Below are 115343 nucleotides of genomic sequence, written 5' to 3'. Positions count from 1 at the left end.
AGGAATCGGCGTCGCGCCGTGGGAGCGGCAACCGGCCGAGATCGGGCGAATTCGCAGTTGCCAGATCATAGCCATCCCCGTCTCGCGGCCTGCACGCCGGCCTGGAATCGGGTACTCGCACCGAGTCTTTCCAGCAGCCGGGCGGTCCGCCGGACCACCGTGCGCCGCGACATCCCGAGCCTGCGCGCGATGGTGTCGTCGGTCGCGCCGAGACCCATCAGCGTCAGGATCGCCCGGTCACGTTCGTCGAGTTCGTCGGCGGTCGGATTCACCGAGATCGGCGCGGCCAGCGACCACAGCACATCGAAGGTCTTGACGATCAATCGCAGCGCGGGTGAGCCGGTGATGCGCAATCCCATCGGATCGGGACGGCGTTCGTCGGCGTGCAGCACCAGACTCGCGCGATCGTCGTCGCAGATGATCACCTTGAGCGGCGGGTCCGGCAGGGTCCTGGCCTGCGCACCGACGGCATTGGTGGCCAGCGCGTGCCGCAGCCGTTCCGGATCCTGGTAGATCGCGTCCTGGTAGAGGGTCTGGTAGCGAATGCCCGCACCGAGGCGAGCGCGCTTGAGCAGGAACAACTGCTGTTCACGATCGGGGTCGCTCAGATACGGCGGGCGTTCGATGACCTTGACGCAGCCGCGCGCCGCGTGCTGGATCTCCTCGAAATCGGCCAGCATCTCCAGGCGTTCGTACACCGGCACCACCGCGCCGTTGCCACGCGGCGACCGGCGCACCGAGCGGAAGGTCTCGCTCAGTCGCGCCGCGGAGGCGTGCATCTGGCTGATCGCGTGCTGACGCCGTTTCGCCTCGGATTCCGACAGCGATTCGGGCGCATGCGCATCCCAGATCGGTTCGCCGTCGCCGTCGTCGAGACGGACCGCGGCCTGCAATGCGCACAGGACCTCAAGGGAGGCGGCGGCGGACTCGGGGGAAACGCTCAGGTAGCGCGCGATATCGGCAAGTCCGGATCGCGGATGGTGGACCAGCGCGGCATAGGCTCTGCCGTGCGGTGATCCAGGCTCGAAGATATCGCCAAGCTCGGTCACGGGCCGAGCCTAACGACCCGCAGGGCGTCACGGGTCCGCATGAGCGGACAGATTCGCCGGGTAGTCATCGAACCGCTTCGCGTCGGTACATCGTGCCCCTGCCCGATCGGGTGTGAGGTGTGGAACCGCAAGCCCGGCAGCGATACTCAGTGCTGCGACGGGCCCCAGTGCATCGGGACGCCCTTGTCGGCGAGATAGGGCATCGGGTCGATCTTGCTGCCACCCTGATCCCAGATCTCCAGGTGCAGATGCGGTCCGGTCGACTGACCCCGGTTGCCGACGGTGGCGATGACATCACCCGCGCGCACCTTCTGACCCGCCTGCACGAGCATGTCGTTCACGTGACCGTAAACCGCTGTGGTGCCGTCTTCTTGGAGTACGCGCACCCACAGGCCGAAGCCCGAGGCCGGTCCCGCTTCGATAACCGTGCCGTTGCTCACCGAATGAATCGGGGCGCCCAGGTAATCGGCGAAGTCGAGACCGTAGTGCATTTCACCCCAACGGCTTCCGAATCCGGAGCTGATGGCGCCGCCGACCGGACGCACCGCGGCGGGCGCGGGGGCGACCTGCTGCTGCACACCCTTGAGGATGTCCTCGACCTGCGACAGCGGACCGGCGATCTCCGGGGGGAGGTTGCCGATGCCGAACGGCGCGGCGACCGGCGCGGCGACGGGAATCGCGGCGGCCGGAGTCGTGGCGGCGGCGGTCTCGACGGTCTCGGCCGGGGCGTCGAACTTCGCCTGGGTGGTCGAGATGTCACTGCCCTTGAACGTGATCGGCTCGATGGCCTGGGCCGCGTCCTCGGCGTCGTGATCCGAGAGCGGGGCCGCGATGGCGGGAGCGACCTGCGACAGGGTGCCGATGATGGCGCCCGCCGCGACGGCGGCGCTTGCGGCCATCTTCACTCGCTCGGCGGCACTCGACTCGACGCGATGTCGTGTCGGCCGACCCGAAACGCAGCCTTCGCCGATGAGGCTCATGACGGTGATGGAACTGGGGCCTACCCGGTGCTGCGACAAAGCTTCGTCCTAGCTTCCGACTACATTGAAGAACGAAGCCCGACAGGATTACCCCGTTCGGTGAACCCGAAACTATGTAACGTTTCGGCCTCCGTTGTGATGGGAACTCTACCCCGTCGTGACCATTTCGCAACCTTCGATACCAATCTTTTTGTTTCGGGCCAGGTCACGTGCTTTTTTCGAAGGTTACGGACAGGCATGGGCCAGACTCGAACCGTGATCATCGACGAACTGCGCGTCCCGATCGTCCTCGCCCCGATGGCGGGCGGACCGTCCACTCCCGAGCTCACCGTCGCGGTGACCGAAGCGGGCGGCTTCGGCATCCTCGCGGCGGGCTACCTGAGCGCGACCGAGGTCGCCGCGCGAATAGCGGCCACCCGCGCCGCGACCGACGCCGCGTTCGGGGTCAACCTGTTCGTCCCCGGCCCGGCGACCCCGCCCGCGCGCTTCGCCGACTATCTCGCCGAGATCGGCGCCGACCACGAACTCGGCGCGTCCCGATACGACACCGACGACTGGGAAGCCGAACTCGACCTGCTCACCGAATCCCCGGTCGCGGTGGTCACCTGCACCTTCGGCTGCCCCACGCGAGCCGAGATCGCGCGGCTGCACGCGGTCGGCTCCGAGGTCTGGGTCACGGTGACCTCGGTCGCCGAGGCGCTGATCGCCGTCGACGCGGGAGCCGACGTCCTCATCGCGCAGGGCGCGGAGGCGGGCGGACACCGGGCGACCTTCACCGACCGGGTGACCGACGACGCCGTCGATCCGCTCGGCCTGCTCGCGCTGCTGCAACTGCTCGACGCTGCGGTGGACCTGCCGATCGTGGCCACCGGCGGCATCACCACCGGCGCCGGTATCGCCGCCGCGCTCGCGGCGGGCTCGGCCGCGGTCCAATTGGGCACGGTCTTCCTGCGCTGCCCGGAAGCCGGAACCAATCCGGTGCACCGCGCCGCGGTCGGCACCTCCGAGCCCACCATGCTCACCCGCGCGTTCACCGGCCGCAGGGCGCGCGGGGTGCGCAACCGATTCATGGTCGAACATTCGGCGAACGCGCCCGTCGCCTATCCCGAAATCCATTACGCCACCGCGCCGTTGCGGGCGCGGGCGCGCGCGGCGGGCAACCGCGACGATGCCAACCTGTGGGCAGGTCAGACGCAGGCGCTGACGCCAGAGCTACCCGCGGGCGATCTGGTGCGCACGCTGGCCGCCGACACGAAAACCGCACTCGATAAAGCACTTTCACGCCGAATCCAGTCTTGTTGACAACCACTTTCGATTAGACTTCGGGGACATCGCACCGCCCATCCACCCCATCCCCAGGAGGAGAGCGCCATGTCCCTCGATGTTCCCGCAGCAATACTCGAACGCGCAGAAGCCGGTGAGGTCGACGACGCCGACTTCGCCGAAGTCGTACGAACCTCACTGCCGTACGCGTGGGAAGTGGTCAGCCGGGTCGCCGGCGAACTGGAGTCGGGGTCGGAGGAATACGCCGACAATCTGGTCGCGCCGCCGGACGAGGTGGCCCGCGGCCAACTGTTGCGCGCCATGGCCTCCGACGCGATTCGCGGCGGCCTGGAACGGCATTTCAAGGTCAAGCTGGCCTTCCAGAACTGCCACCGGGTGGCGGCCTTCCCGCTATCCGCGGTCGGCGGGGAGACCTACAGCCGTTTCATCGGCACCAGGGCCCAACTGTTGAACCAGAGCCCGGAACTGCGCAACTGCTGATTCCTCTCCTCCGAGAGGGCGGCTCGGCAGCAATACCGAGTGGCCGCAGCGCGACGGGCGCGGAATCCGGTGTGGTTCCGGATTCCGCGCCCGTCGCGGCGGTGTTCCTCAGCTCAGCGTCGTCACCGTCAGATCGCCGTCGGCGAACTGGGCGCGCAGCCGTTTCTTGTCGAATTTGCCGACACTGGTCTTGGGCACCTCCGCGATGAAGGTCCAGCGTTCCGGCAGCTGCCATTTGGCGAATTTCCCGGACAGGAAGTCACGCAGTTCGGTGGCTTGCCCCTCCCCTGGCTCCGCGCCTTCCTTGAGCACGATCGCGACCAGCGGTCGCTCGTCCCATTTCTCGTCCGGCACACCGATGACCGCCGCCTCGGCGACCGAGGGATGCCCCATCACGGCGTTCTCCAGATCCACCGAGGAAATCCACTCACCACCGGACTTGATGACGTCCTTGGAGCGGTCGACCAGTGTCAGGTAGCCGTTCGGGGTGATCTTGCCGACGTCGCCGGTGCGCAGCCAGCCGTCGTCGAACTTGTCCGGATCGATCGTCGCGCCCTCCGGCGAGTAGTAGGAGCCGGTGATCCACGGACCGCGAACCTCCAACTCACCCAGCGACTCTCCGTCGTTGGGCACCACCTTGCCCTCGTCGTCGACCAGGCGCGCCTGCACGGTCGCCGGGAATCGGCCCTGGGTGAAGCGGTACTCCCATTCCTCCTCGCCGGTCACCCCTGACGGCGGGTGCGCGACGCTTCCGAGCGGCGAGGTCTCGGTCATGCCCCAGGCGTGCAGGATGCGCACGCCGTGACGCTGTTCGAAGGCCTGCATCATCGCGGGCGGCACCGCCGAACCGCCGACCACGACGGTCCGAAGATGGCTGATGTCCTGCGGTTTGGCTTCCAGGCCCGCCAGCACGCCGCCCCAGATGGTCGGCACCGCCGCCGCGAAGGTCGGCTTCTCCGATTCCATCAGTTCCAGCAGCGGGCCGGGTTGCAGGAAACGGTCGGGCATCAGCACATTGGCACCCGACATCAACGCGGCGTAGGGCAGGCCCCAGGCGTTCGCGTGGAACAGCGGGACGATGGCGAGCACGTTGTCCGCCTCGGTGAAACCCATGCTGTTGGGCGAGATCACCTGCATGGCGTGCAGCCAGTTGGACCGGTGCGAATACACCACGCCCTTGGGGTCGCCGGTGGTGCCCGAGGTGTAACACATGGCCGCCGCCGACCGTTCGTCGATCACCGGGTAGTCGTAGGTATCGGACTGCGCGGCAAGGAGTTCGGTGTAGGAGTGCACCTGCACGCCTTCGGGCGCCTCCAGTGCGGCGGCCTCGCCGTTGGCCACGATGACGTGGCGCACCGTCTTCAGATTCGGCAGGTACTGGGCGAACATCGGCAGCAGCGTGCCGTCCACGATGACCACCTGGTCCTCGGCGTGGTTGGCCACGTAGACCAACTGCTCGGGGAACAGCCGGATATTGAGGGCGTGCAGCACCGCGCCCATGGCGGGCGCCGCGATGTAGGCGACCATGTGCTCGTTGTTGTTCCACATGAAGGTCGCGACCCGGTCACCGACGCCGATGCCGAGCCCGCGCAGCGCGTTCGCCAGCCGCGCCGCCTCCGCGCCGAGTTCGCGGTAGGTCATGGTGCGCACGCCGGTTCCGGTCCATGTGGACACCGTGCTGTCGCCCTGGAACGTGGACGCGTATTTCAACAGCGTCGCCAGCGATAACGGCTCGTCCTGCATGGTGCTCAACATGGGAACTCCCTAAGTTTGTAGGTGTCTGGGGTTGGTGCCCTGGATGCCCAGAGCGGTGGGGTGTAGCTGATGGTTGCTTGCCGTTGGTTTGGCTTCAAAGGACTGGCTGCCCCACCGCGCTGGACACTCCGACCGCTGATTGAGAGCTTGTTGCGGGTCGTCGCTGTTTAGGGATCTGTCGGCGGGGTTGTCCACGGGCGTAACCGTTTTCGAGTCAGGAGCACGCGGGTGACTACTCGCCCTCAGATGTGGGTCGGGATCGACGTCGGCAAGCAAGCGCATCACGCGTGCGCGGTCGACGAGACCGGCAAGACGGTGTTCAGCCAGAAATTCGGCAACGACCAAGCCTCGATCGAGACGTTGATCGCCCGCGCCGGCCAGGCCGCGCAACAGGTGCGGTGGGCGATCGATCTGACCAGTCCGATGGCGTTGCTGCTGATCACGGTCTTGTTGGCCGCTGATCAAGCGGTGACGTATGTGCCGGGCCGGGTGGTCAATACGATGGCCCACGGATTCCGCGGCGAAGGGAAAACCGACGCCAAGGACGCGAAGGTGATCGCCGAGACCGCCCGCATGCGCCGCGATCTGGGGCAGGTCACGATGCCCGACGAGCTGGTGGTCGGGTTGACCCAGCTGACCAGCTACCGCACCGACCTCATGAGCGACTGGGTCGCCGGGATCAACCGATTGCGGGCTCTGCTCGGGTCGATCTTCCCGACGTTGGAGGCAGCGTTCGATTTCTCGAACCGGACCCCGTTGATACTGGTCGCCGGAATGTGCACGCCTGCGGAGATTTGCGCCGCCGGAATCGACGGTGTCACAACATATTTGACCGACAACGGGGCATGGAAGCCCGGCATCGTCAAGGCCGCGGCCGCTGCGGTCGATGCCGCCGGGCGCCAAAGCCTGGCCCTGCCGGGCGAGGCCGATACCGCGATGCTGGTCAAACGTATCGCCCGAAAGCTGCTGGACCTCGATCGCGAGATCAAGGACACCGACAAGCTCATCACCGCACGTTTCCGGGAACACCCGTGGGCGCACATCATCGAGTCGCTGCCCGGGATGGGACCGGGTTTGGGTGCTGAGTTCCTCGTTGGCACCGGTGGTGACCTGGCCAATTTCGCCAGCGCCGGACGTTTGGCGTCCTACGCCGGTTTGGTCCCGGTCCCGCGCGATTCCGGTCGAGTTTCGGGCAACCTGCACCGTCCGAAGCGCTACAACCGGCGCATGCGGCGTGTCTTCTACATGGCCGCCCTGTCGAGCTTGCGCTACGAGAACGGGCCGTCGCGGCGGTTCTACGACCGAAAACGCGGTGAACGGCAGATACATACCCAGGCCCTTCTAGCTCTGGCCCGGCGGCTGGTCGATGTGTTGTGGGCGTTGCTGCGTGACGGTCGTGAATTCAGCGTCGGCAACCCGGCTCCGGTGGCCGCTGCGGCTTGACACGGTCATTGAGAGTCCTTTATCCTCGGTGGCCGACATGAGCCACATCACACCGGAGAATGCTACCCACAAGTAGCAATCGCCCAGCGGCCTAAGCGGAATTGTCCCATTCATGAAGCTTCAACCGGCCGTGGTCGCGAGAACCCGGCCCGAACATCACGACGCGTGCGCCGGATAGGCGTGGACCACCGCGGTATCCAGTCGCGGGACGACATGGACGAGAGTGTGCTCGGCCTCGTGCGCCAGTCTGTGGGCGTCGGCCAGGGTGACGGTGGAGGCGATATCCAATTCCACATCGGCGTGCAACCGGTGTCCGATCCAGCGCATTCGCAGGCTGCGCACACCGAGAACACCCGAGGAAACGGCCAGCGCGCGCTCGGCCGACGAGACCAGCGCCGGTTCGACCCCGTCCATCAGCCGCCGGAAGACATCTCGCGCCGCGATCCCCAGAACAGCGAGGATCGCGACGGTGATGAGCAGGCCGACGAGCGGATCGGCGAGCGGGAAGCCGAGCGCGACCCCGCCCGCGCCGAACAGCACCGCGAGCGAGGTGAACCCGTCGGTCCTGGCGTGCAGTCCGTCGGCGACCAGGGCCGCCGACCCGATCCGCCGCCCCACCCTGATCCGATACAGCGCGACCGTCTCGTTCCCGAGGAATCCGATCACCCCGGCCGCCGCCACCGCGCCGAGATGCTGGATCGGCACCGGATCGATCAGCCGACGCACCGCCTCGTACCCCGCGATCAGCGCCGACAGCGCGATCATGCCGACCACGAAGAGTCCGGCCAGATCCTCGGCCCGACCGAATCCGTAGGTATAGCGCCGGGTCGCCGCGCGCCGCCCCAGCACGAAGGCGATCCACAGCGGTACGGCCGTCAGCGCGTCGGAGAAGTTGTGGATCGTGTCCGCCGCCAGTGCCACCGAACCCGACATCACCACGACGACGACCTGGAGGATCGCGGTGAATCCGAGCACGGCGAGGCTGATCTTCACCGCTTCGATCCCGATCGCCCCCGCCTCCAGCGCGTCATCGACCTTGTCGGCGGGGTCGTGGGAGTGCGGAACGAAAATCTCACGCAGAACGCCTCGAACGCCGTGCGGATGATCGTTGTGGTCGTGGCTGTGATGCCCGTGTCGAGCATGAGCCACGTGCACGCCGCCCTCGTGACCGTGCCTCGGGTGGTCACCGTCGCGACCGTGCGACTCTCCCTCCGGGCGCGAATCGTCACTTCCGGCCAGCCGATTTCCCCAGTTCATTCCGAAACCTCTCGATTCCGCCCCGGCAGTACCCGGAGCTCGGCCGCGCGATGGTGCGACGGCACCCCCGGTCCCGCGTGTTCGGCGTTGTGCACCGCGTCGACCACGAGCCGCAGGATGTGCTCGTTCTCCAGGCTGTAGTAGATGGTCGTGCCCGCCCGGCGCGGTCGGACGAGCCGGGCCATGCGCAGTTTCGCGAGGTGCTGCGATACCGACGGCGCGGGTTTGCCCACCTGCTCCGCGAGCTCGTTGACCGAGAGCTCACGGTCGACCAGCGCCCACAGGATTCGCACCCTGGTCGGGTCGGCCAGCATCCGGAAAACCTCGACGACCAGTCCCACCTGGTCTTCTGCCAGCGGAGGCCGCGATACTCCACTATCTGCATTCATACGCAGATAATAGATCGATACCGACGGCCTGCCCAATCCTCGCTTCCGGCAGAAAACAGTCAGTTAATAGCCACTAACTGGGGTCGCCCTACCGTCCGCGCAGGACAACCGGTAGAACAAGGGAATGCCAGTTGATCGGATGCTGCCGACAGAGGAGTCCCGGGATCTCATCGAGCTGACCCGCGATATCGCCGACAAAGTGCTCGAACCGCGGGTCGTCGACAGTGAGAAGACCGGAACCTTTCCCGAGGGCGTCTTCCCCGCGCTCGGCGCGGCCGGACTGCTGAGCCTGCCGTATCCGGAGGAGTTCGGCGGCGGCGCGCAGCCCTACGAGGTCTACCTCCAGGTGCTGGAGGAATTGGCGAGCCGCTGGGCCGCGGTCGCGGTAGCGGTGAGTGTGCACAGCCTGTCGTGTCATCCGCTCTACGCCTTCGGCACCGAGGAACAGCGGGGCCGCTGGCTCGGCGACATGCTCTCGGGCGAAACCATCGGCGCCTACAGCCTTTCCGAGCCGCACGCCGGATCCGACGCCGCCGCGCTGCGCTGCCGCGCTACCAAGGTCGATGGCGGATACCGCATCACCGACTCGAAGGCGTGGATCACCAACGGCGGCCGCGCCGACTTCTACACCCTGTTCGCGCGCACCGGCGAGGGTTCCAAAGGCATCTCCTGCTTCCTCGTCCCCAAGGACACCGAGGGCCTGAGCTTCGGCAAGCCCGAGGAGAAGATGGGTCTGCGCGGCATCCCGACCACCACCGCCGCCTACGACGACGCGTTCATCCCCGCCGAACGCCTGGTCGGCGCCGAGGGTCAGGGCCTCACCATCGCCTTCAGCGCCCTCGATTCCGGCAGGCTCGGCATCGCCGCGGTCGCGACCGGCCTGGCCCAGCGCGCCCTCGACGACGCCGTCGCCTACGCCAAGGAGCGGGAGGCGTTCGGCCGCAACATCATCGACCACCAGGGCCTGGGCTTCCTGCTCGCCGATATGGCCGCCGCCGTGGATTCCGCGCGCGCCACCTACCTCGACGCCGCGCGCAGGCGCGACGCCGGACTGCCCTACTCACGTCAGGCCAGCGTCGCCAAGCTGATCGCCACCGACGCGGCGATGAAGGTCACCACCGACGCCGTGCAGGTCTTCGGCGGATACGGCTACACCCAGGGCTTCCCGGTCGAGCGCTATATGCGCGAGGCCAAGGTCATGCAGATCTTCGAGGGCACCAACCAGATCCAGCGCCTCGTCATCGCCAGGGGTCTCGCCGCGAGCTGAGTTTCACACCCGACCCGATGTCCTGATCGATGCCGCCCGCGCGGCGGTCGCGCAGGCCGTCGACGTGCTGAAGGCCGCGCTGCACCCCTGACCGACAGATGGCCGAAAATGTCGATTTGATGTCCGCCGTTCTCTCGGCAACCCGGGGACGGCGTTCTAGGCTCGAAATATGACAGAGCCGTCCATCATCATCATCGGCGCCGGATTCGCCGGACTCGGAATGGCACTCGAGCTCCGGCGAGCCGGTCTGCACAACTTCACCATCCTGGAGAAGGCAGCCGATCTCGGTGGAGTCTGGCGCGAGAACACCTATCCCGGCGCCGCCTGCGACGTGCCGTCACCGCTGTACTCGTGGTCCTACGAGCCGAAATCTGATTGGCCGCGGCGGTTCTCCGAGCAGGCCGATATCCACGCCTATATGCGGACGGTCGCCGAAAAGCACGACCTGCCGAGTTTCGTCCGCTTCGGCACCGAGGTCACCGACGCCGAATTCGACGAGAAGACCGGCCGCTGGCACATCACCACCGGCGACGGCGCCACCCTCACCGCCGACATCCTCATTCCCGCCGTCGGCCAGCTCTCACGCCCCGCCCTGCCGAATCTGCCCGGTATCGACACCTTCCGCGGCGCGGCCTTCCATTCCGCCGAATGGAACCACGACGTCGACCTCACGGGTAAGCGAGTGGCCTGCATCGGCACCGGAGCCAGTGCGATCCAATACATCCCGCGCATCCAGCCGCAGGTCGAACACCTCACCCTGTTCCAGCGGTCCGCGGCCTGGATCCTGCCGAAATTCGACACCGAATACAGTGCCGCGCACAAGAAGCTGTTCAAATACGTGCCGCCCGCCCGGCTGGCCGAACGCCTCGCGATCTGGTCGTTGTTCGAATTCCTCGCCTTGGCCCTGACCGATATCCCCGCGCTGAAGAATCCCGTCATCGCCCTCGCCGACCGGCACCGCGCCAAGCAGGTCTCCGACCCCGAACTCCGCGCGAAACTCACCCCCGACTACGCGGCGGGCTGCAAACGCGGACTCTTCTCCAACGAATACTTCCCCGCCCTCGCCCAGCCGAACGTCACCGTCGAGACCACCGCGATCGAGGCCGTGACCCCCACCGGCATCCGCACCGCCGACGGCGTGGAACACCCCGTCGACGCGATCGTCTACGGCACCGGATTCAAAGGCACCGAATTCCTCGCGCCGATGAACATCTACGGAACCGGCGGACGCAAACTCACCGACGTCTGGGGCGACGAAGGCGCGCGCGCCTATCTCGGCGTCACCGTGCCGAACTTCCCGAACCTGTTCATGATGTACGGACCGAACACCAATGTCGGCTCCGGCTCCATCATCTACATGCTCGAATCCCAGGCCCGCTACATCCGCCAAGCGGTCCAGTACCTGTCCGGCCGCACCGGCCATTTCCTCGCCCCCCGCGCCGACGCCGAACAGCAATGGGACGACTGGTTGCAACGTCGTCTGAAGGACACCCCCTGGAATTTCTGTTCCAGCTGGTACCGCAACGCCTCCGGCCGCATCACCAACAACTGGCCCGGCGCGACCGTGCTCTACCGGTGGAAGACGAAAACCTTCGATCCGGCGAATTACGTGGAGGCGAAAGGCGAACGCGCGCTGCGCTGATCGGACGCCACGTTCGGCGGATGGGAGTCGACGCCCACCGTCGAACGCGGTGGATGTTGCGGTGTCGTCGATCGCTTCGACTGTTGCCTCAGATCTCGACGCCGAGCGGCCACTGGTTCAGGGAAACGCGCCCTGACCCCGAAAATGCGACTCAGCCAGGTCTCAGCAAGCCGCCAGTAAACTCGACGGTATTCGCATCCGTCGACGGAAGGCAGGCCGATGATCTGGCTGTACCTACTTCTCGCCGTCGCGGTCGTCCTGACCCTGTTCGTCGTGGCCTCCCGCCGATCCCAGCAGCGCACCGCGACCGAACTCGCCGACGCACTGGCCGACGCCCGCCAGGTCAACGAGCGACTCGGCGGCCAGATCTACAACCTCACCGGCACCGACGACGCCTCCCGGCAAGCCCTCGTCGACGCCTCCGAACGCCACATCGCCGCGGGCTCCCAACTGGATCAGTCCAGCACCCCCACCCAGGCCCGCCTGGCCAGGCAAACCGCGATCGAGGGCCTCTACTACATCCGCGCCGCCCGCACCGCCATGGGCATGGACCCCGGCCCCACCGTCCCCGAACTCGAAGGCCGCTCCGCTGCGGGCACCGTCAGCAAAGACCGCGTCATCGACTACGACGGCCGCCGAATAGCCGCCTCCCCCAACCCTTCCCGCTCCACCCCCAACTACTACCCCGGCGGCCGAGTCGCCGGCCGCCCCGTCCCCGCAGGCTGGTACTCCGAACCCTGGTGGCAACCCGCCCTCGTCGCGGGCGCCTGGGGCATCGGCTCCGCCCTCCTCTTCACCTCCCTCTTCTCCGGCATGTCCGGCGTCGGCTACGGCGCCCAGGGTTTCGAGAGCGGATACGGCGAGGGATACCAGGACGGCCTGGACGCGGGCGGCTCCGACCCCGGCTACGACCAGGGCGGCGATCCGGGCGGAGACTCCGGCGGCTGGGACGGCGGTTCCGGCGGCGACTGGGGCGGAGGCGGCTTCGACGGCGGCGGGGGCTTCGACGGCGGATTCTGATTCCACCCGAAAACCCCTGCACACGCCCCCTCCCCACCCCTCACGCAGCCCCCGAGCCCGACACGATGCGGCTCCTACTGGGTGCACCCGGTAGACTGCGGTCGTCCCACCAGACCAGCCTTCGTAGCTCAGGGGATAGAGCACCGCTCTCCTAAAGCGGGTGTCGCAGGTTCGAATCCTGCCGAGGGCACAACATTCTTGCAGGTCAGGCCGTTGCCTCACACGGCTCGACGGCCCCAGAACCCCGGTTCGTACGCGGTTCGTACGCAGCGGAAAAACTCGTACGCGCCGCATCGAGTCAAGAGCGCGCCGACGGCGCTACGCGCCGCCGCCGTGGCCGTCGGTGCGCATTCACGACACGGAGCTTTCTGTCCACACTCGCCGGGAATCGCGCTGTCAAGGCGATCGGCTACGGTATGTGTTCGCCGCGGATCGTCTGTGGTCCAGTCCAATTCGAGGGCAACTGTGCTCCCGACATCGTAGATCCACGAGGGAGGCTCCTCCTCGGCCGGCTAATGACGCCACGGCGATCGGAGCGACAGACCGTAGGGCGTTCGAACCCGTCTTGTCGCCATGACTACAGGCTATGGATCGCTCTCCCCGACGCACGAGTCCTGCTCCAGATTCTTGTCGAATGCACCGGTCATTCCACAACTCGCGCCCAAGCATCTCGAACCACGGCCAGTGCAGTCCCAGCTGTGATCTCCAGCCTGGTCTGCCCGGCCAGTTGCGCATTCCAGTCGTCCTCATTCGGTGCCTGATCGAACAACTGCGGGCTGGGGAACCGGTTTGTGGGACCGCGTCTCTTGTACAACACTCCCGCGGCACCGTCGATCGCACCGATGCCGCTCAGCGCCCAAAGGTCCCAGAGGTCGCGTGATGCGCGTCGGTCGTGCCATGTCGCCGTCTTCCCCGCGACAAACGCCGGCAAAGTGGGCACCAACAGCTCAGCTGGCCCTGCGTCGCTGTATCGCTGCTCGAGACGGCGGAGTTCGGTCGGCCACACCGTTCGGCCACGTCCCGACAGCAACTGGATCTTGACGGACACACCGGAGGCAGAGCGGAGGTTGGCGACCCCCGTATCCGAGACATCGCTCAGCGACGACGCCCATTCCAGCCGACCGTACCTCCGCGCGACGGATCGCGGCAAAGCAGCGTCGAGTTCGGCGGCCAGGACCGTTCGGTTGTCCAACGCAACCAGATCGATGTCTTCACTGAGCCTGCCGCTCACCAGATGCGTACGGGCAAGAGCAGTTCCGCCGATAAAGTACAACCGCTCACCGAACCCTCGGCTGACTGCCGCCAGCAGATGGGAGATCAGATGATCGCGCTCGACCTGCTCCGGGGATACTCCGAATCGAAGTGCGACACTGTCGTATTCGTCGATACTCATGCTCCGCCCCAACTTTGCGCACGTCGAAGCGCCACACCCTGTCGCTGCTCGCTCGCGAGCTGTTCGAGTCTCGCCGAATCACTCCGACGGTAGAGCGTCTCGATCGCTGAACGAACCTCCACCTCGGCATTGCCCAGCTCCGGGCGCCGGGCAAGATCGAGCACGGTCTGTTCCGGAGTAGTGACCAGCGTCGGCCCCAGTGAAGTTTCGATACGCTCCGCGTCGAGCGCGTCGGTATCTCGGCGCACGAACCAAACCTGTGCCGAACGGTCGGTCAGCGCGATCGGTCGATGCTGACTCGGAACTGCGACAACGGCAGTCGCCAACGCACGAGGCACGGCTCCCAGCATGCGGGCCGCGCTGATACCCATGACGACTATCTGGTCCGCCCCGTAAATCGATGACGCGATACCTGCGGCCGCCGCTTCGAGACCTGGCAGCCACGTCCGACCGATGTAGTCCGGTGGGACAATGATGTAGTAGCCGTGAGCGACGCGGTGCAGCATCCCCCGATCAACGAGCCGCGCGATCTCGGGCCGCGGTTGGACGTAGATGTCGGCCAAGTCCTGCGGCCGCACGGTTCTGAGAGGCGCCCGCCACAGCTCACTGGGCAGTGGTGTACCGCGACGCTCAGCCATCAACACCACCACCCATCACTATGCATATGGTTGGCTATTACCCAACGAAATGCATACTACCGCGAAACTGGCCATCGCCGCGCCCGCCACCGGGATACGGCGCCAGTCTGCCGTTGTCGAATTCACCCTGACCAGCAGCAACGGCCCGGTCGAGAGCGGCGCGCGAGGCGGTCACGCAGGATGCGGATACCCCGCAGGTCTTCACGATGCACCCGACTTCCGCCTTGAACTCGAAGGCGATCACTCGTCCGTCATCGCTCTCGATGACCAGGTCGACTTCGTCACCGGATCCGGTGCGGAAGTGTCCAACTGTCACCGGCCCGCCCCACCAGCTGATCTGCTCGAGACTCTCTCCGACGGTGAAGGTTTCGATGAGATGACCGTATTCCGACAGTGCGGCGGGGTCACTGCCGGCGATCTTCTCCGGAGTCGATCCCATGAGCCAGGCTGCGACTCCGGAGTCGACGAAGTGCAGTTCGGGTTGGCGGGCGACGCGTGAGCCGAGGGCGGTTCCTCACGCAGGTAGCCGGTAGACGAGAAAGACAGCCTCCAGCAGCCGGAGATGATCAGACGGCGAAATCAGCACTTTTCAGCGCAATGAGACAGGTACTCGCCGTATGCCCCAAGCGATCGACAAGGCGCACCTGATCACGTACATTATCCCGTACGGGGTCAGTGTCGCGAGAAAAGGATCTCCATGCGAGCCATGCACAGCACCGAAGCACGTCAGAACTGGTCTGAAGTACTGGACGCGGCCACCGAAGACAACGACGAAGTCGTGATTACTCGGTCCGGCGGCAAGGAGCCCGCCGTAGTTATCTCGCTGGCCGAATACAACTCCTTGAAAGAGACCGCTTACATCCTGTCTACCAGGGCTAACAGCAGACGCCTGCTCGAGTCGATCGCGAACTTGGAATCAGGCAGGGTGGAAGCCCACGAACTGATCGAACCAGAGGACAACGACGAGTGAGTCGCAAGGTGGTGTTCGACGCCAATGGGTGGGAGGACTACAGCGGATGGCTCGCCCGTGACCGTAGGTTGCTCGGCAAAGTCAACCGCCTGATCGAGGATATCCGGCGCAACGGCAACGCCGAGGGCATCGGCAAGCCGGAACCGTTGCGGCACAACCTGGCCGGACTCTGGTCACGGCGGATAACCGACGAACATCGGTTGATCTACGTAGCCGACGATGACAACGTGACGATCGTTGCCTGTCGTCACCACTACGACGACTGAACACCCGCGAAGCCACCTGGAGACAGGGGCTCGAATGTGTATCGAGTTGGCTACATGCCACACGGCGACGTGGACGGCCGACTGATCGGCTGCTTCCAAACGGTCGCCCAAGGGGTGCCAACGAACCCACCAAGAGCAGCTGACGACCTGATCGACTGCACGGCAACGATTTTCGAATGTCTGCGAGAGCGCTCGTCGGCCTACCGATGTCGTGCCACGTCCTCGCACAGAATGCCCGGCCACCGCGCGAGATCGTCCGGCGTGTGCGCGATCTCCATCGTGGCCTTCGGCAGCAGACCAACCAACGCCTCCGCAGTCGACACCGGATGGCCGGGATCATCGATCCAGGCCAACACCGTGGTCGGCACCTCGATCGCGGCGATCGACTCCGGCGCGGGCAGGTCGCTCATCGCCGCACCGCGGAACAGTGAGGGCAGGAGGTGCTCGGCGACATCCGGCCCGGTTTCCGGCGTTCCCACGGTGGCGGGCGGGCGTGGCGCGGTGAGGTCGGCGTCGAGGAAGGCGGCGAGTCCCTGCTCCTCGATCAGGCGGGCGTTCTTCCGGTAGATGTCGGCCTTCGCGGCGCGGGTGTGCCAGGCGGTGGCGGGCACCAGCAGCGTGAGGCCCGCGAATCGGCCGGGATCGAGGACGGCGGCGTGCAGCAGTGTTCCGGTGCCCATCGAAGGGCCGACGCCGTGCACCTTCTCACCGGGGAACCAGTTGTCGAGCAGCTTCAGAAGGTCATCGGCAAGGACGGGCCACCGATAGTCCTCGGGGACGGTACGCCCCGTCGAGTGGCCGTGGCCGCGCGCGTCGTAGCGCAGCAGTCGGGTTCCGCTGAGTCCGCGGCCGAGATCGAGGTCCATCAGCCGGTCGCGATGACGGCTGGAGGTGAGGCCGTGGAGTTGGACGACGGGGTGGCCACCCTCGTCGCTGAGTTCGACATCGAGGTCGGCGCCGGGAACGCGGAAGGTCGGCACGGTGGCTCCAGGGTGCTGGTGAGACGGCGAGCGCTCGGGAAGGCCTAGGATACCGTCATGCGGCTGACCAATGTCGCGCACCTGCGCCTACCGTTCGGCCGCCTGTTGGGCTTCGATGTCACCACGGGTCGGGTGGGCCGGTCGCTTCCCGTCTCCTTCGACCAGCGGCGCCACGTGGGGGCGGGCGACCGGGCGGGATCCTGGATGGCGTTGTCCTTCAGGCTCTCCGCGCCGGTACTGCCCGACGAACTCGCGACCGCCTGGTTGGCGGTGATCGAACGGCACGGCACGCTGCGGTCGGTCTTCGTGCCGGGCGAGGACGGCGAGCCTCGACTGCACGAGGTCGATATTCTCCCCGCCGGTTGGGTCGAGCATGTGATCGCTCCGGGGCAGGCGGTCAACGACGCGCTCCGCGCGGTGCTCGACCGGGCTTGTTCACCGTACGGTCGTCCGTCGCACCGACTGTGTGTGCTCGAGACCGCGATGGGGCCGACGGTGGTGGTCGCCGCCGACCACTCCCACGTCGACATGTGGTCGATGCTGGTGATCGTGCGCGATCTGCTCGCCGCGCTGGCCGCGGTGCAGAAGGGTGGTTCGCCGTCGTTGCCGCTCGCACCCGCGTTCGCGGAGCACACCCGTGCGTTGCGGGACCGTCCGCCCGCGCCCCCCGAGGTACACCGCCGGTGGGCGGAGGTGCTGGCGGGCAGCGGCGGTGTGATGCCGCGATTTCCGCTGTCGCTGGGTGAGGCGACGTTGCAGGAGGAGCGCGTGGAGGTGCGCGATGTCCTCGACGTCGACGACAGCGCCGCGTTCTCGGCACAGGCCCGCGACGACGGCGTCTCGACCTTGGCGCTGGTGGTCGGGGCGATGACCGAGGTGACCCGCGAGTTGGCAGGCACCGCACTGCGGGCCGTGTTTCCGGTGCACAGCCGGTACGACACCACCTGGCACGACTCGGTGGGGTGGTTCATCACCAACTCGGTGCTCGAGTCGGCCGACTCCGATCCCCGTGCCAGCGCGGCGGCGGTGAAGGAGGCCGTCCGGATGGGGTCCTGGCCACTGGCGGACATCCTGCGTCCGTGGGGCGGAATGCCCGAAGCGCCGGGGATGTTCGCGATTTCGTGGCTGGACCTGCGCCGACTACCGGTGCGAGTCGACGCGACCGGTTTGGAGGCGCAGTACGTCGGCGCGACGATTCGGACCGACGGCGTGATGCTCTGGTTCGTCCTCGATGAGGCGGGCCTGCATCTACGCTGCCGGTACCCGGACACTCCCGAGGCCAGGCGGCACGTCGGCGGCTGGCTGGACACGCTGATCGCCCGGCTGCGATCACGGGCGCGGGCTTCGGTCGGCGGTCGACTCCGACTCGGCGATCGGATCTATCGTGTGCAGCGGGCGGCGCGCGCCGATGTCCCCGCGCTGGTCGCGCTGCTCTCCGACGACGAGATCGGCGGTGCCCGTGAGGGGTCCGAGATCGCCCGCTACGAGGAGGCCTACGACGCCGTCACCAGGGACGCCTCGCACTATCTGGCGGTGGTCCGGGACGAGGGCGACCGGATCGTCGGCACCATGCAGCTCACCATCATTCCGGGGCTTTCCCGCAGCGGCACCACGCGCCTCCAGATCGAGGGGGTACGGGTCACCGCCTCACAACGCTCACGCGGTATCGGAACCGCGATGCTCGAATGGGCGCACGACCACGGCAGACACCGAGGTGCGACACTCGCGCAGGTGACCACGGACCGGGTTCGCGAGCGGGCCCACACGTTCTACGCGCGGCTCGGGTACGGCAACAGTCACGTCGGGCTCAAGCGGGCACTCTGACCGGCCCGCTCAGAGCGTCGAGCGGGGCGTCCGGTGATGACCCGCGGGTCGACGCATTCCATTGACGCTCTGCCCCATGCCACTTCGTAGCAGGCCGAATCCTGCGGAAGCGACATCGGCCATCCGGCTGAAGGTCCACCCAGACCGAACGCAGAGGCCCTTTCAGCGACGCGCCGCACGCAGACGGGCCACTGCCTCGTCCGGAACGATCTCCCTGGGAACGAAGAAACCGCGAGTACCCACCGGTTGGAGGAAGACCACGCCCCCGCTGACGATCACCCGCTTGATGTCGACGTAGCGATTGGTGACCTGGCCACTGCTCTGATGCAGTTCCATAGCGTCGGCGGTGTAGCGGGCCGACATCCGCTGTCCCGGACCGGCGATCGCGAGAAACGCGGGATCCACCCTGGCCAGTTGGACACCGGTGATCAGCGCGACCACAACCAGTTCGAAGGCCAGCACGACGAGGAACGCGCCCAACATCTCGCCGATCTTCGCGTCTCCCCCGTTGGACGTCATCGCGATCGTGCCGCGCACGAGCAGGAACGCGGGCAGGGCGAGCAGGAATCCCCATTTGCTCGGCAGCCGCCAGGTGATCAGCGCTCGGCCGCGGGTCAGTCGCCGCGCGGTATTCTCGTCGCAGACGTAGGTCACGTCGATCGGCTGGTCGGGACGGGATTGCGCGAAGCCACCGTGTTGACCCGAAAGACCCTGCTGCTGTTGCGGATAGCCCGGATGACCGAATGCCGGTTGAGGCGCGTAGCCCTGGAGATGACTCGGCGGCGGCGCGAACCCCTGCTGCTGCCCCTGTGGCGGATACCCCGGCTGACCCTGTCGACCATATGGCTGTTGTGGATACACGATCTCCCCCCTTCGAACGTAGACGCCTTGCAATCTACCTCCACCGTCAGACCCGATACGACGGCAGCCGCGTTCGTCGAGATCGCAGTTAGTCTACGCTGCAACCACTTTCGAGCACGGACGGCACCCTCCCCGTCGACGCAGGGTGCGACCTGACACGGCGTGCGCGAATATTCGCTGGCGGTGATCCGCCCGGACACGGGATCATCGTTCACCTGCATCGTTCGTTGATTCGAGACGACAGGGGGATCATGCAATCGCGTGCGGCGGCGACCAAACTGGTGCTGCGTTTATACGGCCGGGAGATGGCCGCCCGTAAGACCATCACGATTCCGGCGCTGCTGGCGCCTGCACTCGGCAATATCTGCAACCTGTACATAGCACCGCTGATCGTCGCCATGATAGTCAGCCGGGTCGCGGCGACCGGGGATACCGGCTTCGGCGCGTCGGGTTCCTACATTCTCGCCTTCGGCGGAGCCCTGTTTCTCGCTGAACTGCTGTGGCGCATCGGGATTCACTGCCTGAACCGGGTCGACGCCTACGGGATCGAGCACCTGTACGTGGTCGCCATGGACGAATTGCTCGCCAAGGACGCGGCGTTCTTCCACAATAATTTCGCCGGTTCGCTGACGAAGCGTTCACTCAGTTTCGCGGCCCGCTTCGAACAGTTCGTCGACACGCTCGCCTTCGAGATCATGGCGGCGCTGGTGCCGCTGATCTTCGCCTCGGTGGTGTTGTGGCACTACAACCCCGTGCTGGTCGTCGTACTGATGGGGATGATCGTGGTCACCGCGCTGGTCATCACGCCCTTGGTCCAGCGTCGCCAAAAGCTCGTCGACGACCGTGAGGCGGCCATCGCGCGGGTCTCCGGACATGTGGCCGACAGCCTGGCCAATATGCAGGTGGTCCGTGCCTTCGCCGCCGAACCCCAGGAGGCGGACGAACATCGCCGCCGGGTCGCCTCGTCGCGACGAAAGTCGTTGCGCTCCTGGGATTACGCGAACCTGCGAATCGATACGCTGGTGGCGCCGCTGCTGGTGCTGACCAACGTGATGGGGCTGCTGATCGCGGTGGGCCTCGGCGGCGGCAAGATGGGAGTGGAGGCCATCGTGGTGGCATTCACCTACTACTTCAACGCCACCGGGATCATGTTCCGGTTCAACCAGATCTACCGACGGCTGGAGACCGTGCTCACCGAGGCCGCGCAGTTCACCGAACTGCTGCTCGACGAACCGAAGGTACTCGACACCGCACATCCGGAACCCTTGCAGCCCAATGGGTTCGACGTGCGGTTCGAAACGGTGAACTTCACCCACGCGGGCGCGCGGCAACTGTTCCACGGATTGGACCTGCACGTGCCCAGCGGCGCCAAGGTGGGCCTGGTCGGACGATCCGGTGGCGGCAAGACCACCATCACCCAACTGCTGCTGCGGTTGATGGATCTGCAATCCGGAACCATCCGCATCGGCGGACAGGACATCGCCCGGCTTCGGCAGGCGGATCTGCGCAGTCTGATCGCCTACGTGCCGCAGGAGCCGGCCATGTTCCACCGGACCCTGAGCGAGAACATCCGGTTCGCGCGCCCGGAAGCCACGGACGGGGAGATCCTGCGGGCCGCCGAGGCCGCCCACGTCACCGAATTCGTGGATGCGCTCCCGGAGGGCATGGACACGCTCATCGGCGAGCGTGGCGTGAAACTCTCCGGCGGCCAGCGCCAGCGGGTCGCGCTGGCCAGGGCGATCCTGCGCGACGCACCCATCCTGCTCTTGGACGAGGCGACCAGCGCACTCGACTCGGAAAGCGAATCACTTGTGCAGCAAGCCCTCTGGGAGTTGATGGACGGCCGCACCGCGCTGGTCGTCGCGCACCGACTGAGCACCGTGGCCGGAATGGACCGGCTGGTGGTGCTCGACCACGGGCGAATCGTCGAGGAGGGTACACACGAGCAACTGCTGTGCGCGCAAGGAGCGTACGCACAGTTGTGGCGGCACCAGTCGGGCGGATTCCTGGGCGAGGACGTGGTCGTCCGTTGATTTCCGCGCCATCACATCGAGGAGCAGGACGTCGGCGCAACAACTCGCCCCGGAAAGCCTGGAGAGCGGCGGCACCCGCTCGAACGGTCTATCTCCGGACCGGCACCAGCGTCAGAACGGGGTCGAGCCCTAGGAAGTCATCGACGTTGGCGGTGTAGAGAGGAAGATCGTTCGCCGACGCGATAGCCGCAATCAGCAGATCCATCCTGCGCGGCTTAGGATTCCGGCCTGCCGCGACGACCAGTTTGGCCATTGTCGCGAATCGACGTGCCGCAGCCGAGCAAAATGGCAGCGCGTCGAATGTGTGCTCGACCTCGAGTAAACGCTCCGTGCGAAAGGCCAATGTTTTCGAATTGTCAGCCAAGGCGATACCGAGTCCGAGTTCGGCTAACGTAACCGTGCTGATTCGCGGACGCACCGGAAGATCTGCGTCATCGATCCGCGCGATATCGATGAGAACGCACGTATCGAGCAGACCTTCAGGATGCCGGTCGGTCCGCGCATCAATCATCGAGACGATCCTCGCCGAACGCGGCGTCGATTTCCGCACGCTCCTCAGCCGCAGTGCCTGCCGCCGCGAAACGTGCGAACCGCGCTTTCAAGTCGGCGGTCGTGACATCCCGTTTCGCACGGATCGGACGTAGCTCCCCGACCGGGTGCCCGTTGCGGGTAATGATGAAATCGTCACCTGCCTCGAGCGCGTCCATCACACCCGCGCTGCCGTTGCGCAACTCTGCTTGCGTGATCGTCCTGGTCATCGCTCCAGGATAGCAACGCATGCTATCCACCGCTATAAGCCCGAGAGCTGAGCAGGTCTGCTGTGGGCAGCCCGGCCGGTCAGGTTGCCGCGGAGCTTGCCGATTGGACGACACCGAGTTGCTGCATCATCCCGAGCGCGTCCCAGCATCCCCAGCTCTCGACGATCTTGCCATCCTCGAAGCGGGTGATGGTAATTCCTTGCACGACTGCGGATTTGCCGGTCGCGTGCATACCCATCATCTCGCCGTCGTTGGTTCCGGTCCCCGTCCATCGGGTGGTGACGAAATCGCCTTCGGCGATCTGTTCGTTGACCAGGAACCGCTGATCCGAGAACGCGGCGAGATACATCTGCGCGAGTCGTTTGAAGCCCTCGGGGCCGTGGGTATCGGCGAACGGGTTCTGTGGATCGTGGTCGATGTAGTCGGCCGCGATCACCTCGTCGAATACATCGAGATCTCGCATGTTCCACGCGTCGAAGACACGCTTGGCGGCGGCCTTGTTCTGCTCCGACATGGGGTTTCCTATCTATTGGGTGCCGAACCGGCGAAGGCGGCTCGTAGTCGCTACAGGCAGCATCCGCGGTGCCCGGCGTTGATATGGCTCGCGGGCCGCGATGCCGACGGTGAATCCAGGGCGCCACGGCCCGGTATGGGGACGCTGTCATCAACGAGGATGACCGTCCGAATGTCGTCGGCGGGCATCCAGCAACCCACCGATCACAAACCTTGAAGCCGGTATACACAGTCATTGTGCGCCTCTTTCCCGCGCAAGGTAAGGGGTCGACATCAGCATGTCTGTGACACCGTGCCCACCCCCGGATCGGTGCGGGGAAGAGCGACGGTCTCGCGGAGGTGACAGCGACGAAACATCCTGGCTATCGGGGGTTCGTAGAGTTGCGCGATCGGGTTCAGCACGCGGATGCGGAGCCGCATCGGGCAAGGGGTAGGACAATGACTGGAAACCGCGTACGGATCGAGGCGATCAGAGCCGTCGAAGCGTATGTGCCGCCGGCGATGAACGCCGACGAATCGGAAACGCCGGGTGAGATTTTCGGTGACAACGTGTTCAACGTCGCCGTGATGCAGAAACGGTTGCCGAAGTCGGTGTACAAATCGGTGGTCGCCACCATCGAACGCGGGGCACCGCTGGATCCGATGGTGGCCGATGCGGTGGCGGCTGCGATGAAGGATTGGGCCCTGGAGAAGGGCGCGACCCACTACGCACACGTCTTCTATCCGCTGACCGGGCTCACTGCGGAAAAGCACGACAGTTTCCTCGAGCCGCTGGCCGACGGTTCCGCGCTGGCCGAATTCGCCGGCAAGACGTTGATCCAGGGCGAACCCGATGCCTCGAGCTTTCCGAACGGCGGGCTGCGCAATACCTTCGAAGCGCGCGGCTACACCGGCTGGGATGTGACGAGTCCCGCGTACGTGCTGGAAAATCCGAACGGCAATACCCTCTGCATCCCCACGGTTTTCGTCTCGATGACCGGCGAGGCGCTGGATCACAAGACTCCGTTGCTGCGTTCGCAGCAGGCGATGGGTCGGCACGCGATGCGGATTCTGAAACTCTTCGGTCACGAGAATCCGGCGCCCGTGGTCTCCTTCTGCGGGCCAGAGCAGGAGTACTTCCTGATCGACCGGCACTTCTTCCTCGCCCGGCCCGATCTCCTCAATGCGGGGCGCACCCTGTTCGGTGCGAAGCCGCCGAAGGGCCAGGAGTTCGACGACCACTATTTCGGTGCGATCCCGGAGCGCGTGCTCGGTTTCATGATGGACACCGAACGGGAGCTGTTCAAACTCGGCATTCCCGCCAAGACCAGGCATAACGAGGTCGCACCGGGGCAATTCGAGATCGCCCCGATGTTCGAACGCGGCAATGTCGCGGCCGACCATCAGCAACTGTTGATGACGACGTTCAAGACGGTCGCCAAGAAACACGGTATGGAATGCCTGTTCCACGAGAAGCCTTTCAGCGGCGTGAACGGCTCCGGTAAACACGTCAACTTCTCTGTCGGCAACGCCGAACTCGGCAGCCTGCTGGTGCCGGGCGACACTCCGCACGACAACGCGCAATTCCTGGTGTTCTGCGCCGCGTTCATCCGAGCGGTGCACAGGTACGCCGGGCTGCTTCGCGCCTCGGTCGCCTCGGCCACCAACGATCATCGGCTCGGAGCGAACGAGGCTCCGCCCGCGATCATTTCGATCTTCCTCGGTGACCAGCTGGCCGATGTCTTCGAGCAGATCGCGAAGGGCGCGGCGACCTCATCGAAGGGTAAAGGCTCCCTCATCATCGGCGCCGACACCCTGCCGGTGCTGCCGACCGATCCGGGCGACCGCAACCGCACCAGCCCATTCGCGTTCACCGGCAACAGATTCGAATTCCGGGCGCCGGGCTCGATGCAAACCGTCAGCGTTCCGATCGTCACGCTCAACACGATTCTGGCCGAGTCGCTCGACTACATCGCGACCGAACTCGAAACCGCGGTCACCGACGGGACGCCGTTCGACACCGCCGTGCAGAATCTGCTCACCGCGATCATCACCGATCACGGCAAGGTCGTGTTCAACGGTGACGGATATTCCGATATGTGGCAGCAGGAGGCGGCGACCCGCGGACTGCCGAATCTCCGGACCACCCTCGACGCCCTGCCCGAACTGATCACCGATTCCGCGATCGAACTGTTCGAGAAATATCAGGTCTTCAACGGCCGGGAAATGCACAGCCGCTACGAGATCGGGCTCGAGCAATACGCCCTGACGATCGGCGTGGAGGCACGGCTGACCCTCGAGATGGGCTCGACGACCATCCTGCCCGCCGCGATGCGGTACCAGACCGAGGTGGCCCAGAACATCGCGGCACTCACGGCAGCCGGATTCCCGGCCGACACCGACATGCTGAAGGAAGTGTCCGCACCGCTGACCGACCTGCGAACAGCATTGAGTTCACTCGCCGACGCACTCGCCCAGCACCCCGGCGGCTCCGCCTACGACGAAGCGGAACACGCCCGCGATAGTCTGCTGCCCGCGATGGCCGCGGTCCGCGCGGCCGCGGACACGCTGGAGTCGGTGGTCGCCGACGACCTCTGGCCGCTGCCGACCTATCAGGAATTGCTGTACGTCCTCTGACCCGCGCCGTCAGTAGAGCGGGCGCCCGAGTCCGTTTTCGAGAACCTGCTCAGACGATTCAGCGATGGATCCGACGAGCATGACGGAAGAATCTCGATACCAAGGACTTTCGGGCAGGGTCGCGGCCGACCGCTGATTGTGTCGTGCGCGATCAGAACAGTGAGCCGAGATCGACCGGGCCGGAACCCCCGAGGGGATCCGGCCCGGAATCTCACTGTCGGATCAGCGAGCGTTGCTCGTGCAGATGACCTCGACGATCTTCGCGCCGCTCAGGTCGACGGAGCCGAAGGCGGCGAGTTGCGCCGTCGGGGTGATCTCCGTCAGTCGCCGATAGGCGGCACGCTCGGCCTCGGCCCGGTTCGGACCGGACCCTACGGCCACACCCTCTTTACTCTCGACCAGCGCTCCGCATCCGTTCGCCCACGAGGCCAGCACCTCGCAGTCGGCCACGCCGCAGTCGGCGATCGCCGCGGCCCTCGCGTCATCGAAGTTCGCCTCGTCGACGCTCGCCCCGTATGTCCACTCGCTGCCGCTCACCGCGATCGCCGCGTAATAGCCGGCGGCGTCCGCGGACCCCGCACCCAGCACAGACCCCACCGCAAGGCTGCTTACCGCGAGGGCAAAGCCGACCCTACCCATCAATCCCATTGAATTTTCTCTCTCTTCGGATGCGCCCCAAAAATTGGAACCAGCGCAATCATTGCCGCTATCGGCGAATCCGTCCAATGATGGGACGAGTAGGCCGTAACCGCACGGGTTCGAAGAACGACCACGGTCGGTGTTGTTACCGGGCTGGCCAGTACGAATGGTGCTGTCGGCGACGAGAACTCCGAATCAGAGTCGGTGACCGACCTGTCCGGCGATGAACTCCGTAATTGCGATATTCCGCGTACTCTGCGGTCAGGGGCGCTTTTGCCGAAGACGCTGGCGCCCGGGTCGCAAACCACGGGATCAATGGGTTGATCGCCTCCGGCTGAGACAGTTCGAAATCTATGAGCGGTATATGCACAACTCCCCGGTGGCAGGTCGTCTGACACGGCCGTCCCCGCTTCGGGAATGGTTGCAGTCGACTACCGCGTCCGCAGCGGGAAGGTCTATCCGAACCCTGGCTGCCGAAGTGCGCACCTTGCTCGACCGGTTCTTCCCGATTGCACTCTGGCATAGGAAATCCACCCCGGCAGATCCACACCCGACCGGGTTCGTCAGCGGTGAATGACTACCGGCGCACTTGTCGACGCCGCGACGGCGAAGCGGACACCATTCTGTCGCGATTTCTCATCGAGTGATTCGACGAAATCGGCGTGCGGTTCCTCCGGACGCTCACCTTCGACTCCCATCGGATACGTGCGCTTCGCACGCATATATGCGGCAGGAAATAGCCGAGAAGTTCGCTGGCAAATGACGCGCCGCGGAAGATGGCGCATGAACGTGGCCGGTAGCGCGATTATTCGTGCTGACGTATCGATCCAGCTGGTTCATAGGACACCGGAATCGGGCACTTCCCCACAGCTACATACGAGTTGAGGATTTCGCCCCAACAGGGTGGTGTACCGATGACGCGAGATCTCCGACCAGAGTTCGAATCTATCGGTAACCACCCCGATGGCTCGACCGGATCGGTCGAAGACTCGTGCCGATAGAGCTGAGGAGGCCGTCGATGTGGACGGCCAGGTGGGGCGGGTTGACGGCAAGCTGATTCATCGGGCGACCTCGGCCGGGAAGGCGAGGCCGATACGGCGGACCGTCAGGAGAATCGACGGCTCCGCATGGATGAGCAGTTCGGCGCGGAGGTTCGGCGCATCGATTCCTCTCAGGGGGCGTGAAAAGACCACTGCCACTGACGTTATGAGGTCGACCGGGCGGAAAGTAGACGCGGGAACAAGTGCCAATGGAACTGGGGCCAGCGTCAGGAAAACAGCTCGGTGTCGACTCGCCGACCGCAGCTCGGTGTCACGCCAGGCGATACGCCAGATCCGGTTGCATTTCACAATCAGCATTCGGGCTGAAGCGAGCCCGACATAGAGGGTCACCAAGGGGTTGCCGAAATGAGATAGGCCCGGTCCGCTGGAGCGCGGGCCGGGCCTATCGGGTCGAGCGACTGAACACGGTGCGGAAAGAACGATCTTCGCGTCGACCGGACGACCGTTCGAATCGAGCTACGATACAGCGTTTTTCACGGAATACTGCCGCTCAGTAGCGGCGGGCCCCGGCGAACGGCATGGAATCTACCGGTGATTCGGTGACGCCGACGCCGTAGGTGGAGGCGTGGATGACCATGCCGTTACCGGCGTAGAGGGCGGAGTGGTCGCCTCCGTAGTAGGAGACCAGATCGCCGGGCTGAAGGTCGTCGCGCGAGACTGGGGTGCCCGCGGCGAGTTGGTCGTAGCTGGTACGCGGGGTGTCGACGCCTGCTTCCGCGTAGGACCACTTCACCAGACCGGAGCAGTCGAAGGTGTCGGGGCCGGTTCCGCCCATGCCGTAGTTGGTGCCGAGCTTGCCGCGCGCGGCCTCGACGGCGATTTCGCCGGAGGTCTTCCGGGGTGCGGCGAACGGGGTTGGCACCATGGGGCGGGCGCCGAGAAGGTCCGCCACGGGCGGCAGTCGGTAACCGAGAAGTTCGGTGGGGATCGTGAATTCGAGCGTGTCGGCGAACGGCAGACCGGACAGCGCTTCGGCGAACGGGGTGCCGCGCAGCGCTTCGGCGAAGGGCAGGCGGGGCAACTGCTCGGCGAGGGTCGCGGCCGCGACCGAATGCGCGCCGGCGTCGGCAGGTGGCGCGAGTTGCTCGAACCCGAACGTCGCCGACATGTCGTCGGCGGGACCGGCCGACGGGTACTCCGCGATCCCGGGACGGGTATCGGTGTTCATCGAGATCGCGGGGCCGCCGAACCAGGGTGCGGCGCCGAACCCGATTCGGGTCGCGACGAGTTCGGCGAGGGGGGCGATCCCGGGGAGAGTGGCGATATCGATTCCTGCCACCGTCGGGAACGGCGCGGCATCTGTGTCGGCGGCATCGATCCGGGCGACGGCGGGGACGACGGCCGTGCGGGCGTCACCGAGGTCGGAGCAGGATGCGCCGGAAAGCGCGCGGGTGCGAGAAGGCACGATGCTCGTCGTCCCGACGGCGGGAACCGAAGTGGGGCGAGCCGCGCCGCTGTCGAACCGGGCGATGGCGGGTGCGCCGGTCACCGTTGCGTCGAGAAGCCGGACGGCGGTGGAGGCACCCGTGTCCACGGCATCGAATCGGGCCATGGCGGGCGCTGTGGTCTCGCTGCCGAAGCGGAATTCCGCGAGCACACCGGGCACGGCATCACCGGCATCGCGTCGGGGCAGCGTCGCCATTCCGACCGACTTGTCGGCCGGGGCGTCGGCGAGGCCGGGGAGGCTGGTCATGTCGAATCCGGCGAACGGGGAGAACCGACCCGGGCCCGGAGCGGGGGTCGCACCGATTCCGATCTCGCTGACCATCGGGAACCTGTCGGCGCTGGGCAGCGTGCCGAGTGCGGTGCGGGCGAGACCGGCGAATTCGGCGACTCCGGGGAGCGTGCCGATTCCGGCCGTGGTGGCCGGATGGAACTCGCGGGCTCCCGCCATGACGGTGATGTCGGATCCGCCGTCGGCGATACGCGCCGGGCGCACCGGGGTGTTCGTTCGCGCGAAGGGCGGGAAATCGGAGGCGCCGGGCAGTGTGCCCAACTCGATGACATCTCCGGGGAGTGCGGTGCCCGGATAGGCGTCGAATTCGAGACGGGGGCCGGAGGCCGGAGCCGACTTCTTCGGGGCGGGGGTGAACAGTTCGCCGCCGGGGACGTCCACGCCGGGGAATTCGAACGACAGGAACTGTTCGAGTTCGGGCAGCAGTTCTGCGAGCGCTCCGGAGAGGTCCGGTGTGGACGGCTCGGTTCCGAGCGTGCCCTGTCCGGTGCCCGGCCGAGTGTCCGTGCCGGATTCACCGTCGTTCCCGGACTGAGCGCCCGTGCCGGGCTTCGTATTCGACTGGGTGCCCGCACCGGTACTCGACTCGGTGCCGGAAGAGGTCCCCGCCTCGGTGCTCGACTCGGTGCCGCCGGTACTCGGCCGCGAACCCTGCTCGGTTCCGGAGGGAGTACCTGCACCGAACTCGGCGCCCGGCTCGATCCCGAACGTTCCGGCGCCCGGCTGGGTTCCGGACGAAGTACCCGGCTGCGTATTCGATTCGACGCCGGACTGCGTGCCGGAAGTACCGGCCCCCTGCTGAATACCCGTGCCGGACTGCGTACCCGGATCGGTCTCGGAGGACGTACCCGCGCCGGTTCCGGAAGGAGCACCGGCGCTCGGAGCCGACGGGGTGTCCTCACCCGACCGGTCGCCGGGCTCGATGTCATTGCCCGCGAGAGGTGCGCGGCGGGCGACCGCGGGCTGCACGCCGAACTCGATATCAGCGATAATCGGCGTATTCGAACGAATATCGCGCGGTGGAATTTCCATTGTTCCAGGAGCTGTTTTGAAATGAGGAGCCTCGATCGCTGGCACGGAAATCTGTTCCGGAATTTCGAAGGTGCCGACTCCCGGGATGGTCACCGCCTTGGCCGCCGCCGGGGCGGCGGTCAGCAGCAGTACCCCCAGGGCGGCGGCTGCGGCGCCGACCACCAGCATGATCGCGCGGCACAGCCAGCGAGAATATCGGACGTCTTCGGGTGCTGCCATGATTCGGTCCTCCGATGCTCACATCGTCGGCCTATGGCGACTTGCGTTCTTCGCCACGGCCTTCGAATTGATTCGAAAAACATCACGGTGATCTGATCCCGGTCCCAGCGGATCCGAGCGTTCATCTTTCGGCTGGATCACGGTCAGGTCAAAGACATTCGTATGGTAATTAGATAACAAACAAATAAAGAATTCGCGGATGATATTCGAATTAAATTTCCGAACAAAATGCCCCGCAGCGCGTCGAGCGCTACGGGGCATTGTGCGGAACAGGTTCAGGCGGTGATCTGCTCCTCGATCTGTTCGGCGAGCGAACGCAGCCGCGCGGCGAATTCACGCGCCGCGACCGGATCTTCGCCCGACCCCTTGACCACCCGTCGGCCCAGCGCGGCCAGCCTGGATTCCACGGTGGAGAACAGATCTATCGCGGGGCCGTCGTTATCGGACCCCAATTCACCGCGCAGCCAGGCCTGCACGCGCTGGCGCACCTCGACTTCGCCGCAATGCCGCGGCAGGATCGCCACGGCCTCGCGTAATTTGCCCGCGGTGACCTTGACCTCGGGATCGTCGGCCAACGTCGTATATACCGCGACGGCGGCGTCCTCGCCGTGTTCGGCGGCGACCGTCAGCAATTCGCGCACCTGTCCCTCGTTGATCGCGGGCGCGACCGGGTGCAGCCGCGCGGCCAACGGCCACGCGCGAATAAGTTTGTGCGCGTAGGACCGCTGCATATCCCAGCGCTGTTCGACGTATTCGTCGAAAGTCGTGTGCTCGCTGCGATACAAACGCCCGTCGCGCACGATCTGCAACGCCCGACCTGCCGCCCAGAACGCGATACGCAGGCTGTCGATGGAGGATTCGCACGCGGACAGCTGCTGCTGTTCACGATCGCTGAGCGGGCCGTCACCGGGGGCTTCCGGTAGCGGCATGGTCAGCGCGGTGGACGGTTCCACCGTGGTTTTCGGTAACTCCACCGGTATTTCGACGGCGGGCACCACGATTTCCACCGGTTCCGCCCCGATATTCGACGGCTCCGACTGTTCGGCCCGCCGCCACTGGGCGTCACGCAACGGCGACACCGGCGGCGTGTGTTCGGCACTGTCCGCCAGCGGATTAGCCGAACCACCGCCTATCGAGCCCTTTCTCCGCTGCGGAGGCATCAGGCGAACACCTCCACGACGGCCCGGTAAGGACTCACCAATTCGTCGCCGACCTGCCGATATTCGGCCAGATCCTCGATCGGGTTCTCGGCGCCGTCACCGACTTCCCCATCGGCTGCTTCCCGGTACCACTTCCACGCACTCAGGTAGGAGACGAACACCTCGTAGCCCGCGTCCTCCAGATTTCCGCGCTGCGTGCGGTATTCGGTCGATACGTTGACCCCTTTCTTCATCGTCACCGGCACCTTCGTCATCAGGACGCGGACCCGGATCTCGCGCCCACTGCCCGCCGCGGCCTCCTCGGCCGCGCGATAGGTACTCGGCACGCGCTTCACCTCCGAAGGGCTGACGCTGGTCAGCAGGATCAATTCGTCGCTCACCGGAATCGCGGCCTTGAAGATCTCGGCCGACTCACCGCCCGCGTCGACGATGATGACGTCGTAGGCCTCGGCATTGTCGGCGATGCAGTCCCCCACATGCCGCGAGGGGAAGGCGACGAGGTCGAAGGGCACCTGGACATCACCTCTGGTGAGACGTCGATACCAGGAGTAGCCGGTCTGGCTGAGCGGGTCCGCGTCGATCACCAGCACGCGCCGTTGGTGGACGCGCGCGAAATAGGAGGCCAGGAAGAAGGCCGAGGTGGTCTTGCCGACACCGCCTTTGAGATTCCCCAGCGTGATCACGAGGGGGGCGGGCAGATCGAGTGGCGCAACAGAATTCGTCATGAACAGTCCTCCGAGTGTGAGGAGTGCGCTGGAACTGTGGCGGAAATCAGTCTGGCACGGACATCACTCACATTCGCCGATTCGCTGACGCCACGCCGATACAGCGGCGCGCCGCAGGGCGTGAGACACGCCAGGTGGAGATGCGAGGGCCGATCGCGTGTCGGTTTGCGTGGTCACTCCGTGTGCCCACCGCGCGACAGTCGCAAGTGCGCGCACCTGCACCGAGGCACGGTCCTTGTGGACCGCGACCCGGCATCGGGATCGACGCAGGTGCGGATCGACAAGCGCGCCCGATTCCGACGCATCTCGATACCCGTGTCCCCCATGCAGCACCGCAGGCGCACCGGGCGGGTCGTGCCGATTTACCGATGAGCCACTGCGAGCGGCGACGTCGCCGCTACCGGTGCGCACGTCGTTTCGAGTCGAGCTCACCGTGACGGGCATCAGCGCACGGCGACTCGTGATGCGAGCTGTCGCCGCGCGAAGGGCAACCGATCATGGTGGACACCCGTTCATGTGGACTGCCGATCGCGGCGGACGGCCGATCGAGTTCGGTCGGCCAGAACATCGGCAGCAGGGGCTAGGCACATCGATTCACCAAGACCACCGAATGTAGTCCGCAGGACAGATTCCCGACGAGATCGGTGGCGGGACAGACGGCCGCGTGCGCTCGAGGTGCCGATGGCGCGTGCGTTCGGGGCACTGGCGACCGCGCCTGTCCGACAGTGCGTCGCCGACTGTGCAACCACCTCCACTGCGGCCGCCAGTTCTACTTTCTGCGACCACCTGTCGCCGCTGCGGCTACTACCGGAACTTTCGCCATCGCTGTCGTGCAACCTGCGATCACGGTTCGCGTGATCACCACCGCCATCAGCGTCGCCCGAGAGGGACGCGATTGGCCGTCACTCGGTCCGGCGAATGTCGCGGCGACGACCGCTGGACAGTCTCGGGGAAAGCGACGGCCGGTGAAATGTCCGTCTCGATGGCCTCGCCATCTCCGAGGCCCGCCGCACCCGCCCTTCATTGCCACGGGCGGAGTGTGTCCAATTGGACACAATCGCGCAGTGGTCCCTCGTGGGTCAACGATCCGATTGCCCGCAACTGATCGGCGCCCAATGCCTTCGTGGGGGATAGATAGAGCGCGGTGGCGCGCGGGTCTTGCAGGAGTACAGGCACTCCTGCTGCACGCGAAACATAGCCGACTACAGACGACATCGACCCACAGTAAGAGAAACGTCAAATTTCCATACCGCCCGCCCAGGCGGCGCAGATCGCACGTAGCACTACCTGAATCGAAAGTCACTGTGCCACAACAGTTTATCGGCACCATGTGGACAATGACCTGACCAGATGGGGTGCACGGTGGTCGCGACATGCGTGCAGGAAGGCCGCAGAATCACTGAATCGAGGATTCCGAACCCAGCTCGAGACCTGCCGCGAGGATGCGCGCAATATCGTGCGGTCGCTCGATATTCGGCGAATGCCCAGCTCCGGGCACTATTTCCACCTCCGCGCCTGCGGCGGTGTAGCGGGCGACGGTTCGGGCAGGGTCGTACATCTGGTCCCGATCGCCGTGGATGACCAGGCAGGGTTTTCCCAGCGCACGCACCTGGGCGTCGAGCGGGTCGGCGGCCAGGCGGGTCTGCCTGTCGGTGAGGACGGCGCGATACATGGCCGGGCTCATCGCGCGATGGTCGCGGATCGGGCGGTCGGGGTCGTCGAAGGCATTGTCGATCGGGAATCCGGGCGCGAAACCGGTGCGCAGTCCGAGGCGGACGGCGGCGGGCGGGCTCAGTCGGTGCAGCAGTGCGCCGAGCACCGGCAGCGTCATGATCACGCCGCCGCGCGGCAGCTTCGCGTAGCTGTAGTCGGGCGCCTGGCCGATGATCGCGGCGGCGCGCACGCGATCGGATCGGCGTGCCAGCGCGAGTGCCACGTCCGCACCGTAGGAATGGCCGACCGCGAGCACACCGCGCGCGTCGAGCGAGTCGAGCACCGACGCCAGCGCGCGTGACTGCGATTCGGGATCGAGTCCGGTATCCCCGCCCGTCCGGCCGTGACCGCGCAGATCGGCGCGGATCACGCGGTACTCCGCGCTCAGTAGACGGGTCAGGTCGTCGAACCAGTGGAGTGAACCGGCGAAACCGTGAATGAGCAGGACCGTGGGGGCGTCGGCCCTGCCGTCGACGCGCACATGCACCGCGCCGCCGTCCGCGGGGATCATGGTGTCGGTCGGTGCGGGCAGGGTCACCGGCTGTTCCCTGGAAAAGCGCTCATCGGCCAATAGTGCCCGCGACGAGCCGACGCGATGCGACCGGGTGCGCGGGTCCGCCGCTGTCCACGACGCCACGATCCGGTGTCACCCGAGGCCCGGACGAGCATGCCTGCCACCGGCACCGTGCGTGACCACCTACCGGGCATACGCGACCGCGCTCACTGCACGCGCGCGACCCGGTGATCCCGCGCGACGAATCGCAATTCCATGGTGACGGTGACGACTTCCACTTCCAGCGCCGCGCGCAATCGCGCCACCGCGTGGTCGAGAATTCGGTGGCGCAGTGCCGTGATGTCGGCGGAGGGTTCGGCGGTGACGACGAGATGTAGTTCGGGGGCGGTGCGGGTGCCGCTGAGCCAGGCCGAGGCCGAGTCGACGCCGTCGTAGGTCTCGATATCGGTGGCGACCGGCGCGGCGGCGATCGTGGATTCGAGAATTGTCGCGCCCGCGTATTCGGTGCCCTTGGTCTCCCATATCCGCGCCCTCGGCATGCGGGACACCTGGGCGAGCAGCCAGCGCAGGCACAGCAGACCGAGAACCACCGCGCCCGCGAGTACCGTCCAGAATACCCAGGTGGGGGGTGCGGCGCTGCCGGGAACGAGGGTGGAATCGGCGTCGACCCCGGGCAGGTGACCGTAGTGGGCGACCAGGAGCGCTACACCCCCGCCGAGCAGTAACGCCCCGACCGTACCGAGCAGGGTCCGGTTGAGGGCCGCGGGCCGGTTGATCCCGCTCATTCGAGCTCTGTCGTCTTCGACGGGCGCAGCCGGGCTCGTACCCGCCGCACCGGTGGCCCGATTTCCTGGACGCGCCTGGTCAGGGTGGCGCAGACTTCTTCGGCGATGCCTTCGGTATTGCGACGCCGCGACTCGCCGAAGACCGTGATCATATTGCCGCGCAGTTGGATTCGCGGTTTATCGATCCCCTTCACGGTCCCCGCCGTGGCGCGCAGCGCCGTTCGCAGACCCGCGCGCGATACTCCGGCACTCATCTTTTCGGAATCCGAAATCGGCAGCACTACAAGTCTTCCCGGCCACAGCGCTGCGGCGACGAGGACGACGCCGAGCACCACGGCGACCACGCCGACGATCAATACCGGCAGGTCGTTCCACCGGGTTTCGTACAACTCGGTGGCGACGGTGTCGTAGGACAGGTACTCGTTCGCACCCATCAGCCGTTGCACCGACGACACCGCCACCGCCACGCAGAGCGCGAGCAGCAGTACCGCGACGAGGATCGCGGGCACCGCGCGCCTGGACCGACGAATCACCGGATCCCCCTTACCGCAATATCTTTCGTCGACAGTTCAGCGACGGCGATGTCGACGGCCGTGACCGTGAGTCCGGTCAGTTCCGAGGTCCGGCGAAACAGGTGTTCGCGGCACGCCTCGACGACCCGGGTGATCGGCAGCGGGTAGCGGATCGGTAGGCGCACGTCCAAGAGTGTTGTGTCACCGTGTATCTCGGCATCGATATCGACGGCTCCCGCGACCCCGGGGACCTCGCGGGCCGCCTCGGCTGCGATACGCCGGACGGCTCGGCGCGAGACCGTGGTCCGGCCGGGTGATTCGGCGGCGGCAGCGGTCATCGCCTACCCCGGCGTTGAGCGGAGCGGACGATCGCGCCGATATCGAGATCGCCGTCGAGCCAACGTCCGACGGCGAGGCCGACCAGGCCGAACAGCGCGACGATGGTGAACGCGCCGAAACCGCCGAAGGCCGCGGCGAATCCGAGCGCGAGTCCGACCGCGAGGCACAGCGTCGTCGCGTTCACTACTGCACCCGGGTGGTGCGCACGGGTTCCTCGTCGTCGTCGCCGGGGATGTAGACGTCGTTGACATTGATATTGACCTCGACGACGGACAGCCCGGTCATCTGCTCGATCGCGTTGATGACGTTGCGGCGGACCGCGCGCGCCAATTCCGCGATGGAGACGCCGTATTCGACGACGATCTCCAGGTCGACCGCCGTCTGCGTCGCGCCGACCTCGACCGAGACGCCCTGCCCGATACTGGCGGACGCCCCGGGAATCCGGTCGCGGATCATCCCGAACGCGCGCGTCGCGCCCGCGCCGAGATCGTGCACGCCGCGCACCTCGCGCGCGGCGAGTCCGGCGACTTTCTGCACCACGATATCGGCGATGGATGTGGTGCCCTGCTCGCTCGACAGGGCGCCGTCCGGGCGGGCCGCGCCGGACGACGTGGGCGACTGCTGTTCGGCGGCGGCCCGGTCGGCAGGCTTGTCGGTGGTGGTCGCGTTCATGATTCCTCCTGGTCGACATTCGGAAACAACGGTCGATCGGGTCGCTGGAACGACATCGGCCGCACCCGATCGTGACGGCCGGTGCGCGGCGCGCTAGGTGACCCCCTCGTCGGATTCGAAAGCGGCGGAATCGAGTTCGGTCACCACCACGCACAACCGGGCGTGCGCCCAGCCGGTGCCGACCAGTGCGGTGCGCAGCGCGTCGGCGGTCTTGTCCAGTAGCGGCGGCAGTGGCAGCGCGGCGGCGACCACCCGCACCTCGATCCGATCGGGGCACAGGTCGACGGCACCGCCCCTGGCATCCCACGGCCACCAGCGCGGGACGTCGACGCCCAGTGGCGTGGCCAGGCGGACACCGGTCGTCGTGTCGACGGCGGTGATGACGGCCTCGACCGCGGCGGCGGAATCGGCGGCGCTCACACCGTCTCCGGTTCGACATCGTGCACCGACACCGATACCTCGGCCACCGTCACCCCGGTCTGCTCGCACACCACCCGTGAGACCTCCTGTTGCACCGCGTATCCGACGGCGGCCACCTGCCGATCCGCGGAGAGCACCAGATTCACCCGGACACGGACCGCACCGTCCTCGTCCCGCCGGACCAGCACCCCTTCGATCGGGGCCGGATCGGCACCCGTCCAGCGCTGTTTACCCACCCGGACCAGCGTCGACACCAATCCGCGTATTCCGGGTTCGAGTCGGACGACACCGGGTGTGGCGAGCGCGGCGCGGGCCGATATCGCGGCCAGAACCGGTGGTTCGATCACGATCTCGCAGTGCGAACCGCCGTTCATCGCCTGTCGCCCCCCTCGTCGACGATGTCGGCGACCACCAGATCCAACCGCTCGAGGACCAGGCCGACCCTGGCGCTCAGCGCGGCGGCGACCCTGGCCCTGACCAGGGGCAGCGCCGCGCCGACGGTCGTGTGACCGATCCGGATCACGACCGACATCCGCACCTCGACGCGGTGGATGTCGTCGGTGGCGACGCCGCGCACCAGGCAGTGCCTCGCTACGACGCCCGGCACGGTGTCGGCGGCGTAGCGCAGGATCGCGGCCACGGCCTGCTCGCTCACCTCGACGCGGCCCGGCGCGCGGGTGGGCAGTTCCAGGGCCCGGCCGCGGTGCGCGTCCGCGCGGACCGCGGACATGATGCGTCCGAACAGATCGGGTGGCGCCTGCTCCGGTTCGCAGATCAGTTCCGCCGTCGCCGCGCGCAACGCGCGCAGGCTCTCGCGGGCGGCCGAGCAATGCGGGCACCCGGTCTCGTGTTCGTCGCCGAATCCGGCGTCGACGGCGTCGAGTCGGTCCCAGACCCGTTCGAGTTCGCGACCGCAGGGCAGCCGGTAGTCCTGTTCCTCGCTGGTGCTGTTCATCGCCACGGTTTCATCGCCTCGGACAGCTGGGCCCGTGCCCGTGCGATACGCCCGCGCACCGCGGTGGTTTTCGCGCCCACGATATCTCCGATCTCCTCGTAGGAAAGTCCGTCCAGTTCGCGCAGCAGCCAGCAGGCGCGTTGTTCGGGGGTCAGCGTGCCGAGCGCCGCGTTCAATGCCACCAGTTGGCCGCTCACCTGCGCGGCCTGCTCGGGTTGGATATCGGCGCGCGGGGACGCGGTGTCGTCGGGATCCAGGTCGACGCGCGGGCGGCGGGCCCTGATCACGTTGAGGCACCGATTCGTCGTCATGCGATACACCCAGGCGATGAAGGCGTCGTCGGCCGCGAGTTGCGGAAGCCGCCGCCAGGCGTCGAGGAATACCTCCTGCACGGTGTCCTCGGCATCGGCGCGGTCGGCGAGCATCTTGATCGCGAGGCGGAACATCCGCGATTGATAGCGGAGCACTAGCTGTTCGTAGGATCGCACGTCACCGTCGCGGGCCCTGCTCACCAGGGTCGCCACATCGGGTGCGGTGTCGGGAACCGCTTCGGTCGTGGTCACAGCACCTCCTCCACCGCTCACTGCGTAGACACCGCGGACGGGGAATCGTCACGACCATTATCGCGTGATGTGTGTCTCAATGGTTGCCGCGTGACGAATCGGATGCGCGGGTGTCTCTACGACGGTGTCTCGAAAAGGTGTCGCTTTCGCATCGACGAACGACGACGATGGGGAATCGATCGGATCCGGCTACTTGTCGGTGGGGCGCGATATACCTGTGCAAGACCGAAAGCTTCTGGCGCACAGAATGTTCAGTCCATGCGCCGGTCCGGAAATGACAGTGGAACCGGCTATCACGGTTTCGTAACGACAGCGTCTGGGTAATCAGCGAGGTATGACAGTGACGGAAGAGCGACCAACCCGAATCGCCGGTGTGGAAGCGGGGACCGCCGTCCTGGCCGCGATCACCTGTATTGCCTTCACCATCGCCATCGCGGTGCTCACCCAGTCGGCCGTTGTCACGGTCCTGGCCGGGTCGAGTATCGCCCTCGGCCTGATCGTGGCCCTGATGATTCTGCCGAGTGCGGAATAGACCGATCCCGGCGGACCCCGCCGACCGATAACCCTCGACGACAACATCATTCGCGACCGGGTGACACCCTCCGGCGGCATCCCCGGTGTGAGGTTGCCCAAGTCCCCCGCACATCGCCGCCGCCGGGTGGGCGCGGAACGTAATGTACGAACCATGGTGGCGCCCGAAATCTCCGAACTCGTGCAGTCTGTCGTCGAGTCCTATCTACTCGACGGCGAACGGCGGTACAACCGCGCGGAGGTGGCCGGACGCTCGGGCGTGTCGGAGCAGGTGTCGCGCAAGCTCTGGACGGCGCTCGGTTTCCCGGTCAATCCGGACGACGCCGTCGACTACACCGACGCCGACGTTTCCGCCGTCCGCAATTTCCGCGGCATGAACGTGGTCGCCGACTCCGGATTGCGCCAGCAGGCCGCTGCCGCGCGCACCCTCGGCCAAGGTATGGCGCGGCTCGCCGAATGGCAGTCGGACCTGGTGCTGGCCGAGATCACCAGCCGAGTCCAGGCGGCGACCGCCGACGGCGCGGTGACCGATCCACAGGAACTGGCGAAGATCGCGCGAACGGCCACCGAGGAAACGGTCTCGGTGCTGGAGGAATTGCAGACCTACGCGTGGCGGCGTCACCTCGCCGCGGCGCTGGCCCGCTCGATCGACGGCGGCACCGCCGAGGATTCCACCAGGGAACTCGCGGTCGGATTCGCCGATATGGTCGGCTACACCCGCCTGACCAGGCATCTGCATCCGGACGAATTGTCCATGCTGCTGGAAGCCTTCGAATCGACCACGACGGCCGCGATCACCGAGAACGGCGGCTGGGTCATCAAGAATGTCGGCGACGAGGTGATGTTCGCGGCGGAGACGGCCGCGGCGGGCGCGCGTATCGCGCTGGCGATCCAGGAGTCGACCATGATGGTCGGCGGCACCCCGGAGCTACGGGTCGCCCTCGCCTACGGGCCGGTATTGCAGCGTTTCGGCGATCTGTACGGCTCGGTGGTCAATATGGCCTCCCGGCTCACCGGTGTCGCGCGACCGGGCACCATCCTGATCGATGACGGTGCGGCGGCCGCGCTCGACGGCGATCCGGAATTCGATCTCAGAAATCTGCGCAGCGTCCGCGTCCGCGGTTTCAACCGCTTGCGGCCACATCTACTGCGACCGAAGGACGCCTGATCACACCGGCTTTTTCCGCGGCATGACACTCGGTGTGGGCCGAGTGCCCTTACCGCTGCCGACCGATCCTCCCGCTTTGGAGCCGGCCTTGTCCGACGTCGACGGGCGTGACGCGCCGCCCTGGTTCTCCCCCGCTTCGGTGCCGTGTGCGCTCACTGGTTTCTCCTACTCGCTGCCGAGACGCGGTCTCGGAAATTCGGAAGAGCGGGCAAGCCCCAGAATATGACGGACTCGGCACGAAAGCCCCGATTAGGCTCCTGCGGGTGCAGATGAACTGGCCACAGTTACGTGATCGCTACCTGATCGCCGCCGACGACGCGGTGATCGCGCTGAACAAACCGGCGGGAATCTCGGTGACCGGGGAGCGGCACGACACCGATATCGTCGAACTCGCCGAGGCGGCGGGGCAGACGCTCTACCCGGTGCATCGCATCGACAAGGTGACATCGGGTCTGGTGCTGCTGGCCTCCGACCTGGCCGCGCACGGCGAGTTGACCCGCCAGTTCAACAAGCAGACCGCCCGCAAGGCCTACCTCGCGGTGGTGGACGACCCGGAACTTCCGGATCGGGGGGTGATCGATCTGCCGCTGAGCGTGGGGCGCAAGAACCGGGTGCGGATCGCCGCGCCGCGTGAGGCGATACACGAATCCGGTTCCGGCCGTTGGTATGTCGACGAGGACGACCTGCTGGACACCAAGCGGTACCCGTCGGTCACCCATTTCGCGACGGTGGCGCGCGCCGAGGGGCGGGCGCTGCTGGCCCTGCGTCCGATCACCGGGAGACGGCACCAGATCCGGGTGCATCTGGCGTGGATCGGTCATCCGATCGTCGGCGATCCGCTGTTCGACCGATCCGGCGCGCATCCGCGTGCGCACCTGCATTCCTGGCGTCTCGGACTGTCGGCCTCGTGGCGGACACCGCCCGAACTCGATCTGGAGGCGACGCCCGAACCGGATTTCTGGAGGCCCGTGGCGGTGGCCGCGTCCGCTCCGGTCGAGCTGCTGGACCGGGCCACCGCGCTGCTCCGCGACGACTGACCGCGCCTTCAGTCGCGCCAGTCCGGTGCGCGACCGAGCATGGCCACGATCTCGTCGAGTGTCGCCGTGTCGTGCCACGGCACCGCCGGCCCGAATGCCGACCCCGGCGCGGTCCTGATCGATCCGCCCGGCACCGCGGCCGCCACCGGGCGCGCCGCCGCGAGCACGGCGGCGTCGAAATCCACCGATATTCCGAGCGTCCTGGCGACATCCCAGGAGTGCACGACGTAGTCGATGAAATGGAATCCGACGGCCTGCGCGCCGGGAAACAGGTGCGTCGGGCTGAATTCCGGTAGCGGGAACTCGCGTTCCAGCACACCGGGTTCGGCGAACGCGGCGAGGACGTCTTCGGCGCTCGCGCGGTAGTCGGCGGCCGGATCGTCGCCGAGTGGGCGCGTCTTCCACCGTTCGGCCTTGCCGATCCCGCGCGACGCAGCGGCGAAGCCGTGGTGCTGGGCGATCATGTGCGCGAGCAGGCCGTGCAGTGTCCAGTCGGCGCACGGGGTCGGTTTGCGCAGGTCGGCGCGGGTGACATGGTCGACGATGCGGATGCTCGTTCGGACCACCGCCGCGTGATGGGCGAGCAGGTCGGAGACTGGGACGAGGGAGTCGGCGGTCATCGGTTTCCCTTCGATAGGCGCTGGTTTATCATATGCATATGCACATCATATGACTACGCCTACGATAGGCCAACCGCTATTTTCTTGATATGCCCGATGTCCGCCGCCCCGACCTCGCCGCGATGATCGCCCCGTTGGGGCGTGCCCTGATGAACGCGGAACTGCCGATACTGCGACGGCACGGGCTGACGATGTGGGGCTACGCGGTCCTGCTCGGCCTCGACGCGGAACCGGTCTATACACAGGCGGCGCTGGCCAAGGCGATCGGCGCGGACAAGACGCGCGTCATCGGCGTGCTCGATGAACTCCAGCGGAGCGAACTCATCGTGCGCCGACCCGATCCCGCCGACCGCCGGGTCAACCTGATCTCGATAACCGAGGCCGGGCGCACCCTGCGCGACCGGGCACAACGCGAGATCCAGGCTCGGGAGGAAGCACTGCTGACCACACTCCCCGAGGCGGACCGCGCCGTGTTCGTGCGGGCCTTGCAGACCCTTTACAACAAGACTCTCGCCGAGCGTGTCGAATGACATTCATATGATACGGATCACTGATCAACAACACGGTCGTCCGCCGTGGCGAGCCTCATGGCGACGCGTAACGCCCAGGTCATTTAGCCTGGATAGGTGCCTCGAAGGTGACGTGGGCACACTCTGACGCAATGGAGCGATCCCCCAGAGAAAGCGAACGCCGATGATCCTGGTGGCTCAGGTCAGCGATACCCACTTCGATCTCGGTGCCCGCAATACCGCACGGGTGGAACGCGTGATGAGCTTTCTCACCGGTCTACGCCGCCGCCCCGACGCGATCCTGGTCACCGGAGACGTCACCGATTCCGGCAAAGCCGAGCAGTACACCGACGCGCGCGCGGCGCTGCGGACCGACATCCCCGTCTACGCCGTCCCCGGCAACCACGACGACCGCGCCAATTTCCGGAGCGTATTACTCGGTCAGCCCGCGTCCGACGAACCGCTCAACCAGGCGCACCGGGTCGGCGAATCCACCGTCGTACTCCTGGATTCCAGCGTTCCCGGTCAAGCCGCGGGGCGGCTGTCCGACGACACTCTCGACTGGCTGCGCGCCACTCTCGACGCCGCGCCCGACGCTCCGGTCCTGCTCGGTCTGCACCATCCGCCCGCGCACCTGTTCAGCCCGGTGGTCGACGAGATCTCCCTGCTCGAGCCGGGCGCGCTCGCCGAGGTGGTCGCGGGCGACGACCGGATCGTCGGCGTCATCACCGGCCACGCGCATTCCCCCGCGGCGACCACCTTCGCGGGACGCCCCCTGCTCATCGGGCCGAGTACCGCCTCGATCCTCGGCGGTGAATGGGAGCTGGAACTGCCGCACCGCGTGATGGACTACGCCCCCGATCCCGCCATCGCGCTGCATATCATCGACGAAAAGCGCCGACTGACAACGCATTTCCGCACGGTGCCGATGGGCGGGCGAGTCGCGGTACAGCCGTCGCACTAGGTTCGGTCAGCGCCGCGAGGCGCGGGCGCGCCGATAGGCGGCGGGGGTGGCCCCGGTCCACCGCTTGAACGCGTAGATGAACGTCGACGATTCGGCGTATCCGAGCCGGATCGCCACATCACTGACCGAAAGCGGTGTGGCGGTGAGCATTTCCTCGGCGAGGGCGCGCCGCACCTCGTCGAGCAGCGCTCGGTAACTGGTGCCCGCCGCGTCGAGGTGACGCCGCAGCGTTCTGGTGCTCATATTGAGATCGCTTGCCACGGAGTCGATTCCGGCCGGAGCCGCGAACCCGTCGGCGTCGCCGGGGACCAGCAGTTTGCGCACCTCGGCGGCGATTCCGGTGCGCGCCCGTCTGCGATCGACCAGATCCCGGCATTGCGCCAGGCACATCGCCCAGGTGTGCTCGTTCGCCTGCGGCAGCGGCTGATCCAGGATCGCCGGGTCGATCGCGAAAAGGTTGTGCGTCATGCCGAATCGCGGCGTGATCCCGGTGACCTCGGCGATACGGTCGGCGTGGGCAGGCTCGTCGAAGGCGAATTCGGCCCGCGTCAGCGGCAACGGCCGACCGAGCAGATCGCTCATCACCTGGTTCATCGCGGTCACGTCGCGTTCCACCAGAAGTCGACGCACATCGGCCGGGACCGATTCGTCGTGCACCCACGCGACGAATTCACCATCGGACCATTCGGCCACCGGCAGACAGAACGTGAAACTCAGGTCGAGATAGCGCAACGCGAACGCGATCGCCTCGCTCAAGGTCGGGCTGCTGACACAGGCGAAGCCGAAGATACCGAAGGTGGTGATGCGGTAGCGGCGGCCGATCTCGACGCCGAGCGCGGGACGTCGCTCGGCGAGTTCACCGACCAGGTTGCGAATGACCGCGAGTTCGGTGGTGGCGTCGATCTGACCGTCCGGGTCGTGCAGCATCGGCTCGATCAGACCGGTACCGGCCAGCATCCGCGCGGCGGGCACCCCGTATTCGCCCGCGTAGCCGACCATCAGCGCCACGCTGGCGATCCCGCGCGGAAAGTCCCAATCACGGATTCCCGGATCCACCACCCGCCTCACCCGGCCATTATGGCCGAAATTCTCGATCGGCCCGTCGCCGGTACCCGATCTGGGCCATCCGTGCTGGTCATCGGCGCGGGATTCGGCGGGATCGGCGCGGCGATCGAACTCCGACGCGGCGGTTTCCGCGACGTCACCGTGCTGGAACGCGCCGACGACCTCGGCGGCGTGTGGCGTGAGAACACCTATCCGGGCGCCGCGTGCGACGTTCCGTCGCCGCTGTACTCCTATTCCTACGAACCGAAGCCGGACTGGCCGCAGCGGTACTCGGGGCGCGCCGCCATCCACGAGTACCTGACCGGTGTCGCGCGCGGGCACGGGCTTTTCGACGCCATCGAATTCGGCGTCGAGGTGACCGGTGCGGTATTCGACGAACACAGCGGTCGCTGGCAGGTGCGCACCGCCGACGGGACGACCCGATTCGCCGACGTCCTGATTCCGGCCGTCGGCCAACTGTCCCGTCCCGCGCTGCCCGCCATCGCCGGAATCGACACCTTCGCCGGCCCCGCCTTCCATTCCGCGCGCTGGGACCACGACGTCGACCTGACCGGTAAGCGGGTGGCCTGTATCGGCACCGGAGCCAGCGCGATCCAGTTCGTACCCGAAATCCAGCCGGTGGTCGACCGGCTGACCGTGTTCCAGCGCACCCCGCCCTGGGTCATCCCGAAATTCGACACCGACTACTCCCCCGTGCAGCACCGGATCTTCGCGCGGGTGCCGGGGATGCTGTCGCTCGAACGTCTCGGGTGGTGACGGCAGGAACGGACGCGAGTTGGCCGACACCTGGGCGGACGGGGCGCACGCCCACTACGGCATCACGGTGCCCGGTTTCCCGAATCTGTTCATGGTCTACGGTCCCAACACCAATCTCGGCGTGGGTTCCATCGCCTACATGATCGAATCCCAGGCCCGCTACATCCGCCAGGCGGTCCGATTGCTCGCCGAACACCCCGGCAGCTACCTCGAGGTGCGCGACGGACCCGAGCGGGAATTCAATACCGCTTTACAGGAACGCCTCGATCGCACCCCGTGGAATTTCTGCGGCAGCTGGTATCGCACCGCGTCCGGGCGCATCACGAACAACTGGCCGGGGACCGTGACCAGCTATCGGCGGCGCACCAGACGGCTGAAGCCGGACGACTACGCGCTCACACCGGCGGGCTGAACACCCCCGCGAACGGTGATCGGGGGGGTGGCAGGTCCGCTACTGGCAGACTTGACCCGTGAGCGAACTGCCCAGTGCCGTGAAACGGACCGGCGTCGACGAGCGCGGGCCGCTGCGCCCGATCGAGCTGGCCACCGGTGCGGTACTCGGCGGTGTCACGGTGGGGTTGATCACCGTCGGTTCGGTGATCCCCTTCGCCGCCGCCCTGCAACTGGTCGCCGCGGTGCCGATGGGCATGCTCGCGCATCGCTACCGGGCCCGCGCCCTCGTCACCGCGACCGTCGCGGCCACCCTGGTGACCTTTGTCGCGGCGGGGGTCATGCCCGCGCTGGGTGTCATCGGGACGGCGACCATCGGCGGCATCATCGGCTGGGTGAAGCGCCACGGACGCGGCCTGTTCGCGGTGCTCGGACTGTCGACGCTGGCGGGGCTCGTCTGGGCCGCGTTCACCGTCGGTTCGCTGCTGCTGTTCGCCAAGACCAGGGAACTGTTCTTCGAAACCGTCCGCAACACCGCCGCCGGGATCCAGAAGATCGCCGCGCGCCAGCCGCGACTGGAACCGCTCGGCACGGCGGCGGCCGATCTCACCGATTCGGTGCTGCGCTGGTGGTGGGCCTGGGTCGGCGGCGGCGTCGCGATCGGCGTGGTCTTCAGCGCGCTGGTGTCGTGGTGGGTGCTCGGCTCGGTACTCGACCGACTGGCCTGGCTGCCCAATCACGACCGGCTCGACGCTCCGCCCGACGATCGCCCGATCGCGCCGCTTCCGGTGACGCTGCGTGCGGCCGGATTCCGATACCCGGCCGCGTCCGCCGAGGCGATCAGCGAGATCGACCTCACCGTGCGAGTCGGCGAATTCGTCGCGATCGTCGGCCACAACGGGTCGGGCAAATCCACGCTGACCCGTTTGCTGGCCGGGATGCCGCCGAGTTCGGGTGAGGTGTCGCGGCCCGGTTCGGCCGGGCTCGGCCACCGCGGCGGCACCGCGCTGGTCCTACAACGTCCGGAAAGCCAGACGCTGGGTGTGCTCGTCGCCGACGACGTGGTCTGGGGCCTGCCCGCCGAATCGGCGGGTGAGGTCGATGTCGATGGTTTGCTGAGCGAGGTCGGGCTCGCCGGAATGGGCGATCGCGAGACGGCGACGCTGTCGGGCGGACAACAGCAGCGACTCGCGGTCGCCGCCGCGCTGGCGCGCAGACCCGCGCTGCTCATCGCCGACGAGGCGACCTCGATGATCGACCCCGACGGCAGGCGCGACCTGGTCACCCTGCTCGCCGATCTGCCGCGACGGCATCCGATGGCGGTCGTACTCGTCACCCATCACGAGGCCGACGCCGCCGCCGCGCACCGGGTCGTCCACCTGGCCGCGGGCCGAGCCGTCGAGCGACTGCCCGCCTGGCCACGGCCCGCGCGCGACGACCGGCGCCGTCCGATGGGCCGACCGCTGCTGGAATTGCGCGGTATCCGGCACACCTACAACCGGGGCACCCCGTGGGAGGCCCCCGCGCTGCACGGCGTCGACCTCGTGGTTCGGCGCGGCGAGGCGCTGCTCGTCGTCGGCGGCAACGGGTCGGGCAAGTCGACGCTGGCCTGGATCGTGGCCGGACTCATCCGGCCGAGCTCCGGGCATTGCGAACTCGAGGGCAAACCGGTCACCGGCCGGATCGGCAGTGTCGCCCTGGCGTTCCAGCACACCCGCCTGCAATTGCAGAAGCAGACCGTCGGCGAGGAGATCGCGAACTGGGGTGGCCGCGCGACCGGATCGGGTGCGGTCGGCCGGGCATTGGACGCCGTCGGGTTGGACCGGGCGCTGGCCGCGCGTTCGATCGAGGAACTCAGCGGCGGGCAGGCGAAGCGGGTGGTGCTCGCGGCCATCGTGGCGAGCAGGCCCCAGGTGGTCGTCCTCGACGAGCCGCTGGCAGGCCTTGATCCCGAAGGTCGCGCCGATATCGTGGAACTGCTCGCGCGGCTACGGGATTCGGGACTCACACTCATCGTGATCTCGCACGACGTCGCGGATATGGCGGCGGTCTGCGACCGAACCGTGCATCTGGAGGCGGGACGTATTCCGGAGAGCGCCGCGGTGACCGACGCCGCGTCCGCCCTCGACACCAGACCAGGGCACCACGGGCGGCCCGCCCCGCTCGCACCGGGTGACGCCGCGTGGCGCATCGACAACGGAGGACGTCCATGAGCACCGTGCTGCTGCGTCAGGTGCCGGTCGCGAGTCCGGTCCACAGCCTCTGGGCGGGCACCAAGATGATCGGCGCCTTCGTCATCAGCCTGCTGCTGATGTTCTGGCCGTCGTGGACGGTGCTCGGGGCCATGGTGATCTTCCTCGTGGCGATCGGCTTGGTCGCGCGTCTACCGCTCGGCACGCTGCCCAGACTGCCCTGGTGGTTCTGGGCCGCGCTGGCGCTCGGTGGACTGATGAATCTGCCGGTGGGCGGTGCCGCGGTGCTGCGCTACGCCCAGGTCGTGGTGTTCGGGCTGATCCTGGTCGCCGCGTCCTTCCTCATCGCGTGGACGACCCCGATGGGCGATATCGCGCCCGCGCTGGCCAAACTCGGCGCGCCGCTGCGGCGGCTGCGGATACCGGTGGACGAGTGGGCCGTGGTCGTCGCGCTGATGCTGCGCGGCCTGCCGCTGCTCCTCGAGGAGATCCGGGTGCTGCGCGCCGCGCGCCGACTCCGTCCCAAGGACACCCTGATCGACCGGGCCGCCGACAATCCGCTCATCGATATCCTCACCGCAGCCATGGCGGTGGCGACCCGCCGTGCCACCGAACTCGGCGAAGCCATCACCGCGCGTGGCGGCACCGGCATGCTCACCGCGCATCCGAGTTCCCCCACGCGCCGCGACGCCTTCGCGCTCGGGCTGGTCGTACTGGTCTGCGCGGGTTCGGTCGGGCTCGACCTGCTGATCTGACCGCGGGATAGCGTTGCGCTATCACGAAATCCGCGGCCGAAATCCTAGACGAATGCCCCCGGTTCCGGGGTCAGAACCGTTATCCGCGAGGTAGATTGTCCTCACCCGCAATCTGAAACATCAAAGCTCCACATACCTCGGGGAGTGCTGCCGAGAGCTGGGGCATGCGTTGGGCTTGAACTGATGAAGATTGGACGACCCGGAAAATGATTCTCCGAAAGATCGCCGCGGCCGCGGTACCGCTCGCCGTCGCCGTCACCGTCGGCGCGGGGGTCACCCACGCGCAGCCCGTCGAGGCGAAACTCCCCGATATCGGATACGACATGCGTCTGGTCAGCAACAAGATCGTCACCACCCTCACCCACGGAACCTTCGAGGTCACCGGGGAGACGGTGACCATCGAGGACGAAGCCGGCAACGCCGTCGCCACGCTGCCGCTGTCCTTTCAGGCCAACGGCGTGGAATTCCCGCTGCCGCACGCCGTGCGCGACGCCGCCACCGTCCTCGAACTCACCGTGGTCCAGGACCGTGAACACGCCCGGCCGGTGCAGGTGAAGCCGGCGGCCTCGGCCATCGAGAATCTGCGCGCCCAATCCGAGTTCGAGACGCAGTTCGGAATCGCCACGGCCATCGGCACGTTCGTCGGCACGGCGATCGGCGCCGGGATCGGGCTCATCGGTTTCCTCGGCGGCATCGTAGGGATCGGCACGGTGGCCACCGGCGCCGCCATCGGCGGCATCGTCGGCACCCTCATCGTCGGCGGCCCCGCCCTGGTCATATCCGCGATCGAAATGCTCAGCACGTTCACCGCCCCGCCCGGGACATCCAAGTTCGCCACGAAGCCGAATTAGCCGAAGCGGGGCGCATACCCGCGCGGGTGTGCGCCATTCAGCGCGCCAGACATCCCGGCGCGTGGGGATATCCCGCGAAACGGTCGGCGAGATGGTCGAACGCGCCGGTCACCTCGGCCACCGCGACCGGATTGTGGCCCGGCACCGGCGAATGCCGCCCGACCAGATCCGCGCCGAGCGCGCAGTAGCGGGTGGCCAGCCCGGTGAACCCGGCCACGGGAATCACATTGTCGGATGTGCTGTGGTACAGGTACATCGGCGTCGCGGGCACACGACCACCCAACTCCTGCGATCGCAGTGCCGCCTGGAATCTCGGATGCGACAACAGGCCGGGGGCAGCGGCGAAGTCGTCCACGCGCGCGCCGCCGTATTTGAAGATCAGTTCCTCGCCGCACGCGCCCGCGTCCTCGACCAGCATCGCCCGCCCACGATCGTTGAGCAGGTTGACCAGGCCCGCCTCCGGATTGTTGCGCGTGATCGCGTGCACGATCAGCACCGCGAGACCGGCCTGGGTCGTGCCCTGCACACCCGCCGCGATACTCGCCCAATCGGCGGGCACGCCGCCCGCGCCGATACCGGCCATCCGCAGTTCGGGCGCGTATTCGGGCTGTAGTTCCGCCGCCCACAGGGTCGCGTACGCGCCGCCCGAATATCCGTACGCCCCGACCGGACTCGACGCTCCGATACCGCCGTGCCCCGAGGCCAGTGCCGCGCGGACACCGTCGAGCACGCCGCGACCCGAATTGACCCCGTCGAGGAAGCGGGAATCCGGTCCCTCGTAGTCGCTGACGACGACAGCCCAGCCCCGCAGCATCGCCGCGGCTATGAACGGCGAGTCCACGAGTGTGTTCCAACCGGTGGGCCAGCCGCCGTGCAGGGCGTGCGAGGGCGCGCAGCGCGACCCGATGCTGTTCTCGGCGACCTGGTAGGCCAGCACCGGGCGCGCCCCGCCGAACCACGGCAGATTCGGCACCAGCACGGTCGCCACGTTCGCGATCGGCGCTCCGTACGAATCGGTGCTCCGGTACAGCAATTGCGTGGCCGAAACCGGAAGCGGCAGACCGAACATCGCGATCGGCCGCGACCGGACGACCGCGCCCGCCGCGTACCGGGACAGTTCTTCCGGCGCGGCGTAGAACGGATCCGCGTCCGGCGGGCCCGGATCCGCCCCTGCCGAGTGCACCGGGACGAGCGACAGTGCGGCGATCATCGAGAGGACGGCGAGCAGAATCCGCCGAATTCCGTGCCTGCGTGCCGGGGCTCCCGGCGCGGTCGGCAAACAACCATGGGACCGCATCGCGCCTCCCCTGTTCTTCGAGGTGTCGATCTCGCGGACCCTCGACGGTACTGCGGCGACGCGCGCCCGGCAATGGGGCAACGACCGGCACTCGAGTCGCCTGCGGTCGTCCGCCGTCCATGATCGCGGTACCGAATTCAGCCGTGAGACAACCGAATCACACCGACTCGCGAACCTCTGGCAAATACCGGCCTAATCGGCATCGCCGGATTCGCCGAGCCAAGCCGGATGCCACAGTCGTCCGGTTTCGGTCCAGTTCATGAAACGGACCGTGCCGGTGATCGCCGGGGTGACCCACACCGCGTCCCGCTCTTCGTCCGCCGTGAGGTCGTTGTCGAACGGACTGGTCTTGCGCGCCGACCTGTTCAGACGTCGAGCCAGTTCGCGCATTTCGGTATCGCCGAATCCGGTGCCGACCCGGCCGACGTAATACAGTTTGCCGCCGTGCGGAATTCCCACCAGCAGCGATTTGAATTCCCTCGCCTCACTGCGCCGCCAGCCCCCGACCACCACCCGTTGGGTGCGCCAGTTCCGTTCCTTGACCCAGGAGTGCCCGCGTTTCCCCGGCAGATAGACCGAATCCTTGCGTTTGGCGACCACGCCCTCGGTTCCCAGCCGGGTGCTCTGATCCAGCGCCGCCGATCCGGGGCCGTCCAGATGCGGCGGCACGAGGATGGACGGCGCGTTCGCGGACAGGGCCTCCAGCACCCTGCGACGGTCGGAATACCGTTTGCGCAGCAGCGAGGTGCCGTCCAGGTGCAGCACATCGAAGGCGACGAAGATCGCGTGGGCCGGATCCGCCCGCAACAGCCCGAGGTTGGCGACGCCGTGATCGTCGAAGACGACCGCCTCGCCGTCGAGAACCACACTGTGTCCGGACAATTCGTCGGACAAGGCCGCGATTCCGGGATAGCGGCGGGTGACCACATTGCCCGCGCGGCTGCGCAGAGTCGTCGTGCCGGAATCGATTTCGGCGAGGAGACGGAATCCGTCCCATTTCGTCTCGAAACACCACTCGTCGTCGTCCAGTTCGCCGACCGCTCCCGGTGTGGCCAGCATCGGCGCGAGACCGCGCGGCAACGGCACGGGATCGCGCGCGGGCGCGAGGATCCCGTTCGACGGTTCGGCACGGCCGGATTCGGACGCGTCGTCGCCGGAGCCCGGCTGATCGCGCATCAGATGCATCAGCCACTGTTTGCCGTTGGTCCGGATCAGCGCGTAGCGGCCGGTCAGGCGAGTGCCCCGGAATTCGACGATCACCTCGTCCTCGCGCCACTTCTCGGTCTCGTAAGTGCCCGAATCCCAGATGGTCATCTTCCCCGCGCCGTATTCGCCCCGGGGGATCTCACCGTGGAAGTCCAGGTATTCCAGCGGATGGTCCTCGGTGTGGACGGCGAGGCGGTTCTGCTCCGAGGAGGTCGGCGGGCCCTTGGGCACCGCCCAGGAGACCAGCACACCGTCCCGTTCGAGGCGCACATCCCAGTGCAGCCGACGCGCGTGATGTTCCTGGACGACGAACCGGTCGCCCGCGCCTTCGCTGGAAACCGTCGCGGGCACCGGCTCGGGGGTGCGGCCGGGATCGCGCATCGAGCGGTAGGTGGTGAGCGCGTCGACGGGCGTTCCGCCCGATCGTGCGGCGGTGACGGGTGGATCGAGATCGGCGAGCAGGTCGCCGTCGTCACGGAAGCGGACGAGCACCTCGTCGAATCGCAAGTGCCGCAACCGATCATGATCCTCGATCTCGTCCCAGCGGCGCGGCGCCGCGGCATTGGGGACACCGCGCCCGCGCATCGAATAGGGGGCGATGGTGGTCTTGGACGGATTGTTCTGACTCCAGTCCAGGAAGACCTTCCCGCGTCGCACCGCCTTCGCCATGGTCGCGGTGACCAGGTCGGGATGTAATTTCTCGAGATTGGTCGCGACCTGTTTGGCCACGGTCGACGCACCACCCGGGCTCAGCGCCCGAGCCAGCGGGACATACAGGTGGATACCCTTACTACCGCTGGTCACCGGGAACGCGCGCAATCCGATGCCGTCGATCACCTCGCGCACCAGCAGCGCCACCCGCGCGCATTCGGCGAGACCCGCGCCCGGTCCCGGATCGAGGTCGAAGACCAGCCTGGTCGCCGCGCCGATCTCCCCGCCGTCGAAACGCCATTGCGGCACATGAACTTCCAGCGCCGCCTGCTGTCCGATCCAGGCGAGTCCGGCTTCGGAGTCGATCAGCGGGTAGTGCACGGGGCGATCGGAATGTTCGATCGTGCGCCGCGGGATCCAGGACGGCGCGTGCGAGGGCAGATTCTTCTCGAAGAACGACTGGGCGTCGACCCCGTTCGGCCACCGTTTCCTGGTGACCGGACGGTCGGCGATATGCGGCAGCATGGCGGGCGCGACGGCCGAGTAGTAGGCGATCACCTCGCCCTTGGTTGTTCCCGTCTCCGGATACAACACCTTGTCGAGATTGCTCAGCTCGACATCGACATCCGGCTCACCGGGACCACCGCGGAACCTCCGGCGGGACACCGTATTTCAATTCCTGTGATGAGGACCGGCACTACACCGGCCCCCGCCACCTGTCAGACCTTCGGGCCGGGCTGACCCGGCTGACCCGGCTGTTCGGGCGGGACCACCTTCTTGGCGGCCTCCTTACCCTTCTCGATCTTGTCGGAGTACTTGCCCTTGGTCTTCTGATCGATGAAGTCGCCCGCCTTGTCGACCGCTTCGTTGATCTTGGGGGCGTTCTTGGCCGCGGCGTCCTTGCCTTTGCCGACCAAACCCTTGAGTGTGTCCGCCAGACTCATGCCGTCGTTCCTTTCCTATCGCCGAACCGGACCGAGTCGAAAAAATAGGTGCTACCCCATATCTTCCCACCATTTTTCACCGGGTGGGAGGCCGGCGGCATCGATGCGCTGACCCGGCATCGGCACCGCGACCGTGGTACCGGCCACCCGCGCGGCCTCGACCGTCCGCCGCACCGGTTCCGACCATCCGTGGAAGGCCAGATTGAAGGTCGCCCAGTGGATGGGCACCAGGACGCCGTGGCCCGGATCGCCGGTACAGAGATCGGCGTGCGAACGCACCGCCTCCTCCGGATTCATGTGCACGTCGGGCCAGTGTTCGTCGTAGGCGCCGATCGGAAGCAGGGTCAGGTCGAAGGGGCCGAGCGCCGCGCCCGCCTCCGCGAATGCCTTGGTGTAGCCGGTGTCGCCGCCGAAGTAGACGCGACGGGTGGGCCCGATGATCGACCACGACGCCCACAGGGTGGTGTTGCGGACCAGTCCTCGACCGGAGAAATGGCGCGCCTCGGTGCAGGTGAGCACCAGATCGGTGCCGTCGCGCTCACGACCGAGCGCGGCCAGGGATACCGAAGCGCCCCAATCCAATTCGATGATCCGGTGTTCGGGGACACCCCAGTGCCGCAGGTGCGCGCCGATACCGAGCGGAACCAGGAACGGGGTCGACTGACCGACGACGAGGGCCTTGAGCGTCGCCTTGTCCAAGTGGTCGTAGTGATCGTGGGAGATGATCACCGCGTCCACCTCCGGCAGCTGCGACAGCGGCGTCGGCACCGGGTGCAGCCGGGCCGGACCGACCAGCGTCGACGGCGAAACCCGTTCGCTCCACACCGGATCGGTGAGAATGCGGTAGCCGTCCACCTCGATCAGCGCGGTCGCGTGGCCGTACCAGGTGACGGCCAGATCCGAGGCCTGCGCGGGAAATTCGGGGGCACGCAGCGGCACCGGGCGGGTCGGACGGCCGACACCGCGTTTGGTCATCGCGGACAACAGCAGCCCGGGAGCCGCGCCCGCGGCGATCTGACTGCTCGGCTCGGTGTTGTGGAACTGCCGGTCGCGATAGGTGGCCGCGCCGGTGGCGTACGGCTGGATCGCCGAGATCGACGCACCGATCGCCGACGGGATGCCCCAGGCCGCTCGCACCACCCAGGCCAAGCCGACGGCTCCCGCCGCGACACCGAGGATCTTGCGCATATTCGTCATCGCGCCCTACCTGTTCTCAGCACCGGCCGTCATCGGCCGACGAATTTGGCCGTACGCTTCTCCTGCCTGGCCAGCCGCCCTTCCTCGGCGTCGGCGCTGGTCCACGCCGCCTGCAACGCCTCGCGCTGCTGCGCGGTATCGGGTTCGCGTGTTCCGTCGTCATTGAACACCAGCTTGAGGTGTCGCAGCGACAACGGCGCGAGTTCCGCGATGGATTTCGCCCACGCCTGCGCGTCGGCGAGAGTACCGAGCCGGTTGGCGAACCCGAAGGTGTAGGCGTCGGCGGCCGAGACCGTCTCCGCGCCCAGCAGGATGGTGCGGGCCGGGCCGCCGCCGATGATGGCGGACAGCCTGCGGACCGTCCAGCGGTCCACCGAGATCCCCAGCTTGGCGGCGGGGATGGCGATATAGGCGTCCGGGTCGACCACCCGCAGGTCGGAGGCCAATGCCAGCTGCACCCCCGCTCCGAGCGCCGCGCCGTTGATGGCGGCGATCACCGGAATCGGGGCGGCCTCGATCGTGTGCAGCATGTCCTGCAACGCGTGCAGGAAATCATCGGAATAGACCCCGGACAGATCCGCGCCCGCACAGAAGATCGGACCGTTTCCGGTGAGTACGATCACCCTGGCGTGTTCGCGGACGGCGGCCAGCACGGCCTCGCGCAGCATCAGCACCAGTTCTTCGTTGAGCGCGTTACGACGTTCCTCACGTCGCAGTTCGATGGTGACGACGTCACCATCACGGCTGACTCCGAGCATGCATCCTCCCCAACTCACCGTGTCGTTTCGATACCTTCACTGTGCCACAGCCGGGGGCCGGGACCGTTGAACGCGATAGCATCGGCGGCTGTGCCGACAGATTTCGACATCCTGGTGATCGGCGCTGGTCAGGCCGGGCTGTCGGCGGGGTATCACCTGAAGCGACTCGGGTTGCGGCCGGAAGTGGATTTCCTCGTCGCCGACCACGCGCCCGGTCCCGGCGGCGCCTGGCAGTTCCGCTGGCCGTCGCTCACCCTGAGCACGGTCAACAAGGTGCACGATCTGCCGGGTATGTCCTTCGCCGAGACCCTGCCCGACGGATCGGACGACGTCGCGGCGGCGATGGCGGTACCGCACTACTACGCGCGGTACGAACAGCACTACGACCTGCGGGTACACCGTCCGGTCTCGGTCCGGGTCGTCTGCGATCGCACCGCCGACGGGCAACGTTGCGACGGCCGCGGCCAGGTGCTCGCCGCCGAGACCGACACCGTGGACACCATCCGGGTACGCGGACTGATCAACGCGACCGGCACCTGGGAGCACCCGTTCATCCCGCGATACCCCGGCGCCGAGAACTTCGCGGGCCGTCAACTGCACACCCGCGACTACCGCGAGGCCGCCGACTTCGCGGGCGAGCATGTCCTCGTGGTCGGCGGCGGTATCTCCGCGGTGCAATTACTCGACGAGATCTCGCAGGCCACGACCACCACCTGGGTGACGAGGCGCGAACCGGTGTTCCTCGACACCGAGTTCACCCCGCAGGCGGGGCGCGACGCGGTGGCCGTCGTGGAGGATCGGGTGCGACGCGGTCTGCCGCCGGGATCGGTGGTCTCGGTCACCGGTCTGCGGCTCGACGATCGGCTGCGCGCGGCGCGAGAACGCGGCGCGCTGCGGCGACTGCCCATGTTCGACCGGATCGAACCCGACGGGGTCCGCTGGGCCGACGGGGGCTTCCAGCGGATCGACGTCATCCTGTGGGCCACCGGATTCCGCAGCGCGCTCGACCATCTCGCGCCGCTGCGGTTGCGCGGGCCCGGCGGCGGGATCACGATGACCGGACGCCTCGCCACCCGGGTCGCCGCCGACCCGCGCGTCCACCTGATCGGTTACGGCCCGTCGGCGAGCACCGTCGGCGCCAATCGCGCCGGGCGTGCCGCCGCGGTGGAACTCACCCGATATCTGGCGACGAACTGATCACAGGCCCGCGGTGAGTTCGTCCGGATCGGGGCCGATGCGGCCGCCGCTGTCGAGACCGTCGATCGCGGCCATCTGCTCGCCGGTCAGCTCGAAACCGAAGACGTCGAAATTGGCGACGATCCGCGACGGGGTCACCGATTTGGGGATGACCACGTTCCCGAGTTGCAGATGCCACCGGATGATCACCTGGGCCGGGGTGCGCCCCACCGCCTCGGCGATGGCGGTGACCGCCGGATCGTCGAGTACCGTGCCCTGCCCCAGCGGACTCCACGCTTCGGTCGCGATGCCGTTGTTCGCGTGGAACTCACGCAGTGCGCGCTGCGCCAGCCGGGGATGCAGCTCGATCTGGTTCACCGCGGGGATCTCACCGGTTTCCGCGATGACCCGTTGCAGATGTGCCTCTGTGAAATTCGAGACACCGATCGATCGGACCCGGCCGTCCTTCTTCAGCGCCTGGAAGGCGCGGAAGGTGTCGATGTATCTGTCGGCCACGGCGACCGGCCAGTGGATGAGATACAGATCGAGGTAGTCCAGACCGAGCTTCTTCGAGCTGACGTCGAACGCGCGCAGCGTCGAATCGTAGCCCTGCTCGGAATTCCACAGCTTGGTGGTGACGTAGACCTCGTCGCGCGGTAGTCCGGATTCGCGGATGGCACGGCCGGTGCCCTCCTCGTTCCCGTAGATGGCGGCGGTGTCGATGCTGCGGTAGCCCGCCTCCAGTGCGGCCTGCACCACCGGGAACGCCTCGTCGGACGGAACTTGGAACACACCGAAGCCGAGTTGCGGGATCACGTTCCCGTCGTTCAGCACGATCGGTGGCACGGCGGAAGTCTCGCTACGGAAGGTCACCTCTTCGACCGTAGAAGTGCGCGCGCGAACCGTCAACGAGCGAGCGGGTGTGTTGGCCGGGTCGTTTCGCACGATCGTGCCTGCTCGGATGCCTGCGCGGCCGAGGATTCGGGCGCGATTCGGGCGTCGGCGGCCCGCGATACCCGGTTCAGCGCGAACCGGGGACGCCGAGTCGGCGATACCGCGCGCCGCGCGAACGCCGCAGTCGCGCCGGGTCGATCGCGGTCAGGTCCGCCAGCTCTTCGGCGACGGCGGTGACCATGCGGTGGGCGAAATCGTGCGGTTCGTCGGCGGCGTCGGGCAATTCGGCGACGATCCGGTCCACGATGCCGTCCGCGCGCAGTTGCTCGGCGCCGATCCGTTGGGCGGCGGCCAATTCCGGGGCGTGTCCGGTATCCCGGTAGACGATGGCGCTCGCGCCTTCCGGCGGCAGCGGGCCGAGCCAGGCGTGCGTGGCCGCCAGCACGCGGTCCGCGGGCAGCAGCGCCAGCGCGCCGCCGCCGGTGCCCTGGCCGAGCAGCACCGCGACGGTCGGGGTGCGCACGGTCACCAGATCGGCTATGCACCGAGCTATTTCGGGGGCGAGGCCGCGTTCCTCGGCTTCTTTCGACAGCGCCGCGCCGACGGTGTCGATCACCAGGACCAGCGGTAGTCGCAGTTCCTCGGCGAGCGCCATGCTGCGGCGGGCCTCACGCAACGCGGCGGGGCCCATCGTGTTCTCGCCCCGCTGATTGGAGCGGTCGTGACCGAAGACGACGCACGGCCTACCACGGAATCTGGCCAGTGCGAGTACGACGGTCCGGTCCGACTCGCCCTGTCCGGTGCCGCTGAGCGGGACGCGCTGGGTCACGTGGCGCAGCAGGTCGCGAATGCCGGGGCGATCCGGTCTGCGGGAGATCAAAACCGAATGCCACGTGTCGGTTTCGCCCTCGGGCGCGACGGAGCCGGATGGATGTGACAACGCCTGAACGTCCGAATCACCTTTCACAGCAGCGCTATTCGTCCGTTCGCTCGAAAATTTCGGTGCCACAAGACTATCCGCGAGCGGAACTCCACCGAACACACTCAGCGCGCGGTGCGCGATACGGCGGAAAACCGAGACGGGGACCACGCCGTCGATCACACCGCTGCGGTAGAGATTCTCGGCGGTCTGCACGCCCTCCGGGAAATCCGCGCCGTACAGCGCCTTGTACACACGGGGACCGAGGAAGCCGATGAGCGCGCCCGGTTCGGCGAAAGTGATGTGCCCCAGCGAACCCCAGGACGCGAAGACACCGCCCATGGTCGGGTTGCGCAGATACACCACGTACGGAAGGCCGGAGGTCTTGTGTTCGGCGACGGCGCCGGCGATCTTGACCATCTGCACGAAGGCGACGGTGCCCTCCTGCATTCTGGTACCGCCGGATGTCGGCGAGGCGATCAGTGGCAGGCCCAGTTCGGTGGCCCGCTCCACCGCGGCGACGATACGCTCCGCGGCGGCCACCCCGATCGAACCGGCCAGAAATCCGAATTCGCAGGCGATGACGGCCACGCGCCGACCACGAAGCAGCCCTTCACCGGTCAGCACCGCTTCATCGGTGCCGGAGGCGACGGCGGCCTTGCGCAGATCCTCGCGATATTGCTCGGATGCCGGTACCGCCAACGGCGGCCGGTCCCAGCTGACGAACGACTCCGCGTCGAGCAACTGCCCGAGCAACTCCCGCGCCGAAATCCGCATCGCGCGAGCATATCGGGCGACGCGTCACACCGGTGAGCGCGGATGTTCAGCCGCACTCGAACCCGACGCCACGGACTACCGCCGCGTCGGGACCGAGTATCAGTAGCCCTGCATCACCTTGCGCAGGGCGTATTCGGTGAGCGAGACGAGTGCCTGCTTGGCCGGTTCCCTGCGCCTGGCGTCGATGGACAGGATCGGGACATCGGCGGGGACCGCGAGGGCCTGCCGAATATCCTCGATCGGGTACCGCGGCGAATCATCGAATTCGTTGAGCGCCACCAAGAACGGCAGATTGCGCGCTTCGAAATAGTCGACAGCCGCGAAGCTGTCCTCCAGCCTGCGGGTGTCGACGAGCACCACCGCGCCGATGGCGCCGCGGATCAAGTCGTCCCACATGAACCAGAACCGGTACTGGCCCGGTGTACCGAACAGATACAGCACCAGATCATCGGCCAGGCTGATCCTGCCGAAGTCCATGGCCACCGTGGTGGTCGACTTCATCGGAATGCCGGTCAGATTGTCGATACCGGTACTGGCGTTGGTCACCAATGCCTCGGTGCGCAGCGGAACGATCTCCGAGACGGCACCGACCATCGTGGTCTTGCCGACACCGAACCCACCCGCGACCACGATCTTCGCCGAGGTCGGCTTGCTGGTGCGGGTGTCGACCTGCGCCGTCGAATCATATACGCCGGAGTCCACTGAGAACCCTTTCGATCAGCTCGCGACGTTCATCGTCGCTGGAATCGTCTTTCAAAGTCGCCGAAACGCGGACATGCCCGGCTTCGATGAGGTCTGCCACGAGTACTCGTGCCACGCCTATCGGAATACCCAAACGTGCCGCTACTTCAGCGACGGACGGCGATTCTCTGCACAACTCCACGATTGACGTCTCGATGTTGGTCAGTTCGAACTGCCGCTCCAGGGCGACCGGATGCGATGCCACGAGTGCCTCGAGCGCCAACTCGACCGCGGGCCTGGTACGGCCCGCGGTCAGCGAGTAGGGGCGAACGAGACTGGGCTCGGAGCTTCCCATGCGGTGATCTTCTATGTCCATCCCACCATCAGGAACCCATCGTGACGCGCGGGGTGGCCTGCACCGTTTGACCCACACGTTCGACCAACAACGCCATCTCGTATCCGACCTGTCCGATATCGCAGGACGTATTGGTCAGGACAGCGAGGTAGGAGCCGTCGCCGACAGCCATCAACAACAGGTAGCCGTGTTCCATTTCCACGACCGACTGCAGGACGGTGCCGCCCTCGAACAGATTCGAGACGCCGACCGAGAGGCTGGCAAGTCCCGCGGTCACGGCCGAGAGCTGCTCGGCGCGATCGACGGGAAGCTGAGCGCTCGCGGCCATGAGTAGTCCGTCAGCCGAGACCAGGACGGCATGAGCTACGCCAGGAACCTCGTTGGCGAAGTTCGAAACCAGCCAATCCAGCTGACGATTCGTACCACCTAGATCGGGGTTCATCGGTCTCCTTTATCTCCGGTTAGGTTCGGTGCCTTCATTGCGCGGCCGTCCTGGACGCCCTTTTGGTGGCGGCTCAGGCTCGACCTGATGGATTCCGGATCTCGGCGCGGTGCTCGATCCACAGCACCGTTGACGGCGCCGGGGACCAGCCTCCCGCCCGGATTGCGTTGCGGCAACCCAGCGGCGGTTTTTGTTTCGGCCTGTGCTTCGCTGGCCCGCCTCGCGGCTTGCCAGCCTTCGTCACCGGGTGAATCGAAGGCGGCTGCTACCTGGGACCGGTCCGGATTCGGATCCGAGAGCCACGACGACATCATCTCGGCGAAGATCGGACTGTCCATCGTCGCCCCCGTCTCGGCCGCGGGTTGCAGTCGAGTCTGGAAGAACGAGGCAGCCTTCGCTGGGTTGGAACGGTAGCTGTGCTTACCGGGATCGCGTACGCCCTGGCCGGTGTCGCCCGCGTCGGCGTCCGACGGCGCGGTCAGGCGATCCGATTGCGGCAGACCGACTCCCGGCGGCACTACCTCGCGCCGTGGGCCGTTCGCGCCCGGTGAGCGCTGCGGCAGACCCGTCGGGGTCTGCGCGCCCGGCTGACGCTGCGGCAGTCCGTTCCCGAGCGGCTCCCGGGTCGGCAGGCCACCGGACAGGCTGTCCGGTCGTTGACTTACCGCGGGCTGACGCTGCGGCAGACCCGCCGGGGTCTGCGCGCCGGGCTCGCGTGTCGGCAGTGCTCCCGACGCGGGCTCACGCTGGGGCAGACCGCCCGGCTGACGCTGCGGCAGACCACCGGTCCCCGCGTCCCGGGACGGAGCCCCGTTGGCTCCCGGCGAGCGAGTGGGAAGCCCACTCGCTCGCGGCTCGCGCTGCGGCAGACCACCGCCGAGCGGTTCACGAGTCGGCAGGCCACCGGTGGGGGCGCCCTCTCTCGGCTGGTTCGCCGCGGGCTGACGCTGCGGCAGACCCTGGGGGATCTGAGCTCCCGGTTCCCGGGTCGGCAGACCACCCGCACCGGGCTCCCTGGTGGGAAGGCCACCGACGGTCGGCTCGCGCGGCGGCATGCCGTTCATCGGACGCTGCGGAAGACCACCGGCGGCGGGATCGCGCGTCGGTGCTCCGTTGGCGCCGGGTTGACGCTGCGGCAGGCCACCGCCCGCCGACGGCGGACCACCGGCCGCGGGCACACCGTTGGCGCCGAGCTGGCGCTGGGGTAGCTCACCCGAGGCGGGTTCACGCGACGGCGGTTTCGCACCGCCCGCCGGTCCGGGTCCCATCACGCTGGGCCCACCGGGACCACCCGGACCACCGGGTCGTCCCGGACCCGCGGGTCCGCCCGGACCACCGGGGCCGAGGTTGCGCTTGGGCATGTTCGCTGCGGCGAGTTTGCCGCGCTGGGGTCCCGGCGGCGGCGTCTGGCCCGGTGTCGGACGCAGGGTCGGACCGGACTGGGCCTGATCCGCGCCCTGTGACATCGCCGATCCCGGCTGACGCTGCGGCAGGCCACCGGCCGCCGACGGCGTCGGGGCGTCGGGGCGCTTGGTGATCGGAATCGGACCGCTGACGCCCGGGTCGACGGTGACCATCATGTTGCCGCCCGGGGTGCGGGTGACCGCGCGCGTCTGCATGGACGATCCGGTCGACGGCCGCTGGGGGCCCGCCTGCTTGGGCGACTGCTGGACCGGACTCGGTGTGACCGGCTGCGCGCTGATCGGCTGACCCGCGACGATCAACCCGACAGGTACGTGCACCGTGACGGTGACGCCCGGGTCACGCGCGGTGTCGAAGGTCGGGCGCAGCCGCACGGTCAGACCGTGCCGCTCGGCGAGCCTGCCGACCACGAACAGACCCATGTGGCGGGCGGTGTCGGGGCCCGGCTCGGCGGTCTGCTCGAGTCTGCGGTTGATATCGGACATCTCGGCGGGTGGCATACCGATACCCCGGTCGGCCACCTCGATCAGCATGCCCTGGTCGTGGGCCTGCGCGAAGGTGAACTTCACATCGGTCTCGGGCGGGGAGGCCCGCAGCGCGTTGTCGAGCAATTCGGCGAACAGGTGCGCCATGTCGGAGGCGGCGGGTTCCTTGAGCGAACCGCGCGGCGTCGCGCCGAGCTTGACCCGCTCGTAGTCCTCGACCTCGGAGATCGCGGCGCGCAGGACGTCGGCGATCTCGACCGGCGCCGACTTCGCGCGGCGCTGTTTGGTGCCGGCGAGAATCAGCAGGTTGTCGCCGTTGCGGCGCATACGGGCGGCGAGGTGGTCGAGCCGGAACAGGTTCTCCAGCAGGCGTGGGTCCTTCTCGTCGTACTCCATCGCCTCGATGAGGCTGAGCTGATGGTCGACGAGGGATTTCGAGCGCCGTGCCAGGGTTTCGAACATGTCGTTGACCTGGGAACGCATCTGCGCCTGATCACTGGCAAGGCGCAGGGCCTGGCCGTGGATATCATCGACGGCACGCGCCAGCTGGCCGATCTCCTCGGTACTCCGCACCGGCATCGGCTCCAGCGGCACATCCTCCGGCGCGGCCCCCGCGCGCAGCTGGGCGACCTCGTGCGGCAGATCGCTCTCGGCCACGCGCAACGCGGCGAGGCGCAGTCGGTGCAGCGGCAGGATCATCGACCGCGCGACGAACACCGCGAGCAGCAGCGCCGCGAGAATGGTGGCGATGACGACCGCGGTGTAGGTCCACGCGTCGGTGTTGGCCTTGCTGGAGAGCGCGTTCATCGAGGTCTCGATGTCCTTGGTCGCCTTCGCGACGACACGCTCGTAGACATCGACGCTACTGGTCATCGAGGCCTTCGACTCGCCGAGCGGGATCCGGCCAGCCTGCGCTTCCGGACTCGTGATGAGATCGACTCGGGTCTGCACGCCCGCACGCAGGTCCGCGATGGCGGTATCGCCGTCGGGGAACCGGTGCGCGAGCACGTTCAGCATCTGACGTTCGGTCGCGGAGGCGACCAGGAAATTCTGTAGCGAGTCCGGCTGACGCTTGAGGATCTCGGCGAACGCGGCCAGCTCACCGACGACGGTGGCGCGGGTGTTCAGCGCGTCCACGAGCCGCAGTCGGGCCGCGTCGGTGGCGGTATCGCTGACCTGGGAGACGGTGGTCTCCACGATCCGCACGCTGAGGTTACGGATCCGGTCGATCGCGTCGATCGATTCCGCCGACGTCGCGGCGGGGGCCTTGCCCTTGGTCCGCAGCGCGCCCGCCTCGGTGATCATGTTCTCGAGCATCGCGCGCGACTCGGGCCGGGTCTTCAGCTTGGTCGTGGCCGACTGGGCCCTGGCGATGGCCTCGTCGAGGTCGCTCAGGTCCTTGTCGGTCACCACGGTCTGGCCGTTGAGTGAGACCAATTGCGAACCGGCGACCGTCGCCGAGGCAGCACTCAGCCCGGTGACGGCCGGAATCGCCTCGATGTTCTCGGCGACGGCTTCCAACCGCTGCGCGTTCGAGAACTCGGCGGTAATCCTCGACACGCCGAGGCCGACCGCGACGGCAAGCGGCACGGCGAGAACCGCCGTAACCTTCCAGCGCAGGTCCCAATTGCCGAGCGCCCAGCGCTTACTGCCGGGCCTTGCGGCGTCACGCATCTCCCACTCACTTTCCAAACTGGCCCCAACCCGCGCCATCAGCGAGCCTCCACAATCGCATGCTGGCTCGACGGTTGGAGCTGGCCGAGAACTGCGGCTGGCCGAGAAATTGCGTCTACGACGGCCCAAATAAGTGACATCAGATTCTAACGGATCAGTAACAGCTTGGGTGACATCCGGTAAGGCTACGGGCCTTGACCTGCCTTTTCCAGACAAACCCAAAGGTCGTGCCACCCGCCCGGGCGTCGCGTGAAGTCTGCCACAATCATGCAGATCTATCGAGGCGGGCATCGAGGCGAGGCTAGGGAGTCACGAGTTTGAGCGTGAAGCACGAGTACCGGCCGGTCTATCAGACCAGCCTGGTCGACCCCGCCGAGTTCTGGACAAGTGCTGCTGAGGCCATTGATTGGGACGTCGCGCCCACGCAGATTCTCGATACGACCGCACGTCCCGTCGCCAGGTGGTTTCCCGACGCCCGTCTCAATACTTCGTTCAACGCGCTCGATCGCCACGTACTCGGCGACGCCGATGGAGCGGGCAGCCGCGCCGAACAGCCCGCGCTGATCTACGACTCCGCGATGACCGGTGCCAGGGGCGTATACACCTACGCCGAACTCCTGCGCGAGGTTTCGATATTCGCGGGGGCCATGACGCGCCTCGGCGTCACGACCGGCGACCGGGTCGTCATCTATTTGCCGATGATTCCCGAAGCCGTCATCGCGATGCTGGCGTGCGCACGAATCGGCGCGGTGCATTCGGTGGTGTTCGGCGGCTTCGCCGCACCCGAACTCGCGGCCCGAATCGATGACGCCGAACCGGTTTTGATCATCACCGCCTCCGGTGGCCTCGAACCCCATCGCAAAATCGAATATCCGCCGATCGTGTTGCGCGCACTGGAAATAGCGGAGACGAACGCGCCGCGCGCGGTGATCGTCAAACAGCGCAAGCAGTTCCAGACGATCAATTTCCCCGCACCGCAGGAAGCGACGGAATCGCTGCCGAGTTCGAGCGAGACCATCGCCGCGCGATGGCTCGATTGGGACGACGCGGTACTCGACGCCGAACCCGCCGATCCGGTATCGGTCGCCGCGACCGATCCGCTCTACATCCTCTACACCTCGGGGACGACGGGTAAGCCCAAGGGCGTCGTCCGCGACAACGGCGGTCACGCCGTCGCGCTGGCCTGGTCCATGACCAATATCTACGACGTCGTCCCGGGACAGGTGATGTGGGCCGCATCCGATGTCGGCTGGGTCGTCGGCCACTCCTATATCGTCTACGCGCCGCTGCTCGTCGGGGCGACCACCCTGCTCTACGAGGGCAAACCGGTCGGCACCCCGGACGCGGGCGCGTTCTGGCGCGTGGTCGCCGAACACAGGGTGCGGGTGCTGTTCACCGCGCCGACCGCGTTGCGCGCCATCCGCAAGGCCGACGCCGAGGCCACGCTGGCCTCCCAGCACGACCTGTCCTCGCTGCGTGCGCTGTTCTGCGCCGGTGAGCGGCTCGATCCGGCGACCTACGAATGGGCGACGACGACGCTGCTGGCCGACCGGCCGGACTGCCCGGTGGTCGATCACTGGTGGCAGACCGAGACGGGCTGGCCGATCTGCGCGAACCCGCTCGGGTTGCAGCAACTGCCGATCAAATCGGGGTCGTCTTCGGTGCCGGTTCCCGGCTTCCGGCTGCGGGTGCTCGACGCCGAGGGCAACCCCGTCCCCGCCAACACCGAGGGCAATATCGTCATCGGGCTACCCCTGCCCCCCGGGGCGCTCACCGGCCTATGGCAGGACGAACCGCGTTTCGTCCGCTCCTACATGTCGGCCTTTCCCGGCCACTACCTCACCGGCGACTCCGGTTACTTCGACGACGACGGCTATCTCTACGTCCTCGGCCGCAGCGACGACGTGATCAACATGGCGGGGCATCGACTGTCAGCGGGCAGTATCGAGGCCGCCATCTCCGGGCATCCCGCCGTCGCCGAATGCGCGGTCATCGGTCTCGCCGACGAACTCAAGGGTCAGCGCCCGGTCGCCTACGTGGTCCTCAAGGAGGGCGTCGAGATCGCGCCCGCGCGGCTGCGCGAGGAACTGACCGTCCGGGTGCGCGAACAGATCGGCCCGATCGCCACCCTGCACGACGCGATCATCGTCTCGGCGCTGCCCAAGACCCGCTCCGGAAAGATCCTGCGCAAGACCATCAGGCAGATCACCGCGGGCGACGACTACGACATTCCCTCCACCATCGAAGACCCCGCGGTGCTGGTCGCGCTCGCCGATCAGATCCTGTCCGGACGCACGCCGATCGCGCCGATTCCCTCTCCCTCCGACACCGATCCGGTCACCCCCGCTTGACTCCGATCGATCGCCGACGCTCTCTCTCAGAGATCTCTCAGAAACAGTTCAACCGGGTGCCAGCGCGACCCCATAGCGTCGACGGGGTAATTCGTTAACACGAACCGTTATCTGGAGGCACAATGAAGCGTTTTCGCAGCCGTACCACCCTCGCCGCTCTCGCCGCGGGTGGTGTCGCGAGCGCGGCGGCACTCCTGAGTCCCGGCATCGCCGCGGCGGCGCCGAACGATCTGGTCGCGCCACTGCTCAACAGCGACTGCACCTTCGCCCAGGTCGACGCCGCACTGCACGTCGAGTCGCCTCAGCTGGCCGCGTTGCTCGACGCCAACCCCAGCCAGAAGGCCGAATTGCAGCGCTCGTTCGACCAGCCGGTCGAACAGCGTCGCGCCGAGTTGCAGCGCCGCATCGATGAGAACCCGGAAGCGGCCCAGCAGGCGCAGAACGATCCGCGCGCGGCCGAACTGGCCGGGACGATCGCCACCGTGGCGGCGGTCTGCCACAACTACTGACCCGGTTTCGGGCACGCCAGACTCCAGCCTTCCGCCGAACCACCGGCCCGGTGCGAGACTCTTGATGACACCAACGACCGGCGAACGCGGAGAGGCGACAATGCCCGAGGTGACTACGACTCCGACCGTCCTCGTCGTCGATGACGACGAGGACGTGCTCGGCTCGGTCGAGCGTGGACTCAGGCTTTCCGGATTCACGGTGCTCGTCGCCCGTGACGGAGCCGCGGCGCTGCGCAGCGTGAACGAGCACGCGCCGGATGCCATCGTGCTCGATATGAATATGCCGGTGCTCGACGGCGCGGGCGTGGTGACCGCGCTGCGCGCCCTCGGCAACGAGGTGCCGATCTGCGTGCTCAGCGCGCGTGCCTCGGTCGATGACCGTATCTCCGGATTGGAGTCCGGCGCCGACGATTACCTGGTGAAACCGTTCGTGCTCGCCGAACTGGTGGCGCGTATCAAGGCGTTGCTGCGCCGCCGCTCCGATACTCCTCCGACTCCGACGCCGGGCGCGATCACCGTCGGTCCGCTCGAGATCGATGTCGACGGCTATCGCGCGATCCTGCGCGGCGAGGAAATCGAGCTCACCAAGCGGGAATTCGAACTGCTGTCGACGTTGGCGCGCAACACCGGCGTAGTGCTCAGCCGGGAGCGGCTGCTGGAACTGGTGTGGGGCTACGACTTCGCGGCCGACACCAATGTGGTCGACGTCTTCGTCGGGTACCTGCGCCGCAAACTCGAGATCGACGGAACCCCCCGGCTGCTGCACACCATTCGCGGGGTGGGGTTCGTCCTCCGGGCGCCGAAATGACCTCGGCTCCGAAGCCACCGGAGCGACGACGACGGCGGCGACGGACCTTCTCACTGCGCACCAGGGTCGCGGGAGCGGCGGCGATGGGCGCGGTGATCATCGTGACCCTGCTCAGCCTGATCAGTATTCGCGCGATCGAGCGCAACAACCTCCAGCAGAGCGATCAGCAACTCGCCCTCGCCTCGCGTCTGGCCCTGATCGAACCGGTCATCGCGGTCGGCCTGGTCGGCCTCACCGGACTGAACAATCAGATCGCGGTGACGGTGCGGGAGAACGGTTCCGTGCTCGCGAGCAGTACGACCGAGTTGCCCGACCTGCCGACCGGTTCGCATACCGCCGAGGTGAACGGCACCCCCTATCGCATTCTGACCACGACCGAGAACCAGCCGCAGGGCCGCACGGTCTCGCTCGGGATACCGGCCGAGGAGGCCGCGCGAGCAACTGAGGAGCAACAGCGCTGGGTGCTCGCCGGAGCGCTGCTCGCCATCACCGCGACGGCGGGGCTCGGCTGGTTACTGGCTGGTCGCGCGGTGCGCCCGATCGTGGATCTCACCCGTCAGGTCAGCGCCCACAGCGCCTACCCCGAAGCCGACGATCCCCGTCCGCCCGTGGACGGTTCGGGTGTACGGGAGGCCGAGAAACTCGCCGATGCCGTCAACACGATGTTGGCGCGCGTCGACCAGGCCCAGTCCCGAACGGCCGCCGCACTGGAGACCGCGCGCGATTTCGCCGCCGTCTCCGCGCACGAATTGCGGACCCCGCTCACCGCGATGCGCACCGATCTCGAAGTGCTGACCACCCTGGACCTGGACGAGGCCCAGCGCACCGAGATCCTGGCCGACCTGCAACGCAGTCAGGGACGCGTCGAGACGACGCTGGCCGCGCTGGAACGGCTGGCCACCGGCGATCTGACCAACGCTCGCGATCATGTCGACACCGATGTCGGCGATATCTGCGACCAGGCCGCGCATGACGCCATGCGCCACTTCCCCGGTCTCACCGTCGATATCGACACCGACGCCGAATTGGTGACCCGAGGTCTGCCCGCCGGCCTGCGCCTGGCCGTGGACAACGCGCTCGCCAACTCCCGCAAACACGGCCGCGCCACCCGAGCGCTGGTCTCGGCGCACCGCACCGCGCCGGACCGCATCGTGATCACCGTCGACGACAACGGCCGGGGGGTGCCCGCCGAGGAACGCGAGGCGGTCTTCGAGCGGTTCTTTCGCGGCAGCCAGGCCGGTAAGGGCGGATCGGGACTCGGCCTCGCCCTGGTCGCCCAGCAGGCCCAGTTGCACGGCGGGCGCGCGTATTTCGCCGACAGCCCATTGGGTGGAGCCCGTTTGGTGCTCGAACTTCCGCAGCCCGGCACACGCGGCTAGCGCGCCGCGCACGCGACCATCGCCCCGTGTCGGGAGTCATCCACAGCTGTCCACAGCATCGGCGGAGGGGTCCACCACAACTCGGCTCCGGCGAACCGCGAGTTATCCACGGACACACGAAACCGGCCGGGTGCACGATAGACGGCGACCGCCGACCTTCCGTGTACCCGACCGGTTTCTCAGCCGAGAGTTACTGCTACGCAATTACCCCTGGGGCTTGGTGACGGTGACCGGCTTGGCCCAGTCGGACAGCGTCACGTTGATCGATCCGTCGCCCTTCTTGATGACCGCGCGGACCAGGTTCGGGCCGGCGCCGGTCGAGGGAGCGGCCGACGGCTGCACCGACTCCGAACCGCTCGGCGGCGCGACATCGGCGATGTAGAGCGTGATCGGGAGCGAGCCGCCACCGTCGCCGGACTTCGGCACGATCGGGTCGATGACCGAGGCGTCGATGGTTCCGCTCACCTTGACGACCGCGGTGCCCTCGATGGTCTCGCGACCTTCGACCTTCGGGTTCTGCACCTTCCCGATGACATTGGCCAGGCCCTTGTCCTTGTCGAGGATGACGCCCGGGTCGTAGATCTTCTCCGACGGACCGAGATCGGCGTACTTGCCGTCCTCGAGCTGCGCCCACATGGACTTGTCGACGACGACGAACTTCGCCTTGATGAACGGCGCGTCCGGCTTGGTGCGGACCTTCGCCTCGCCCTGCGCGGCACCGGCACCCTGCGGCTGGTTGGTCACATCGGCGGAGACCGTCTCGACCGGCAGGTTCGGGATGTTGGTGACGGCCAGGTTCAGGTGGACCGCCTGCAGGGTCTGGGTGGTCTTGGCGGATTCCTGCACGATCTGGGCGGCTTCCGGCAGTGGGCCGGTCGCCGTCGCCGCGGTGGAGGTGGTGCTCGAATCGTCCGATCCACAACCGGTCACGACCGCCGCGAACAGCGAGGCCGCGATCGCGACGGTGCCGAATCGCACCGGCGAGAGCCTGCCGATTCGAGGTTTGAGAGTTGTTGAAGTGCGCGTTGACAAGTCACTCATGTTCTGCCCCCAGAGAGTGCATATGGTCCATCGACCAGGGTTGAAGCTGGCAGCTTCTGCTGTCGGCTGAGTCGTAGTATGCAGCACTTCACCTGACGGGGAAGCTGTCCCGATTGACCGGGTCCATGCGGCCGACCCTTGGCCGAACCACGGTCTGGAACTGCTGCGGGCGCCGACGATACCCTGTGATCGGTCTTCTCGCATAGATCGGGGGCGAACCCGTCGCGATCGCGAACCGGGTTAAGGGATTGTTTAGTGAGACGTTAGGCGCTGCAAGCACGATACTGTCCATGAGCATTCGGACGGCAGGTGCGACCAGGGGAAATACCCCGGATCAACCGACTATCGCGCCCCGCACACTTCGCGAGGAATGCCTCGAAAAACCTCCGGCCGGAAGCGATACGGCCGTCCGACCGCGAATCAGCAACGAAGGAACACCGATGACGAACACCCAGCCCGACGTGGATGAGAAGGCCACAGCCGAACAGGTCGCCACAGTGCCGATCACCGCGGAACAGGGCACCGCCGACCAGGCAGCAGACGAACAGGAATTCCGTCGGCCTCCGGCTCCGGACGGCCCACCGCCGATCTCGAACGTGTGGGTGTACAACGGCAAAGCCTACGACCTCAGTGACTGGATCTCCAAGCATCCCGGCGGCGAGTTCTTCATCGGACGTACGAAAAACCGCGACATCACCTCGATCATCGGCTCGTACCACAAGAATCCCGAAGCGGTCGAGCGGATGTTGCAGCGGTACTCGCTGAACCGCGACGCCCTCCCCGAGGACATCCATCCCACGAACAACGCGCCGGACTTCCTGTTCAACGAGGGTTTCGACAGCTGGCGCGACACCCCGAAGTACAGCTTCGACAACAAGGAAGACCTGCTGCACAAGGTCAAGGCGCGGCTGCGGAATCCCGAGCTGGCGGCCCGGATCAAGCGCATGGACACGATCTTCAACATCGTCGTCGCGCTGCTGGCCGTCGCCTACTTCGCGGTCCAGGGTCTGCGACTGGCCGAACCGGGCTGGATGCCGCTGCCGATCTTCGTGATCGCGATGGTGCTGCTGCGCAGTTCGCTGGCGGGCTTCGGCCACTACGCGATCCACCGCGCCCAGAAGGGCATGAACAAGGTCTACACCAACGCCTTCGATTTCAACTACGTGGCGCTGGCGTTCGTCACCGCCGACGGCCACGCGCTGCTGCACCACCCGCACACCCAGAGCGAAGTCGACATCAAGAAGAACGTCTTCACGATGATGATGCGGGTCCCGCGGCTGTACCGGATACCGATCCACACGATCCACAAATTCGGGCACACGCTCACCGGCATGACCATCCGACTGCTCGACGTCTGCAGGCTGACCCGAAAAGTCGGCGTCAAGGAGATGTACGGGACGTGGGGCGGCGCGCTGCCGCATTTCATCGGATCGTTCGGCGTGCGATTCCTGCTGGTGGCCGAATTGGCGCTGTTCATCGCGGCGGGTGACTTCCTGGCCTGGGCATTGCAATTCGTGTTCTCGCTGTGGATCAGCACCTTCCTCGTCGTCGCCAGCCACGATTTCGAGTTGGAGACCGAGGAACTGCACACCGATACCGAGGACTGGGGCGTCAACCAGCTCGAGCAGGCCTACGACCTCAAAGTCGTCGGTAACCGCTACGTCGACTGCTTCCTCTCCGCCGGTCTGAGTTCGCATCGCGTCCACCACGTCCTGCCCTATCAGCGCAGCGGATTCGCCAATATCGCCACCGAGGACGTCCTACGCGAGGAGGCCGCGAAATTCGGGGTGGAGTGGATTCCGGCGAAGAGTTTCTTCACCGACCGGTTCCCGAAACAGATCAGGACCTATCTGCTCTCACGGTCGGACGAGGCCAAGGAGCGCGATTGGGGCTTCGTCCGCGAGCACTGCTCGCCATCGGCTCTGAAGACCTGCGCCGTCTACACGGTTCAGGGGTTCACCGGAATCGGCACGGTCTGACCCGATTCCGATTCATATCAACAGTTCGTCCGCCACGTCATCCACTCGCAGGCGGTGAGTTCAACACATTTATTTCGAAAGGTAGAGAGTCGTGTCTGTAACGATCGAGGAAGGCAGCGTTCGCAGCCTGGGGACAACCCGCCACCTGGCGGATGGGGAGCACGGGCACGATCTCGCCGAGCGCATGATGCCGCCGGCGCCGCCGATCACCGTGGGTGTGATCGAAAGCATCGCGACGGGTTCGCCCGCACAGGTATTCGACCAGGCCGCGGCCGCCGGACAGGTGGCCGAGTTGTTCGGCGACGAACGGCAGCGGACCAGGATCGCCCGCATCTATCAGAAGACCAGGATCGGCACCCGTCGCCTCGCGGTCGATCCGCTCGACCCCGAATTCCTGGAATACAGCCGCAAACCCGGCACCATCCGCGAGCGGATGAACCTCTTCTACGAGCACGCGGTTCCGCTGGCCGTGGACGTGGCCGGACGCGCGGTCGCCGGCATCGAGGACAAAACGGATATCGGGCTGCTGGTCTTCGTCACCAGCACCGGCTTCATCGCCCCGGGGGTCGATGTCGCCGTGGTCAAACAGTTGGGCCTCTCGCCGAAGGTCAGCCGCGTCGTCGTGAACTTCATGGGCTGCGCCGCCGCGATGAACGGTATGCGCACCGCCGTCGATTACGTTCGGGCGCACCCGGACAAGAAGGCGATGCTGATCTGCATCGAGTTGAGTTCGGTCAACGCCGTGTTCGACGACGATATCAACGATGTCATCACCCACAGCCTGTTCGGCGACGGGTGCGGCGCGGTGGTCATCGGCACCAGCCAGGTCCACCAGCCGCTGAAGCCGGGCAGTGTCGTGATCCGCGACAGCTTCAGTCATCTGCTCGACGACGCCGAGGACGGCATCGTGCTCGGGGTGAACAACAGCGGCATCACCTGCGAACTGTCGGAGAACCTGCCCCAATACATCTACAACGGCGTCGATCCCGTGGTCACCGAGGTCCTCGCGGCCAACGGATTGCGCAAAGCCGATGTCGACCTGTGGGCCATCCACCCGGGTGGACCCAAGATCATCGAGGAGTCGGCGCGCTCACTGGGCCTCGCGTCCGAGACGGCGGCCCTGAGCTGGGACGTTCTGGCCGAGCACGGCAACATGCTGAGCGTCTCGCTGATCTTCGTGCTGGAACGCATGATCGCGCAGACCGAATCGACCGGCCCGATCTCCACGGGCGTGGCGTTCTCCTTCGCGCCCGGCGTCACGCTCGAAGGCATGATCTTCGACATCATCCGCCGGTGAACCCCACCTCACCGGCATCCTGAGAAAGCACAGAAACCATGCAACTCATCAGATTCCTCATCTCCATCTCCTGGGTGCGGATCGTGGGCGTGATCGCCACGGGCCTCGTGGCGGGTGCGGCCAACACCTACCTGGTGACGCTGATCAACAGCGTCGTCGCTCCCGAGCCGCGCCCCGGTGACCTGCTCCAGCGCTTCGCGCTGACCGGTCTGGTCCTTCTGGTGAGTGGCTTGATTTCCCAGATCCTGCTGATCCGCCTGGCCCAGGACGCCATCTTCCGGCTGCGGGCGGATCTCAGCTCCGGGGTCGTCTCGGCCCCGCTCGAACACCTGGAACGTCTCGGCACGCATCGCCTCATCGCGACGCTCACCGAAGATGTCCGCTCGCTGTCGCAGGCGGTGACCGCGATCCCCGCGATCTGCATCGACGTGGCGACGATCGTCGGCTGCTTCACCTTCCTGGCGATCCTGTCCGGCCCGATCTTCGCGATCACGGTGGCGGGCACGCTGATCGGCATCGCGTGTGTCGAACTGTTCCTCAAGCGGGTGCGGGCCATCTACCACCACGCTCGGGAGAACGAGGACCTGCTGCTGCGCTCGTTCCAGGCCGTGACGCTCGGTATCAAGGAGCTCAAACTGCACCGGGGCAGGCGCCGGGATTTCATGGACCGCCACCTCCTCGGGTCCGCGGAGACCCTGCGCGCGCAGAACGTCGACGCCAGCACCAAATTCTCGGTCGCCCAAAGCCTCGGCCAGATATTGCAACTCGGCACCATGGCGCTGATCCTGTTCGGGATCGCCGCCGCGCTCGATCTGCCACGTGACGTCGTGGTCGGCTATGTCCTGGTCACCACCTTCCTCGCGATGCCGATGCAGAACTTCATGCACCGGCTCCCCGACCTGGTGCGCGGTGATGTGGCGCTGGCGAAGATCCGCACCATGAACCTGTCCATGGAGACCCAGCACAACGAGGAGCAACTGCCCTTCACCGACCGTCCCGCCGCCACCGAGGCACGCCTCGAACTGACGAACGTCACCTACACCTATGCCGGCGAACCCGTGCCGCCGTTCCCGGAGGGGCCGGCCGGACCGCCGTCCGGTGGCGGACATCCCGCCTCGGCGCCTTCCGGTGACGGCCATCCCCCGCATCCGGGCGAACCGCGCGCCGGTGACGGCCCCCGCGAAGGACATCCGGTCGGGCCGCCGCCGGGTGGCAAACCTCCGAAGGGCCGTCACGGGGGGCCGCCGCCGCACGGTGGACACCATCGCCCGCCGCCCGGCGCGGGTCCGGGCGGGCGACCGGATGTCAACGGCCGCAAACGACTCGACCACGGAGCCCACGGTCAGCAACCGGCTCCGGTCGGCGCGCCCGCCGCACTCGCGGGCGAGGAAACCTCCGGATTCCAGCTCGGCCCGATCGACCTGGTCTTCGAGCCCGGTCAGATCACCTTCATCGTCGGCGGCAACGGCAGCGGCAAATCGACGCTGGCGAAACTGATCACGGGACTCTATGTCCCGAGGTCGGGATCGGTGGCGCTGAACGGCGAGAAGATCGATCACGAGAACATCGAGTGGTTCCGGCAGAACTCCTCGGCCATCTTCAGCGATTTCCATCTGTTCGAGGACTACCTCGGATTCGATCGGCCCGGTATCGACGCCGAAGTGCACCGCTACCTCGAGGAATTGCAGATCGCGCACAAGGTGACCGTGCGGGACGGGACACTGTCGACCATCGCGCTGTCGCAGGGACAGCGTAAACGGCTGGCACTGTTGACCGCACTGCTGGAAGACCGCCAGATCTATCTCTTCGACGAGTGGGCCGCCGACCAGGAACCTCGGTTCCGCGAGGTGTTCTACGACGAGATCCTCGCCGACCTCAAGCGGCGCGGGAAGACCGTCATCGTCATCACGCACGACGACCGGTACTTCGACCGCGCGGATCAGCTCGTCAAACTGGATTTCGGTCACGTGGCCGTCTGATCGGTGATTCGGCGAATGCCTTGCGGCCCTTACCGAATCCACAGAGAAAGCCCAGCGTAAGCGCAAGATCTCACCCATAATGTCAGCGGTGTGATCGGACAACGCGCCCGCTGGGCCTTCCTCGTCTCCGCGATCTTCGTTTCGGGCGCCCTCGTCGGCGCGCTCACCGCCTGTTCCGGAACCACGCCCTCTCCGTCCACGATAGCGCTGGTGAATACCGACACCGGCCCGATCGGCGCGCGTATCGCCCAGGCGATCGAGCAGGACGGCGGCGGATTCGAGTGGGCCGTGGTCGCACCGGGTGCGGCCGATACCGACGTTTACGCGGCGGTGATCACCCTGCCCGCCGATCTCACCGAGGCCATGGGCACCCTCGCGAGCCCGAACCCCCGGTATGCCGAGGTCAGGGTCGCCACCAACGACGCCGCCGACGAGGACCTGGTGCGCGAGGCGACCGACCGGGTCACCCACCGCATCGGGGCCGCCGGGGTGGACGCCGCATTCGCCGCCGTCAGCCAGGCCAGATCCCAGCTCAGCGGGGTGCAGTTCACCGCCCAACTGCTCGGCGCGGGTGTGAACGCGGCCGCCGCCGGTGCCGACCAGTTCAGCGGCGGCGCGGAACAATTGCTGGGATTCCTCGATTTCGCGAAAGAGGGTTCGGCGCAACTCACCTCGGCCATCGCGATCCTCAACGAGACGGTCGACGGCGCGGCCGCACAGGCGAATCAGCTCGCCGCCGCCCTGGATTCGACCGATGTGACGATCGCGCAGGTCCAGCGGACCGCGACCGGTGTAAGCTCCGGACTCGACCAACTGCTGCCGCTACTGCGCGCCCTGCCCTTCGCCGGCGATCCCGCACTCGCCGACATCATCGCGAAACTCGACGGTCTGCGGAATGTCTCCGGTCAGGCGGGCGCCCAATTGGACGGTCTCGACCAGTTGGTCGGCGGCGCGGTGGATCCCGAGACCGATCTCGCAACCCTCCTGCGCACCGTCGTCGGCCGGTTACAAGGCGCGAGCGCGCAATTGAACGAGGGCGCGAAACTGGCCGAGGGCCTGCCCGAACTCGCCGACACCGGCGGTGCCCAGCTCGTCGACGCGATCGGGCAGCTGACCAGCGGCGTCAGCCAATTGCAGAGCGTCGTCGGCACTCTGAACACCCAGACCGGCAAGGCGATGGAGACGCTCCCGATGCGTAGCACCGCCCAGCAGTCCGCGATCGCCCTCGCTCTCACCGATCCGGTCCGGATCGTGCGGGAGTGAGTTCGACACCGCCGCGCCCCTCATCCGCACCGTCACATCCGGATCACGCGCCTGCGGGCAAGGTCGGCACCACCTTCTCCGCCAACGCCAATCCGAGTTCACAGGTATCCAGCTCCCCGGTCAGCAGGCTGGATCGCGGATTGTCGACATCGAATTCGAGACTTCCGCCCTTGATCTCCACATTCACGGTGCAGACCTCGGGACCGCGAGCCTCGCTTCGGTGCGCGATCGTCGCCGACCTTCCGCTGACCGTCACGTCTCGGCCCATGGTGTAGAAAGTCTTGCGCACGAAGGGCAGAGTCATATTCGTCATCCGGATCGACACCGAATATCCGTTGTTCTTGACCCATTTACACCCTCGCCACCGCACCCCGTCCGGTGCGTCCGCATCCGCCGGTCCGGTACCGCGTAAGCGCTCCGAACTCAATACGCCCTGTGGAACATCCGCGCACGGGTGGTACGACTCGGGCGGACTCGTCTCCAGCCCCAGACTGTTCACCGATTTCGCCGCCTCCTCTGAATCTCCTTCCGATGCCCCACAACCCACCGCCATCAGCGTTGCGATCACAAGACCGACGCTCGCGACAACCCGCATATTTCCCCCGATTCCCCTGCACGGCTTGCACTTCCACGCCGACTATAGGCACAACGACGCGGCGCTCACACGGCAAACGAGCGACAACGACGAGTACTCCTGGTCACTCTCCGGCGAGGACGATCACGCGCCTGCGGGCAGCGTCTGTACGACCTTCTCCGCCAGGGCCGATCCGAGTTCGCAGGTGTCGATCGTCCCCGTCACCGCGTTCGACGGCGGATTTCGAGATCGAATTCGATACTCCTACCATCGATCTGGACGTTGATGGTGCACACCTCGGTGCGGCGGGCCGCGTCACGGCGTGCGATGGTCGCGGGCCGCCCCGCCTCGAACCTTTCGCGCTGTGTACAACACCCGCTACGAACGACGAACGGCCCGTGCTCAACTGGGGAGCACGGGCCGTTCGGGTGCCGGGGTCAGGCGGCGTTGATCAGATCGATCACGAAGACCAGTGTCTTACCGGCCAGCTGGTGTCCCGCACCGGCCGGACCGTAGGCGAGCTCCGGCGGGATGGTCAGCTGGCGACGGCCGCCGACCTTCATGCCGGGGATGCCGTCCTGCCAGCCCTGGATCAGGCCGCGCAGCGGGAAGCTGATGGATTCCCCACGGCTCCAGGAGGAGTCGAATTCCTCGCCGGATTCGAATTCGACGCCCACGTAGTGCACCTCGACGGTGCCACCGGGTACGGCTTCCTTGCCTTCGCCCTCGATGATGTCCTTGATCACGAGTTCGCTGGGCGCGGGGCCTGCCTGGAATTCGATCTCCGGCTTGGTCATTCGGCTATCTCCTTCGATAGATGAGTGTGTGCGGAACTTGATCGTGTTCTGACGCCGGGTCTCAGCGGTTGTCGATACCGGCGTAATCGCGTGCGCCGTAACCGGTGTAGACCTGACGCGGGCGGCCGATCTTGAGCGGCTCGCTGTGCATTTCCCGCCAGTGCGCGATCCAGCCGGGGAGCCGGCCCATCGCGAACAGAACGGTGAACATGCGGGTCGGGAAACCCATCGCCTTGTAGATGACGCCGGTGTAGAAGTCGACGTTCGGGTACAGCTGACGGGAGACGAAGTACTCGTCGGTGAGCGCGGCTTCCTCGAGCGCCTGGGCGATATCGAAGAGTTCGTCGCCGCCGCCGAGTTTCTGCAGGATGTTGTCGGCGTGCTTCTTGGCGATCGCGGCGCGCGGGTCGTAGTTGCGGTAGACGCGGTGTCCGAAGCCCATGAGCTTCACCCCGTCTTCCTTGTTCTTGACCTTGCGGATGAACTCCTTGACGTCGCCGCCCTGGGCCTTGATGTCGTCGAGCATCTCCAGCACGGCCTGGTTGGCGCCGCCGTGCAGCGGACCCCACAGGGCGTTGATGCCGCCCGAGACCGAGGTGAACAGGTTCGCGTCCGACGAGCCGACCAGTCGCACGGTCGAGGTGGAGCAGTTCTGCTCGTGATCGGCGTGCAGGATGAGCAGCATGTCCAGCGCCGCGGCGACCTCGGGATCGACCTCGTACGGCTCGGCCGGGAACCCGAAGGTCATGCGCAGGAAGTTCTCGACCAGGCTCAGCGAGTTGTCCGGGTAGAGGAACGGCTGACCGACCGACTTCTTGTACGAGTAGGCCGCGATGGTCGGCAGCTTCGCCAGCAGTCGGATGGTCGATAGTTCGACCTGCTCGGGATCACGCGGGTCCAGCGAGTCCTGGTAGTACGCCGACAGGGCGTTCACCGCGGAGGAGAGCACCGGCATCGGGTGCGCGTTGCGCGGGAAGCCGTCGAAGAACCGCTTGAGATCCTCGTGCAGCAGGGTGTGCCTGCGGATCCGGTCGGTGAAATCGTCGAGCTGGGCCTGCGTCGGCAATTCACCGTAGATCAACAGGTAGCTGACCTCGATGAAGGTCGAGGTGCCCGCGAGCTGCTCGATCGGGTAGCCGCGGTAGCGCAGGATGCCCTGTTCACCGTCGATATAGGTGATCGCCGACTTGGTCGACGCGGTGTTGGTGAACCCGGGGTCGTAGGTGACGTACCCGGTGCCGGCCAGCATTTTGCCAAGATCGACGCCGTCGTTACCTTCGGAGGCTTGCGCGATCTTCATGGCGTATTCGCCACCGGGGTAGCTCAACACCGGCTTGGCGTCGTTGATGTGGTCTTTTTCGGGCACGGAAGGATCCCTCTCAGGCTAGGACCGTCGGCATCGAAGTGCGGTCGGCACGGCGGTGCGATTACCTAGACGCTAGTCGCTGTCCACGGGGCCCGACTACGAGGGTGCCCGCACGAGAACCTCACAAACACACTTCTCTCACGTGAGCATATTGCGTTATCGCGACGAGTGTGCTCTCGGATACGGCACGGCGTCACGGCTTCTCGGAGTTCACTCGATCCGCGTCTCGACCGGCTCCCGCCGAGGTGAGCGCGTCACCGTGTATCGGACGAAAGCCGGGAAGGCGAGGGCCGCGAGCACCACACCGATAACGACGAGAACGCCGCCGCCCGCCGCCGCGACCGCTGTACCCAGGCTCGCGGCGGCGAAACCGTGGGCAACATCACCGATGCGCGGCCCACCGGCGACGATGACGATGAAGACGCCCTGTAATCGGCCGCGCATCTCGTCGGTGGTCACCGCCTGGAGCATGGCGATGCGCAACGCAGCCGACACCATGTCGACCGCGCCGCCGAATGCCGAGCACGCCAGGGCGATCCACAGTCCGACACCGATCCCGAGGCCGTGCCCGGTCAAGCCGACCGCGGCCCCGAACCCGATCATCGCCACACCCCACAGCGTGATATAGACCACAACGGCCAGGCCCTGTCGCCGCACGTGGGAGATCCATCCGGAGAACACCCCGCCGAGCACCGCGCCGACGGACATGGACGCGAACAGCAGGCCCAGTGCCACGCCGCCCTCGGCCGGGTCGTGGAAGGTTTCGTGCGCGATCTGCGGGAACAGCGCCCTCGGCATACCGAACACCATCGCGATCACGTCGACGAGGAACGAGGCGAGCAGGATGCGCTGGGTCGCCAGGTAGACGAAACCGTCGAGCACGGCGCGCAATCCGGCGGTGCGCGCGTCACCGGTCGGCGGGATCGCGGGCAGTTTCCACACCGCCCAGATGGTGGCGAGCAGTGCGACGGCGTCGATCAGGTAGAGCGTGGAAAGGCCGACGACCGGGATGAGCACACCCGCGAGCACCGGTCCCGCGATCGCCCCGGTCTGCTGCACCGTCATGCTCAGCGCGCTCGCCGAGGCGAGGTGTTCGGTCGGAAGCAGGCGCGGGATCGCGGCGCTGCGGGTCGGCTGATTGACCGCGAACAGCGCCTGCTGGGCGGCGAACAGCACCAGGATTACCCAGACATTGTCCAGTCCGGCGGCGGCCTGGGCCCAGAAGGCGAGCGCGGTCAGGCCGGTGCCGAAATTGGTGATGAGCATCAGCCTGCGCCGGTCCATCACATCGGCGAGCGCACCGCCCCACAGGCCGAACACGATCAGCGGAACCAGGCCGAACAGGCCGGCCAACCCCACGTATCCGGAACTGCCGGTGATCTGGAACAACTGCTGCGGCACCGCGACCACCGCGAGCTGCGACCCGATGACGGTGACGATATTGCTGGTCCACAGCCGTCGGAAGTCCGGATAGCGCAGCGGGGTGGTGTCGGCGAGCAGTTTCACCGGCGGCAGCGTAGCGCCGTGGTCAGCGGCGCAGAAGGGTTGGGATCATCACAATCGTGAGGACACCGGATTCACGGCTGCAATCGGTCGACGATCTGCCGTCCCGCGTCGATGCGCACCCTGATCCGGTTGTGCAGCCTGCCGCGCCGTCCCTGCCAGAATTCGACTTCGTCGGGGCGCAGCAGATAGCCGCCCCACTGCGGCGGCACCGGAATATCGTCGACGTCGGCGAAGCGGGCGGTGGTCTCGGCCAGCACCCGGTCCATTTCGGCGCGTGAACCGATCGGCCGCGATTGGTGCGACGCCCACGCGCCGAGTTGGGAATCCCGTGGCCGCGACCGCCAGTACACGGAGGTCACCTCGTTCGGCACCTTGTCGACCGGTCCGCGCACATGGATCTGCCTGCCGAGCGCGGGCCACAGAAAAGTCGCGGCGGCGAACGGGATCTCGGCCAATTGGCCGCCCTTGGCCGAGTCGTAATTCGTGTAGAAAGTCACACCTTCGGGCGAGAGCCCTTTACACAGAACTGTTCGCGATACCGGGCGCGGCGATCCGCTCGCGAGCGAGACGGTGGCGAGCACCATCGCATTGGGTTCGGCGGCGCCGACCGCGGTCGCCTGTTCGATCCAATGGCGAAGCAGCGGCTCCCAGCCACCGGCCACCCAGGTCTCGTCCAGATCGGTGTCCTCACCACTGCCGAAATGGGCGACGCCGTAATCCACACGCATCGCGGCCAGATCGGCGGTCGCGGCATATTCCGCGGCTTGCCGACCGCGCGATAAATTGTCCAGGTCACGCATGGGCCAGACGTTACTCCGCGGTAGCAGCGAGCTAAGGTTTTGGTGATCGGCATGTGCTCGGCGAAAAGCACCCAATTCGGCGAGGAATCATGCGACCCGAAGTGCAAGGAGAGTCACACATGACTACCAGCCCCGCGGTTTCCGGCGGTAAGGCCGCCGTACCGAGCGATTTCGTCAGCGGCCTCGAGGGTGTGGTGGCATTCACCACCGATATCGCCGAGCCGGATAAGGACGGCGGGGCGCTGCGCTACCGCGGCGTCGACATCGAGGATCTGGTCGGCGGCCAGGTCACCTTCGGTGATGTGTGGGCACTGCTTGTCGACGGAGCATTCGGGCGCGGCCTGCCGCCCGCCGAACCTTTCCCGCTGCCGGTGCACACCGGCGACGTGCGCGTCGACGTGCAGGCCGGTTTGGCCATGCTCGCCCCGATCTGGGGATACCAGCCATTACTCGACATAGACGACGAGACCGCGCGCGAGAATCTGGCACGCGCCTCGGTCATGGCGCTGAGCTATGTCGCGCAGTCCGCGCGCGGTATCTACCAGCCCGCGGTCCCGCAGAAGAAGATCGACGAATGCACCACGGTCACCGAGCGGTTCATGACCCGTTGGAAGGGTGACCCGGACCCCAAGCACACCGAGGCCATCGACGCCTACTGGGTTTCGGCCGCCGAACACGGCATGAATGCCTCCACCTTCACCGCCAGGGTCATCGCCTCCACCGGCGCCGATGTCGCGGCCTCGCTGTCCGGCGCGATCGGCGCGATGTCCGGCCCGCTGCACGGCGGCGCGCCCGCCCGCGTGCTCCCGATGATCGAAGACGTCGAGAAGTCCGGTGACGCGCGGGCTCTGGTCAAGGGCATCCTCGACCGCAAGGAGAAGCTGATGGGCTTCGGTCACCGGGTGTACCGGGCCGAGGATCCGCGCGCCCGCGTGCTGCGCGCCACCGCGCAGCGTCTGGACGCCCCGCGCTTCGAGGTCGCCGCGGCCCTGGAGCAGGCGGCGCTGGCCGAGCTTCGTGAACGTCGTCCCGACCGCGCCATCGAGACCAACGTCGAATTCTGGGCCGCGGTGATCCTCGACTTCGCCGAGGTGCCCGCCCACATGATGCCCGCCATGTTCACCTGCGGCCGGACCGCGGGCTGGTGCGCGCACATCCTCGAGCAGAAGCAACTCGGCAAACTGGTACGCCCGGCGGCGATCTACACCGGTCCCGATCCGCGCCGCCCGGAGGACGTCGCGGGCTGGGCGACCATCACGCACGCCTGAGACACCGATCCGAACCACCCGCGCGAGCCGGGCGTCGATAGGAGAGCGAGAACTCTCCGCGACGCCCGGCTCGTGGTCTGTCGTACGGGCCTACTGCCTCACGACGCCGGTCGATCACCGAGGAACGGCCGAACCTCCGGTAACCGGGCCTCCGCGCCTACCGTTCGCCCAGTGACGCCGTCCAGTCGACGGCGACGGATTCGCCGCGATCGACGGTGAAGAACGCGACTTCGAGATGTTGTCCCAGGTCGACCAGGCCGATGGCGGCCAGCGGAACCGGCTGGATCAGACGCACCCGCCACGGCGTCGGCTCGTCCCACGCCCGCAGTTCCAGGTCGAGCCGGAGCACCGGATCGTCGATGCCGGAATAGTCGGCGGCCACGGGTGCTGCGGCGAGTACGGTGGCGTCGGCCCGGCGGCCGTCGGCGAGGGTCTTGGCGACGCTGACCCGCCGCACCTTCCCGATCTCGGGCAGGTAGAGCACCAGCCGATCCCGATCGCCCGGGTCGACACGACAGCGGACCACATCGCCCGCCTGCGCCCATTTCAGATCTTCCGCGCGCATCCGCTGCCTGACGCGGGTCTCGTACGGCGCGACGCCGTCGACGACCACGCGCACCAGGAACACGTGCCCGCCCTCACCGTCGGCCGCGCCCGGTAGTTCGAAACCCGCGACCGTCGAACCGCGGCGAACGCCGAGGACGGTCGCCACCCCTTCGGTGCCACGCAGCAGGAGTTCGCGCCGCGCCGCCCCGGACAGAGCGCCTGCCCGCGACCCCCGATTCCGCGACCGCGCACGCCACTCCGAGCCCATCGACGCGATACTCATGCCCGCACCCGGCCCACCCTGTGCTCGCTCATGACGGCCTACGTTAGCCGCACTGTGGTACACGACACACCGATAGCGCGTTGGGCTGCTCCGGCGAGGGCGTGTCGCGTTGACACAGAGCGCATCGAGGGGTCTCCCCGGACCGCCGTCGACGCCCGAGATCCGGCGCGACGACAGAATTTCCCGGATTGTGAAAACAAACACAGGTGTCACCCCCGACAACTCCCGCACCACTCGTACGGGCAGTCACTGCCGCCCCTGGCGCATCGCTGGCAAACCCGTCGGACATCGGGAAGGCGTCGGCCTCGCGCGGCATCGCGCGGCGCCGTGATCCACGACCACGCGACCGACCCGGCGATTCGCGTCAGCAACGTGTCCGCAACCTCCACACCCCCTACGGCCCGCAGGTCCGGCACGCTTTAGGCTTGTTCGCATGACCACTGCGTTCCCGACGATCCCCGACGACCTCAAGCCCGCCGACGGACGGTTCGGCTGCGGCCCCTCCAAAGTTCGCCCCGAGCAGTTGCAGTCCCTGGTGAACGTCGGCGCCTCGGTGTTCGGAACCTCGCACCGGCAGAAGCCGGTGAAAGACGTGGTCGCGCGCGTGCGCGGCGGCCTGCGCGAACTGTTCTCACTGCCCGACGGTTACGAGGTCGTCCTCGGCAACGGCGGCACCACCGCGTTCTGGGACGCCGCCGCCTTCGGTCTGATCCGCGAGCGTTCGCTGCACCTCACCAACGGTGAGTTCTCCAGCAAATTCGCCGCCGTCGCCAAGGGCAATCCGTTCATCGGCGACCCGATCGTGGTGTCGTCGGAGCCGGGCAGCGCACCGGAGCCGGTATCGGATCCGTCGGCCGACCTCATCGGCTGGGCGCACAACGAAACCTCGACCGGCGTCTCCATTCCGGTGCAGCGTCCCGCCGGTTCGGGTGACGCGCTGATCGCCATCGACGCCACCTCGGGCGCTGGCGGTCTCCCGGTCAACATCACCGATGCCGACGTCTACTACTTCGCCCCGCAGAAATGCTTCGCCGCCGACGGTGGCCTGTGGGTGGCGCTGATGAGCCCGGCCGCGCTGGCCCGGGTCGAGGAGATCAAGGCATCGGGTCGCTGGACCCCGGAATTCCTGTCGCTGCCGATCGCCATCGACAACAGCACCAAGGACCAGACCTACAACACGCCCGCGCTCGCGACACTGTTGCTTTTCGCCGATCAAATCGAATGGCTCAACGGCAACGGCGGCCTGGATTGGGCGGTCAAGCGCACATTGGATTCGTCCTCGCGGCTGTATTCGTGGGCCGAGTCGAGCGAATTCGCCACGCCGTACGTAGCGGATCCGACACACCGTTCACAGGTCGTCGGAACCATTGATTTCGCCGATTCCGTAGACGCCGCCGCGGTCGCGAAGGTACTGCGCGCCAACGGGATCGTCGATACCGAGCCTTATCGCAAACTGGGCCGCAACCAGTTGCGCGTCGGCATGTTCCCCGCGATCGACCCCGAAGACGTGAGCCTTCTTACGCGTAGCATCGACTGGGTCGTCGAGAAACTGGTCTGATAACCGGAATAAGAAAATCCGGTAGCCGCTACAAATCAGCAAACCCCGGGCCGCGAGGACAACTCCGGATTCGAATCCCACGGTAATCGAGTTCGCGAGTGTCGCTCGTGGCCCGGTTTTCACATTTCCGGTCCATCTTTCCGGTCCCGCGGTCATGAAAAGTGGCCGCTTCGAACGGAATCGGAGGGTCGCGCGCAGTCGCGGCAAACCGAGACGAACAGAGCAGACTAGCGGTTCCGAAGGCCTGTCCGCAGATTTTCGGCCCGCGTGTCTTGCCTCGAGATCAGCGACTGTGCACTACTGTTTCGAAACAGTGGGCGGTGTCGCGAGCCGACGCGATAAGGAGGCAGTGGTGCGTGAACTTCGAGTGATCGGGGTGACGCCCGACTCCACGCACATCGTGTGCATCGACCCAGAGTCAGGAACCAAGTACCGGTTGCCCGCCGACGACAAACTTCGCGCGGCGGCACGTGGAGACCTCGCTCGATTCGGCCAGATCGAGATCGAAATGGAAGCGACCATGCGTCCACGAGATATCCAGGCCCGTATACGAGCCGGTGCCTCCGTGGATCAGGTCACCGCGGAATCCGGGATGCCGATGAGCCGCGTCGAGCGTTTCGCGTACCCGGTTCTGCTGGAGCGGGCCCGCGCGGCCGAATTGGCGCAGAAGGCACATCCGGTACGCACCGACGGTCCCGCCGTGGAAACGCTCATCGATATCGTCACCGCCGCTTTCACCGAGCGCGGGCACACCCTCGAGAATGCCGAATGGGATGCCTGGAAGGACGAGAAGGGTTTCTGGGTCGCCCAGTTGCAGTGGCAGAACGGGCGTTCCGAGATCGCCGCGCACTGGCGCTACCAACCGGACGCCCACGGCGGTTCGGTCTCTCCGCTCGATGATCCCGCCTCGGATCTGATCGACCCGGATTTCGGTCGCGCGCTGCGCGGTCTGGCGTCCATCCTGCCCGCGCAGTCCGAGTTGGAGGCGCCGTCCGCGCCCGAACCGGTCATCGAGTCGACACGTCCGCCGCGCGAAAGCACCGCGACGCCCGCGCGTCCGGCGCCGAGGCCCGCGATGGACGAGTACTACGAGCGGCGTGCCGTCGCGGCGGGCGGTTCGCCCGCGGCGATTCCGGCGGCGAACGGTTCGGGTACCGGGTCGGCCGCCGCGGTGCCCGCCGCGAACGGTTCCGGCCCGAAGGCGCCCGCCGCCACCGCACCCGCGACGAACGGTTCGGTTCCCGCGGCCACCGCACCCGCCACCAACGGTTCCGCCACTACTGTCGCGGGCTCGCCCACAACGGCTCCCCCGGCTGCCCCCGCCGCCGCGACGACGCCTGCGGCGAGCACACCGGCTCCCCCGGCTGCCGCCCCCGCGGCGTCCGCGCCGCCGCAGCCGCCCGCCGAGGACCCGGCCAAACCCGCCGCCAAACCCGCACCGGCGAAAACCAATCGGAACAAGCGCGGCAAGGCTCCGATGCCGTCCTGGGAAGACGTCCTGCTCGGCGTCCGCAGCTCCGGTCACTGAGTACGGCCCACGCGCGGTGGGTGTCGGCCGGATTCGGTCACATCCACCGCATACCGTGATCGAGTTTGCCAGCGAGCCGCTCGGGTTGCTGGAAGTGGCGAATCGCGAAAATCTGGGGCCCGCTGGCGTGTTCGGTAGCCGAAGCCGTGCGGTCGGGCCCTTCTTGCGCGTAGATTTCTCGGTGTCGTCGGTGTTGACGTCGGCGCGGGCAGTTCGCGGTGACGCCGAGTAGGCGACAACACGCTAGTTTGCTAGAAGTTCGCGGAGCTATTTCTCGCAATTCGGGAGGTGCCGGAAATGCTGTCCAAAGCTTCTTCCCTCTGGTACGTCGACGCACCGGACCCGACGGCGGTGCTCCGCGCGAACCACGACCCCGATCCGGATGCCGCGCTGGCACTGGCCACACAGCTCTACGCCGACCACGATGTCGTGCCGGGCATGGTCGGTACCCTCGGCGCCTGCGCGGGCCCGGACCGGGGCGAGGTCTACATCGGCTGCTATCCCGGCGTCACCGTGGTGTGCTCGCCCCAATCCGCCCAGGTGTACCCGACAACGCTGCCGGACCTGCTGGTCCGCCCGCTGGCCTCGGAGCACACCTACCTCGTCGCCTTCGACACCGCGCACGGCTGGGGCGCGTACGCGCAGTGGGAGCGTGGCGAATTCCGCCGGGCCTTCAGCGCGACCCGGGTGAACATCCTCGAAGACGAGGGCCTGCCACGGGTCTGGGAGCGCCCGTTCTGGGCGGGCGAACACCCCGTCGACTGGCAGCCGGGAGAAATGCCCGACCCGCAGGCCCTTCCGTTCGACCCACCCGATTTCGCGGACGCGGCGAACAACCAATGGCTCGGTTTCCACTACCGCGCGGGCGCCGAGAACGAGTCGGCGCTCTCACCGGGTGATATCTCGGTCTGCGGTTTCACCCTGCTCCCGAAGGGGCATCAGACAAATCCGGCCGAGGTCATCCCGGCCCCGCGGCGTGCCGTCGACGGAACGGCAAGGCGTCGTGGGATTTTCGGCTGGCTCGGCGGCGACCGGGTGTCCCAGCACGAGTGAGCAGGTCCCGGACCTAGAGTGCCGACAGACCCGTGACGACGAGCGCGAACCACGCGAGCACCACGCCCACCGCGACACCCGCGATGACCCAGCGGGTGACCGGGGTGGTGCGCCAGCGCCACGCGGTGGGCGCGGCTCCACCCGCCGCGACGAGATTGACGAGTACCGACAGGACGGGGTGTACGCGGGCCAACGCCTCGCCGAACGAATAGACGGCAGCGGCGGACAGCACGGCGACCATGACCGCGACCGTGATTCCCGCCGCCCACGGGGTCGGATCGCGGTACTCCGGATAGGGCCGATAGGGCTCGTAGGCCCCTCTGTCGTTCACGACAACCTCACTCGTTCATAGAACGCCATCGCGGCGGCCGTCGCCACATTGAGCGAATCGGTGCCGGGCGACATCGGGATCCTGGCCCGGATATCGGTGGCGGCCATCGCCTCCTCGGACAGCCCCGGCCCTTCCGCGCCGAGCAGCAGCGCCACCCGTTGCCCGGTCATGGCGGTCGCGAGATTCACCGCCGCCGGGTTCGGGGTGAGCGCGATGATCTGGAACCCCCCGGCGCGAAGTAGTTCCAGCCCATCCGGCCAGGTCGGCAATTGCGCGAACGGCACCCGCAGCACATGCCCCATCGAGACCCGGACCGCACGCCGGTAGAGCGGGTCCGCGCAGCGATCCCCGAACAGGATCGCGTCCGCGCCCAATCCGGCCGCGTTGCGGAACATCGAGCCCAGATTCTCGTGGTCGTTGATACCTTCCAGCACCGCCACGGTCCGCGCCGTGGCGAGCACCTCGTCCACGCGCAACGCCTCCGGCCTCGGCGCGACCGCGAGCACCCCGCGATTCAAATGGAATCCGACGACCTCGGCCATCACCTCGGGATCGGCCCGGTAGTACGGCACGTCGACATCCGCGAGATCCTCGGCCAACTGCTCGTAACGCTTCCCCACACCGAGCAGCGCGCTCGGCCGGAACCGCGATTCGAGCATCCGCTGCACGACCACCACCCCCTCGGCGATCACCAGCCCCTTGCGGCCGGGCAGATCCGGTCTGCGGTCCGCGGAGGACAGATCACGGAAGTCGTCCACCCTCCCGTCTGCGGGATCCTCGATATCGATCACTTCGGCCACCGCTACATCCTGCCGGGCCCGCTCACCCGTCGTGCCGCAGGTCCTGTCGCGGCCCCGCGACGCGCCAGGACGCGATAATCACGTGCCCGGCCGGGACCGCGCGTGGCATGGTCGTGGCATGACTCTGGTTTCCGGAATCACCATCCGCTCGGCTACCGAGAACGATGAGGCCGGGATCGCGCTGCTCGCTTCGGTGTCGTTCGGATTCGGGTACGAACCGCCGGAGCGGCGGCAGTCGGCGCCGATCTTCCCGCTGGAGGGCTCGCTGGTCGCCGTCGAAGGTGAGCGCGTGGTCGGTCACAGCGCGTCGATGGGGATGACGTTGACGGTTCCCGGTGAACGGACCGTCCCCGCCTGCGGAATCTCGGCGGTCGGGGTGGCGCCGACGCATCGGCGGCGCGGAATTCTGCGGGCCTTGTACACCGAACAGCACCGGCGGACCGAGGCGGCGGGACTGCCCGTCACCATCTTCACGGCGAGCCGCGCGACCATCTACGGACGTTTCGGCTACGCGCCGACAGTCCGGCACAACGCGATCACCATCGATCGGCGATTCGCCGAATTCCTGCCGAGCGCACCCGACCCGGGCGGGGTCACGGTGGAGGTACCGCAGAACGTCACCGAGCAGGTGAAGTCGATCTACGACCGGTGGCGCAGGCAGACGCCGGGAGCGCAGCTGCGCCCGGAAACGAGTTGGGCGCAGCGGTTCTCCGATCCGCCGCAATGGCGCGAAGGCGAGACGACCTTCTTCGCGCTGCTGCACGCCGACGGTTACGCGCTGTATCGCTACCACCGCGGGGGCCAGTACACGAACGTCCGTGTGCTCGAATTCCGCGCGGTCACCTCCGACGCGCACGCCGCACTGTGGCGGGCTCTGCTCGGGTTGGACATCGTGACCCGCATCGAGGCGGAAATCTCCGACAACGACCCGCTGCCCTATCTGCTGACGAATTCGCGTCTGGTGACCACCCACGACCGCACCGACAGCCTGTGGATGCGTCTGATGGACGTGCCCGCCGCGCTCACCGCCCGCGCCTACCGGGGCGATCTCGACGTGGTACTCGCGGTCACCGATCCGTTCCGGGACGCGGGCGGGGTCTTCGCGCTGCGCGTACGCGACGGCGAAGCCGAATGCGCGCCGACCGGCCGGACACCCGATATCGAACTCGGCATCGATGTCCTGGGCGGGCTCTACCTCGGGGCCTACCCGGCGCGGGCCTTCGCGGCGGCGAATCGCTTGCGATTCAAGGACACCGATCGGGTGCGAGCGCTGGATGCGGCGTTCGCGTCCGAGCGTGACGCCGAACTCGGCTGGTTCTTCTGAACACGGCGGGAACCGCCGGGAGCAGCGCGGAGCGCGGCGGCGATTTCGCCGTACCCTGGATCCTATGAAGCCGATTCAGCTGGTCCTCAATATCCTGTGGCTCATCTTCGCCGGATTCTGGATGGCGCTGGGCTACATTCTGGCCGGTATCATCTGCTTCCTGCTGTTCTTCCTGGTCGTGCCCATCCCGTTCGGGATCGCCTCGTTCCGGATCGCCGGATACGTGCTGTGGCCGTTCGGGCGCACAACGGTCGACAAACCGGGTGCGGGCACCGGGTCCATGCTCGGCAACATCATCTGGTTCATCTTCGCCGGGTGGTGGCTGGCGCTGGGACATCTGCTCACCAGCATTCCGCTGTTCGTGTCGATCATCGGAATCCCGTTCGGCTGGGCGAATCTCAAATTCATCCCGCTGTCGCTGTTCCCGCTCGGCAAGGACATCGTCGAGAGCGATCAGGCCTTCGGCGGGCGCTGATCGCGCTACTCCGATTCCGTGACGATCTGCTTCATGATCCCGACCGCCTGGGTCAACACCACCAGTTGATCGTCGGTGAGGGTGGAGAGCTGTTCGGTCATCCAGGCTTCGCGCGCGCTCGCCTCGTCGGCGATGAGCGCGCGGCCCGCGGGTGAGAGCGAGACGATGATCTGCCTGCCGTCGGTCGGATGCGGTTTGCGCACGACCAGGTCCAGATCCGTCAGCGACGCGATGACCCTGGTCATCGACGGCGGCTGGACTCGTTCCTTCGCGGCCAGCGCCCCCGGTGTCATGGCGCCGTCCCGATTCAGGGTGGCGAGCGCGGAAAGTTGGGTCAGCGAAATCTGTGCGTCGGCGCGCCGACCCCGCAAATGTCGCGTCAGCCGAACCACCGCCAGTGAGAGTTCACCGGCGAGAGCTCGAACATCCGATGGCGTTGTCACAGACCGAAACGATACGGGACCGGCCGACGGGGGGACGCCGGTTCCCGACGCTAGGCTGGGGCGGTGCCCCCCGAAGTCCCGCAGATCCCGCCGCGCCTGACCGACCCGCGTCCCGTGCTCGCGGTCGGCAGCGCCCTGTGGTTGATCGCCACGATCGTGGTGTTCGCAGGCGGTGACCAGTGGGAATCGGCGCGTCCGGTGTGCCTGATGGGGTTGGCCGTCGGACTGCTCGGCACCACGATCTTCCTGATCCAGCGCCGCGGCGCTCGTCGCGGTGACAAGGGCGCGCAGACCGGGCTGTAGTGCCGCCCAGGCTCAGCCGATCTCGAATTCGTCGCTGATTCCGGTGAAGGGGCGCAGGGTCGCGTCGGTGCCGAGCGCGTCGGCGAAATGCACGAATCGGTAGCGTCCCGATTCGACCTCACCGGGGATGTCCCAGGTGAACCCGGCCACCGATTCGGCCGCCGCCCGCTTGCTCCAGTGGTAGCGCACCGCCCACTCCCCTTCGTTCGCGACGCGCGTCCAGCCACCGGACGCGGTGCGCCGCTGCACTTCCAGGAAGGTGGCGTTGCGCCGCGGATTGTGTTTCGGGTGCGCGGAGACGAATTCCACCGCCGCCCGCTCGCCACGCCGATAGGCGGCGGCCGGTTGGCTCAGCACATCGCCGAAGGCGCGGCCAGGCGGCGTGGCGTCCGGCCCCGGAGCGGGCACGAAATTCGGTTGCATATTCGAGATGTCGCGCGGTGCGGGCCCGCGATCGATCGTCGCGCGGGCCGCGAAAGCGGTTGCCAGCCTGGTGAATTCCTGGAGGTAGGCGGGAAGTGTGTAGCGGCCGAACAGAGTCGAGCCGCCTTCGTACTGCTGCGCGTCGTATTCCTCTGGTGTGGTGACGTATTCGTGGTAGGCGTTGGCGTAGCCCTGCATGAGCACCTGCTCCTGGTCGACGCCGAGCGCCGCCGCGACCGCGCGCCGGATACGCAGGCCCGCGACGATGGTGAACTCGCCGCCACCACCCGCCAGATAGAGCTCGCCGATGCGCATGATCTGGATCGGCACCACATTCGGCACCCACGGCGCGGGCGGCAGCAGACCGAGCGGCGCGACGATCGCCTTGGGCGCCTGGGCATCCGCGAGCCAGGCAGGCGCGGGCGCGGTCGGATCGCCGATGGCCTCGAGGAACGGATTGCGCACGCCCTCGGGAATCGGCAGGCCGGGCAGACCCGGACCATCCTCCACACTGCCCGCGATCAGGGCGACGCCCGCGGCGGCGGGCGCGGTGTGGCCCGATCTGCCGTCCGGGGTGAAACGTCCGTCGACGGCGATATCGGCGAGGTCGATGTAGCACAGCAGCGCGTCCACCGGACCGGCCATCGACCGGGCCGATGCGAGGGCGTCCTTCGACGCCTCGTACTGCCGCTCACCGATGATGCGGGTGTTCTCGAACTCGTCCTCGGTCGGGCCGGAGGTGGGGCGCAGATTCAGATTGGGGGACATGTCGCCCGCGTTGGTCTGGGCGAAGGCCGCGATGAAATCCGGTGCGCCGTCCAGGTATCGGATGCCGTGGTCGATTTGTTCGTGCGCGAAGGAAGCGTACCCCTTGTTGTCGGAGCTGATGAGGCGATTCGAATTGCTCATCGACGTGTTGTGCGTGGCGTACCAGGTGATCGCGCCGACTCGCTTGCCGCCCTTGACGATCGACAGCGCGGTCACAGCGGGGTCGATGGCATCGGGGAAATATCGCCGGTCCGATTCCGGATTGCGGTCGAAGGCGATCCTGGAGCGGTTCACGCTCGCGTTGTGCAATTCGGCGCGGCCGAGCGCGAGTGTCGCGGGTCCCAGATCGGCGTGCGCCGCCTCGATCGCCTCGACGATACCGTTCACCTCGGCGTCGTAAACCTGTTGCTGGAAACCGAGAATGGACAGGTTGTAGGCGTAGTCGTGACTGGAGCCGCCGCAGGTGGCGTGCGAATGCGTCGAGGTCAGCATGACGTTCCGCTCGGTGTACAGATCACCGAATCGGCGCGCGAGTACCCGCATGACGCCGCGGTGCACCGACTGGAAGATCATGCCGTTCTCGGCGACGACGTAGACGATCCGTCGGCCTGACGCCTCGATGACGAAGGCGCGGGCGCGCGGGCGCAAATGGATTCCGGCGGTGGTCTGTTCCAACTGCGAGTAGCCCATCATCCCGCATTCGGCGGCCGGGCCGGTGAGATCGGAGATGCCGAGTCCGATTCGATAGGCCTCCGTCGCGGGGGTGGCCGTCGCTGTCGCGCCGAACATCTCGGTCGCGCCGGGCAGAGCGACCGCGGCAAGGGTAGCCGAACCCGCGACGGTGCGGGCCAGAACGGTTCTGCGTGACACAGGCATACGCGTCTCCTTCATCCGGATGGCAGCGAACCACATAACTGGACAAACGTCCAGTCGAGATTTCTGGTCACGGCGAATTGACTGCGCGCGCGCCGGACGCTTAACTCGCACAGGTGTCCTCCCGATTGAGCGTCGAAGAACGACGGGCCCACCTTATCGAGGCGGCGATCGGCCTTGCCGAGAAAAAGGGCGTTGCCGGTGTGACCACGCGCGATGTGGCTCAGGCGGCAGGCGTTTCGCTCGGTGTGGTGCATTACTGTTTCGAAAACAAGGACGCGCTGATGACCGAGCTGGTCAAAGCGCTATCGATGGAATTACGCGATTCCGTCGACGCCGATGAAACGGTATGGCAGGACGCGGGAAGTGGAAAAGAAGCGCTTCAAAGATTGGTGCGCGCGGGACTCGAACTCATGTGGCTCAACATTGAAGCCACACCGGAACGACAACTACTCACCTACGAAACCACCACTTACGCATTGCGCGAAGGGGAACAGACCCCGGCGAAAATCGCTATCGCGCGCGAACAGTACACATTCAACGATTCGACCGTGGCCGATATTCTCGATCACGCGCGCGAAGCCACCTCGACCCAGTGGACGGCCCCGATACCGACACTGAGCCGATTCACCCTCAATGTCATCGACGGGGCCGTGCTGCGCTGGCTGGTGGACAACGACAGCGAAGCGGTGCGCGAACAGTTGGATCTGCTCAGCGGCATGCTCGCGAGTTATTCCACGGCGTAGGGATTCTCGTCGGCCGATGACACGGTGCGCGGGACGCTCAGGTGGGTGGTCGCGCCATCGCGCCACCAGGGCACCGAGATCGTCGCGGTCACCGCGCCGGACAGGCGAACGGTCAGATCGTCGTGGACGACCAGTTCGCCGTCCTGCGGCGGCAGCGTGAACAGCTGGCGCAGCACGACACCGAGCGGTTCGGCCGACCAGGAGGTGCGGCGACCCGCACCGACCACCTCCGCGGTCACCGACTCCGAGACCAAGGGCAGATCGAGCAGTCGGGCCAGCGCGGATGCGCCGTCCGCACCGCCGAGCACCAGCCGCCGTGACGGCACGACCAGACCGAACCACGGCAGGTCGAGCACCATGACATCGGCAGGGTCGGCGGCCTCGCCGGACAGGACGCGGACACGTTCGGGCAGGTCGAGATCGGACAGATCGAGGCGATCGTCGGCCACCGCCGCCGCGAGCAGACGATGCGCGTGCGCGACCACATCGGGAGCAGGGGTTTTCGACCGGTCGGCGAGCGCTTCGAGCAATGCCTCGGCCAGATCCGTCGTCATGGCGGCCGGGTCGACGAACACCGCGCGCAGACCGTCGAGATCGGCCTGTGTGAAACCGTCGAAGGTGAATTCCGGCAGCAGACCCGTGAATTCGGTATCGGCCGGATGCCGGTAGAGCCCGAGGCGGGTGCCGTGGATGCGCGCGTGCCTGCGCAACCACCAGGCGGTGTAGCCGTCCGGATCGGCCACGAGACGCCGCGTCTCCGGCTGGGAGACCAGTTCGAGTAGCGCGTCCGGCCAGGCGACCTCGTCCACCAGATCCAGATCGCGGACCGCGGCGAACTCCCTCGGATCCGTGGTCAGGGTGGCCCACCAGGATTCCTCGTCGTCCAGATCGTGATCGGGTCCGGTCGGATCGGATTCGACGACGACGGCGAAATCCCAGCCGACGCCGATCGCGCGCAGCGCCTGCGCGCCGTACCGGTCGACGATCTCCTCGGCGAGGGTGCCCAGCGGGGTGTCGTCGGGCAGCAGCGGGTACAGCGGCGCGCCCGGCAGCAGCAATTCGTCGGCGGGCCGCAGGTCGCCGTCGGTATCGGGTAATTCGAGCAGCCCCAGCCAGGACGGCAACAGTCGCGCCTCGGCACGCGCCGCGAGCGACAGGATCGCGTCGGCGATCTCCGGATCGTCCGGGTGATCCTCCAGCTCGGCGTGCAATCCGGGATCGTTCAGCAGATCTTCCGGCGTCGCGCTGCGCGCTCCCAGCCGGGCGAGCAGCGGATGCGCGGCCTCGGGATGGACCAGCCGCGCCCAATGCAGGGGAATCGCGACGTCGAGTCGATCACCGAGTACGACGGTGCGCGGACCCGTGACCACCCGGCCGTCGGCCAGCGGAACCGCGAGCGCCCCCAATTCCTCGGCCGCCAACGGATCGGCCACGAACGGTTCCAGGGCGTCGTACAGTCCACGCCACCAGTCCGGTTTCCGCTCCAGGCCGCCGGAGAGCTCGGCCAGCCGCGCCAGCCCCAGCCGATGCACGTCCAGCACCGCCAGCGCCTCGGTGTGCGCCGGTCGGGACAGTTCGGGAATCACCAGCGGGCCGACCATATCGTCGAGCAGAGCCGCGAGTTCCTGGCTCAGTCCGGTCAATACGCTGGCCCTTGTCGGGATGGCGGTGAAGTCGGGGGCGGTTCCGTTGTCGAACGCTTCAGGGTGGGCGGCGGTGGGCGGCTGGGTGTCCGTGCCGAAGGCGTGCCCATTGGCGCCGGGGGTGGTCGGCGGCGGTTCCGAGCCGGTGGGCTCAGGGGTGGGCAAGTCGAGGGGGTCCCAGTCGAATGTGGGCGCGGTGGGGCGGGGGGTGGTGGTGGCGACGGGGAGCCATGCATTGCTGCGCAGTTCGGCGATGACGGCCTCGCGGAGGAGGGCGTCGGCCTCGCCGCGCGCGAAACCGGGGGTGGGGACGAGGACGAGGCGGTCCAGGCGCGGCAGAGCCCTGGCGAAATCGGCGTATCCGGCGGCCAATTCGGCGATGCGGGCACCGGGCAGCAGCCGCCTGCGGTCGGGTTGCATCGGGATGTCGGCGACCAAAAGGGCGGGCAGCGACAGATCCTCGTCGGAGCGGGTCGGAGCGCGCAGCACGTCGTCGGCGGCGGCCACCGGCCTGCCCTTGCGGACGGGAACCAGCCAGCGGGCGGGGGCGGTGCGGAACTGCCACCAGATCCGTGGCGCTTCGCCGTCGACCGTGATCCGCAATTCCTGCAAGCCGTTGCCGAGATCGGTTACCGCACTGGTGATCTCGTCGTCACCGATCCGGATGCTTTGCAGCGCGGGCAGTTCGAGCAGCAGGTCGACCGCTTCGGCGCGCATGGACTCGACCAGCGCCCGCTCGTCCACCTCGTCACGCAACCGCAGCACGACCTCGGTGTCCGCGCCGGGCGCGGGCGGATCGGACAGCGGCCAGGTCAGGCGCAGGACCGGCGGCAGAAAACCGGGTTCGACATCGCCCGTACCCGGCGCGGTCTCACCGGGCATGCGAATCCCGTTGTCACTCAGCGCGACCCGGGTGCGTTCGCGCGAGAACGACAACGAGCCCGTGGTCGAGCGCAATTCGATGTCGTCGCTGACCGAGAGGACTGCGGTGAAACCGACACCGAACCGGCCGACCGATACGTCGGGATCAACTTTGCCGGAGACCCGCAGCGCCGTCAGCGAGTGCACGCCCTCGATATCGAGGGGCGCACCGGTATTGGTGATCCGGAGTGTCCGCCCGTCCAGGCGCACCGACACGCGGCCCGGCACCCCCGCCTCGGCCGCGGCGTCGGCGGCGTTCTGGGCGAGTTCGGTCAGCAGCCGGTCACGGTATCCGGAGCGAACCAGATCCGCCTCGGTCGCCGCGTCCTCGCGCAACCTGGTCGGCGAATCCCGCCACGCCGTCAGCACCGCCGACCTCAATCGCTCCGACCCGAACGGATCGGCCACCTCGCTCAACTCTGCGGCGAGGAGTGGAAACGCGACGAATCCGCCTCGAGCGCAACGTCATCGGCGGATTCTTCACCCGCCTCGGACCGCTGTCGGCCCGGGTCCGCCGAAACGCCCGCACCGGACAGATCGCCCGACGCGGCATCCTGTGTGGATCGCGCTCCGGTATCCCCCGACGAATCATCTACGGCAACGGCGATCTCGCCGTTGTCGGTACGCACGGTTTCGGTCGACGTCGTATCGCTCGACTCGGCCTCCGGCGAGGGCTCGACATCCGTAGCAGGCGCGACACCTGTAGCGACCGCAGCCTCCATCGACGGCGCGAACCCGGACGGTGACGAGACAACGGCTGACGCCGAATCGGCCGAGGTCTCGGCGCCCTCGGTCGCGGTGATGTCACTCGACACGGACGCCGACCCGGTCGACAGAGAATCGCCGGGCGCGGTGTCGCTCACGACGACATCACCCGACGCGTTCGCGACGGACGAGACATCGCCGTCCTCGTTCGCGGACCGAGCACGCGACGGGTCCACGGAAACAACGTCGTAGGCCGCGTCGTCGTACGCCTCGTACAGCGGCGAACCACCGCCGGTCGGCGCCTCCACATCGGAATGCGCTCCGCACCCGTATTCGGTGTGGACCACGTGACCGTCCGCGCCCATCGCGTTGCCGCAGACACCGAAGGCGGCGCGCAGGGCGCCCGCCAGCGGCACGTAGAAGCCGCAGAGCCCACAGGTGGACGGGGCGGCCCTGGCCATCTCGGTGTCGGGGCCGTAGGTGGTGTACCAGCGTTCGGCGGCTTCCTCGCGGCCCTCGAGGGAGAGGACCTTGGTGCGGCCGAGGCCGATGTCGAGCGCGACCTCGTCGACCACGGGATCGCCGGTCGCGATATAGCCGGGGACCAGGCGCGGATCGCCCGCGGGCGGGGCGAGCAGATCGCCCGGCGCGAGATCTCCGGGGCGGACGCGCCGCTCCCACGGCACGAAATCGGGGGCGACGAGCGCCTCGGGGCCGGGCAGCAGCGCCGATTCGCTCACGGTCGCGTAGTCGGCGCCCGGCGGCGCGGCCACCACGACCGCCCACTGCCAGCCGCGATAGCCACGCAGGGTGGCCTCGAAGCGGTGCGTCGCGGCATTGTCGTCCTCGGAGGCGACGCCGAGATGTGCGCCGACCCCCGCTGGTTCCAACGCCAGGAGCGCACGACGGGCAACGTCCACGGCATCGGCCAGAATCGGCCGGACACCGGGCTCCGAAACAGAAACTGCGCTCACGGCCTACATTTTGCCGTATGGAACGCAATCGGCGTTCGTTGGCCGTCCCAGTCCTGGTCTGTCTGCTCGCGGTGGCAGGTTGCGGCGGTGTCGACGAGGAGCCTCCGCAGCTGCGCATCGAGGTCGTCGGCACCATGCCCCACGACACGAAGGCGTTCACCCAGGGGCTCGAAGTGGACGGGCGAGTCCTCTACGAAAGCACCGGAATGTCGGGCGAGTCGGGCGTACGCGCGACCGATCTGGAGACCGGCGCGGAGTTGGCGCGAGCCGAACTGCCCGCACCGTATTTCGGCGAGGGTGTCACCCGCGCGGGCGACACGCTGTGGCAGATCACGTGGAAGGACCGTGTCGCCTTCGCCAGGGATCCGGTCACCCTCGCGGTGCGCCGACAGGTGACCTACGAGGGTGAGGGCTGGGGGCTGTGCACCAGGGCGGGCCGCCTGGTCATGAGCGACGGAACCGACACGCTCACCTTCCGCGATCCGGAGACCTTCGCGCCGATCGGAACCGTCACCCTGCGCGATCGCGACGGCGCGCACCTCAACGAACTCGATTGCGCACAGGACGGTTCGGTCTACGCCAACGACTACCCGACCGACCGGATCCTGCGCATCGATCCCGACTCCGGCGAGGTGCTCGACGTCATCGACGCGCGGGGTCTGCTCTCGCCCACCGAACGCGCGCGAACCGACGTGATCAACGGCATCGCGCAGCTGCCGGGCACCGACCGGTTCCTCATCACCGGCAAGTACTGGCCGACCGTATTCGAAGTGCGTTTCATGCCCGTCTGACCGGGATCGTGTTGCCGCACAACGCCGCAGCCACCGAATGTGTCCCGGGTCATCGGACGCGCCCCTCACACCGGACGCGACTTTCGCGACACTCACGCCAACGGCCTGAAGACCGCCGCGGGCCGATGGTCCAGAATTGACGGTGTGACTACTCCCCGCGAACCCTCCGGTCCCGCCCGTGGTCCGTGGGACGGCGAGGAGCCCCCGATCGAACGGCACCCCGGTTTCGACCGGTATCCGCCACCCAACGCCACCGCGAACCGCAGACCGCTACCGCCGCTGGACCCCGAACGCAACACCCGCCGCAGGCCGCCCGCGGCGGGCGAGCCGCACCGCGCGCCTGATCCACGCGTGGAGACCCGTCGCCTCCCCGCGACGGGTCGGGAAGACGCCGCCGCACCGCGCAACGTCTTCCCCGGCAAGCCGGAGCCCGCGCGCGGGTCGGAACATCCCCGGCCCGCTCCGACGCGGCCGCTGGATACCCCGACCGAGGAGAGCACGCCCGACCCGCAACGGATGCCGCGCAAGCTGACGGTCACCAGGGTCGCCGCGATGCGCGGCCGGGAACTGACCGAGAAGGGTTTCGCGACCTTCCAGCGCGCCGCCAAGGCCGACGGCGCCGACAAATCCGGCCTGACCGCGCTCACCTACGCGACGATGGCCAATTTCGCCCTCGACGCCGCGATCGCCGTCGCGCTGGCCAATACGCTGTTCTTCGCGAGCGCGACCGCCGAGAGCAAATCGAAAGTCGCGCTGTATCTGCTGATCACCATCGCGCCGTTCGCGCTGATCGCGCCGGTGATCGGGCCGCTGCTGGATCGGCTGCAACGCGGCCGAAGGTTGGCTCTGGCGAGTTCCTACGCGGTCCGCGTGGTGGTCGCGGTGGTGCTGATCTTCCAGATCGATTCGTGGGCGCTGTATCCGCTCGCGCTGTGCATGATGGTCGGCAGTAAATCGTTCGCCGTCCTCAAGAGCGCGGTGACGCCGAGAGTGCTGCCACCCGATATCGATCTGGTGCGCACCAATTCCCGGCTGACCGTGTTCGGCCTGGTCGGCGGCACCATCGGCGCGGGCGCACTGGCCGCGCTGGCCGCCTCGATCGCCGGGTCGACCGGAGCGCTCGTGCTCGCCGCGATCATCGCCGTCACCGGCGTCTATCTGAGTCTGCGTATCCCGAGCTGGGTCGAGGTCACCGAAGGCGAGGTGCCGACGACACTGAGCTATCGCGGCGACGATTCGACGACCGAGGTGCTCGCCGCGGGCGACCCGTCCGCGGTGCCGCCGCGCAAACGCCGACAGCCGCTCGGCCGCGCCGTGGTCACCGGACTCTGGGGTAACAGCGCTATTCGCGTGCTGACCGGATTCCTGATGTTCTACGTCGCCTTCGTCGCCAAGGCCACCGGCGACGGCGGCTGGCACCAGGCCACCATGCTCGGCGTCGTCGGTGTGGCGGCGGCCGTCGGCAATTTCACGGGTAACGCGACCGGAGCGCGGCTCAAACTCGGCCGTCCGCAGTTGATCGTCCTCGGCTGCACCGCGGCGTGCACGGCGGTGTCGCTGTTCGCGGTGTTCACCGACAACCTGCTCGGCGCCGCGGTGGCGACACTGGTGGCCGCGGGCGCGAGCGCGCTGGCGAAGGTCTCGCTCGACGCGTCGATCCAGGACGATCTGCCGCCGGAGTCGATCGCCTCCGGTTTCGGTCGCTCCGAAACCGTGCTCCAGCTCAGCTGGGTGGTCGGCGGCGCGGCCGGTGTGCTGCTGCCGACCGAGTACTGGAAGGGTTTCGCGGTGGTCACCGGAATACTGGCCCTCGGCCTTATTCAGACCTTCGTGAGCTACCGCGGTCATTCCCTGCTGCCCGGCCTCGGCGGACACCGTCCGTTGCACGCCGAGCAGGAAGTGCCGACCGACCGTCACGAGGCCACCGAACCGCAGGCCGAACGGTCGACAACCACACGGATCCAACGAGGAACGGGAGAGCCCCTCTGTGAGTGAGCGCAGCGAGCCGACGACGTGCGCCGCGGCAAGCGAGGCGAGGTCGTGACGAAGCCGAATACCCGCACAGTTCTCGCGCTGGTCGCGGCGGCACTGCTCGTCGTCGTGGCCACCACGGTGGCCGTGCTGGTGGTGACCGTCCGCGACGCGCCCGAGCACACCCCCGAGCTCACCGCCTACGCGAAGGGCCGCACCGTCGACGTGACCCCGTTCGCCTACTGCGCCGTCACCATGCGGGACTGCCAGGTTCTGCCACGCAGCCCCTCCGACGCCGACGGCACGGTATTCGCGGGCCTCCCCTGCGCCCCCGACGCGGCGCAGTGCAGACAGGGCAGCACCGTCGACCTGGAAGTCCCCCCCGGCTACCCCCTGCAACTGTCACTGCCCAAGAAGGTCGCCGAGGCTCCCTGGCTCGCCCAACTCGTCTACGTGACCCCCACCGGCGAGAAACTCGACCAGGTGGTCAGCCGCCACGACTACCCCGAAGGCGCCCTGGCGATCACCATCGATTCCCGCCCCGCCCCCGACCTGCGCCTGATAGGCGTCGAACTGCAACTCCCGATCCTCGCGAGAGACGAAACGGGCCGCGAGTTCTACGTCCCCCACGCCGCCTGGTCGATCAGCACGGTCTGACCGCCGCACCCCAACCACCACGCGCCGGACTGCTGCTCGCGGGCGACACGGCACACCCATGCCGTCCGACTGGGATACACCGCAGGATCAAGGCAACGACGAACCCGGCCCCATCCACACCCCACCCGCCCGGCAAACCCCCGAATAGCGCATCAACACCCAACCCCAGCCCCGCACGGCGCGAGTCTTACGAGCGCCCGTTCGCGGCCGTCTCGCGTCCGAGCGGTCGAGACAATGCGACGAAGTCGCGAGTATCGACCGCTCGGACGCGAGACAAGAAGGGCCGCGAACCCGCGGCCCCGGCCGCCAAAATCACAGCCGCCAAATCAACTATCCAGTTCGCGGGCGACCGCGCGGACCACTTCCGAGATGCGTTGGGTCATCTTGCGATCCGGGTATTTGCCGCGGCGCAGGTCCGGCTGGACCTTGGTTTCCAGCAGCGTGATCATGTCTTCGACCAAGCCGTGCAGTTCGTCGGGGCTCTTGCGCGGCTGGGTGGATTCCTTGCGGACGCCGCGGTCGCGTTCCTGCCCGGCCCGCACCGAGGGCGGCGCTTCGAGCAGTTTCAGGCTGAGTGCCTGGGGACCGCGACGGCCTGCGGCCATGCCGAATTCGACGCGCTGTCCCGGTTTGAGACCTTCGAGGCCTTCGGGCAGCGCGGACGAACGGACGTAGACGTCCTCCCCCTCGTCTTGGGAAAGGAAGCCGAAGCCCTTTTCGACGTCGTACCACTTAACCCTGCCGGTCGGCACTGTGCTCACCCGTTCGTCATCGAAACCCGGGCCGCGTGGGCCCGAGCACATCCGTCTGCGCGGAACTGTTCGCGGGCGTTGTCGCCGCGAAAGTCCTGTCAGCTTGCGTAAAGAAAGCGCCCCACAAACGTGTAGGACGCGATTGATTCGAGTCTACCCCGGTGACTATTGCCGAAGCACATCAGTTTTACGGTCGTGGGGTGACGAACCCTTCCGCGCCGCCACCGCCTCCCCAGCCTCCTCGGCCGCGCCGCTCCGGCGACCGGTTCCTGTATGTGCCGCTCGGGTTGTTCGGGATCGGACTGCTCGCGATCGTGGCGATTTTCCTGACGCCGATCCTGAGTGATTCCGATCCGGCGCTGTGGCTGTATCTCACCGCGATGCTGACGCCGATCGGTTTCATTCTCGGCGTGTTCTTCGCGCTGTGGTCCGGTCGCCGTTCCCGGTGACCCTTGACGGCAGGGCGTGGGTACCCGAGCCGCCACCCGCCGAATCGATTATGTGATCCTCGTCACATAACGATCGTGTCACGGACCCGGTAGAGCGGTCAACGGTGTGATCCCGACCCCTCCTAGCTGCGCGGAAGCGTTCTGTCACGCATCGATACCGTGTCGAGACCTGTTCGTACACGCCGGTTACCAAATAGTGATTTTTCGCGGCGATCGTCGTACCGTCTATCTCAGCCGGGCAAGCCCCGGCACCACCGGCCCGCCGCATCGAACCTCACCCCGCGGGTACCGGACCCCGACGGAAATCAGGGGTGGGGGCGGGACGGACGACCTCTCAGTCCGAACCCGAGCGAGGCTCTCGCAGGTGCGGACGAGAGGAAGACACCCGATATGAGTGGACGCCATCGCAAGCCGAGTTCCACCGGTCGCACCGTGGCCAAGGTCGCCGTCACCGGCGCCATCATCGGCACCGCAGGTGTGGCCCTCGCTGGAAACGCCAGCGCGGCTCCCGACTCCGACTGGGATCGCCTCGCGCAGTGCGAAGCGGGCGGCAACTGGGGCATCAACACCGGTAACGGTTTCCAGGGCGGCCTGCAGTTCTCGCCGAGCACCTGGAGCTCCCACGGTGGTCAGGAGTACGCGGCGAGCGCCAACCAGGCGAGCCGTGAAGAGCAGATCGTCGTCGCCGAGAAGGTTCTGGCCTCACAGGGCTGGGGCGCTTGGCCCTCCTGCTCCTCCTCCCTCGGTCTGAGCAGCAGCCCCACCCAGCGCTCGGCCCCCTCGTCCGAAGCCCCGCGCTGGAACCCGACGCCGTCCGCGCCGCAGGTCCAGGCCGCCGACACCAACCAGGAAGTCTTCCAGGCTGTCGATCGCGCGATCGCCGTTGTGCAGCAGCAGGGCGTTGTCATCCCGCAGCAGGCCCTCGACTTCCTCCAGGCCAGCAAGGGCACCCAGCTGGACCCGCACGTCGTCGACTTCTTCCAGGCCAACAAGAGCTTCCTCCCCCAGTAACCCGCCTACGAATAAGGCCCCCGCATCCTCGAGGATGCGGGGGCCTTATTCGTATCTGCGGAACCTTCCGGCCCGGAGATCAGCGGTTGATCACCGTGTGCGGATGCACGTAAGGCAGCTGATCGGCCGGAAGCGGAAATTCGGTGTCCTCGCCGTAGGGCGAGAGATTCCCGGAGCGAGTCGACGAGAGTTCGGTGACGGCGTGATCACCGTCGGGCAGTTGAGGCCACCCGTTGTCGACATACGGTTTCTTCGATTTGTTCACCACGGCACCATTCTGACATGCGCGTCGACCCGAGCGACTTCGTCCCGGCACCCCGATCGACGGACCGGTTCCATTAGTCTCGAAATCGAATGGTGATACGACGACCGATCTCGGGAGCACATGGGTAACTCGTCGGGCACGCCCGGTACGACGCAGGGCATCGCGCCGCAGGACAGTGACACCGGGCGCGAGGAAGTGACGGCAGCGCGGCGTAAGCCCGCGCGGCCCGCCACCGACTCGCTGGCCGGGTGGTTGAGCGCGCGTACCGACGCTCAACTGGTCGCCCTGCTGCAATTGCGTCCCGATCTGGCTGTGCCGCTTCCCTCGTCGATGACGGTGCTCGGGGCACGCGCCGAACAGCGCGCCTCGGTGCTGCGGGCGAGCGAGGATCTCGACACACTCGAATTCGCCGTGGTGGAAATGCTCACCGTCCACGGCACGACCCGTCCCGTCGGCGACGCCACACCGCTGACCCGCAAGGCCCTGCGGGCCGCGCTCTCGGGCCGGGTGACCAAAACGGCGCTGGACGCGGCCCTGGAACGGCTGACCGCACGCGCCCTGGTCTGGCTCGACGGCGACGATCTGCACCTCGTGCCCGCCGCGGCGGAGGCGGTGCCGTGGCCGCTCGGCAGCACCACCGAACTCCCCGACGCCCTGACCGAACCCGAGATCGTCGCGGCACTGGCCGAACTCGCCCCGCCGGAACGAGCACTGCTGGACAAACTGGCGACGACCGGCCCGCGCGGACGAACCAGGGACGCCGCACCCGGCACGCCCGCGGACCGCCCCATCCAGCAACTGCTGACGCACAGGCTGCTGCACTGGATCGATGACGAGACGGTGGAACTGCCCGTCACCGTCGGCCAGGTGCTGCGCCGCGAGCCGGTGACCCATCCGCACAATCTGGTGCCGCCCAAACCCGAGCCGGGCAAATACACCCCCGCGGAGGTGAACGCCGTCGCGGCGGGCGAGGTGGGCGAGTTGCTGCGCCATTGCGCGGGCATCATCGAATCGCTGGGTCAACTCCCCGCTCCCGCGCTGCGGGCGGGCGGGCTCGGCGTGCGGGAGTTGCGGCGCATCGCCAAACAGGTCGGCGTGGAGGAGAACCGCGCGGGTCTGCTGGTCGAACTGCTCGCCGCCGCCGATCTGATCGAGAAGGGTCTGCCCGAGCCGACGCCCGATGTCGACACCACCGACGATTTCTGGGCGCCGACCCCGGCCGCAGACAGCTGGCTGGAAGCCACCCCGGCGCGCCGCTGGGTGACGCTGGCGCTGGCCTGGCTGGCGATGGACCGGATGCCGTGGATGATCGGCATGCGCGACGCCAACGACAAACCGCTCGCCGCGCTGTCGATCGAATTGCGCAATCCGCACGCGCCGCGCGATCGTCGCGACATCGTGGGTCTGCTCGCCGAATATCCGTCCGGCACCTCGCTCGAACCGACCGATATCGGCAGGGTGCTCGCCTGGCGAGCGCCGCGCAGACGCAGGCATTTCCGCCACGAGGCGGTCGGCCACACCTTGCGCGAGGCCGCGGAACTGGGACTCGTCGGACGCGGGGCGCTGGCCTCGCCCGCGCGGTCGCTGCTGCACGGCGCGGCGACCAACGCCGCCGACGCCGAGACCGCCATGGCCTCGGCACTGCCGGAGCCGGTGGATCACGTTCTCGTCCAAGCGGATCTGACGGTGATCGCCCCGGGCCCGCTCGTTCCGGAACTCGGAGCGCGGATCGCGCTGGTGGCCGATGTCGAATCCGCGGGCGCGGCGACGGTCTACCGGATCGGCGAGACCTCGGTGCGGCGCGCACTCGACGCGGGCATGACCGCCGCCGAACTGCACGCGCTGTTCGGGACGTATTCGCGTACGCCGGTACCGCAGTCGTTGACCTATCTGATCGACGATGTGGCGCGCAGGCACGGCCGCCTCCGGGTCGGGATGGCGCAGTCCTTCGTGCGCAGCGACGATCCCGCGCTCCTCGCGCAAGTACTCGCCGCCCCCGTCGCGGTCGAGCTGGCATTGCGGGCCATCGCGCCGACGGTCGCCATCGCCCAGGCCCCGCTCGGCGAGGTGCTCGAACAGTTGCGCGCGGCGGGTTTCGCGCCCGCGGGCGAGGATTCGGCCGGTGTCATCGTGGATCTGCGCCCGCGCGGCACCCGGGTCTCGGTGCGCCCGCAGGCGCGCAGACCCTATCGGCCGTCCGCGCCGAGTACCGAACAGCTGGAATTGCTCGTCGCCGAATTGCGCGCGGGCGATCGCGCGGCGGGCGCGCGGTCCGGGCAGGCGGTGCGCACGGACGGCACAAGAACGAGTACCGCCGCGACCCTGGCACTACTGCAATTGGCGGCCAGGGTGCGGCGGTCGGTGAATATCGGATACGTCGACGCCCAGGGCGTCGCGACCCAGCGCGTGGTCGAACCGCTGAAAGTGGGTAACGGGCAGCTCGACGCGCTGGACCCGGTGACCGGTACGGTCCGGCACTTCACCCTGCACCGGATCGCCTCGGTGGCCATGCTCGAATGAGCGGGCCGCTCGGTCGTCCTACGGCGCGGCCACGCAGAACAGGGTTTTCGGATCGGGCACGGTGAGGAATTGGTCCGCGTTGTCGCAGAGCAGTTCGTCGGTTTCCCCGTCGATGCGCTGGAGGACCTTGAAGGTCGCTTCGGGAGACGCGCAGTCGGCCCACTTGTAGGGCGAGGTGCTCACATCGTTGTAGCAGGCGTCCTGCGCGAAATTCGGGGCGAGGCACATGAAGGTCGTACCACCGCTGACCAAATCCTCGGTGTAGCTGGTGTATTCGTTCGACGGGCACTCGGTCTTGGCGTCGAAGGTCCGGAAGACCTTGTAGACGGCCTTCGGCGAGGAGCAGTCGATCTTCTCGCCCTCGGTGGCCGTCGGCGAATTGTTCGTGATGTTGATGCAGTCGCCGACCTGGGTCTTGGCCACATCGGATTTCGTGGCGTTGTCGACGGCCGAACAGCCGGTTAACGCCGCCGCGAGTGCGGCCACCGCGAGGAGGCCCGGCGCGACGCGCGCCGCCAGCCTCACACCTGGGAATTTCACGTGGAAACCTCTCTCACCGGGAATGTTCACGTAGCACGTGATCGCGGTGAGGATACCCGTACGATCCTGGTGGCCGCATCCGCTCCCGGTCTCAGAAGAGAGTGAGACCGTACATGCCGAGTGCGGAGTAGCCGAGCAGCCTGGGCACCAGACTGAACAGCAGGAACAGTCCACCAGAATTATTCACTCGCAATACCTTCCATCATCGCCCACCGACGTGGACGTTTGCCCAACTTGTGCAGTGTGTCGCTCCGCGTGGGCCCATCGTTACGCTCGGACAGTATGACCATCGAGGACGCCGCCCGCGACCTGTACGGGCTGGACCCCACCGATTTCGTCGCGGCCCGCACCGAGCTGGTCGCGGCGGCGAAGAAGGCGGGCGACGGGGATCTCGCCGAGGCCATCGGCCGCCTGCGTAAACCCACGATCAGCGCGTGGACGGTCAATCTGCTCGCCCGGTCGGCGCCCGAGGAAGTGGACGCCCTGCTCGGGCTCGGCGCCGCGCTGCGCAAGGCCCAACGGGAACTGTCCGGCGAGCGGCTGCGCGCGCTCGGCACGCAGCGTCAGCAGATCGTCAACGCCGTGGCCGAGCGGGCGCGAGCACTCGCGGCCGAGCGCGGCCGCCCGGTGGGCGAGGCGGTATTACGTGACGTCGGCCGGACGCTCACGGCGGCACTCGCCGACGACGATGTCGCGAGCCGGATCAGCGCGGGCACACTCGCGACCGCGGCGGATTACGAGGGTTTCGGGCCGCTCGGCCCCGCGCTCGCGGCCGTACCGGACAGGCCGCCCGCCGAGAAGCGCGCGGCGAAAGCCGCCGACCCGGCACGAGAGGAGCTGGAGCAGGCCCTCGCCGAACTCGAAACAGCTCGCGGCGCAACCGATTCCGCACGCGAGGAGGCCGAGTCGACGGCGGAGCGACTCGCCGTCGCGCAGGACCGCCTGGAGCGGGCGCGCGCCGAACTCGCCCATGCCGAACAGCAGCGGCAATTCGCCCGGACGGCCGAACGTGATGCGCGGGAACGACTTCGGACCGCCGAACGCCATGCCGACCGGGCCGAGCGACGCGTCGGGCGGGCCCGCGAACAGGTCGACGGTGATTAGACGCGCAATGTGCCGGGGAAGAGGTACTCGTGCGTCGGCGGGGTGGTCTCGTCGAGCCAGGCGTGTAGAAATCCGGTCAGATCGACCGGCGATTTCGACTGCACGAACGTGCGGAAATCCGGCATCGAGGCGTTCCCGTAGGCGTGCGTGGCGATGAATTCGCGTACCGCGCCGAAGAACACGGCGTCGCCGAGTTGTTTGCGCAACGCGTGCAGGAACAGCGGGCCCCGGTAGTACACGGAGGTGAATTCCCGGCCGGCGCCCGGATCCGCCAACGGGATATCCCAGAATTCCGGGTCGTCCAGTTGCCGGGCGATCGTCGCCCGATATCGGGCGTCGACGTCCTCGCCCTCCATGCGTTCGGGCCACAGATAGTCGGCGGTATAGCTGGCGAAACATTCGTTCAGGCAGATATCGGACCACCGGCGCACCGAAACCGAATCACCCCACCACTGATGGGCGATCTCGTGGACGACGGTGTTGAGATCGGTCCACGGCGCGTAGATCGGCCTGGTCTGGGTTTCCAGCGAGAAGGCGATCTCGGCGTCGACGTAGATACCGCCCGCGGCCTCGAACGGGTAGGGGCCATAGAGCGCCTCGGCGAAATCCAGGATTTCGGGAAGCCGCTGCTCGGTCTCCCTGTTGCCCTCCGCCTCCGGGGCGAAGGCGCTCAACAGGGGTGTCCCGTCGGCGCGACGCTGTTCCAGGTAGTCGAAGCGATCGATGGCGACGGTGGTCAGATAGCCCAGCCCCGGCTTGCGCGACTCCCAGCTGACGGTCCGCTTGTCGCCGCGCACGATGTTCTTGGTGCGAACCCCGTTGGAGACCACTTCCCATTCGGCGGGAACCGTGGCGTGCAGGGTGAAGGTCGCCTTGTCGAGCGGTGTGTCGTTGAGCGGGTACCAGGTGGTGGCCGAATGCGGTTCGCCCGCGACGAACGCGCCGCCGCTTGGCGCGTAGGTCCAGCCCTCCCCCTCATGGTCGGCGGCCTGGCCCGCGTAGTCGACCCGCACGGTGAAGGGCAGGCCGGGCAGCACCGGAATCAGCGGGGTGACGGTCAGTTCGTGCTCGCCGTTGCGGTCGAAGGTGGCGGGCAGATCGTTCACCGATACCGCGCGGACCTCGGGACCGTCGAAATCGAGGTTGAACGCGCGCAGCGGCTGGGTGGCCGTCGCGTCGACACGGGTTCGGCCGACGAGTTCGTGCGATGGCGGGTCGTAGTCGATGGTCACCTCGTAATGGGTGACGTCGTAGCCGCCGTTGCCGTCCTCCGGATAGTAGGGATCACCCAGACCGGGCGATCCGACGAAGGGATCGGCGTGCGCGAGAGCGGGTTGCGCGCCGATCAGCACCGCGACCAACGCCGCGGCGCCGAGGCCGGACAACCTCACTCGACCACCCACTCCTCTCGAGCACCACCCCTGACTCGGCACCGCTGGATGGTAGCTGTTTCAGTCGGCGCTGCCGCTGAGCGCCACCGACGCGCCGAGCCCGACGATGATCACGCCGCCGGTGGCGCCGACCGCTTCCAACCTACGCGGCGAACGGGCGAACCAGTCGCGCGCCGACGAGGCGAGCAACGCCCACATGCTGTCGCAGACCAGCGCGATCGCCATGAAGACGGTGCCGAGGACGAGGAACTGCCACGGCAGCGGCCCGGCCGAGGTCTCGACGAAATGCGGGAGGATGGCGGCGAAGAACACGATCGCCTTGGGGTTGGTTACCCCGACGATCAGGCTCTGGCGCAGCACCCTGCTGTCCGGGGTGGGTTCGATCCGCGCGCGGAGCGCGTCGTGCAGCGATCGACGTTCCCTGATGGCCTGGACGCCGAGGTACATCAGATACAGCGCGCCGGCGAACTTCACCGCGGTCAGCGCGAACGAGGACGCCATGAGCAGGGTGCCGAGACCGAGCGCCACGAGGACGAGCGCGAGATAGACCCCGACCGCGTGCCCGAGCACCGAAAGCAGCGCGGCCCGGCGCCCGAGGGTGAGCGCACGGCCGATGGTGAAGAGCACACCGGGACCGGGCACGACGATGATGATGAATGCTGCCGCGACGAATGCCAGCAGGTTGGAAGCTGGAACCATCCCCCGAGTCTAGGCGGGTCCGCAAGGCGTTTTCCCGGTTCGCCCGCGCGAGTACCCGCCCCGCGCAGGCGGATTCAGGCGCCGAGGTCGCCCGGCAGCTGTTGGGGATCGAGCAGCAGCCGTTTGGCCGAGGTGTCGCGGACCTTGGCCGCCAGGTCGAGATTGTCGGTGAGCAGCCGCCACTCGGCCTCGCTGATAGCGGCGCGGGCGCGGTCGATGACCGCCACATCCCTTGTCCCCCACGCGATCGGCATGGCGCTCACCGTCTGCCAGCGTTCGCCGACCTGGCGCGGGGCGCGGTCGGTGCGGATCGCTACCGACGGCACCCGCTCGCCCGCGCGCCGGTCGTGGCCCGGCAGCGCGCGCACCTTCCTGGTGACCAGCGCGTAGCGGTGATCGGATGTCTCCGGTTTCGAGATGTCGACCAAGGCCAGCAGCAGCACCCCGGACGGATGGGTTTCCGACACCACGGCGGGCACCAGTTCACCGTCGGCGTAGAGCTTGTCGATACTCGACCGGTGCGGCGCCCACAGCGCGACCCACAGCGCCACGACCGCCCCGAGCGCGAACGCCACGGCGAGCAGGTAGGACCACGGGTGGTTCAACCAGATCAGGTACGCGGTGACGGCGGCAGCCAGCACCGCCGCGGCGATCGCCATCACGCGCAACCGGCGCAGGTCGGCGAAGACTTCGTTCACCGCATGGGCGTGGCTGCGGTCCACCGGGAATTCGAAGCGTCGCACGTCCTCTTCCTAGCACACGTTTCGGAGGAATCGCCTCCGCTTATCCGATGGCCGGTCCGAGCAAGTCGTCGGCATCGGTGATCCGATAGGCGTAGCCCTGCTCCGCCAGGAAACGCTGCCGATGCGCGGCATACTCGGCGTCAAGGGTGTCACGTGCGACCACCGAATAGAAGTGGGCTTGACCACCGTCTTGTTTCGGCCGCAACAACCTGCCGAGCCGCTGCGCCTCTTCCTGACGCGAACCGAACGTACCCGAAACCTGCACCGCCACAGAGGCTTCGGGCAGATCGATGGAGAAGTTCGCCACCTTGCTGACCACCAGGACCTGGATTTCGCCGCGCCGGAAAGCCTCGAAGAGTTCTTCGCGCTCTTTGGTTTTCGTCGACCCCTGGATCACCGGCGCGTTCAGGGCCACGCCCAGTTCGTCGAGCTGATCGAGATAGGCGCCGATGACGAGCGTCGGCGCGCCGGGATGCTTGTCCAGGATGGACCGGACCACGGGCAGTTTCGTGCGCGCCGTCGAACACAGTTTGTATCGTTCCTCCGGCTCGGCGGTCGCGTAGGACATCCGCTCGGCGTCGGTGAGCGTCACCCTGACCTCGACGCAATCGGCCGGTGCGATCCAGCCCTGGGCCTCGATATCCTTCCACGGCGCGTCGTAGCGCTTCGGGCCGATCAGCGAGAAGACGTCGCCCTCGCGGCCGTCCTCGCGCACCAACGTCGCGGTGAGTCCCAGCCTGCGCCGTGATTGCAGGTCGGCGGTCATCCGGAAGACCGGTGCCGGCAGCAGATGCACCTCGTCGTAGATCACCAGGCCCCAGTCGCGGCTGTCGAACAGTTCGAGGTGTTTGTACTCGCCCTTGGTGCGTCGGGTGATCACCTGGTAGGTCGCGATGGTGACGGGGCGGATCTCCTTGCGCTCGCCGGAGTACTCGCCGATCTCGTCCTCGGTCAGCGAGGTGCGCGCCAGCAGCTCTCGTCGCCACTGACGACCGGCCACGGTATTGGTGACCAGGATCAACGTCGTCGCCTTCGCCCGCGCCATCGCGGCGGCGCCGACCATCGTCTTACCCGCGCCACAGGGCAGCACGACCACGCCGGACCCACCGGCCCAGAACGAGTCGGCCGCCATCTGCTGATAGTCGCGCAGCTCCCAGTGACCACCCTCGTAATCGAGGTCGATGGCATGGGCCTCGCCGTCCACGTAGCCCGCCAGGTCCTCGGCGGGCCAGCCGATCTTCAACAGCATCTGCTTGATCCGGCCGCGTTCGGAGGGATGCACCTGCACGGTGTCCGCGTCGATGCGGGCGCCGAGCATGGGCGCGATCTTCTTGTGCCGCAGCACCTCCTCGAGAACGGCGCGATCCAGGCTGACCAGCATCAATCCGTGCGCGGGATGTTTGACCAGCTGCAACCGGCCGTAACGGGCCATGGTGTCGACGATGTCGACGAGCAGGGGCTGGGGCACCGCGTACCGCGAATAGGTGACCAGGGCGTCGACCACCTGCTCGGCGTCGTGTCCGGCGGCGCGCGCGTTCCACAGCGCCAGCGGCGTCACCCGGTAGGTGTGCACGTGTTCGGGCGCCCGCTCCAGTTCGGCGAACGGAGCGATGGCCTGGCGAGCCAGGGCCGACGACTCGTGGTCGATCTCCAGCAACAGCGTTTTGTCGCTCTGCACAATCAGCGGACCGTCGGTCACAGTCTCTCCTCGTATCTGGCGGTCGGACGCCCGTCCCCGGCGGGTGAGCCGGTGCCGCGCCCGATCACGCCGTTCGGGCCCATTCTCCCCGAAGCCACCGACAATCAGGGGCCGAGCAGTCGCTCACGCTCGCGCCGACGACAGGACAGGTCCGTCGGCTCCGGTACTACAGCGTGCCACCTGCCCGTTTTGTTCCGGAACGGCCCCGTGTGGACCGGGATCACAGCGGTCCACCGGTCCCCCACTGGACCGAGACGCGCGCGGCGACGTGCCGCAGGATCGAGTCATGATCGGGACTGCGGCGGTGTTCGGGGTGGCGGCGGCGGCATTGGGCATGGTGCTCACACCGGGGCCGAACATGATGTATCTGGTGTCGCGGACGGTATCGCAGGGACGCGGGGCCGGACTGGTCTCGCTGACCGGGGTGGCTGCCGGGTTCGGCGTCTACCTGGCGGCCGCGACGGCGGGGATCACCACCGTGTTCGCCGTGGTGCCAGGGCTGTATCTGGCGCTGAAACTGGCCGGAGCCGCGTACCTGCTGTTGCTGGCGTGGCAGGCCGTGCGCCCGGGCGGGGTCTCGGTGTTCAGCCCGAGCGCGCTGCCCGCCGACCCGACCCGGCGACTGTTCACGATGGGGCTGGTGACGAATCTGCTCAACCCCAAGATCGCGATCATGTACATGGCGCTGATCCCGCAGTTCATCACGCCGGAACACGGGCAGGTGTGGTTGCAGAGTCTATGTCTCGGCGCGGTGCAGATCGTGGTCGCGCTCACGGTGAACGCGCTGATCGTGCTCGGCGCGGGCACCATCTCCACTTTCCTGACCGGGCGGCCGCTGTGGCTGCGCGCGCAGCGGTGGGTGACCGGCTCGATGCTCGGCGCGATCGCGGTGCTGGTCGCGACCGACCGGGCCCGGCCGATGCCCGTCTGAGCACGGGCGCGTGAGCCGAACCGGGTCTCGACCCCGTGGTGGTGTTCGCGCCGTTCTGCCCGTCGGACAACGCGCCCGCGTCCGGCCGGGACCGAGCGGCGACAAACCGCCCGGTATCAGGTGTGGTGGTCAGGCCAATCGGTAGGTGAGCTGGGCGAATTGACCCATCTGCTCGACCCCGGTCAGCTTCAGCCGGTCGGAGAGGATGCGACGGGGCAGCAGCGGCGCGCCCGTGCTCAACGTCACCGGCGCGACACTGACGATGAGCTCGTTCAGCAGGCTGGCGGCGGCGAAGTCGCCCGCCAATCCGCCGCCGCCCGCGACCCAGATATCCTTCTCGCCCGCGGCCGCGACCATCTCCCGGTGCACCGGCGCGACGTCACCGGAGACGAAACGGAGATTCGCGCCGGATACGGCGGGCAGGTCGCGATGGGTGAAGACCCAGGTGGGGGTATCGCCGTAGGCACTTTTCCAGGTTTCGGCCGGCTGGTTCGCCATGATCCATTCGTAGGTGGTCGCGCCCATGCACATCGCGCCGATCCGGCTGAAGAAATCACCGAAATCGGCATCCGTCTCGCCGCCGTTCTCCACTTCGAACAGCCAGGTCAGCGAGTTGTCCCGATCGGCGATATAGCCGTCGAGGCTGGTGGCCGTGTAGTAACGCGTCTTCGTCATACCGATGATCGTGTCAGCGATACGTGACATCTCGTGTCAAGGTTTTCAGCCGACCGAGACACCCGCTCGCAAACGCCGTACGCCCTCGTCCAGGGTTTCGGCGCGTTTGCAGTAGGTGAAGCGGACCAATCGGCTCCACGAGGGCTTGTCGTCGGCGAACACGCTGACCGGCACCGCCGCGACGCCGAGGCGTTCGGGCAGCGCCCGGCAGAATTCGAGACCGTCGGTGCCGCCCATCGGGCCGATATCGGCGCATACGAAATAGCCACCCGCACTGGACTTCACACCGAATCCGGTATCGGCGAGGGCGGCGGACAGCCGCAGCCGATTGTCCGACAGCGTATTTCGCAGGC

General features: G+C 67.2%; 109 protein-coding genes, 1 tRNA gene and 1 pseudogene (1 of these 111 running past the window's edge). 47 read left to right on the top strand and 64 right to left on the bottom strand.

Annotated features, from left to right (window positions below):
• Positions 1 to 65: 65 nt before the first annotated feature.
• Entirely contained in the window at positions 66 to 1049 is a 984-nt protein-coding gene (locus OG225_RS38435) for a DNA-binding response regulator (RefSeq protein ID WP_405179557.1), read from the bottom strand.
• Between the two features lie 146 nt (positions 1050 to 1195).
• Positions 1196 to 2029, bottom strand: coding sequence for a M23 family metallopeptidase (locus OG225_RS38430; RefSeq protein ID WP_405179556.1), 834 nt, complete (start codon positions 2027 to 2029; stop codon positions 1196 to 1198).
• Here OG225_RS38430 and OG225_RS38425 point away from each other — a divergent pair.
• Positions 1982 to 3331, top strand: a complete 1350-nt coding sequence (locus tag OG225_RS38425; RefSeq protein ID WP_405179555.1) for a nitronate monooxygenase — start codon at positions 1982 to 1984, stop codon at positions 3329 to 3331. The two genes, OG225_RS38430 and OG225_RS38425, sit on opposite strands and share 48 nt — an antisense overlap.
• A gap of 69 nt (positions 3332 to 3400) precedes the next feature.
• Positions 3401 to 3793, top strand: coding sequence for an SCO5389 family protein (locus OG225_RS38420; protein WP_405179554.1), 393 nt, complete (start codon positions 3401 to 3403; stop codon positions 3791 to 3793).
• Positions 3794 to 3901: 108 nt separating this feature from the next.
• On the opposite strand, the gene OG225_RS38415 is transcribed toward OG225_RS38420, so the two are convergent.
• Positions 3902 to 5548, bottom strand: coding sequence for a long-chain fatty acid--CoA ligase (locus tag OG225_RS38415; protein WP_405179553.1), 1647 nt, complete (start codon positions 5546 to 5548; stop codon positions 3902 to 3904).
• Between the two features lie 228 nt (positions 5549 to 5776).
• On the opposite strand from OG225_RS38415, the gene OG225_RS38410 reads away from it, so the two are divergent.
• Positions 5777 to 6991, top strand: a complete 1215-nt coding sequence (locus OG225_RS38410) for an IS110 family transposase (protein ID WP_405179552.1) — start codon at positions 5777 to 5779, stop codon at positions 6989 to 6991.
• A 156-nt stretch (positions 6992 to 7147) separates the two neighbouring features.
• On the opposite strand, the gene OG225_RS38405 is transcribed toward OG225_RS38410, so the two are convergent.
• Together OG225_RS38405 and OG225_RS38400 are read right to left on the bottom strand one after the other, a co-directional pair.
• The gene (locus OG225_RS38405) at positions 7148 to 8248 is read right to left on the bottom strand and encodes a cation diffusion facilitator family transporter (protein ID WP_405179551.1); all 1101 of its coding nucleotides are present in this window, start codon (positions 8246 to 8248) and stop codon (positions 7148 to 7150) included.
• A complete protein-coding gene (locus tag OG225_RS38400; protein WP_216912083.1) occupies positions 8245 to 8637 on the bottom strand; it encodes a metalloregulator ArsR/SmtB family transcription factor in 393 nt (130 codons plus the stop codon). Before OG225_RS38400 ends, OG225_RS38405 begins: the two co-directional genes overlap by 4 nt.
• A 124-nt stretch (positions 8638 to 8761) precedes the next feature.
• On the opposite strand from OG225_RS38400, the gene OG225_RS38395 reads away from it, so the two are divergent.
• The 4 genes from OG225_RS38395 (at position 8762) to OG225_RS38380 (ending at position 12756) form a co-directional block, all read left to right on the top strand.
• Positions 8762 to 9904 carry an acyl-CoA dehydrogenase family protein gene (locus OG225_RS38395; RefSeq protein ID WP_405179550.1) on the top strand — a complete coding sequence of 381 codons (1143 nt, stop codon included), beginning with the start codon at positions 8762 to 8764 and terminating at the stop codon, positions 9902 to 9904.
• Between the two features lie 169 nt (positions 9905 to 10073).
• Positions 10074 to 11546 carry a flavin-containing monooxygenase gene (locus OG225_RS38390; protein WP_405179549.1) on the top strand — a complete coding sequence of 491 codons (1473 nt, stop codon included), beginning with the start codon at positions 10074 to 10076 and terminating at the stop codon, positions 11544 to 11546.
• A 219-nt stretch (positions 11547 to 11765) separates the two neighbouring features.
• Positions 11766 to 12566, top strand: coding sequence for a DUF1542 domain-containing protein (locus OG225_RS38385; RefSeq protein ID WP_405179548.1), 801 nt, complete (start codon positions 11766 to 11768; stop codon positions 12564 to 12566).
• A gap of 117 nt (positions 12567 to 12683) precedes the next feature.
• Positions 12684 to 12756 (top strand) — tRNA-Arg (locus OG225_RS38380).
• Positions 12757 to 13209: 453 nt separating this feature from the next.
• Here the strand turns inward: OG225_RS38380 and OG225_RS38375 are convergent.
• The 3 genes and pseudogenes from OG225_RS38375 to OG225_RS38365 all read right to left on the bottom strand — a co-directional run.
• Positions 13210 to 13959, bottom strand: a complete 750-nt coding sequence (locus OG225_RS38375; protein ID WP_405179547.1) for a nucleotidyl transferase AbiEii/AbiGii toxin family protein — start codon at positions 13957 to 13959, stop codon at positions 13210 to 13212.
• On the bottom strand, positions 13956 to 14522 hold the full coding sequence (locus OG225_RS38370) for a type IV toxin-antitoxin system AbiEi family antitoxin (protein ID WP_405179546.1): 567 nt from the start codon (positions 14520 to 14522) through the stop codon (positions 13956 to 13958). The genes OG225_RS38375 and OG225_RS38370 overlap by 4 nt, the downstream gene beginning before the upstream one ends.
• 112 nt (positions 14523 to 14634) lie before the next feature.
• Positions 14635 to 15093 (bottom strand): annotated as a pseudogene (locus tag OG225_RS38365) (DUF4143 domain-containing protein); the annotation flags it as partial.
• A gap of 201 nt (positions 15094 to 15294) precedes the next feature.
• On the opposite strand from OG225_RS38365, the gene OG225_RS38360 reads away from it, so the two are divergent.
• Complete coding sequence (locus OG225_RS38360; RefSeq protein WP_405179545.1) at positions 15295 to 15567, top strand: type II toxin-antitoxin system Phd/YefM family antitoxin; 273 nt, start codon at positions 15295 to 15297, stop codon at positions 15565 to 15567.
• Positions 15564 to 15833 (top strand): Txe/YoeB family addiction module toxin, encoded by a 270-nt coding sequence (locus OG225_RS38355; RefSeq protein ID WP_405179544.1) that lies wholly within the window; start codon positions 15564 to 15566, stop codon positions 15831 to 15833. Before OG225_RS38360 ends, OG225_RS38355 begins: the two co-directional genes overlap by 4 nt.
• 200 nt (positions 15834 to 16033) lie before the next feature.
• Here the strand turns inward: OG225_RS38355 and OG225_RS38350 are convergent, their stop codons facing one another.
• Complete coding sequence (locus OG225_RS38350; protein ID WP_405179543.1) at positions 16034 to 16813, bottom strand: alpha/beta fold hydrolase; 780 nt, start codon at positions 16811 to 16813, stop codon at positions 16034 to 16036.
• Positions 16814 to 16870: 57 nt separating this feature from the next.
• Between OG225_RS38350 and OG225_RS38345 the strand changes: the two genes are divergently transcribed.
• Complete coding sequence (locus tag OG225_RS38345) at positions 16871 to 18637, top strand: GNAT family N-acetyltransferase (protein ID WP_405179542.1); 1767 nt, start codon at positions 16871 to 16873, stop codon at positions 18635 to 18637.
• A gap of 162 nt (positions 18638 to 18799) precedes the next feature.
• Here OG225_RS38345 and OG225_RS38340 read toward each other — a convergent pair whose 3' ends face one another.
• The gene (locus OG225_RS38340) at positions 18800 to 19498 is read right to left on the bottom strand and encodes a hypothetical protein (RefSeq protein ID WP_405179541.1); all 699 of its coding nucleotides are present in this window, start codon (positions 19496 to 19498) and stop codon (positions 18800 to 18802) included.
• A gap of 251 nt (positions 19499 to 19749) precedes the next feature.
• On the opposite strand from OG225_RS38340, the gene OG225_RS38335 reads away from it, so the two are divergent.
• The gene (locus tag OG225_RS38335; RefSeq protein ID WP_405179540.1) at positions 19750 to 21531 is read left to right on the top strand and encodes an ABC transporter ATP-binding protein; all 1782 of its coding nucleotides are present in this window, start codon (positions 19750 to 19752) and stop codon (positions 21529 to 21531) included.
• 88 nt (positions 21532 to 21619) lie between these two features.
• Here the strand turns inward: OG225_RS38335 and OG225_RS38330 are convergent, their stop codons facing one another.
• The 3 genes from OG225_RS38330 to OG225_RS38320 all read right to left on the bottom strand — a co-directional run bounded on the left by OG225_RS38330 (position 21620) and on the right by OG225_RS38320 (position 22803).
• Entirely contained in the window at positions 21620 to 22042 is a 423-nt protein-coding gene (locus tag OG225_RS38330; RefSeq protein WP_405179539.1) for a type II toxin-antitoxin system VapC family toxin, read from the bottom strand.
• Positions 22035 to 22289, bottom strand: a complete 255-nt coding sequence (locus OG225_RS38325) for a type II toxin-antitoxin system Phd/YefM family antitoxin (RefSeq protein WP_405179538.1) — start codon at positions 22287 to 22289, stop codon at positions 22035 to 22037. Before OG225_RS38325 ends, OG225_RS38330 begins: the two co-directional genes overlap by 8 nt.
• Positions 22290 to 22368: 79 nt before the next feature.
• The gene (locus tag OG225_RS38320) at positions 22369 to 22803 is read right to left on the bottom strand and encodes an ester cyclase (RefSeq protein WP_405179537.1); all 435 of its coding nucleotides are present in this window, start codon (positions 22801 to 22803) and stop codon (positions 22369 to 22371) included.
• Positions 22804 to 23240: 437 nt separating this feature from the next.
• On the opposite strand from OG225_RS38320, the gene OG225_RS38315 reads away from it, so the two are divergent.
• Positions 23241 to 25418, top strand: a complete 2178-nt coding sequence (locus tag OG225_RS38315; RefSeq protein ID WP_216917283.1) for a glutamine synthetase III — start codon at positions 23241 to 23243, stop codon at positions 25416 to 25418.
• A gap of 222 nt (positions 25419 to 25640) precedes the next feature.
• On the opposite strand, the gene OG225_RS38310 is transcribed toward OG225_RS38315, so the two are convergent.
• The 15 genes from OG225_RS38310 to OG225_RS38240 all read right to left on the bottom strand — a co-directional run bounded on the left by OG225_RS38310 (position 25641) and on the right by OG225_RS38240 (position 38462).
• Complete coding sequence (locus tag OG225_RS38310; protein ID WP_405179536.1) at positions 25641 to 26015, bottom strand: DUF4189 domain-containing protein; 375 nt, start codon at positions 26013 to 26015, stop codon at positions 25641 to 25643.
• Between the two features lie 1100 nt (positions 26016 to 27115).
• Complete coding sequence (locus OG225_RS38305) at positions 27116 to 27415, bottom strand: hypothetical protein (protein ID WP_405179535.1); 300 nt, start codon at positions 27413 to 27415, stop codon at positions 27116 to 27118.
• 193 nt (positions 27416 to 27608) lie between these two features.
• Positions 27609 to 30104, bottom strand: coding sequence for an NlpC/P60 family protein (locus OG225_RS38300; protein ID WP_405179534.1), 2496 nt, complete (start codon positions 30102 to 30104; stop codon positions 27609 to 27611).
• A 275-nt stretch (positions 30105 to 30379) separates the two neighbouring features.
• Complete coding sequence (locus OG225_RS38295; protein ID WP_405179533.1) at positions 30380 to 31264, bottom strand: hypothetical protein; 885 nt, start codon at positions 31262 to 31264, stop codon at positions 30380 to 30382.
• Positions 31264 to 31989 (bottom strand): ParA family protein, encoded by a 726-nt coding sequence (locus tag OG225_RS38290; RefSeq protein WP_405179532.1) that lies wholly within the window; start codon positions 31987 to 31989, stop codon positions 31264 to 31266. Before OG225_RS38290 ends, OG225_RS38295 begins: the two co-directional genes overlap by 1 nt.
• A gap of 1396 nt (positions 31990 to 33385) precedes the next feature.
• Positions 33386 to 34240: an alpha/beta fold hydrolase gene (locus OG225_RS38285; protein WP_405179531.1), complete on the bottom strand. Its 855-nt coding sequence runs from the start codon at positions 34238 to 34240 to the stop codon at positions 33386 to 33388.
• A 182-nt stretch (positions 34241 to 34422) separates the two neighbouring features.
• Positions 34423 to 35001: an alkaline shock response membrane anchor protein AmaP gene (locus OG225_RS38280; RefSeq protein WP_405179530.1), complete on the bottom strand. Its 579-nt coding sequence runs from the start codon at positions 34999 to 35001 to the stop codon at positions 34423 to 34425.
• Positions 34998 to 35534 (bottom strand): DUF6286 domain-containing protein, encoded by a 537-nt coding sequence (locus OG225_RS38275; protein WP_405179529.1) that lies wholly within the window; start codon positions 35532 to 35534, stop codon positions 34998 to 35000. The genes OG225_RS38280 and OG225_RS38275 overlap by 4 nt, the downstream gene beginning before the upstream one ends.
• A complete protein-coding gene (locus OG225_RS38270) occupies positions 35531 to 35851 on the bottom strand; it encodes an Asp23/Gls24 family envelope stress response protein (RefSeq protein WP_405179528.1) in 321 nt (106 codons plus the stop codon). The genes OG225_RS38275 and OG225_RS38270 overlap by 4 nt, the downstream gene beginning before the upstream one ends.
• Positions 35848 to 36036, bottom strand: coding sequence for a hypothetical protein (locus OG225_RS38265; protein ID WP_109525323.1), 189 nt, complete (start codon positions 36034 to 36036; stop codon positions 35848 to 35850). The genes OG225_RS38270 and OG225_RS38265 overlap by 4 nt, the downstream gene beginning before the upstream one ends.
• Positions 36036 to 36524, bottom strand: a complete 489-nt coding sequence (locus OG225_RS38260) for an Asp23/Gls24 family envelope stress response protein (protein ID WP_216912205.1) — start codon at positions 36522 to 36524, stop codon at positions 36036 to 36038. Before OG225_RS38260 ends, OG225_RS38265 begins: the two co-directional genes overlap by 1 nt.
• 93 nt (positions 36525 to 36617) lie before the next feature.
• Positions 36618 to 36944, bottom strand: coding sequence for a hypothetical protein (locus tag OG225_RS38255; RefSeq protein ID WP_405179527.1), 327 nt, complete (start codon positions 36942 to 36944; stop codon positions 36618 to 36620).
• Entirely contained in the window at positions 36941 to 37318 is a 378-nt protein-coding gene (locus tag OG225_RS38250) for an Asp23/Gls24 family envelope stress response protein (protein WP_405179526.1), read from the bottom strand. Before OG225_RS38250 ends, OG225_RS38255 begins: the two co-directional genes overlap by 4 nt.
• A complete protein-coding gene (locus OG225_RS38245) occupies positions 37315 to 37899 on the bottom strand; it encodes an Asp23/Gls24 family envelope stress response protein (RefSeq protein ID WP_405179525.1) in 585 nt (194 codons plus the stop codon). The genes OG225_RS38250 and OG225_RS38245 overlap by 4 nt, the downstream gene beginning before the upstream one ends.
• Positions 37896 to 38462, bottom strand: a complete 567-nt coding sequence (locus tag OG225_RS38240; RefSeq protein WP_405179524.1) for an RNA polymerase sigma factor — start codon at positions 38460 to 38462, stop codon at positions 37896 to 37898. Before OG225_RS38240 ends, OG225_RS38245 begins: the two co-directional genes overlap by 4 nt.
• A gap of 334 nt (positions 38463 to 38796) precedes the next feature.
• On the opposite strand from OG225_RS38240, the gene OG225_RS38235 reads away from it, so the two are divergent.
• Complete coding sequence (locus tag OG225_RS38235) at positions 38797 to 38994, top strand: hypothetical protein (RefSeq protein ID WP_216912195.1); 198 nt, start codon at positions 38797 to 38799, stop codon at positions 38992 to 38994.
• A gap of 153 nt (positions 38995 to 39147) precedes the next feature.
• The gene (locus OG225_RS38230) at positions 39148 to 40161 is read left to right on the top strand and encodes an adenylate/guanylate cyclase domain-containing protein (RefSeq protein WP_216912194.1); all 1014 of its coding nucleotides are present in this window, start codon (positions 39148 to 39150) and stop codon (positions 40159 to 40161) included.
• On the opposite strand, the gene OG225_RS38225 is transcribed toward OG225_RS38230, so the two are convergent.
• Positions 40162 to 40317, bottom strand: a complete 156-nt coding sequence (locus OG225_RS38225; protein ID WP_405179523.1) for a hypothetical protein — start codon at positions 40315 to 40317, stop codon at positions 40162 to 40164. It abuts the gene before it with no gap.
• Positions 40318 to 40430: 113 nt separating this feature from the next.
• Between OG225_RS38225 and OG225_RS38220 the strand changes: the two genes are divergently transcribed.
• Positions 40431 to 41198, top strand: a complete 768-nt coding sequence (locus OG225_RS38220) for an RluA family pseudouridine synthase (protein WP_405183503.1) — start codon at positions 40431 to 40433, stop codon at positions 41196 to 41198.
• Between the two features lie 8 nt (positions 41199 to 41206).
• On the opposite strand, the gene OG225_RS38215 is transcribed toward OG225_RS38220, so the two are convergent.
• The gene (locus OG225_RS38215; RefSeq protein ID WP_405179522.1) at positions 41207 to 41818 is read right to left on the bottom strand and encodes a TIGR03086 family metal-binding protein; all 612 of its coding nucleotides are present in this window, start codon (positions 41816 to 41818) and stop codon (positions 41207 to 41209) included.
• An 89-nt stretch (positions 41819 to 41907) separates the two neighbouring features.
• Here OG225_RS38215 and OG225_RS38210 point away from each other — a divergent pair, with 89 nt between their 5' ends.
• Both OG225_RS38210 and OG225_RS38205 read left to right on the top strand, forming a co-directional pair.
• The gene (locus tag OG225_RS38210) at positions 41908 to 42348 is read left to right on the top strand and encodes a MarR family winged helix-turn-helix transcriptional regulator (protein WP_405179521.1); all 441 of its coding nucleotides are present in this window, start codon (positions 41908 to 41910) and stop codon (positions 42346 to 42348) included.
• Positions 42349 to 42511: 163 nt separating this feature from the next.
• Positions 42512 to 43291, top strand: coding sequence for a metallophosphoesterase (locus OG225_RS38205; protein ID WP_216912190.1), 780 nt, complete (start codon positions 42512 to 42514; stop codon positions 43289 to 43291).
• 6 nt (positions 43292 to 43297) lie between these two features.
• On the opposite strand, the gene OG225_RS38200 is transcribed toward OG225_RS38205, so the two are convergent.
• Positions 43298 to 44359, bottom strand: a complete 1062-nt coding sequence (locus OG225_RS38200; protein WP_405179520.1) for an AraC family transcriptional regulator — start codon at positions 44357 to 44359, stop codon at positions 43298 to 43300.
• Between the two features lie 9 nt (positions 44360 to 44368).
• On the opposite strand from OG225_RS38200, the gene OG225_RS38195 reads away from it, so the two are divergent.
• From OG225_RS38195 to OG225_RS38175, 5 genes are all read left to right on the top strand, one after another.
• Positions 44369 to 45112, top strand: a complete 744-nt coding sequence (locus OG225_RS38195) for a flavin-containing monooxygenase (RefSeq protein WP_405179519.1) — start codon at positions 44369 to 44371, stop codon at positions 45110 to 45112.
• Between the two features lie 19 nt (positions 45113 to 45131).
• Positions 45132 to 45524 carry a hypothetical protein gene (locus OG225_RS38190; protein WP_405179518.1) on the top strand — a complete coding sequence of 131 codons (393 nt, stop codon included), beginning with the start codon at positions 45132 to 45134 and terminating at the stop codon, positions 45522 to 45524.
• A gap of 58 nt (positions 45525 to 45582) precedes the next feature.
• On the top strand, positions 45583 to 47715 hold the full coding sequence (locus tag OG225_RS38185) for an ATP-binding cassette domain-containing protein (protein WP_405179517.1): 2133 nt from the start codon (positions 45583 to 45585) through the stop codon (positions 47713 to 47715).
• Positions 47712 to 48449 (top strand): energy-coupling factor transporter transmembrane protein EcfT, encoded by a 738-nt coding sequence (locus OG225_RS38180; protein ID WP_216912183.1) that lies wholly within the window; start codon positions 47712 to 47714, stop codon positions 48447 to 48449. The genes OG225_RS38185 and OG225_RS38180 overlap by 4 nt, the downstream gene beginning before the upstream one ends.
• Positions 48450 to 48655: 206 nt before the next feature.
• Positions 48656 to 49300, top strand: coding sequence for an ammonium transporter (locus tag OG225_RS38175; RefSeq protein WP_405179516.1), 645 nt, complete (start codon positions 48656 to 48658; stop codon positions 49298 to 49300).
• Between the two features lie 37 nt (positions 49301 to 49337).
• On the opposite strand, the gene OG225_RS38170 is transcribed toward OG225_RS38175, so the two are convergent.
• The 5 genes from OG225_RS38170 to OG225_RS38150 form a co-directional block, all read right to left on the bottom strand.
• Positions 49338 to 50597 carry a lipase family protein gene (locus OG225_RS38170; RefSeq protein WP_405179515.1) on the bottom strand — a complete coding sequence of 420 codons (1260 nt, stop codon included), beginning with the start codon at positions 50595 to 50597 and terminating at the stop codon, positions 49338 to 49340.
• A 192-nt stretch (positions 50598 to 50789) separates the two neighbouring features.
• Entirely contained in the window at positions 50790 to 53120 is a 2331-nt protein-coding gene (locus tag OG225_RS38165) for an ATP-dependent DNA ligase (protein ID WP_405179514.1), read from the bottom strand.
• A 53-nt stretch (positions 53121 to 53173) separates the two neighbouring features.
• Positions 53174 to 53398 (bottom strand): antitoxin, encoded by a 225-nt coding sequence (locus OG225_RS38160; protein ID WP_216912168.1) that lies wholly within the window; start codon positions 53396 to 53398, stop codon positions 53174 to 53176.
• Positions 53399 to 53449: 51 nt separating this feature from the next.
• Complete coding sequence (locus tag OG225_RS38155) at positions 53450 to 54586, bottom strand: MBL fold metallo-hydrolase (protein ID WP_405183502.1); 1137 nt, start codon at positions 54584 to 54586, stop codon at positions 53450 to 53452.
• A 38-nt stretch (positions 54587 to 54624) separates the two neighbouring features.
• The gene (locus OG225_RS38150) at positions 54625 to 55353 is read right to left on the bottom strand and encodes an enoyl-CoA hydratase (RefSeq protein WP_405179513.1); all 729 of its coding nucleotides are present in this window, start codon (positions 55351 to 55353) and stop codon (positions 54625 to 54627) included.
• A 90-nt stretch (positions 55354 to 55443) separates the two neighbouring features.
• Here OG225_RS38150 and OG225_RS38145 point away from each other — a divergent pair, with 90 nt between their 5' ends.
• On the top strand, positions 55444 to 56550 hold the full coding sequence (locus OG225_RS38145) for an NAD(P)-binding domain-containing protein (RefSeq protein WP_405179512.1): 1107 nt from the start codon (positions 55444 to 55446) through the stop codon (positions 56548 to 56550).
• On the opposite strand, the gene OG225_RS38140 is transcribed toward OG225_RS38145, so the two are convergent.
• The 6 genes from OG225_RS38140 to OG225_RS38115 form a co-directional block, all read right to left on the bottom strand.
• Positions 56551 to 57402 (bottom strand): aldo/keto reductase, encoded by an 852-nt coding sequence (locus OG225_RS38140; protein ID WP_405179511.1) that lies wholly within the window; start codon positions 57400 to 57402, stop codon positions 56551 to 56553.
• A 148-nt stretch (positions 57403 to 57550) separates the two neighbouring features.
• Positions 57551 to 59119, bottom strand: coding sequence for a carboxyl transferase domain-containing protein (locus tag OG225_RS38135; protein ID WP_405179510.1), 1569 nt, complete (start codon positions 59117 to 59119; stop codon positions 57551 to 57553).
• Positions 59120 to 59218: 99 nt separating this feature from the next.
• Positions 59219 to 59821: an ATP/GTP-binding protein gene (locus OG225_RS38130; RefSeq protein WP_198654271.1), complete on the bottom strand. Its 603-nt coding sequence runs from the start codon at positions 59819 to 59821 to the stop codon at positions 59219 to 59221.
• Positions 59802 to 60176 (bottom strand): DUF742 domain-containing protein, encoded by a 375-nt coding sequence (locus OG225_RS38125; RefSeq protein WP_109525302.1) that lies wholly within the window; start codon positions 60174 to 60176, stop codon positions 59802 to 59804. Before OG225_RS38125 ends, OG225_RS38130 begins: the two co-directional genes overlap by 20 nt.
• A gap of 7 nt (positions 60177 to 60183) precedes the next feature.
• Positions 60184 to 60597 carry a roadblock/LC7 domain-containing protein gene (locus OG225_RS38120; protein ID WP_011207200.1) on the bottom strand — a complete coding sequence of 138 codons (414 nt, stop codon included), beginning with the start codon at positions 60595 to 60597 and terminating at the stop codon, positions 60184 to 60186.
• Entirely contained in the window at positions 60594 to 64178 is a 3585-nt protein-coding gene (locus tag OG225_RS38115) for an ATP-binding protein (protein ID WP_405179509.1), read from the bottom strand. The genes OG225_RS38120 and OG225_RS38115 overlap by 4 nt, the downstream gene beginning before the upstream one ends.
• A gap of 317 nt (positions 64179 to 64495) precedes the next feature.
• Between OG225_RS38115 and OG225_RS38110 the strand changes: the two genes are divergently transcribed.
• From OG225_RS38110 to OG225_RS38095, 4 genes are all read left to right on the top strand, one after another.
• Positions 64496 to 66529 carry an AMP-binding protein gene (locus OG225_RS38110; protein WP_405179508.1) on the top strand — a complete coding sequence of 678 codons (2034 nt, stop codon included), beginning with the start codon at positions 64496 to 64498 and terminating at the stop codon, positions 66527 to 66529.
• Between the two features lie 122 nt (positions 66530 to 66651).
• Entirely contained in the window at positions 66652 to 67038 is a 387-nt protein-coding gene (locus OG225_RS38105) for a hemophore-related protein (RefSeq protein ID WP_405179507.1), read from the top strand.
• Between the two features lie 100 nt (positions 67039 to 67138).
• The gene (locus OG225_RS38100) at positions 67139 to 67846 is read left to right on the top strand and encodes a response regulator transcription factor (RefSeq protein ID WP_405179506.1); all 708 of its coding nucleotides are present in this window, start codon (positions 67139 to 67141) and stop codon (positions 67844 to 67846) included.
• Positions 67843 to 69225 carry a sensor histidine kinase gene (locus tag OG225_RS38095; RefSeq protein WP_405179505.1) on the top strand — a complete coding sequence of 461 codons (1383 nt, stop codon included), beginning with the start codon at positions 67843 to 67845 and terminating at the stop codon, positions 69223 to 69225. Before OG225_RS38100 ends, OG225_RS38095 begins: the two co-directional genes overlap by 4 nt.
• A gap of 204 nt (positions 69226 to 69429) precedes the next feature.
• On the opposite strand, the gene OG225_RS38090 is transcribed toward OG225_RS38095, so the two are convergent.
• The gene (locus OG225_RS38090; RefSeq protein ID WP_405179504.1) at positions 69430 to 70266 is read right to left on the bottom strand and encodes an LppX_LprAFG lipoprotein; all 837 of its coding nucleotides are present in this window, start codon (positions 70264 to 70266) and stop codon (positions 69430 to 69432) included.
• A gap of 587 nt (positions 70267 to 70853) precedes the next feature.
• Between OG225_RS38090 and OG225_RS38085 the strand changes: the two genes are divergently transcribed.
• From OG225_RS38085 to OG225_RS38070, 4 genes are all read left to right on the top strand, one after another.
• A complete protein-coding gene (locus OG225_RS38085; protein WP_308165368.1) occupies positions 70854 to 72245 on the top strand; it encodes a fatty acid desaturase in 1392 nt (463 codons plus the stop codon).
• A 184-nt stretch (positions 72246 to 72429) separates the two neighbouring features.
• A complete protein-coding gene (locus OG225_RS38080) occupies positions 72430 to 73542 on the top strand; it encodes a type III polyketide synthase (protein WP_405183501.1) in 1113 nt (370 codons plus the stop codon).
• Positions 73543 to 73580: 38 nt separating this feature from the next.
• The gene (locus tag OG225_RS38075; RefSeq protein ID WP_405179503.1) at positions 73581 to 75521 is read left to right on the top strand and encodes an ATP-binding cassette domain-containing protein; all 1941 of its coding nucleotides are present in this window, start codon (positions 73581 to 73583) and stop codon (positions 75519 to 75521) included.
• Between the two features lie 90 nt (positions 75522 to 75611).
• A complete protein-coding gene (locus tag OG225_RS38070; protein WP_405179502.1) occupies positions 75612 to 76784 on the top strand; it encodes a hypothetical protein in 1173 nt (390 codons plus the stop codon).
• A 43-nt stretch (positions 76785 to 76827) separates the two neighbouring features.
• On the opposite strand, the gene OG225_RS38065 is transcribed toward OG225_RS38070, so the two are convergent.
• The 5 genes from OG225_RS38065 to pdxH form a co-directional block, all read right to left on the bottom strand.
• A complete protein-coding gene (locus OG225_RS38065) occupies positions 76828 to 77337 on the bottom strand; it encodes a DUF3558 domain-containing protein (protein ID WP_405183500.1) in 510 nt (169 codons plus the stop codon).
• Positions 77338 to 77795: 458 nt separating this feature from the next.
• Positions 77796 to 78155, bottom strand: a complete 360-nt coding sequence (locus OG225_RS38060; protein ID WP_216912129.1) for an FKBP-type peptidyl-prolyl cis-trans isomerase — start codon at positions 78153 to 78155, stop codon at positions 77796 to 77798.
• A gap of 61 nt (positions 78156 to 78216) precedes the next feature.
• Positions 78217 to 79521 carry a citrate synthase gene (locus OG225_RS38055; RefSeq protein ID WP_405179501.1) on the bottom strand — a complete coding sequence of 435 codons (1305 nt, stop codon included), beginning with the start codon at positions 79519 to 79521 and terminating at the stop codon, positions 78217 to 78219.
• A 210-nt stretch (positions 79522 to 79731) separates the two neighbouring features.
• The gene (locus tag OG225_RS38050; RefSeq protein ID WP_405179500.1) at positions 79732 to 81027 is read right to left on the bottom strand and encodes an MFS transporter; all 1296 of its coding nucleotides are present in this window, start codon (positions 81025 to 81027) and stop codon (positions 79732 to 79734) included.
• Between the two features lie 71 nt (positions 81028 to 81098).
• Positions 81099 to 81827 carry a pyridoxamine 5'-phosphate oxidase gene (pdxH, locus tag OG225_RS38045; protein ID WP_405179499.1) on the bottom strand — a complete coding sequence of 243 codons (729 nt, stop codon included), beginning with the start codon at positions 81825 to 81827 and terminating at the stop codon, positions 81099 to 81101.
• A 119-nt stretch (positions 81828 to 81946) separates the two neighbouring features.
• On the opposite strand from pdxH, the gene OG225_RS38040 reads away from it, so the two are divergent.
• On the top strand, positions 81947 to 83095 hold the full coding sequence (locus tag OG225_RS38040; RefSeq protein ID WP_405179498.1) for a citrate synthase 2: 1149 nt from the start codon (positions 81947 to 81949) through the stop codon (positions 83093 to 83095).
• Between the two features lie 157 nt (positions 83096 to 83252).
• On the opposite strand, the gene OG225_RS38035 is transcribed toward OG225_RS38040, so the two are convergent.
• On the bottom strand, positions 83253 to 83924 hold the full coding sequence (locus OG225_RS38035) for a hypothetical protein (protein ID WP_405179497.1): 672 nt from the start codon (positions 83922 to 83924) through the stop codon (positions 83253 to 83255).
• A gap of 433 nt (positions 83925 to 84357) precedes the next feature.
• Between OG225_RS38035 and serC the strand changes: the two genes are divergently transcribed.
• The 3 genes from serC to OG225_RS38020 all read left to right on the top strand — a co-directional run bounded on the left by serC (position 84358) and on the right by OG225_RS38020 (position 88063).
• Positions 84358 to 85482 (top strand): phosphoserine transaminase, encoded by a 1125-nt coding sequence (serC, locus tag OG225_RS38030; protein ID WP_405179496.1) that lies wholly within the window; start codon positions 84358 to 84360, stop codon positions 85480 to 85482.
• Between the two features lie 352 nt (positions 85483 to 85834).
• Positions 85835 to 87010: a septation protein SepH gene (gene sepH, locus OG225_RS38025; protein ID WP_405179495.1), complete on the top strand. Its 1176-nt coding sequence runs from the start codon at positions 85835 to 85837 to the stop codon at positions 87008 to 87010.
• 297 nt (positions 87011 to 87307) lie between these two features.
• Entirely contained in the window at positions 87308 to 88063 is a 756-nt protein-coding gene (locus OG225_RS38020; RefSeq protein ID WP_405179494.1) for a DUF6928 family protein, read from the top strand.
• 13 nt (positions 88064 to 88076) lie between these two features.
• Here the strand turns inward: OG225_RS38020 and OG225_RS38015 are convergent, their stop codons facing one another.
• Together OG225_RS38015 and OG225_RS38010 are read right to left on the bottom strand one after the other, a co-directional pair.
• On the bottom strand, positions 88077 to 88394 hold the full coding sequence (locus OG225_RS38015) for a DUF2537 domain-containing protein (protein WP_405179493.1): 318 nt from the start codon (positions 88392 to 88394) through the stop codon (positions 88077 to 88079).
• Positions 88391 to 89194, bottom strand: a complete 804-nt coding sequence (locus tag OG225_RS38010; RefSeq protein WP_405179492.1) for a TrmH family RNA methyltransferase — start codon at positions 89192 to 89194, stop codon at positions 88391 to 88393. The genes OG225_RS38015 and OG225_RS38010 overlap by 4 nt, the downstream gene beginning before the upstream one ends.
• A 118-nt stretch (positions 89195 to 89312) precedes the next feature.
• On the opposite strand from OG225_RS38010, the gene OG225_RS38005 reads away from it, so the two are divergent.
• Both OG225_RS38005 and OG225_RS38000 read left to right on the top strand, forming a co-directional pair.
• Complete coding sequence (locus OG225_RS38005; RefSeq protein WP_405179491.1) at positions 89313 to 90518, top strand: GNAT family N-acetyltransferase; 1206 nt, start codon at positions 89313 to 89315, stop codon at positions 90516 to 90518.
• A gap of 64 nt (positions 90519 to 90582) precedes the next feature.
• The gene (locus OG225_RS38000; protein WP_109525283.1) at positions 90583 to 90993 is read left to right on the top strand and encodes a YccF domain-containing protein; all 411 of its coding nucleotides are present in this window, start codon (positions 90583 to 90585) and stop codon (positions 90991 to 90993) included.
• A 5-nt stretch (positions 90994 to 90998) separates the two neighbouring features.
• Here the strand turns inward: OG225_RS38000 and OG225_RS37995 are convergent, their stop codons facing one another.
• Positions 90999 to 91436: a MarR family winged helix-turn-helix transcriptional regulator gene (locus OG225_RS37995; protein ID WP_216912100.1), complete on the bottom strand. Its 438-nt coding sequence runs from the start codon at positions 91434 to 91436 to the stop codon at positions 90999 to 91001.
• 63 nt (positions 91437 to 91499) lie between these two features.
• Here OG225_RS37995 and OG225_RS37990 point away from each other — a divergent pair, with 63 nt between their 5' ends.
• Positions 91500 to 91739, top strand: coding sequence for a DUF2530 domain-containing protein (locus OG225_RS37990; protein ID WP_405179490.1), 240 nt, complete (start codon positions 91500 to 91502; stop codon positions 91737 to 91739).
• A gap of 12 nt (positions 91740 to 91751) precedes the next feature.
• Here OG225_RS37990 and OG225_RS37985 read toward each other — a convergent pair whose 3' ends face one another.
• Positions 91752 to 93806, bottom strand: coding sequence for a neutral/alkaline ceramidase (locus tag OG225_RS37985; protein ID WP_405179489.1), 2055 nt, complete (start codon positions 93804 to 93806; stop codon positions 91752 to 91754).
• 125 nt (positions 93807 to 93931) lie between these two features.
• Between OG225_RS37985 and OG225_RS37980 the strand changes: the two genes are divergently transcribed.
• The gene (locus OG225_RS37980; protein ID WP_405179488.1) at positions 93932 to 94549 is read left to right on the top strand and encodes a TetR/AcrR family transcriptional regulator; all 618 of its coding nucleotides are present in this window, start codon (positions 93932 to 93934) and stop codon (positions 94547 to 94549) included.
• Here OG225_RS37980 and OG225_RS37975 read toward each other — a convergent pair.
• Complete coding sequence (locus tag OG225_RS37975; RefSeq protein ID WP_405179487.1) at positions 94534 to 97521, bottom strand: sacsin N-terminal ATP-binding-like domain-containing protein; 2988 nt, start codon at positions 97519 to 97521, stop codon at positions 94534 to 94536. The two genes, OG225_RS37980 and OG225_RS37975, sit on opposite strands and share 16 nt — an antisense overlap.
• Before the next feature lie 5 nt (positions 97522 to 97526).
• Positions 97527 to 98792: a DUF3027 domain-containing protein gene (locus OG225_RS37970; RefSeq protein WP_405179486.1), complete on the bottom strand. Its 1266-nt coding sequence runs from the start codon at positions 98790 to 98792 to the stop codon at positions 97527 to 97529.
• Between the two features lie 17 nt (positions 98793 to 98809).
• Between OG225_RS37970 and OG225_RS37965 the strand changes: the two genes are divergently transcribed.
• The 3 genes from OG225_RS37965 (at position 98810) to OG225_RS37955 (ending at position 102211) form a co-directional block, all read left to right on the top strand.
• The gene (locus OG225_RS37965) at positions 98810 to 99583 is read left to right on the top strand and encodes a glutaminyl-peptide cyclotransferase (RefSeq protein WP_405179485.1); all 774 of its coding nucleotides are present in this window, start codon (positions 98810 to 98812) and stop codon (positions 99581 to 99583) included.
• A 144-nt stretch (positions 99584 to 99727) separates the two neighbouring features.
• Positions 99728 to 101578: an MFS transporter gene (locus OG225_RS37960; RefSeq protein WP_405179484.1), complete on the top strand. Its 1851-nt coding sequence runs from the start codon at positions 99728 to 99730 to the stop codon at positions 101576 to 101578.
• A 45-nt stretch (positions 101579 to 101623) separates the two neighbouring features.
• Positions 101624 to 102211 (top strand): DUF2771 domain-containing protein, encoded by a 588-nt coding sequence (locus OG225_RS37955; RefSeq protein WP_216918204.1) that lies wholly within the window; start codon positions 101624 to 101626, stop codon positions 102209 to 102211.
• A gap of 326 nt (positions 102212 to 102537) precedes the next feature.
• Here the strand turns inward: OG225_RS37955 and OG225_RS37950 are convergent, their stop codons facing one another.
• A complete protein-coding gene (locus OG225_RS37950) occupies positions 102538 to 102963 on the bottom strand; it encodes a cold-shock protein (protein ID WP_216915927.1) in 426 nt (141 codons plus the stop codon).
• Positions 102964 to 103163: 200 nt separating this feature from the next.
• Between OG225_RS37950 and OG225_RS37945 the strand changes: the two genes are divergently transcribed.
• A complete protein-coding gene (locus OG225_RS37945) occupies positions 103164 to 103412 on the top strand; it encodes a hypothetical protein (RefSeq protein ID WP_405179483.1) in 249 nt (82 codons plus the stop codon).
• 390 nt (positions 103413 to 103802) lie between these two features.
• Positions 103803 to 104423: a transglycosylase family protein gene (locus OG225_RS37940; protein WP_216915921.1), complete on the top strand. Its 621-nt coding sequence runs from the start codon at positions 103803 to 103805 to the stop codon at positions 104421 to 104423.
• A gap of 79 nt (positions 104424 to 104502) precedes the next feature.
• Here the strand turns inward: OG225_RS37940 and OG225_RS37935 are convergent, their stop codons facing one another.
• On the bottom strand, positions 104503 to 104691 hold the full coding sequence (locus OG225_RS37935; protein ID WP_109525275.1) for a hypothetical protein: 189 nt from the start codon (positions 104689 to 104691) through the stop codon (positions 104503 to 104505).
• A gap of 117 nt (positions 104692 to 104808) precedes the next feature.
• Here OG225_RS37935 and OG225_RS37930 point away from each other — a divergent pair, with 117 nt between their 5' ends.
• On the top strand, positions 104809 to 107208 hold the full coding sequence (locus tag OG225_RS37930; protein ID WP_405179482.1) for a helicase-associated domain-containing protein: 2400 nt from the start codon (positions 104809 to 104811) through the stop codon (positions 107206 to 107208).
• Positions 107209 to 107226: 18 nt separating this feature from the next.
• Here the strand turns inward: OG225_RS37930 and OG225_RS37925 are convergent, their stop codons facing one another.
• Positions 107227 to 107748: a hypothetical protein gene (locus tag OG225_RS37925; protein WP_405179481.1), complete on the bottom strand. Its 522-nt coding sequence runs from the start codon at positions 107746 to 107748 to the stop codon at positions 107227 to 107229.
• A gap of 282 nt (positions 107749 to 108030) precedes the next feature.
• Between OG225_RS37925 and OG225_RS37920 the strand changes: the two genes are divergently transcribed.
• A complete protein-coding gene (locus tag OG225_RS37920) occupies positions 108031 to 108852 on the top strand; it encodes a hypothetical protein (protein ID WP_405179480.1) in 822 nt (273 codons plus the stop codon).
• Here the strand turns inward: OG225_RS37920 and OG225_RS37915 are convergent.
• The 4 genes from OG225_RS37915 to OG225_RS37900 all read right to left on the bottom strand — a co-directional run bounded on the left by OG225_RS37915 (position 108849) and on the right by OG225_RS37900 (position 113384).
• The gene (locus tag OG225_RS37915) at positions 108849 to 110243 is read right to left on the bottom strand and encodes a M1 family metallopeptidase (protein ID WP_405179479.1); all 1395 of its coding nucleotides are present in this window, start codon (positions 110241 to 110243) and stop codon (positions 108849 to 108851) included. The genes OG225_RS37920 and OG225_RS37915 overlap by 4 nt on opposite strands.
• Before the next feature lie 60 nt (positions 110244 to 110303).
• Entirely contained in the window at positions 110304 to 110942 is a 639-nt protein-coding gene (locus OG225_RS37910) for a LysE family translocator (RefSeq protein WP_405179478.1), read from the bottom strand.
• Between the two features lie 74 nt (positions 110943 to 111016).
• A complete protein-coding gene (locus tag OG225_RS37905; protein WP_405179477.1) occupies positions 111017 to 111685 on the bottom strand; it encodes a DUF3239 domain-containing protein in 669 nt (222 codons plus the stop codon).
• Between the two features lie 40 nt (positions 111686 to 111725).
• Positions 111726 to 113384 carry a DNA repair helicase XPB gene (locus OG225_RS37900; RefSeq protein ID WP_109525268.1) on the bottom strand — a complete coding sequence of 553 codons (1659 nt, stop codon included), beginning with the start codon at positions 113382 to 113384 and terminating at the stop codon, positions 111726 to 111728.
• Between the two features lie 286 nt (positions 113385 to 113670).
• Between OG225_RS37900 and OG225_RS37895 the strand changes: the two genes are divergently transcribed.
• Complete coding sequence (locus tag OG225_RS37895; RefSeq protein ID WP_405179476.1) at positions 113671 to 114315, top strand: LysE family translocator; 645 nt, start codon at positions 113671 to 113673, stop codon at positions 114313 to 114315.
• Between the two features lie 129 nt (positions 114316 to 114444).
• Here the strand turns inward: OG225_RS37895 and OG225_RS37890 are convergent, their stop codons facing one another.
• Both OG225_RS37890 and OG225_RS37885 read right to left on the bottom strand, forming a co-directional pair.
• On the bottom strand, positions 114445 to 114990 hold the full coding sequence (locus OG225_RS37890; RefSeq protein WP_405179475.1) for a dihydrofolate reductase family protein: 546 nt from the start codon (positions 114988 to 114990) through the stop codon (positions 114445 to 114447).
• Between the two features lie 45 nt (positions 114991 to 115035).
• Positions 115036 to 115343 carry the final stretch of a pyridoxal phosphate-dependent aminotransferase gene (locus OG225_RS37885; protein ID WP_405179474.1) on the bottom strand. It continues 871 nt past the right edge of the window, so only the last 308 of its 1179 coding nucleotides appear in the window; its start codon lies beyond the right edge, outside the window — the gene reads right to left on this strand; it ends in the stop codon at positions 115036 to 115038.

Origin of the sequence: Nocardia sp. NBC_01377 (assembly GCF_045040005.1) — a bacterium.
Classification (GTDB): domain Bacteria; phylum Actinomycetota; class Actinomycetes; order Mycobacteriales; family Mycobacteriaceae; genus Nocardia; species Nocardia noduli.
This window is presented reverse-complemented; position numbering and strand designations above follow the sequence as displayed.

Excerpts from the sequence above, each read along its gene's own strand:
- OG225_RS38425 (WP_405179555.1), top strand. The coding sequence starts at position 1,982 with ATGTCGTGTCGGCCGACCCGAAACGCAGCCTTCGCCGATGAGGCTCAT.
- OG225_RS38430 (WP_405179556.1), bottom strand. The coding sequence starts at position 2,029 with ATGAGCCTCATCGGCGAAGGCTGCGTTTCGGGTCGGCCGACACGACAT.
- OG225_RS38420 (WP_405179554.1), top strand. The coding sequence starts at position 3,401 with ATGTCCCTCGATGTTCCCGCAGCAATACTCGAACGCGCAGAAGCCGGT.
- OG225_RS38415 (WP_405179553.1), bottom strand. The coding sequence starts at position 5,548 with ATGTTGAGCACCATGCAGGACGAGCCGTTATCGCTGGCGACGCTGTTG.
- OG225_RS38405 (WP_405179551.1), bottom strand. The coding sequence starts at position 8,248 with ATGAACTGGGGAAATCGGCTGGCCGGAAGTGACGATTCGCGCCCGGAG.
- OG225_RS38400 (WP_216912083.1), bottom strand. The coding sequence starts at position 8,637 with ATGAATGCAGATAGTGGAGTATCGCGGCCTCCGCTGGCAGAAGACCAG.
- OG225_RS38395 (WP_405179550.1), top strand. The coding sequence starts at position 8,762 with ATGCCAGTTGATCGGATGCTGCCGACAGAGGAGTCCCGGGATCTCATC.
- OG225_RS38390 (WP_405179549.1), top strand. The coding sequence starts at position 10,074 with ATGACAGAGCCGTCCATCATCATCATCGGCGCCGGATTCGCCGGACTC.
- OG225_RS38385 (WP_405179548.1), top strand. The coding sequence starts at position 11,766 with ATGATCTGGCTGTACCTACTTCTCGCCGTCGCGGTCGTCCTGACCCTG.
- OG225_RS38375 (WP_405179547.1), bottom strand. The coding sequence starts at position 13,959 with ATGAGTATCGACGAATACGACAGTGTCGCACTTCGATTCGGAGTATCC.
- OG225_RS38360 (WP_405179545.1), top strand. The coding sequence starts at position 15,295 with ATGCGAGCCATGCACAGCACCGAAGCACGTCAGAACTGGTCTGAAGTA.
- OG225_RS38345 (WP_405179542.1), top strand. The coding sequence starts at position 16,871 with ATGCGGCTGACCAATGTCGCGCACCTGCGCCTACCGTTCGGCCGCCTG.
- OG225_RS38335 (WP_405179540.1), top strand. The coding sequence starts at position 19,750 with ATGCAATCGCGTGCGGCGGCGACCAAACTGGTGCTGCGTTTATACGGC.
- OG225_RS38330 (WP_405179539.1), bottom strand. The coding sequence starts at position 22,042 with ATGATTGATGCGCGGACCGACCGGCATCCTGAAGGTCTGCTCGATACG.
- OG225_RS38325 (WP_405179538.1), bottom strand. The coding sequence starts at position 22,289 with ATGACCAGGACGATCACGCAAGCAGAGTTGCGCAACGGCAGCGCGGGT.
- OG225_RS38320 (WP_405179537.1), bottom strand. The coding sequence starts at position 22,803 with ATGTCGGAGCAGAACAAGGCCGCCGCCAAGCGTGTCTTCGACGCGTGG.
- OG225_RS38315 (WP_216917283.1), top strand. The coding sequence starts at position 23,241 with ATGACTGGAAACCGCGTACGGATCGAGGCGATCAGAGCCGTCGAAGCG.
- OG225_RS38305 (WP_405179535.1), bottom strand. The coding sequence starts at position 27,415 with ATGCTGATTGTGAAATGCAACCGGATCTGGCGTATCGCCTGGCGTGAC.
- OG225_RS38300 (WP_405179534.1), bottom strand. The coding sequence starts at position 30,104 with ATGGCAGCACCCGAAGACGTCCGATATTCTCGCTGGCTGTGCCGCGCG.
- OG225_RS38295 (WP_405179533.1), bottom strand. The coding sequence starts at position 31,264 with ATGCCTCCGCAGCGGAGAAAGGGCTCGATAGGCGGTGGTTCGGCTAAT.
- OG225_RS38290 (WP_405179532.1), bottom strand. The coding sequence starts at position 31,989 with ATGACGAATTCTGTTGCGCCACTCGATCTGCCCGCCCCCCTCGTGATC.
- OG225_RS38280 (WP_405179530.1), bottom strand. The coding sequence starts at position 35,001 with ATGAGCGGGATCAACCGGCCCGCGGCCCTCAACCGGACCCTGCTCGGT.
- OG225_RS38270 (WP_405179528.1), bottom strand. The coding sequence starts at position 35,851 with ATGACCGCTGCCGCCGCCGAATCACCCGGCCGGACCACGGTCTCGCGC.
- OG225_RS38260 (WP_216912205.1), bottom strand. The coding sequence starts at position 36,524 with ATGAACGCGACCACCACCGACAAGCCTGCCGACCGGGCCGCCGCCGAA.
- OG225_RS38250 (WP_405179526.1), bottom strand. The coding sequence starts at position 37,318 with ATGAACGGCGGTTCGCACTGCGAGATCGTGATCGAACCACCGGTTCTG.
- OG225_RS38245 (WP_405179525.1), bottom strand. The coding sequence starts at position 37,899 with ATGAACAGCACCAGCGAGGAACAGGACTACCGGCTGCCCTGCGGTCGC.
- OG225_RS38235 (WP_216912195.1), top strand. The coding sequence starts at position 38,797 with ATGACAGTGACGGAAGAGCGACCAACCCGAATCGCCGGTGTGGAAGCG.
- OG225_RS38230 (WP_216912194.1), top strand. The coding sequence starts at position 39,148 with ATGGTGGCGCCCGAAATCTCCGAACTCGTGCAGTCTGTCGTCGAGTCC.
- OG225_RS38220 (WP_405183503.1), top strand. The coding sequence starts at position 40,431 with ATGAACTGGCCACAGTTACGTGATCGCTACCTGATCGCCGCCGACGAC.
- OG225_RS38215 (WP_405179522.1), bottom strand. The coding sequence starts at position 41,818 with ATGACCGCCGACTCCCTCGTCCCAGTCTCCGACCTGCTCGCCCATCAC.
- OG225_RS38210 (WP_405179521.1), top strand. The coding sequence starts at position 41,908 with ATGCCCGATGTCCGCCGCCCCGACCTCGCCGCGATGATCGCCCCGTTG.
- OG225_RS38205 (WP_216912190.1), top strand. The coding sequence starts at position 42,512 with ATGATCCTGGTGGCTCAGGTCAGCGATACCCACTTCGATCTCGGTGCC.
- OG225_RS38195 (WP_405179519.1), top strand. The coding sequence starts at position 44,369 with ATGGCCGAAATTCTCGATCGGCCCGTCGCCGGTACCCGATCTGGGCCA.
- OG225_RS38180 (WP_216912183.1), top strand. The coding sequence starts at position 47,712 with ATGAGCACCGTGCTGCTGCGTCAGGTGCCGGTCGCGAGTCCGGTCCAC.
- OG225_RS38175 (WP_405179516.1), top strand. The coding sequence starts at position 48,656 with ATGATTCTCCGAAAGATCGCCGCGGCCGCGGTACCGCTCGCCGTCGCC.
- OG225_RS38170 (WP_405179515.1), bottom strand. The coding sequence starts at position 50,597 with ATGCGGTCCCATGGTTGTTTGCCGACCGCGCCGGGAGCCCCGGCACGC.
- OG225_RS38160 (WP_216912168.1), bottom strand. The coding sequence starts at position 53,398 with ATGAGTCTGGCGGACACACTCAAGGGTTTGGTCGGCAAAGGCAAGGAC.
- OG225_RS38155 (WP_405183502.1), bottom strand. The coding sequence starts at position 54,586 with ATGCGCAAGATCCTCGGTGTCGCGGCGGGAGCCGTCGGCTTGGCCTGG.
- OG225_RS38150 (WP_405179513.1), bottom strand. The coding sequence starts at position 55,353 with ATGCTCGGAGTCAGCCGTGATGGTGACGTCGTCACCATCGAACTGCGA.
- OG225_RS38135 (WP_405179510.1), bottom strand. The coding sequence starts at position 59,119 with ATGCGGATTTCGGCGCGGGAGTTGCTCGGGCAGTTGCTCGACGCGGAG.
- OG225_RS38125 (WP_109525302.1), bottom strand. The coding sequence starts at position 60,176 with ATGGACATAGAAGATCACCGCATGGGAAGCTCCGAGCCCAGTCTCGTT.
- OG225_RS38120 (WP_011207200.1), bottom strand. The coding sequence starts at position 60,597 with ATGAACCCCGATCTAGGTGGTACGAATCGTCAGCTGGATTGGCTGGTT.
- OG225_RS38115 (WP_405179509.1), bottom strand. The coding sequence starts at position 64,178 with ATGCGTGACGCCGCAAGGCCCGGCAGTAAGCGCTGGGCGCTCGGCAAT.
- OG225_RS38105 (WP_405179507.1), top strand. The coding sequence starts at position 66,652 with ATGAAGCGTTTTCGCAGCCGTACCACCCTCGCCGCTCTCGCCGCGGGT.
- OG225_RS38100 (WP_405179506.1), top strand. The coding sequence starts at position 67,139 with ATGCCCGAGGTGACTACGACTCCGACCGTCCTCGTCGTCGATGACGAC.
- OG225_RS38095 (WP_405179505.1), top strand. The coding sequence starts at position 67,843 with ATGACCTCGGCTCCGAAGCCACCGGAGCGACGACGACGGCGGCGACGG.
- OG225_RS38090 (WP_405179504.1), bottom strand. The coding sequence starts at position 70,266 with ATGAGTGACTTGTCAACGCGCACTTCAACAACTCTCAAACCTCGAATC.
- OG225_RS38080 (WP_405183501.1), top strand. The coding sequence starts at position 72,430 with ATGATGCCGCCGGCGCCGCCGATCACCGTGGGTGTGATCGAAAGCATC.
- OG225_RS38075 (WP_405179503.1), top strand. The coding sequence starts at position 73,581 with ATGCAACTCATCAGATTCCTCATCTCCATCTCCTGGGTGCGGATCGTG.
- OG225_RS38065 (WP_405183500.1), bottom strand. The coding sequence starts at position 77,337 with ATGGCGGTGGGTTGTGGGGCATCGGAAGGAGATTCAGAGGAGGCGGCG.
- OG225_RS38060 (WP_216912129.1), bottom strand. The coding sequence starts at position 78,155 with ATGACCAAGCCGGAGATCGAATTCCAGGCAGGCCCCGCGCCCAGCGAA.
- pdxH (WP_405179499.1), bottom strand. The coding sequence starts at position 81,827 with ATGCGTGACCTGGACAATTTATCGCGCGGTCGGCAAGCCGCGGAATAT.
- OG225_RS38040 (WP_405179498.1), top strand. The coding sequence starts at position 81,947 with ATGACTACCAGCCCCGCGGTTTCCGGCGGTAAGGCCGCCGTACCGAGC.
- OG225_RS38035 (WP_405179497.1), bottom strand. The coding sequence starts at position 83,924 with ATGAGTATCGCGTCGATGGGCTCGGAGTGGCGTGCGCGGTCGCGGAAT.
- serC (WP_405179496.1), top strand. The coding sequence starts at position 84,358 with ATGACCACTGCGTTCCCGACGATCCCCGACGACCTCAAGCCCGCCGAC.
- OG225_RS38020 (WP_405179494.1), top strand. The coding sequence starts at position 87,308 with ATGCTGTCCAAAGCTTCTTCCCTCTGGTACGTCGACGCACCGGACCCG.
- OG225_RS38005 (WP_405179491.1), top strand. The coding sequence starts at position 89,313 with ATGACTCTGGTTTCCGGAATCACCATCCGCTCGGCTACCGAGAACGAT.
- OG225_RS38000 (WP_109525283.1), top strand. The coding sequence starts at position 90,583 with ATGAAGCCGATTCAGCTGGTCCTCAATATCCTGTGGCTCATCTTCGCC.
- OG225_RS37985 (WP_405179489.1), bottom strand. The coding sequence starts at position 93,806 with ATGCCTGTGTCACGCAGAACCGTTCTGGCCCGCACCGTCGCGGGTTCG.
- OG225_RS37965 (WP_405179485.1), top strand. The coding sequence starts at position 98,810 with ATGGAACGCAATCGGCGTTCGTTGGCCGTCCCAGTCCTGGTCTGTCTG.
- OG225_RS37940 (WP_216915921.1), top strand. The coding sequence starts at position 103,803 with ATGAGTGGACGCCATCGCAAGCCGAGTTCCACCGGTCGCACCGTGGCC.
- OG225_RS37930 (WP_405179482.1), top strand. The coding sequence starts at position 104,809 with ATGGGTAACTCGTCGGGCACGCCCGGTACGACGCAGGGCATCGCGCCG.
- OG225_RS37920 (WP_405179480.1), top strand. The coding sequence starts at position 108,031 with ATGACCATCGAGGACGCCGCCCGCGACCTGTACGGGCTGGACCCCACC.
- OG225_RS37910 (WP_405179478.1), bottom strand. The coding sequence starts at position 110,942 with ATGGTTCCAGCTTCCAACCTGCTGGCATTCGTCGCGGCAGCATTCATC.
- OG225_RS37895 (WP_405179476.1), top strand. The coding sequence starts at position 113,671 with ATGATCGGGACTGCGGCGGTGTTCGGGGTGGCGGCGGCGGCATTGGGC.
- OG225_RS37890 (WP_405179475.1), bottom strand. The coding sequence starts at position 114,990 with ATGACGAAGACGCGTTACTACACGGCCACCAGCCTCGACGGCTATATC.